At 73.6% G+C, this 112,530-nt stretch carries 102 protein-coding genes; 42 read left to right on the forward strand and 60 right to left on the reverse strand.

From position 1 onward, the window contains the following. Positions 1 to 149 precede the first annotated feature (149 nt). Positions 150 to 665 (forward strand): hypothetical protein, encoded by a 516-nt coding sequence (locus VK611_28155; GenBank protein HMG45238.1) that lies wholly within the window; start codon positions 150 to 152, stop codon positions 663 to 665. Positions 666 to 720: 55 nt separating this feature from the next. On the opposite strand, the gene VK611_28160 is transcribed toward VK611_28155, so the two are convergent. Then, positions 721 to 1,761, reverse strand: coding sequence for an LLM class flavin-dependent oxidoreductase (locus VK611_28160; GenBank protein ID HMG45239.1), 1,041 nt, complete (start codon positions 1,759 to 1,761; stop codon positions 721 to 723). A 64-nt stretch (positions 1,762 to 1,825) separates the two neighbouring features. Between VK611_28160 and VK611_28165 the strand changes: the two genes are divergently transcribed. Then, positions 1,826 to 2,572 carry an enoyl-CoA hydratase/isomerase family protein gene (locus tag VK611_28165; protein HMG45240.1) on the forward strand — a complete coding sequence of 249 codons (747 nt, stop codon included), beginning with the start codon at positions 1,826 to 1,828 and terminating at the stop codon, positions 2,570 to 2,572. Between the two features lie 68 nt (positions 2,573 to 2,640). On the opposite strand, the gene VK611_28170 is transcribed toward VK611_28165, so the two are convergent. After that, a complete protein-coding gene (locus tag VK611_28170) occupies positions 2,641 to 3,084 on the reverse strand; it encodes an Lrp/AsnC family transcriptional regulator (GenBank protein ID HMG45241.1) in 444 nt (147 codons plus the stop codon). 67 nt (positions 3,085 to 3,151) lie between these two features. On the opposite strand from VK611_28170, the gene VK611_28175 reads away from it, so the two are divergent. Together VK611_28175 and rocD are read left to right on the forward strand one after the other, a co-directional pair. Then, positions 3,152 to 3,949 (forward strand): arginine deiminase-related protein, encoded by a 798-nt coding sequence (locus tag VK611_28175; GenBank protein HMG45242.1) that lies wholly within the window; start codon positions 3,152 to 3,154, stop codon positions 3,947 to 3,949. Beyond that, entirely contained in the window at positions 3,946 to 5,148 is a 1,203-nt protein-coding gene (rocD, locus tag VK611_28180; GenBank protein ID HMG45243.1) for an ornithine--oxo-acid transaminase, read from the forward strand. Before VK611_28175 ends, rocD begins: the two co-directional genes overlap by 4 nt. Here the strand turns inward: rocD and VK611_28185 are convergent. Then, positions 5,141 to 5,578, reverse strand: a complete 438-nt coding sequence (locus VK611_28185) for a nitroreductase/quinone reductase family protein (GenBank protein HMG45244.1) — start codon at positions 5,576 to 5,578, stop codon at positions 5,141 to 5,143. The two genes, rocD and VK611_28185, sit on opposite strands and share 8 nt — an antisense overlap. Positions 5,579 to 5,620: 42 nt before the next feature. On the opposite strand from VK611_28185, the gene VK611_28190 reads away from it, so the two are divergent. Together VK611_28190 and VK611_28195 are read left to right on the forward strand one after the other, a co-directional pair. Further along, complete coding sequence (locus tag VK611_28190) at positions 5,621 to 6,199, forward strand: sigma-70 family RNA polymerase sigma factor (protein ID HMG45245.1); 579 nt, start codon at positions 5,621 to 5,623, stop codon at positions 6,197 to 6,199. Further along, the gene (locus VK611_28195) at positions 6,196 to 6,894 is read left to right on the forward strand and encodes a hypothetical protein (protein HMG45246.1); all 699 of its coding nucleotides are present in this window, start codon (positions 6,196 to 6,198) and stop codon (positions 6,892 to 6,894) included. The genes VK611_28190 and VK611_28195 overlap by 4 nt, the downstream gene beginning before the upstream one ends. Here VK611_28195 and VK611_28200 read toward each other — a convergent pair. Next, positions 6,884 to 7,462 (reverse strand): hypothetical protein, encoded by a 579-nt coding sequence (locus VK611_28200; protein HMG45247.1) that lies wholly within the window; start codon positions 7,460 to 7,462, stop codon positions 6,884 to 6,886. The genes VK611_28195 and VK611_28200 overlap by 11 nt on opposite strands. A 59-nt stretch (positions 7,463 to 7,521) precedes the next feature. Here VK611_28200 and VK611_28205 point away from each other — a divergent pair, with 59 nt between their 5' ends. Beyond that, positions 7,522 to 8,769 (forward strand): Glu/Leu/Phe/Val dehydrogenase dimerization domain-containing protein, encoded by a 1,248-nt coding sequence (locus VK611_28205; protein HMG45248.1) that lies wholly within the window; start codon positions 7,522 to 7,524, stop codon positions 8,767 to 8,769. Between the two features lie 67 nt (positions 8,770 to 8,836). Here the strand turns inward: VK611_28205 and VK611_28210 are convergent, their stop codons facing one another. Next, a complete protein-coding gene (locus VK611_28210; protein HMG45249.1) occupies positions 8,837 to 9,760 on the reverse strand; it encodes a CHAD domain-containing protein in 924 nt (307 codons plus the stop codon). A gap of 149 nt (positions 9,761 to 9,909) precedes the next feature. Between VK611_28210 and VK611_28215 the strand changes: the two genes are divergently transcribed. Both VK611_28215 and VK611_28220 read left to right on the forward strand, forming a co-directional pair. Continuing rightward, on the forward strand, positions 9,910 to 12,888 hold the full coding sequence (locus tag VK611_28215; GenBank protein ID HMG45250.1) for a lamin tail domain-containing protein: 2,979 nt from the start codon (positions 9,910 to 9,912) through the stop codon (positions 12,886 to 12,888). 57 nt (positions 12,889 to 12,945) lie between these two features. Further along, on the forward strand, positions 12,946 to 14,301 hold the full coding sequence (locus tag VK611_28220; protein ID HMG45251.1) for a DUF4214 domain-containing protein: 1,356 nt from the start codon (positions 12,946 to 12,948) through the stop codon (positions 14,299 to 14,301). A gap of 16 nt (positions 14,302 to 14,317) precedes the next feature. Here VK611_28220 and VK611_28225 read toward each other — a convergent pair whose 3' ends face one another. Further along, positions 14,318 to 14,842, reverse strand: a complete 525-nt coding sequence (locus tag VK611_28225; GenBank protein ID HMG45252.1) for an isoprenylcysteine carboxylmethyltransferase family protein — start codon at positions 14,840 to 14,842, stop codon at positions 14,318 to 14,320. 235 nt (positions 14,843 to 15,077) lie between these two features. Here VK611_28225 and VK611_28230 point away from each other — a divergent pair, with 235 nt between their 5' ends. From VK611_28230 to VK611_28240, 3 genes are all read left to right on the forward strand, one after another. Next, positions 15,078 to 16,916 (forward strand): ABC transporter ATP-binding protein, encoded by a 1,839-nt coding sequence (locus tag VK611_28230; GenBank protein HMG45253.1) that lies wholly within the window; start codon positions 15,078 to 15,080, stop codon positions 16,914 to 16,916. Further along, a complete protein-coding gene (locus VK611_28235) occupies positions 16,909 to 18,705 on the forward strand; it encodes an ABC transporter ATP-binding protein (protein HMG45254.1) in 1,797 nt (598 codons plus the stop codon). The genes VK611_28230 and VK611_28235 overlap by 8 nt, the downstream gene beginning before the upstream one ends. A 68-nt stretch (positions 18,706 to 18,773) precedes the next feature. After that, complete coding sequence (locus tag VK611_28240) at positions 18,774 to 20,042, forward strand: hypothetical protein (GenBank protein HMG45255.1); 1,269 nt, start codon at positions 18,774 to 18,776, stop codon at positions 20,040 to 20,042. Positions 20,043 to 20,136: 94 nt separating this feature from the next. Here VK611_28240 and VK611_28245 read toward each other — a convergent pair whose 3' ends face one another. Together VK611_28245 and VK611_28250 are read right to left on the reverse strand one after the other, a co-directional pair. Next, a complete protein-coding gene (locus VK611_28245; protein ID HMG45256.1) occupies positions 20,137 to 20,793 on the reverse strand; it encodes a hypothetical protein in 657 nt (218 codons plus the stop codon). Between the two features lie 363 nt (positions 20,794 to 21,156). Beyond that, entirely contained in the window at positions 21,157 to 21,366 is a 210-nt protein-coding gene (locus VK611_28250) for a DUF397 domain-containing protein (protein HMG45257.1), read from the reverse strand. A gap of 221 nt (positions 21,367 to 21,587) precedes the next feature. On the opposite strand from VK611_28250, the gene VK611_28255 reads away from it, so the two are divergent. Next, complete coding sequence (locus tag VK611_28255) at positions 21,588 to 22,421, forward strand: helix-turn-helix transcriptional regulator (GenBank protein HMG45258.1); 834 nt, start codon at positions 21,588 to 21,590, stop codon at positions 22,419 to 22,421. Positions 22,422 to 22,442: 21 nt separating this feature from the next. Here VK611_28255 and VK611_28260 read toward each other — a convergent pair whose 3' ends face one another. The 5 genes from VK611_28260 to VK611_28280 all read right to left on the reverse strand — a co-directional run bounded on the left by VK611_28260 (position 22,443) and on the right by VK611_28280 (position 26,486). Beyond that, positions 22,443 to 23,870 carry an MBL fold metallo-hydrolase gene (locus VK611_28260; protein ID HMG45259.1) on the reverse strand — a complete coding sequence of 476 codons (1,428 nt, stop codon included), beginning with the start codon at positions 23,868 to 23,870 and terminating at the stop codon, positions 22,443 to 22,445. Positions 23,871 to 23,940: 70 nt separating this feature from the next. Beyond that, positions 23,941 to 24,705 (reverse strand): ABC transporter ATP-binding protein, encoded by a 765-nt coding sequence (locus VK611_28265; GenBank protein ID HMG45260.1) that lies wholly within the window; start codon positions 24,703 to 24,705, stop codon positions 23,941 to 23,943. Beyond that, positions 24,702 to 25,472, reverse strand: a complete 771-nt coding sequence (cbiQ, locus tag VK611_28270; GenBank protein HMG45261.1) for a cobalt ECF transporter T component CbiQ — start codon at positions 25,470 to 25,472, stop codon at positions 24,702 to 24,704. The genes VK611_28265 and cbiQ overlap by 4 nt, the downstream gene beginning before the upstream one ends. After that, entirely contained in the window at positions 25,469 to 25,792 is a 324-nt protein-coding gene (locus tag VK611_28275) for a PDGLE domain-containing protein (protein ID HMG45262.1), read from the reverse strand. Before VK611_28275 ends, cbiQ begins: the two co-directional genes overlap by 4 nt. 1 nt (position 25,793) lies before the next feature. Continuing rightward, complete coding sequence (locus tag VK611_28280; GenBank protein ID HMG45263.1) at positions 25,794 to 26,486, reverse strand: energy-coupling factor ABC transporter permease; 693 nt, start codon at positions 26,484 to 26,486, stop codon at positions 25,794 to 25,796. Between the two features lie 103 nt (positions 26,487 to 26,589). On the opposite strand from VK611_28280, the gene VK611_28285 reads away from it, so the two are divergent. Next, the gene (locus VK611_28285; protein HMG45264.1) at positions 26,590 to 27,087 is read left to right on the forward strand and encodes a Fur family transcriptional regulator; all 498 of its coding nucleotides are present in this window, start codon (positions 26,590 to 26,592) and stop codon (positions 27,085 to 27,087) included. Here the strand turns inward: VK611_28285 and VK611_28290 are convergent. Together VK611_28290 and VK611_28295 are read right to left on the reverse strand one after the other, a co-directional pair. After that, the gene (locus VK611_28290; protein HMG45265.1) at positions 27,031 to 28,572 is read right to left on the reverse strand and encodes an HAD family hydrolase; all 1,542 of its coding nucleotides are present in this window, start codon (positions 28,570 to 28,572) and stop codon (positions 27,031 to 27,033) included. The two genes, VK611_28285 and VK611_28290, sit on opposite strands and share 57 nt — an antisense overlap. Before the next feature lie 24 nt (positions 28,573 to 28,596). Then, positions 28,597 to 29,406: a DUF4402 domain-containing protein gene (locus VK611_28295; protein ID HMG45266.1), complete on the reverse strand. Its 810-nt coding sequence runs from the start codon at positions 29,404 to 29,406 to the stop codon at positions 28,597 to 28,599. 161 nt (positions 29,407 to 29,567) lie between these two features. Here VK611_28295 and VK611_28300 point away from each other — a divergent pair, with 161 nt between their 5' ends. Continuing rightward, positions 29,568 to 30,101, forward strand: coding sequence for a copper chaperone PCu(A)C (locus VK611_28300; GenBank protein HMG45267.1), 534 nt, complete (start codon positions 29,568 to 29,570; stop codon positions 30,099 to 30,101). A 20-nt stretch (positions 30,102 to 30,121) separates the two neighbouring features. On the opposite strand, the gene VK611_28305 is transcribed toward VK611_28300, so the two are convergent. Then, a complete protein-coding gene (locus VK611_28305; GenBank protein ID HMG45268.1) occupies positions 30,122 to 30,973 on the reverse strand; it encodes a VOC family protein in 852 nt (283 codons plus the stop codon). Between the two features lie 44 nt (positions 30,974 to 31,017). On the opposite strand from VK611_28305, the gene VK611_28310 reads away from it, so the two are divergent. Continuing rightward, positions 31,018 to 33,273, forward strand: coding sequence for an excinuclease ABC subunit UvrA (locus VK611_28310; protein ID HMG45269.1), 2,256 nt, complete (start codon positions 31,018 to 31,020; stop codon positions 33,271 to 33,273). A 64-nt stretch (positions 33,274 to 33,337) separates the two neighbouring features. Here the strand turns inward: VK611_28310 and VK611_28315 are convergent, their stop codons facing one another. Genes VK611_28315 through VK611_28330 form a run of 4 tightly spaced genes read right to left on the reverse strand, consistent with a single transcriptional unit; the run spans position 33,338 to position 36,875 of the window. Continuing rightward, complete coding sequence (locus VK611_28315; GenBank protein HMG45270.1) at positions 33,338 to 34,057, reverse strand: MBL fold metallo-hydrolase; 720 nt, start codon at positions 34,055 to 34,057, stop codon at positions 33,338 to 33,340. Further along, positions 34,057 to 34,806, reverse strand: a complete 750-nt coding sequence (locus tag VK611_28320; GenBank protein HMG45271.1) for a maleylpyruvate isomerase family mycothiol-dependent enzyme — start codon at positions 34,804 to 34,806, stop codon at positions 34,057 to 34,059. The genes VK611_28315 and VK611_28320 overlap by 1 nt, the downstream gene beginning before the upstream one ends. Before the next feature lie 2 nt (positions 34,807 to 34,808). Continuing rightward, positions 34,809 to 35,417 carry a TetR/AcrR family transcriptional regulator gene (locus tag VK611_28325; protein HMG45272.1) on the reverse strand — a complete coding sequence of 203 codons (609 nt, stop codon included), beginning with the start codon at positions 35,415 to 35,417 and terminating at the stop codon, positions 34,809 to 34,811. Between the two features lie 39 nt (positions 35,418 to 35,456). Beyond that, entirely contained in the window at positions 35,457 to 36,875 is a 1,419-nt protein-coding gene (locus VK611_28330; protein HMG45273.1) for an amidase, read from the reverse strand. Positions 36,876 to 36,911: 36 nt separating this feature from the next. Here VK611_28330 and VK611_28335 point away from each other — a divergent pair, with 36 nt between their 5' ends. After that, positions 36,912 to 37,394: an NUDIX domain-containing protein gene (locus VK611_28335; GenBank protein HMG45274.1), complete on the forward strand. Its 483-nt coding sequence runs from the start codon at positions 36,912 to 36,914 to the stop codon at positions 37,392 to 37,394. Here VK611_28335 and VK611_28340 read toward each other — a convergent pair. Further along, positions 37,384 to 38,235, reverse strand: coding sequence for a DivIVA domain-containing protein (locus VK611_28340; GenBank protein ID HMG45275.1), 852 nt, complete (start codon positions 38,233 to 38,235; stop codon positions 37,384 to 37,386). The two genes, VK611_28335 and VK611_28340, sit on opposite strands and share 11 nt — an antisense overlap. Next, the gene (locus tag VK611_28345) at positions 38,235 to 39,437 is read right to left on the reverse strand and encodes a globin domain-containing protein (GenBank protein HMG45276.1); all 1,203 of its coding nucleotides are present in this window, start codon (positions 39,435 to 39,437) and stop codon (positions 38,235 to 38,237) included. The genes VK611_28340 and VK611_28345 overlap by 1 nt, the downstream gene beginning before the upstream one ends. A gap of 259 nt (positions 39,438 to 39,696) precedes the next feature. Between VK611_28345 and VK611_28350 the strand changes: the two genes are divergently transcribed. Continuing rightward, entirely contained in the window at positions 39,697 to 40,068 is a 372-nt protein-coding gene (locus VK611_28350) for a hypothetical protein (protein ID HMG45277.1), read from the forward strand. A gap of 8 nt (positions 40,069 to 40,076) precedes the next feature. After that, positions 40,077 to 42,428, forward strand: coding sequence for an FxSxx-COOH system tetratricopeptide repeat protein (gene fxsT, locus VK611_28355; protein HMG45278.1), 2,352 nt, complete (start codon positions 40,077 to 40,079; stop codon positions 42,426 to 42,428). Here the strand turns inward: fxsT and VK611_28360 are convergent. The 10 genes from VK611_28360 to VK611_28405 form a co-directional block, all read right to left on the reverse strand. After that, the gene (locus VK611_28360; protein ID HMG45279.1) at positions 42,407 to 43,615 is read right to left on the reverse strand and encodes a serine hydrolase domain-containing protein; all 1,209 of its coding nucleotides are present in this window, start codon (positions 43,613 to 43,615) and stop codon (positions 42,407 to 42,409) included. The two genes, fxsT and VK611_28360, sit on opposite strands and share 22 nt — an antisense overlap. Before the next feature lie 40 nt (positions 43,616 to 43,655). After that, positions 43,656 to 45,032: an alkaline phosphatase PhoX gene (locus VK611_28365; GenBank protein ID HMG45280.1), complete on the reverse strand. Its 1,377-nt coding sequence runs from the start codon at positions 45,030 to 45,032 to the stop codon at positions 43,656 to 43,658. Positions 45,033 to 45,105: 73 nt separating this feature from the next. After that, the gene (locus tag VK611_28370; GenBank protein ID HMG45281.1) at positions 45,106 to 45,801 is read right to left on the reverse strand and encodes an ATP-binding cassette domain-containing protein; all 696 of its coding nucleotides are present in this window, start codon (positions 45,799 to 45,801) and stop codon (positions 45,106 to 45,108) included. Continuing rightward, a complete protein-coding gene (locus VK611_28375; GenBank protein ID HMG45282.1) occupies positions 45,798 to 46,646 on the reverse strand; it encodes an ABC transporter ATP-binding protein in 849 nt (282 codons plus the stop codon). The genes VK611_28370 and VK611_28375 overlap by 4 nt, the downstream gene beginning before the upstream one ends. Further along, positions 46,633 to 49,311, reverse strand: coding sequence for an FtsX-like permease family protein (locus VK611_28380; protein HMG45283.1), 2,679 nt, complete (start codon positions 49,309 to 49,311; stop codon positions 46,633 to 46,635). The genes VK611_28375 and VK611_28380 overlap by 14 nt, the downstream gene beginning before the upstream one ends. A gap of 38 nt (positions 49,312 to 49,349) precedes the next feature. Continuing rightward, positions 49,350 to 49,928 (reverse strand): hypothetical protein, encoded by a 579-nt coding sequence (locus VK611_28385; GenBank protein HMG45284.1) that lies wholly within the window; start codon positions 49,926 to 49,928, stop codon positions 49,350 to 49,352. 84 nt (positions 49,929 to 50,012) lie between these two features. Then, the gene (locus tag VK611_28390; GenBank protein HMG45285.1) at positions 50,013 to 50,447 is read right to left on the reverse strand and encodes a hypothetical protein; all 435 of its coding nucleotides are present in this window, start codon (positions 50,445 to 50,447) and stop codon (positions 50,013 to 50,015) included. A gap of 35 nt (positions 50,448 to 50,482) precedes the next feature. Beyond that, entirely contained in the window at positions 50,483 to 51,544 is a 1,062-nt protein-coding gene (locus VK611_28395) for a Gfo/Idh/MocA family oxidoreductase (protein ID HMG45286.1), read from the reverse strand. A gap of 52 nt (positions 51,545 to 51,596) precedes the next feature. Then, entirely contained in the window at positions 51,597 to 52,256 is a 660-nt protein-coding gene (locus VK611_28400) for a hypothetical protein (protein HMG45287.1), read from the reverse strand. Between the two features lie 84 nt (positions 52,257 to 52,340). After that, the gene (locus VK611_28405; protein ID HMG45288.1) at positions 52,341 to 52,808 is read right to left on the reverse strand and encodes a hypothetical protein; all 468 of its coding nucleotides are present in this window, start codon (positions 52,806 to 52,808) and stop codon (positions 52,341 to 52,343) included. Positions 52,809 to 52,911: 103 nt separating this feature from the next. Here VK611_28405 and VK611_28410 point away from each other — a divergent pair, with 103 nt between their 5' ends. Next, on the forward strand, positions 52,912 to 53,619 hold the full coding sequence (locus VK611_28410) for a response regulator transcription factor (GenBank protein ID HMG45289.1): 708 nt from the start codon (positions 52,912 to 52,914) through the stop codon (positions 53,617 to 53,619). Then, positions 53,616 to 54,935, forward strand: coding sequence for a HAMP domain-containing sensor histidine kinase (locus tag VK611_28415; GenBank protein HMG45290.1), 1,320 nt, complete (start codon positions 53,616 to 53,618; stop codon positions 54,933 to 54,935). The genes VK611_28410 and VK611_28415 overlap by 4 nt, the downstream gene beginning before the upstream one ends. Here the strand turns inward: VK611_28415 and VK611_28420 are convergent. Then, positions 54,919 to 55,302 carry an Hsp20/alpha crystallin family protein gene (locus VK611_28420; GenBank protein ID HMG45291.1) on the reverse strand — a complete coding sequence of 128 codons (384 nt, stop codon included), beginning with the start codon at positions 55,300 to 55,302 and terminating at the stop codon, positions 54,919 to 54,921. The genes VK611_28415 and VK611_28420 overlap by 17 nt on opposite strands. A 171-nt stretch (positions 55,303 to 55,473) precedes the next feature. Here VK611_28420 and VK611_28425 point away from each other — a divergent pair, with 171 nt between their 5' ends. Next, positions 55,474 to 56,217, forward strand: coding sequence for a DUF4388 domain-containing protein (locus VK611_28425; protein ID HMG45292.1), 744 nt, complete (start codon positions 55,474 to 55,476; stop codon positions 56,215 to 56,217). A 54-nt stretch (positions 56,218 to 56,271) separates the two neighbouring features. Here the strand turns inward: VK611_28425 and VK611_28430 are convergent, their stop codons facing one another. Further along, a complete protein-coding gene (locus VK611_28430) occupies positions 56,272 to 57,204 on the reverse strand; it encodes a pirin family protein (GenBank protein HMG45293.1) in 933 nt (310 codons plus the stop codon). 71 nt (positions 57,205 to 57,275) lie between these two features. Here VK611_28430 and VK611_28435 point away from each other — a divergent pair, with 71 nt between their 5' ends. Then, positions 57,276 to 61,577 carry a DEAD/DEAH box helicase gene (locus VK611_28435; protein ID HMG45294.1) on the forward strand — a complete coding sequence of 1,434 codons (4,302 nt, stop codon included), beginning with the start codon at positions 57,276 to 57,278 and terminating at the stop codon, positions 61,575 to 61,577. Between the two features lies 1 nt (position 61,578). On the opposite strand, the gene VK611_28440 is transcribed toward VK611_28435, so the two are convergent. Further along, the gene (locus tag VK611_28440) at positions 61,579 to 62,745 is read right to left on the reverse strand and encodes a serine/threonine-protein kinase (GenBank protein ID HMG45295.1); all 1,167 of its coding nucleotides are present in this window, start codon (positions 62,743 to 62,745) and stop codon (positions 61,579 to 61,581) included. 47 nt (positions 62,746 to 62,792) lie between these two features. Here VK611_28440 and VK611_28445 point away from each other — a divergent pair, with 47 nt between their 5' ends. Next, the gene (locus VK611_28445; protein HMG45296.1) at positions 62,793 to 63,221 is read left to right on the forward strand and encodes a VOC family protein; all 429 of its coding nucleotides are present in this window, start codon (positions 62,793 to 62,795) and stop codon (positions 63,219 to 63,221) included. Here the strand turns inward: VK611_28445 and VK611_28450 are convergent. After that, entirely contained in the window at positions 63,218 to 63,970 is a 753-nt protein-coding gene (locus VK611_28450) for a hypothetical protein (protein ID HMG45297.1), read from the reverse strand. The genes VK611_28445 and VK611_28450 overlap by 4 nt on opposite strands. Positions 63,971 to 64,129: 159 nt before the next feature. Between VK611_28450 and VK611_28455 the strand changes: the two genes are divergently transcribed. Together VK611_28455 and VK611_28460 are read left to right on the forward strand one after the other, a co-directional pair. Beyond that, the gene (locus VK611_28455) at positions 64,130 to 67,156 is read left to right on the forward strand and encodes a glycoside hydrolase family 38 C-terminal domain-containing protein (GenBank protein HMG45298.1); all 3,027 of its coding nucleotides are present in this window, start codon (positions 64,130 to 64,132) and stop codon (positions 67,154 to 67,156) included. A 12-nt stretch (positions 67,157 to 67,168) separates the two neighbouring features. Further along, positions 67,169 to 68,113 (forward strand): dienelactone hydrolase family protein, encoded by a 945-nt coding sequence (locus VK611_28460; GenBank protein HMG45299.1) that lies wholly within the window; start codon positions 67,169 to 67,171, stop codon positions 68,111 to 68,113. 21 nt (positions 68,114 to 68,134) lie between these two features. Here the strand turns inward: VK611_28460 and VK611_28465 are convergent, their stop codons facing one another. After that, on the reverse strand, positions 68,135 to 68,812 hold the full coding sequence (locus VK611_28465) for a hypothetical protein (protein HMG45300.1): 678 nt from the start codon (positions 68,810 to 68,812) through the stop codon (positions 68,135 to 68,137). Continuing rightward, entirely contained in the window at positions 68,809 to 69,993 is a 1,185-nt protein-coding gene (locus tag VK611_28470; GenBank protein ID HMG45301.1) for a globin domain-containing protein, read from the reverse strand. Before VK611_28470 ends, VK611_28465 begins: the two co-directional genes overlap by 4 nt. A gap of 71 nt (positions 69,994 to 70,064) precedes the next feature. On the opposite strand from VK611_28470, the gene VK611_28475 reads away from it, so the two are divergent. Together VK611_28475 and VK611_28480 are read left to right on the forward strand one after the other, a co-directional pair. Then, on the forward strand, positions 70,065 to 70,961 hold the full coding sequence (locus VK611_28475) for a helix-turn-helix domain-containing GNAT family N-acetyltransferase (protein ID HMG45302.1): 897 nt from the start codon (positions 70,065 to 70,067) through the stop codon (positions 70,959 to 70,961). Between the two features lie 145 nt (positions 70,962 to 71,106). After that, the gene (locus VK611_28480; GenBank protein ID HMG45303.1) at positions 71,107 to 71,646 is read left to right on the forward strand and encodes an rRNA adenine N(6)-methyltransferase family protein; all 540 of its coding nucleotides are present in this window, start codon (positions 71,107 to 71,109) and stop codon (positions 71,644 to 71,646) included. A 36-nt stretch (positions 71,647 to 71,682) separates the two neighbouring features. Here VK611_28480 and VK611_28485 read toward each other — a convergent pair whose 3' ends face one another. From VK611_28485 to VK611_28495, 3 genes are read right to left on the reverse strand one after another with little or no spacing between them, the layout of a single operon-like run. After that, positions 71,683 to 72,930: an RNA polymerase sigma factor gene (locus VK611_28485; protein ID HMG45304.1), complete on the reverse strand. Its 1,248-nt coding sequence runs from the start codon at positions 72,928 to 72,930 to the stop codon at positions 71,683 to 71,685. Between the two features lie 6 nt (positions 72,931 to 72,936). Beyond that, a complete protein-coding gene (locus tag VK611_28490; protein HMG45305.1) occupies positions 72,937 to 73,299 on the reverse strand; it encodes a YciI family protein in 363 nt (120 codons plus the stop codon). 20 nt (positions 73,300 to 73,319) lie between these two features. Beyond that, entirely contained in the window at positions 73,320 to 76,295 is a 2,976-nt protein-coding gene (locus tag VK611_28495) for an NACHT domain-containing protein (protein HMG45306.1), read from the reverse strand. 292 nt (positions 76,296 to 76,587) lie between these two features. On the opposite strand from VK611_28495, the gene VK611_28500 reads away from it, so the two are divergent. Next, entirely contained in the window at positions 76,588 to 77,661 is a 1,074-nt protein-coding gene (locus tag VK611_28500; protein ID HMG45307.1) for a GDP-L-fucose synthase, read from the forward strand. A 19-nt stretch (positions 77,662 to 77,680) separates the two neighbouring features. Here the strand turns inward: VK611_28500 and VK611_28505 are convergent, their stop codons facing one another. The 10 genes from VK611_28505 to VK611_28550 form a co-directional block, all read right to left on the reverse strand. Next, entirely contained in the window at positions 77,681 to 78,955 is a 1,275-nt protein-coding gene (locus tag VK611_28505; protein ID HMG45308.1) for an esterase-like activity of phytase family protein, read from the reverse strand. Positions 78,956 to 79,123: 168 nt separating this feature from the next. After that, positions 79,124 to 79,921 carry a hypothetical protein gene (locus VK611_28510; protein ID HMG45309.1) on the reverse strand — a complete coding sequence of 266 codons (798 nt, stop codon included), beginning with the start codon at positions 79,919 to 79,921 and terminating at the stop codon, positions 79,124 to 79,126. A 69-nt stretch (positions 79,922 to 79,990) separates the two neighbouring features. Further along, positions 79,991 to 80,272 (reverse strand): hypothetical protein, encoded by a 282-nt coding sequence (locus tag VK611_28515; protein HMG45310.1) that lies wholly within the window; start codon positions 80,270 to 80,272, stop codon positions 79,991 to 79,993. 105 nt (positions 80,273 to 80,377) lie between these two features. Then, positions 80,378 to 81,142 (reverse strand): 3-oxoacyl-ACP reductase, encoded by a 765-nt coding sequence (locus VK611_28520; protein ID HMG45311.1) that lies wholly within the window; start codon positions 81,140 to 81,142, stop codon positions 80,378 to 80,380. Positions 81,143 to 81,150: 8 nt separating this feature from the next. After that, a complete protein-coding gene (locus VK611_28525) occupies positions 81,151 to 82,509 on the reverse strand; it encodes an aldehyde dehydrogenase family protein (GenBank protein ID HMG45312.1) in 1,359 nt (452 codons plus the stop codon). Continuing rightward, positions 82,506 to 83,240, reverse strand: coding sequence for a gamma-glutamyl-gamma-aminobutyrate hydrolase family protein (locus VK611_28530; protein ID HMG45313.1), 735 nt, complete (start codon positions 83,238 to 83,240; stop codon positions 82,506 to 82,508). Before VK611_28530 ends, VK611_28525 begins: the two co-directional genes overlap by 4 nt. Beyond that, positions 83,221 to 84,579, reverse strand: coding sequence for a glutamine synthetase family protein (locus VK611_28535; protein HMG45314.1), 1,359 nt, complete (start codon positions 84,577 to 84,579; stop codon positions 83,221 to 83,223). Before VK611_28535 ends, VK611_28530 begins: the two co-directional genes overlap by 20 nt. A 40-nt stretch (positions 84,580 to 84,619) precedes the next feature. Then, positions 84,620 to 86,179 (reverse strand): amino acid permease, encoded by a 1,560-nt coding sequence (locus VK611_28540; GenBank protein HMG45315.1) that lies wholly within the window; start codon positions 86,177 to 86,179, stop codon positions 84,620 to 84,622. A gap of 98 nt (positions 86,180 to 86,277) precedes the next feature. After that, on the reverse strand, positions 86,278 to 87,036 hold the full coding sequence (locus VK611_28545; GenBank protein HMG45316.1) for a GntR family transcriptional regulator: 759 nt from the start codon (positions 87,034 to 87,036) through the stop codon (positions 86,278 to 86,280). A gap of 117 nt (positions 87,037 to 87,153) precedes the next feature. Further along, entirely contained in the window at positions 87,154 to 87,561 is a 408-nt protein-coding gene (locus tag VK611_28550) for a DUF2000 domain-containing protein (protein ID HMG45317.1), read from the reverse strand. A 51-nt stretch (positions 87,562 to 87,612) separates the two neighbouring features. Between VK611_28550 and VK611_28555 the strand changes: the two genes are divergently transcribed. From VK611_28555 to VK611_28570, 4 genes are read left to right on the forward strand one after another with little or no spacing between them, the layout of a single operon-like run. After that, positions 87,613 to 88,413, forward strand: coding sequence for an AraC family transcriptional regulator (locus VK611_28555; GenBank protein ID HMG45318.1), 801 nt, complete (start codon positions 87,613 to 87,615; stop codon positions 88,411 to 88,413). 42 nt (positions 88,414 to 88,455) lie between these two features. Then, positions 88,456 to 89,997, forward strand: a complete 1,542-nt coding sequence (locus VK611_28560) for a M28 family peptidase (GenBank protein ID HMG45319.1) — start codon at positions 88,456 to 88,458, stop codon at positions 89,995 to 89,997. 38 nt (positions 89,998 to 90,035) lie between these two features. Continuing rightward, complete coding sequence (locus VK611_28565) at positions 90,036 to 90,530, forward strand: pyridoxamine 5'-phosphate oxidase family protein (GenBank protein ID HMG45320.1); 495 nt, start codon at positions 90,036 to 90,038, stop codon at positions 90,528 to 90,530. Positions 90,531 to 90,585: 55 nt separating this feature from the next. After that, positions 90,586 to 91,680 (forward strand): ferritin-like domain-containing protein, encoded by a 1,095-nt coding sequence (locus VK611_28570; protein HMG45321.1) that lies wholly within the window; start codon positions 90,586 to 90,588, stop codon positions 91,678 to 91,680. Between the two features lie 254 nt (positions 91,681 to 91,934). Here the strand turns inward: VK611_28570 and VK611_28575 are convergent, their stop codons facing one another. Both VK611_28575 and VK611_28580 read right to left on the reverse strand, forming a co-directional pair. Then, complete coding sequence (locus VK611_28575; protein ID HMG45322.1) at positions 91,935 to 92,618, reverse strand: thioesterase domain-containing protein; 684 nt, start codon at positions 92,616 to 92,618, stop codon at positions 91,935 to 91,937. Positions 92,619 to 92,914: 296 nt separating this feature from the next. Further along, on the reverse strand, positions 92,915 to 95,833 hold the full coding sequence (locus tag VK611_28580; protein HMG45323.1) for a BTAD domain-containing putative transcriptional regulator: 2,919 nt from the start codon (positions 95,831 to 95,833) through the stop codon (positions 92,915 to 92,917). 188 nt (positions 95,834 to 96,021) lie between these two features. Here VK611_28580 and VK611_28585 point away from each other — a divergent pair, with 188 nt between their 5' ends. Beyond that, entirely contained in the window at positions 96,022 to 96,615 is a 594-nt protein-coding gene (locus VK611_28585) for a hypothetical protein (protein ID HMG45324.1), read from the forward strand. 122 nt (positions 96,616 to 96,737) lie between these two features. On the opposite strand, the gene VK611_28590 is transcribed toward VK611_28585, so the two are convergent. Then, entirely contained in the window at positions 96,738 to 96,860 is a 123-nt protein-coding gene (locus VK611_28590) for a hypothetical protein (GenBank protein ID HMG45325.1), read from the reverse strand. Positions 96,861 to 97,059: 199 nt separating this feature from the next. Beyond that, positions 97,060 to 97,305 (reverse strand): hypothetical protein, encoded by a 246-nt coding sequence (locus VK611_28595; protein HMG45326.1) that lies wholly within the window; start codon positions 97,303 to 97,305, stop codon positions 97,060 to 97,062. Positions 97,306 to 97,526: 221 nt separating this feature from the next. Here VK611_28595 and VK611_28600 point away from each other — a divergent pair, with 221 nt between their 5' ends. Then, positions 97,527 to 98,117, forward strand: a complete 591-nt coding sequence (locus VK611_28600) for a TMEM165/GDT1 family protein (GenBank protein ID HMG45327.1) — start codon at positions 97,527 to 97,529, stop codon at positions 98,115 to 98,117. 2 nt (positions 98,118 to 98,119) lie between these two features. Here VK611_28600 and VK611_28605 read toward each other — a convergent pair whose 3' ends face one another. Continuing rightward, positions 98,120 to 98,317: a hypothetical protein gene (locus VK611_28605; protein HMG45328.1), complete on the reverse strand. Its 198-nt coding sequence runs from the start codon at positions 98,315 to 98,317 to the stop codon at positions 98,120 to 98,122. A gap of 123 nt (positions 98,318 to 98,440) precedes the next feature. On the opposite strand from VK611_28605, the gene VK611_28610 reads away from it, so the two are divergent. Then, positions 98,441 to 99,043, forward strand: a complete 603-nt coding sequence (locus tag VK611_28610) for a nitroreductase family protein (protein ID HMG45329.1) — start codon at positions 98,441 to 98,443, stop codon at positions 99,041 to 99,043. A 1-nt stretch (position 99,044) separates the two neighbouring features. Here VK611_28610 and VK611_28615 read toward each other — a convergent pair whose 3' ends face one another. Continuing rightward, positions 99,045 to 100,982, reverse strand: coding sequence for a DNA/RNA non-specific endonuclease (locus VK611_28615; protein ID HMG45330.1), 1,938 nt, complete (start codon positions 100,980 to 100,982; stop codon positions 99,045 to 99,047). A 61-nt stretch (positions 100,983 to 101,043) separates the two neighbouring features. On the opposite strand from VK611_28615, the gene VK611_28620 reads away from it, so the two are divergent. Continuing rightward, on the forward strand, positions 101,044 to 101,688 hold the full coding sequence (locus VK611_28620) for a hemolysin III family protein (protein ID HMG45331.1): 645 nt from the start codon (positions 101,044 to 101,046) through the stop codon (positions 101,686 to 101,688). 169 nt (positions 101,689 to 101,857) lie between these two features. Here the strand turns inward: VK611_28620 and VK611_28625 are convergent, their stop codons facing one another. Further along, positions 101,858 to 102,706: an SDR family NAD(P)-dependent oxidoreductase gene (locus VK611_28625; protein ID HMG45332.1), complete on the reverse strand. Its 849-nt coding sequence runs from the start codon at positions 102,704 to 102,706 to the stop codon at positions 101,858 to 101,860. A 61-nt stretch (positions 102,707 to 102,767) separates the two neighbouring features. Here VK611_28625 and VK611_28630 point away from each other — a divergent pair, with 61 nt between their 5' ends. From VK611_28630 to VK611_28645, 4 genes are all read left to right on the forward strand, one after another. Further along, positions 102,768 to 103,712, forward strand: a complete 945-nt coding sequence (locus tag VK611_28630; GenBank protein ID HMG45333.1) for an alpha/beta hydrolase — start codon at positions 102,768 to 102,770, stop codon at positions 103,710 to 103,712. A gap of 96 nt (positions 103,713 to 103,808) precedes the next feature. Next, complete coding sequence (locus VK611_28635) at positions 103,809 to 104,849, forward strand: MoxR family ATPase (protein ID HMG45334.1); 1,041 nt, start codon at positions 103,809 to 103,811, stop codon at positions 104,847 to 104,849. A 37-nt stretch (positions 104,850 to 104,886) separates the two neighbouring features. Continuing rightward, positions 104,887 to 106,056 carry a DUF58 domain-containing protein gene (locus tag VK611_28640; GenBank protein HMG45335.1) on the forward strand — a complete coding sequence of 390 codons (1,170 nt, stop codon included), beginning with the start codon at positions 104,887 to 104,889 and terminating at the stop codon, positions 106,054 to 106,056. A 112-nt stretch (positions 106,057 to 106,168) separates the two neighbouring features. After that, the gene (locus VK611_28645) at positions 106,169 to 108,367 is read left to right on the forward strand and encodes a transglutaminase domain-containing protein (GenBank protein HMG45336.1); all 2,199 of its coding nucleotides are present in this window, start codon (positions 106,169 to 106,171) and stop codon (positions 108,365 to 108,367) included. A 66-nt stretch (positions 108,368 to 108,433) separates the two neighbouring features. Here the strand turns inward: VK611_28645 and VK611_28650 are convergent, their stop codons facing one another. Both VK611_28650 and VK611_28655 read right to left on the reverse strand, forming a co-directional pair. Then, complete coding sequence (locus VK611_28650) at positions 108,434 to 111,154, reverse strand: fibronectin type III domain-containing protein (protein ID HMG45337.1); 2,721 nt, start codon at positions 111,152 to 111,154, stop codon at positions 108,434 to 108,436. Between the two features lie 94 nt (positions 111,155 to 111,248). Next, positions 111,249 to 111,776 (reverse strand): fibronectin type III domain-containing protein, encoded by a 528-nt coding sequence (locus VK611_28655; GenBank protein ID HMG45338.1) that lies wholly within the window; start codon positions 111,774 to 111,776, stop codon positions 111,249 to 111,251. Positions 111,777 to 112,300: 524 nt separating this feature from the next. On the opposite strand from VK611_28655, the gene VK611_28660 reads away from it, so the two are divergent. Next, the coding region (locus VK611_28660) for a hypothetical protein (protein ID HMG45339.1) at positions 112,301 to 112,530 on the forward strand (230 nt) is incomplete at its 3' end.

Consider the following 112,530-nt stretch of genomic DNA (forward strand, 5'->3'; position numbering starts at 1 on the left):
CGCCGGTCACCACCACGACGACGACTGCGCCGCCGGTCACCACCACGACGACGACTGCGCCGCCGCGGCCCCTGCCCCCGCCACCGACGACCACCACGACGGTGCCGCCGCCGGTGACGACCGTTCCGCCTCCGTCGACCACGACGACCATGCCGCCACCACTGCCACTCCCGCCACCGCCGCTGCCGCTGCCGCCACCGCCACCCCCGCCGGTGCAGCCGGTCCGTCTCGGCGTGGGCGCGGCGATGGCGCCGTCGCCGCTCGTCGCCGGGGAGACGGCCACCGTGGTGGTCACCGTGCGGAACGACGGTGCGCAGGTCGTCGACGACGTGCGCCTCGTCGACGTGCTGTCGGCGCCCGTCGCCCTGCGCAGCGCGTCGAGCCCGGCGGGGACGTGCGCGGTGGTCGGCCGGCGGGCGGACTGCCGGCTGGGTCGCCTGGCGCCCGGCGACATGGCCACGGCTGAGCTGCGGGTGGTCGTCGACCGCGAGCCCGCGTCGCGCACCGTCGTCCAGCAGATCTCGCTGAACGGGGTCGACCGGTCGGTCTCGACGCTGGTCCGCAGCCCGACCCCGGCCGGCGCGCTGCTCGACCTGCCCGGCCCCACCGTGACCCTGGTGGCGTTCTTCGGGTTCGTCCTCGCGAGCCGCTTCAGACCCGCATGACCCCATCCGAAATTGCGTTCGAAAACCCGCATGGAGCGGGCCGACGAACGCAATTTCAGACGAGCGTGGGGGACGAGGGGGAGGGCAGCCCGGCCGCTTCGGCGACCAGCTGGTAGGAGCGGCGGCGGGCGTCGGCGCCGTGGGTCATGGTGGTGATCATCAGCTCGTCGGCGCCGGTGCGCTCGACCAGCTCGTCGAGCTGACGGCGCACCGAGTCGGGCGAGCCCACCACCGACGAGGCCGTCCATTCGCGCAGCAGCTCGCGCTCGCCGGGCGTGAACGTGTAGCCCTCGGCCTCCTCGGGCGTCGGGTAGCGCCCGGGCCGGCCCGTCCGGTGCCGCACGAACGCCAGCGCCCCGGACCCCGCCAGCCACTTGGCGTCCTTCTCGGTCGCGGCGCACAGCACCGATACGCCGAGCATGGCGAAGGGCTCCGACAGCACGTCCGACGGCCGGAACGCGGCCCGGTAGGCGGCCAGCGCCGGCAGCGTGTTGTGCGCGGCGAAGTGGTGGGCGAACGAGAACGGGAGGCCGAGGATGCCGGCCACCTGGGCGCTGTAGTCGCTCGACCCCAGCAGCCAGATCGCCGGCTGGTTGCCCTGGCCGGGGACGGCGGTGATGCGACGGTAGGGATGGTCCTCGGGGAAGCCGCCGCTGAAGAACGCCTGCAGCTCGCCGAACTGCTCGGGGAAGTCGTCGACGTAGAGGCTCTGCTTCGACCGGCGCAACGCGCTGGCGGTGAGGCCGTCGGTGCCCGGTGCCCGGCCGATGCCCAGGTCGACCCGCCCCGGGTGCAGCGCCTCGAGCATGCCGAACTGCTCCGCCACCACCAGCGGGGCGTGGTTGGGGAGCATCACGCCGCCCGAGCCGATGCGGATGGTCGACGTGACCGACGCCGCGTGGGCCAGCAGCACCGCCGGCGCCGAGCTGGCGATCCCCGGCATGTTGTGGTGCTCGGCCACCCAGTAGCGGTGGTAACCGAGACGCTCCACCTCCCGGGCCAGCTCGACCGAGGCACGCAGCGCCTGGGTGGGCGACGAGCCCTCGCCGATCGGCGCCAGGTCGAGCACGGACAGGGGGATGTCGGCGACGGTCACGCCATCGTCCAACCCGGTGGACGTACGACTTGTTCCGCCGGCCGCCCTGGCGGAAGCTCCTGGCATGGCAGCAACACCGATCGAGGTGGAGCGGGACGGGCCGGTGGTGCGGGTGTGGCTCTCCCGCCCCGAGAAGCTCAACCCGCTGGGTACGGCGACGCTGGAAGATCTCGTCGCCCTCTACGAGTCGTTCGCCACCGACTTCGACGTGCGGGTGGTGGTGCTGGGAGGACGGGGACCGTCGTTCTCCGCCGGTGCCGACCTCACCGCCCCGCCGGGGTCGGAGCACATGGCGCGCGGCGGGGGAGCGGGCGAGCGGGAGCGGCGCTGGTGGTCGCAGCTGGGGCGGCGGGCGGTCGGGGCGATCGCCGACGCCGAGGTGGTGACCATCGCCCGGCTGCACGGCAACGTGCTGGGCGGCGGGCTGTGCCTGGCGCTGGCGTGCGACTTCCGGGTGGCGGCCGTCGACGCCCGGCTGGGCTTGCCGGAGGTCGACCTGGGGTTGCCGCTGACCTGGGGCGGGACCGCCCGGCTCGTGCACGAGGTGGGCGCCGCCCGGGCCCGGCAGCTCATCCTGCTGACCGAGCCGGTCAGCGGGGCCGAGGCGGCGGGCTGGGGTCTCGTCCACCGGGCGGTGCCGGCCGACGAGCTCGACGCCGCCGTCGACGCCTGGGCGGGTCGTCTCGCGGCCAAGCCCGAGGCCGCCGTGCACATGGCCAAGTCGCAGTTCCGGGCGCTGTCCCGGCTGTCGGGCCTGGGTGACACCACGGAGACCGACGGCGACCTGCTCTTGGCGACGGGTCTGCGTTAGCGACCCGCCGAAATGTGCACCGCTGCGCACGTTTTCCGTGCGTTTCCGTGCACATTTCGCTGTCGGGGCTACGCCGTGGGGCGGTGGACCAGGCGGGACAGCACGATCTGGCTGTTGGTGCGCTCGGCGTTGCGGTGGGCCCGGAGGCGCTCGATCACCGACTCCAGCTCGCTGATGCTGCCGGTCTGCACGTGGAGCAGGGCGTCGGCGCCGCCGGTCACCGTGTAGGCGCCGACGACCTCGGGGAAGGCCGACACCATCGAGCGGATCTCCTCGGGGTCGGTGCGGCTGCGGCAGTGCAGCTCCACGAACGCCTCGGTGCCGCCGCCGAGGGCTTCGGGGTCGACCAGGGCGGTGAACCCCCGGATCACCCCCGACTCCACCAGCCGGTCGACCCGCCGCTTCACCGCCGGCGTCGACAGCCCGACCGTGGCGCCGACCTCGGCGTACGTCGTCCTGGCGTTCTCCACCAGCAGCGCAACGATCTTGCGGTCTAGCTCGTCTCGAAGCAACAGATCGACCTCCTAACGCAAGATCGACGCATTGTAGTGGCCGTGAAGCGCCCTTAACGTCCAAGGCATGCCCCGTCGTCTCCTGATGTGCCCTCCCACCTACTTCGACGTGGTCTACGTGATCAACCCGTGGATGCACACGCAGGTGCCGGTCGACCACCAGGCGGCGATCGACCAGTGGGAGGGGCTGCGGGCGACCTACGAGGCGCACGGGCACACCGTCGAGCTGGTCGAGCCGGAGCCCGGGCTGCCCGACATGGTGTACGCCGCCAACAGCGCTCTCGTGCTCGACGGCATCGCCTACCTGGCCCGCTTCCACCACCCCGAGCGTTGGGGCGAGGAGCCGGTCTACGCCCGCTGGTTCGAGGCCAACGGCTTCCGGGTGCAGCGGGCGAGCCACGTCCACGAGGGCGAGGGCGACCTCCTGGTGGTCGGCGACGTGATCCTGGGCGGCACCGGGTTCCGCACCGACATCGCCGCCCACGCCGAGGTGTCGCGGCTGTTCGACCGGGAGGTCGTGAGCCTCGAGCTGGTCGACCCCCGCTTCTACCACCTCGATACGGCGCTGTTCGTGCTCGACGGCGCCGAGGGACGCATCGCCTACCACCCCGGGGCGTTCTCCGAGGCCAGCCGGCACGAGCTGGAGCGCCGCTACCCGGATGCCATCGTGGCCGACGAGGTCGACGCCAACGTCTTCGGGCTCAACGCCATGTCGGACGGCACCCACGTGTTCCTGCCCGCCCCCGCCCACGGCCTGGCCAAGCGGGTGGCCGACGCCGGCTACGAGCCGGTGCCGGTCGAGCTGTCCGAGCTGCTCCGGGGCGGCGGCAGCGTGAAGTGCTGCACGCTGGAGCTGCGGTCGTGAACGCGGGCGACCTCGAGGCCCGCTGGGTCGCCCCCAACTACTCGCCGCTGCCGGTGACGCTGGTGGAGGGCGAGGGCGCCTGGGTGGTCGACGACGAGGGCCGCCGCTACCTCGACCTCCTCTCCGCCTACTCGGCGCTCAACTTCGGCCATCGCCACCCTCGTCTGGTGGCGGTGGCTCAGGCCCAGCTGGGGCGACTGACGCTGACCAGCCGTGCGTTCCGCAACGACCAGCTCGGCCCGTTCGCCGAGGCGCTGGCGGAGCTGTGCGGCAAGGACATGGTGCTGCCCATGAACACGGGCGCCGAGGCCGTCGAGACCGCGCTGAAGCTGGCGCGGCGCTGGGGCTACCAGGTGAAGGGCGTGGCCCCGGACCGGGCGCAGGTCGTCGTGTGCGACGGCAACTTCCACGGCCGCACCACCACGATCGTCGGCTTCTCGTCGGACCCGTCGTCCCGGGACGGCTTCGGGCCGTTCACCCCGGGGTTCGTGTCGGTGCCGTTCGGCGACGCCGCGGCGCTGCGGGCCGCGATCACCGACGACACCGTGGGGTTCCTCGTCGAGCCGGTGCAGGGCGAGGCGGGGGTGATCGTGCCGCCCGACGGCTACCTGCGGGAGGTGCGGGAGATCTGCTCGTCGGCGGGTGTGCTGCTGCTGGCCGACGAGATCCAGTCGGGCCTGGGGCGCACCGGGCGCACCTTCGCCTGCGACCACGAGGACGTGGTGCCCGACGTCTACATCCTGGGCAAGGCGCTGGGCGGCGGGATCGTGCCGCTGTCGGCCGTGGTGGCCGACGCCTCGGTGCTGGGCGTGCTGACGGCGGGGACGCACGGCAGCACGTTCGGGGGGAACCCCCTGGCCTGCGCCGTCGGCCGAGAGGTGCTGGCGCTGCTCTCGACCGGCGAGCTGCAGGCCAGGGCCACCAAACTGGGTGACCACCTGGCGACCCGCCTGGCCGAGCTGGAGGGGCCGGCGCTGACGGCCGTGCGGGTGCGGGGGCTGTGGGCGGGCGTCGACTTCGGTCCGGCGGTGCCGTCGGGCCGGGCGGTCTGCGAGCAGCTGCTGGCCCGGGGCGTCCTGGCCAAGGACACCCACGGCTCGACGGTCCGCCTGGCGCCGCCGCTGGTGATCGAGGAGTCCGACCTCGACCTGGCGTTGGACATCCTGGGCGAAATCTCGACAGAACTGGCGGCTATGTAGCCACCTGTGTCGAGGTTTCGGGTGAGGCGAGGTCGAAGCGGACCGTCGTCAGGTCGGTGCCGAAGCCGCGGACCGACGCCTCGTGGCTCCTCCGGCCGAAGGTGGCCAGGCGGGCCTCGGGGTCGTCGTCGGGGAGGACCTCGGCCCGGGCGTCGCGCCAGCGCCGTCGGATCCGGACCCGCACCTGCGGGTCGGCCTCGATGTTGCTCACGTAGCCGGCGTAGCGGCCCTGCTCGGCGACCACCCAGCCGGTGTCGCCGTCGAGGAGCATCCCCACCACGTTGCGCCGCCGCTTGCCGCTGCGCCGGCCCCGGGTCTCCACCAGCACCAGGCCGGGGGCCAGGCCCGCCCACACGGCGAGCTTCATCGGCGGGTTGAGGACGTAGCGCTGCACCAGGCGGACCCAGCGGCGCTTCCGGTCGTCGGCCACCGACGGAACCTACCGCCCGGGCGCGGTGTAGGAAGGGGTGTGTTGACCGGTGCGGTCCGTCGTCGCGGTTCCGACGAGGGGGAGCTGGTCCGGCGCGCCCAGGCGGGCGACGCCGACGCCTACGGGGAGCTGGTCCGGGTGCACCGCCGCTCGGCGCTGCGGGTGGCCACGGTGGTCCTCGGCACCGCCGAAGGCGCCGACGACGTGGTGCAACAGGCGTCGGAGCGGGCCTGGCGCGCGATCGGCCGGTTCCGTCCCGACCGGGCGTTCCGACCCTGGCTGCTGCGGGTGGTCGCCAACACCGCCCGGAACGACCGGCGCTCCCGGGGGCGGCGGGCGAACCTGGCGCTGCGGGCCACCGTGCGGGCCGCGGCCGAGGTCGTGGCGACCCCGGAGGACCTGGTCGTCACCGAGGTGGAGCGGCAGCGGGTGGTGGCGGCGCTGAACCGCCTGCGGGCGGACGACCGGCTGGTGATCGCCCTGCGCCACTTCGAGCAGCTGTCGGAGCGGGAGATGGTGGAGGTGCTGGGCCGGCCGGCGGGCACGGTGAAGTCGCGCCTGTCCCGGGCGGTGGCCCGGCTGCGGGTGGAGCTGGAGCGCGACCGGGAGGAGGAGTGGTGACCGACGCCCACCTGGAGGCGGTGCTGGCCAGCGTCGGGGAGCACCTGGTGGTCCCGCCGCCCGTTCCGTGGGAGGGGGAGGGCGACGGCGCCCGTCCGTCGCGGCCGCGTCGCCGGGCGGTGGGGCTCGTCGCCGCGGCGGTGCTGGTGGTGGCGGGCGCGGCGACGGTGGTCGCCCCGGTGCGCGACGCCGCTGCCCAGGTCGGCGACTGGCTGGGCATCGGCCACACCCGGATCGAGCGCCAGGCCGCCCCGGGTGCCGACCCGTCGGGCCTCCCGCCCGTGGCGTCGGGCCTGGAGTCCGTGTCGCCCGCCCGGGCCGAGACCGAGCTGGGGCGGCCGCTGCCGACCGTCGACCTGGGCGACCCCGACCTGCTGGCGGTGATGCCCGAGGGCGGGGTGCTGCTGGGCTGGGACGAGGCCGCCACCACGCTGTGGGTGCGGCCGACCGCCGATCCCGCGGCCATCCGGGTGACGAAGGTGGTCGACGAGCTCGCCGCGGCCGAGCGGGTGCCGGGCCTGGGCGAGTCGGCGGTCTTCGTCGGCGGCGACCACGTGCTGGTCACGCCCCACCGCCGAGTCGCCGCCGGGGCCGTGCTGCTGTGGATCGACGCCGGCCTGGAGTACCGCCTGGAGTCGGACCTGCCCTACGACGAGCTGCTCACCACCGCCCGCTCGGTGTCGATCACTCGGTGATCCAGTCGCGGCACGACGTCCGCAGCGCCGACATGAACGAGTCGAGGTGGGCGTTGGCCGAGGCCTGCAGCATGGTGCCGTCGGGCACGCGCTCCAGGAGCTGGGCCTGGGGGATGCCGGAGCCGCGGTAGGCGCCGGAGACGCAGCGGGCCTGGGCCTCGGTGAGCCCGTCGGCGGTGAAGTTCTCGACGTCCCGGCTCTCGAAGTCGAGGCAGCCGTCGTAGGCGGCGTACAGGAGGTCGCCCTCCTCGGCGGTGAGGTCGGGCCCGTGCAGCGTCGGCGGCGTGCGGCCGTCGACGTCGAGGCCCAGCTCCTCGAGCCGCTCGATCTCCACGACCGTCACGATCGCCTCGGCGACGCACCGGGGCTCCTCGTCGTCGCGGAAGTCGGCCCGCGGCAGCGCGGAGAGGCCCCGGGCGACGACGTCCACTACAGCCGAATCGACCTCCCCGGCCCTGCCCCCGCCCCCGTCGCCGTCCCCGGCCCCGCCTCCGTCGTCGTCGGAGCAGGCGGCGGACAGGAGCAGGATCGCCGGCAGGAGGAGCGCAGCACCACGTCGTCGTTGCATGCGCCGTCCTACACCGCCCGTCCATCTCCGGTTCCGGGAAGGTGAGTACCGTCCGGCGCATGGAGCTCTCCCCGGTCGAGGCCGTCAACGTCTACTTCGCCGAGGCGGCGCGGATCATCGACCTGGACCCGGACGTGCAGGAGGTGCTGGGCAGCAGCTACCGGGAGGTCGCCGTGCAGGTGCCGGTGCGCCTCGACAACGGCGACCTCACCGTCGTGCGGGGCTTCCGGGTGCAGCACAACGGCGCCCGCGGGCCGTACAAGGGCGGCGTGCGCTTCCACCCGTCGGCCGACCTGGGCGAGGTGCGGGCGCTGGCGGCGCTCATGACCTGGAAGACCGCCCTCCTGGAGGTCCCCTTCGGCGGCGCGAAGGGCGGGGTGGAGGTCGACCCCACCACCATGAGCCAGGGTGAGATCCAGCGCCTGACCCGGCGCTACACCCGTTCGATCCACCACGTGCTGGGCGTCTACCGCGACATCCCCGCCCCCGACGTCAACACCAACGCCCAGGTGATGGCGTGGATGATGGACGAGTACTCGCTGCTGCACGGCTACTCGCCGGCGATCGTGACCGGGAAGCCGCTGGCGTTCGGCGGGGCGCCGGGGCGGGAGTCGGCCACCGGCCGGGGCGCCATCTACGTGCTCGACGCCGTGTGCACCCACCTCGGCCTCGAACTGGCCCAGCAGCGGGTCGCCATCCAGGGCTTCGGCCAGGTGGGCTCGTGGGCGGCGCGGGAGCTGGTCGAGCGGGGCGCCACTGTGGTCGCCGTGTCCGACGTGCACGGCGGCGTCGTCCGTCCCGAGGGGCTCGACATCGAGGCCCTTGCCGCCGCCACCCGCGCGGGCGGCTCGGTGGTCGACGCGGTCGGCAAGGACGGCGTCGAGGCGGTGGGCAACCCGGAGCTGCTGGAGCTCGACGTCGACGTGCTGATCCCCGCCGCCCTCGGCCCTGTGATCACCGACGCCAACGCCGAGCGCATCCGGGCGAAGATCGTGGTGGAGGGCGCCAACTACCCGACCACCCCCGGCGGCGACAAGCTCCTGGCCGACCGCGGCGTGGTGGTGGTGCCCGACATCCTCGCCAACGCCGGCGGCGTCACCGGCTCCTACTTCGAGTGGACGCAGAACATCCAGCAGTTCACGTGGAAGGAGGAGCGGTTCCTCACCGAGCTGGCCGACCGGCTCGCCAAGGCCTACCGCGACACCCAGGCCTGCGCCGACGAGCACCACATCAGCCTGCGCACCGCCGCCTTCGCCCTCGGCGTGCAGCGGGTGGCCGACGCCGTCGTCATGCGCGGCTACGTCTGACCCCCGGAAATTGCGTGGCCTGTGGCCGCTCCAGGGCCACCACGCACGCAATTTCGGGGTGGGTGGGTCACACCGGCGGGGGCGGGGCCATCCAGCGGCGCAGGTCCTCGGCGGCGGCAGCCTCCCAGACGGCGGGCCACTCGGCGCGGAGGCGGGCGCGGTCGGTGCGCTCCCGCACGATCAGCTCGCCGGCCAGCGGGGCCAGGTGGGGGAGTGCGTCGGCTGCCCGGCGCAGCGCCGCCTCGGTGAGCACGGTGTCCTGGTGGTCGCCCAGGACCGTCTGCAGGTCGGCGATGGCCTGGGCGAACGCGGCGGCATCCGGCCCGATCGCCGGCGCCACCGCCTCGGCGGCGTAGCGACAGCGCTTGGCGAGGATGCGCACCTGGTGCAGCTCCTCGTCGGGCGGGTCGTCGGGCAGGTCGTCGACGGCCTGACGCAGCGTCTCCCACACCCCCCGGCCCACCTCCGCCCCGAGCTCGCGCCCCGACTGCAGGGCGGCGTTCGGCGGCGAGAAGCGGGGCGTCTCGGCGCCGGTCACGAGGTCGTGCAGCAGGTCGGTGTAGCGCTGGCCGAGCAGGGTCTGCTGCAGCGCAGCGTGGGCGCGCACCCGGGCCCGCCGGAAGTGGCCGACGAGCGAGTCGGCGGCGGTCGAGTCGACGGGCGCCAGGGTGGCCACCTGGGCGGTGAGCCGCTCCAGCAGCACGTCGAGGTCGCGCACCGCGCCGACCTCACCGCCCAGCCACGACAGCTCGCGGCGCAGCGGCTTGGCCCACTCGGGGTCGAGCACCAGGCGGAAGGTCCCCAGGTCGGACCGGAGGCGGCGGGTGCCGACCCGGAACTTGTGGACGTCGTCGGGATCGCCGCGCCGGGCACCCGGGTCGTGGCGCAGCAGCTGGCCGACCGACCGGGTGACGGCCTGCCGCACCAGCGCGCCGACGCTCAGGTCGGGCGACTCCGGCGACTCGGGCGGCGCAGGCGATGGCGGCTCCACGTGGCCCGAGGGTAACGCTGCTCGGCCTGGCCGGCCGCAGCGTCGCCACGCCGACTCCGACTGTTCACCCACCTGTCGCGCGACCGCAAGGGGGCGTCTGGACACGGGTCGTACTGTCCGGCTCAAGGCGGAGATCTCGGGGAGGATCGATGGGCAGGTTGTCGGGCAGGGTCATCACCGTTGGCGCGGTCGCGCTCCTGGCGGTCGTCTCGGTCACGCTGGCGGTGCCACCGGTCGCGGCGGCGCCGACCGAGCTGCTGTTCTCCGAGTACATCGAGGGCAGCGGCTTCAACAAGGCGGTGGAGATCTCCAACGGCACCGGCGCGCCCGTCGACCTGGCCGCCGGCGGCTACACGCTCGAGCTCTACAGCAACGGCGCCGCGGCGCCCAGCCAGACGGTGGCGCTCACCGGCACCGTGGCGAGCGGCGACGTGTTCGTGATGTCGCGGGCCGACGCCGACCCGCTGATCGTGGCCCAGGCCGACCAGCTCGCTCCCGCCGTCGCCAACTGGAACGGCGACGACGCGGTCGCGCTTCGGAGAGCAGGGGCCCTGGTCGACGTGATCGGCCAGATCGGGTTCGACCCCGGCACCGAGTGGGGCGGCGGCGACGTCGGCACGGCCGACAACACGATCCGGCGCAAGCCGGGGATCGAGGCCGGCGACACCGACGGCGCCGACGCCTTCGACCCGAGCGTCGAGTGGAACGGCTTCCCCCAGAACACCCTCGACGGCATCGGGCTGCCCGGCGACCAGACCACCACGCCGCCGCCGGTCCTCCGGCCCATCGGCGAGGTGCAGGGCGCGGTCACCGACACCACCGACGGCGCCACCTTCGAGTCGCCGCTGGAGGGCCAGCAGGTGTTCGTGCAGGGCGTCGTCACCCAGAAGACCCTGGCCCGTACGTCGTCGGGTGCTCTGCAGCACGGCTTCTTCCTGCAGAACACCCCCGCCACGGCCGACGCCGACCCGAACACGTCCGACGGCGTCTTCGTGTTCATCGGCGGGTTCACAACGCTGCTGCGGGTCGACGGTGGCCCCGCCTACCTGCCCCAGGTGGGCGACGAGATGGTGCTGCGGGCGAGCGTCGTCGAGTTCTTCGCCCTCACCGAGCTGAGCAGCCCCCGCCTGGTGGAGGTGGTGGGCACGGGGCACGACCCCGATGCCGACGTCGTGGTCACCGAGGCCGCCCCGCCCACCGACCTGGCCGCCGCCAACCGCTACTGGGAGCGCCGGGAGGGCCAGCGCATCCGGGTGCCGTCCGGCTCGGTGGCGACCAGCGGCCGTGACGTCTTCCCCGGGACCGCCGACGCCGAGGTGTGGGTGGTCCGGCCCGACGACCCGCTGCTCGACCGCACCGACCCCTACGCCCGCCGGGTGTTCCGCGACCCGCACCCGCTCGACAACCAGCCCGACCCGCTGTTCGACGACGGCAACGGCAACCGCATCATGCTCGCCAGCCTGGGCGTGAAGGCCCAGTCGGGCGACTCGTTCACGCTGCTGCCACCCGCTCGCCTGTTCGACACCCTCGAGGGTGACGCCGTCGGTGGCCTCTTCTTCTCCTTCGAGAAGTTCGGCGTGCAGGTGGAGTCGGCGGCGTTCACGCCGGGCACCGACCCGTCGACCAACCTGCCGCCCGCGGCGGCCGACCGCCGGCGGGAGGTGGCGATCGCGTCGTACAACGTCGAGAACCTCTACGACTTCCGCGACGACCACAACGACGGCTGCGACTTCGTCGGCAACACGGGGTGCCCGGGGGTGGCTCCGCCGTTCGACTACGTGCCCGCCAGCGACGCCGTCTACCAGGCCCGGCTCGGCGAGATCGCCCAGCAGATCAAGAACGACCTGCACTCGCCCGACATCCTCTTCACCCAGGAGGGCGAGGACCAGGACATCTGCTCGGTGACAACGGGTGCGCTGGCCTGTGGCGGGGCCGAGGCCGGCGACGGCAAGCCCGACACCCTGCAGGAGCTGGCGCTGGCCGTCGCCGCGGCGGGTGGCGGCACCTACGACGCCGCCCTCGACCGCGACGGCGCCGACGACCGGGGCATCGTCTCCGGCTTCCTCTACCGCACCGACCGGGTGAGCCTCCCGGCCGCCGCGGCCGGCGACGCGGTGCTGGGCAGCTCGCCCGGGGTCGACTACCGGGCGCCGGGCCTGGCGTCGAACGCCGACGTCGCCAACCCGAAGGCCCTCAACGCCGACCTGCCCGACGACGTCGACACGTCGACCGGCACCGACGGCAGCGACGTCTACACGCGAGCCCCGCAGGTCGCCCGCTTCCGGGTGAAGGCGCAACCGGGTTCGGGTGGCTCGGCCGATGCGTTCGACGTGTGGGGGATCAGCAACCACTTCTCCTCGGGCCCCGACGGCCGGGTGGGCCAGCGCACCGAGCAGGCGGCCTACGGCGCCGCCATCGTCGAGGCGATCGAGGCCGCCGACCCGAACGCCCGGGTCGTCTACGGCGGTGACCTCAACGTCTTCCCCCGCCCGGACGACCCGTTCGCCCCCGGCGACCCGCTGTTCCCGTCCGACCAGCTCGGCCCCCTCTACGACGCCGGGCTGCTCAACCTGTGGGACGACCTGGTGGCCGAGTCGCCCAGCGCCGCCTACTCCTACGTGTTCCAGGGGCAGGGCCAGACGCTCGACCAGCTGTTCGTCAACGGCCGGCTGCACGACGACCTGGTGGAGGCCCGGATCGCCCACGTCAACGCCGGTTGGCCGGCCGACCACCCCGGCGACGGCGCCCGCGGCCTCAGCGACCACGACCCGCAGGTCGCCCGGTTCGACAGCCGGCCGCACCTCACGGTCGCCGACGTGTCGGTGACCGAGGGCGACAGCGGCCGCCGCCCGGCGACGTTCACGGCCCGCCTTTCGCGGCCCCTGGCCGTCGACACGCCGGTGTGCCTGGTGACCCTGCCGCTGACGGCGTCGGCCGGCAACGACTTCGACCTGGCGGTGTTCTGCCGCACGCTGGCGGCGGGGGCCACCAGCGTCGACCTGCCGGTGCAGGTCCGCGGCGACCGCCGCCGTGAGGCCGACGAGCAGTTCGCGGTCCTGGTCGTCGCCCCCTCGACCGTCACCCTCGACGACCCCCTGGCGCTGGGCACCATCGTCGACGACGACTGAGCTCTGCGAAGAGGACCCGTCCGCGCGCGGTGGGGTCGCCGGTGCCACGATGAGTCGATGCGCCTCCGCTGGCTCGCCGCGGGGGCCGTGGCACTGGCGGCGACCGCGGCCTTCGTCGTCCACGACCACCACTCGTCGGTCCCGTCGAAGCAGGCCGCCGGGCCGACGCGGCTGCCGCTGGCCGAGCCCGGGGTGGAGGACTCCGTCGTGCGGCTGCTGCTCGCCTCCGAGGGTCGCCGCCCCGAGGGCACCCGCGTCGACGGGCTGGTCAGCCGCTACCGCGACGGCGAGCCGCTGCTGCAGCTCGGCGAGGAGGTCGCCGCCGGCCCCGAGTTCGTGAAGGCCTACGGCGCCCATCGCGACGCCGAGTACGTCGACCGCATCTACCGTGACCTGCTCGACCGGGCACCCCGGCCCGCCGACCGGACGCTGTGGACGGACCAGCTGGCCGCCGGCGCCAGTCGAGTCGCCCTGCTGGTGGCGCTCAGCGAGTCGCCCGAGTACGTGGCCCGCACCGGCACGGCACCGCCCGTCCCGCCCCGCCCGCTGCTCGCCCCGCCGGGCATCGAGCACTCGGTGGTACGGCTCTACCTGGGCCTCCAGGGCACGTGGCCCGACCGTCCGACGCTCGACGCCGCCGTCGCCCGTTACCTGGACGGCACCCCGCTGGCCGCCCTCGCCGACGAGGTGCTGGCCGGCCGCTACGGCTCGGAGCCCAGCGATCGGTTCGTGTCGTCGCTCTACGAGGACGTGCTGCGCCGCAAGGTCGACCCGACCGGCCTCGCCGCCTGGACCGCCCGCCTCGACGCCGGCGAGTCGCGGGGCTCGATCGCGGTCGGCTTCACCGAGTCGCCCGAGATGCTCGCCCTCACCCGCACCGCCCCGCCGCTGCCGGCCCCGATCCGCCACACGCTCCTGGCGGTGGGCGACTCGGTGATGCGGGGCGCGGTGTCGACCATCCAGGGCATCCCGGGCTGGTCGGTGAACGTCGACGCCCGGGGCTGCCGCCAGCCCACCTGGCGGGGCGACGGCTGCGGCGACGAGGACATCCCCAGCGGGGTCGACGCGCTGCGGGCCGCCCGGGGCGCCGGTCACCTGGGCGGCGCCGTCGTCATCCAGCAGGGCAACAACGGCCCCATGTCGGCCGAGGAGTTCGACGCCCTGATGTACGAGGTGGCCGACCAGCGCCTGGTGATCGCCCTGACCCTCCACGAGCCCCGGTCCTACGAGGCCGGCAACAACGCGGTGATCACCGCCGCCACCGCCCGCTGGCCCAACCTGCGGGTGCTCGACTGGCACACCGCGGCATCCGCCCATCCCGAGTGGTTCGGCGACGGCGAGGGCATCCACCTGAGCCGCACCGGCGCCCAGGCGATGGCCGACCTGATCGCCTCCGCCCTCCCGCAGTACTGAGCGCCCGCGCCTCGGGTCAGGCCCCGTCCCAGGGGCGGAGGCGGGGGATCCAGCCGGGTACGGCGAGGCGGTAGGTGTCGTAGTCGCCGCCGAACTGGCGTCGCAGCGTCGGCTCCTCGTACCAGCGGACGAAGGCGGCGTTGGCCGCGGTGATCACCGCGGCGTAGGCGAGCAGCACCGGGCGGGAGAGCAGCAGGCCCTGGCCGACGATCGCCGTCCCCACCGCCAGGTACATCGGGTTGCGGACGTGGCGGTAGAGGCCACCGACCACCAGCTTCTCGGTCGGTGCGGCCGGCGCCGGCGTACCGACACCCTCGACCACGAACCGTGCGAAGGCGACGAGGATCACCACCCCCGCGGCAACGAGCAGCACGCCGCCGAGGACCCGGACGCCCACCGCCCACGCCGGCTCGCCGGCATCCCACCCGGTCAGCCACCAGGGGAGGACCCCGGCCACCACACCGGGCGCCAAGGCGAGGAACAACGAGGTCCCCGCCGCCGCCACCGCTCTCCGTCTCCCCACCCCGTCGCCCGTCGCCATCACCGGGGAAGGTAGCCCGGTCATCTGGCGAGCCGGGCCTCGAGGGCGTCGAGGCGCCGGACGATCTCTCCTGCAGGGTCGTGTCGGGTGTCGGTGCCTTGGCCGGGGCGGGCCGCGGCTCCCGGGCGTGCACCATGCCGACCACGGCGCATGGGTCATGTTGGGGGTACAACCCCCTGCTTCAACCCGGGAATCTCGCAGGACCACCGCACTGGAGGGCGGTCACACTGGGGGTGTGGCGGAGGGGAACGGGTGGGTGGCGGCGGTGGGGGACCGGGCGGTCCTGTTGCGGGCGGCCCGTGATGCGAGCCCCCTCCTGGCGGCTGTCGCCGGCGGGGTGGCGGTCCTCTCGGCGTGCCTGCCGCCGGCCTTCAACGTGGCCGCCGGAATCGTGGCGGGACGGGCCGAGGAGGCGGTGCGGGCGGGCGACGACACGACCGGCCGGGTGGCGCCCGCCTTCGTCGTCGCCGCCCTCGTGTACCTCGCCGTGCACGTGGCCGGCCCGGTGCGGGAGGCGCTGAGCTCGGCGCTGATGCGGCGGGTCGACGCCGCGCTGACGGTCGACGTGATGCGGGCGGTGTCGCGTCCCCGCGGCGTCGCCCACCTGGAGGACCCGGCCGTGCTCGACCTGATGGCCCAGGCCCAGGGCGTGGTCACCGTGGCGACGCCGGGGATGGGCGTCTACCACGCCTACCAGGTGCTGGCGCAGCGCCTGCAGGGGCTCCTGTCGCTGGTGCTCCTGGCCGGCTTCTCGCCACCGCTGGCCGCCGGTCTCGGCGTCGCCCACGTGGTGGCCTACCGCTGGCGCCGCTGGCACTGGGGCCAGGTGACCGCCGCGGTGATGGGTCGCACCGAGGGCCTGCGCCGCTCACAGTACGTCCGCCGGCTGGCGGTCGAGCCCGAGGCGGCCAAGGAGGCCCGGGTGTTCTCGCTGGCCGGCTGGCTCCGCGGCAGCTACCGCCGCGAGTACCTCGCCGTGATGGACGACGTGTGGCGCCGGCGCCGCAGCGGCGGGCCGGTGGCCCTGGCGGTGGCCGGGATGCTGCTGGCGATCGAGGGCGGGGCGATCGCCCTGGTGGCGCAGGCCGCGGTCGACGGCCGGATCGGCCTGGCGGCGGCGCTGGTCTACGCCCAGGTGACGATCGCGGCGTCGAGCCTGAGCCAGTTCGGCGAGGGCTTCCTCTTCGTCGCCGACGCGGCCGCCGCCACCCGCCGCCTCCGGGCGCTGGAGCGAGCCGTGCCCACCAGGGCCACCGTCGGCGAGCGGGACGCCGACGGCCTGCCCCGGCGGGCCATCCGGTTCGAAGGCGTGCACTTCGCCTACCCGGGTACGACCGTCCCGGTGTACGACGGCCTCGACCTGGAGATCGAGGCCGGCCGGTCGCTGGCGATCGTGGGGGAGAACGGCGCCGGCAAGACGACGCTGGTCAAGCTGCTGGCCCGCCTCTACGAGCCGACCGGCGGGCGCATCACCGCCGACGGCGTCGACCTCCGCGACCTCGACGCCGCCTCGTGGCAGCGCCGGATGGCGGCCCTGTTCCAGGACTTCGTCCCCTACAAGCTGTCGGCCGCCGACAACGTCGCGTTCGGCGCCCTCCACGTCGAGCGAACGCCGGAGCGGCTCGATCGAGCGGCATCGGCGGCCGGTGCCCAGGGTGTGGTCGCCAAGCTGCCGCACGGCTGGGACACGGTGCTGAGCCGCCAGTTCGACGACGGCACCGACCTGTCCGGCGGCGAGTGGCAGCGCCTCGCCCTGGCCCGGGCCGTCTACGCCGTGCAGGCGGGCGCCGGCGTCCTGGTGCTCGACGAGCCCACCGCCGCGCTCGACGTCCGCGGCGAGGCCGAGGTCTACGACCGCTTCCTCGACCTCACCCGTGGCCTCACCACGATCGTGGTGTCGCACCGCTTCTCGACCGTGCGCCGGGCCGACCGGATCGTGGTGGTCGAGCACGGCCGGGTGGTGGAGGACGGCACCCACGACCAGCTGGTCGCCGCCGGTGGGCGGTACGCGGTGATGTACGACCTCCAGGCCGCCCGCTTCCGCGACGACGACGGCGAGTTGAGCCGTGCCTGAGACCCTCGCCAACCTCGGGGTGATGCTGCGGTCGTCGTGGCGGGCCGACCGCACCCGCTCGATCGGCGCCCTCCTCGCGACCGCGCTCGTCCCCGTCACCCGGCCGCTCCGGGCGATCGGCCTCGGAGTCATGGCCGACGGGATCGTGGCCCAGGACTCGGGCACGGCTCTGCGCGGCGTCGCCATCGTCGCCGGCCTCACCGCCGCCAACCGGATGCTCGACTGGGCGTCGGTCACCGTCCGTATGCGCCTGCGGGAGCACACCATCCTCTTCCTCGACGAGGAGGTGATCGAGCTGTCGGCCCGGGCGCCGAGCCTGGAGCACCACGAGCGCCCCGAGCACCAGGACCAGATGGAGCTCCTGCGCAGCGACCGCCACTACCTGGTGAACCCGTTCATGCCGATCGCCTGGTCGCTGGCCGCGGTGGTGCAGCTGGTGGCCACGATCGCGGTGTTCGCCGGCCTGCACCCGGCGCTGGGGCTGCTGCCGCTGGCCGGCGTCCCCGCCCTGGTCCTGGGCCTGCGGGCCGAGGCCTGGTGGGAGGACGCCCGCGAGCAGACCGCCCAGGACAGCCGCCTCGGCATCCACCTGATGGAGCTGGCCACCCAGCCGGCGGCGGGCAAGGAGGTGCGGATCTTCGACCTCGGCGACGAGCTGGTCGACCGCTACCAGGAGCTCATGCGCCGCATCGAGCGCCGCCACGCCGCGGTCGACGTGCGGGCCGCCCTCACCCTGTCGGTGGCCTGGGCGCTGTTCGCCGTCGCCTACATGACCGCGGTCGGGTTCGTGGCGGGCCAGGTGGTCGACGGCGCCCTGTCGGTGGGTGCGGTCGTCCTGACGCTGAGCCTGGGTGCCCAGATCAACGGCCAGCTGGCGGAGCTGGTGGACAACGCCACCTGGTTCTCGCGCACCTCCCGGGCCGTCAGCCGCTACCGCTGGCTCACCCGCTACGTCGCCGAGACCGAGGCGGCCACCGCGCCCGCCCGCCCCGCGGCCGCGCCCGACACGCTGCGCGACGGCATCACGTTCGCCGGTGTCGCCTTCGCCTACCCGGGCACCGACCGCCCGGTGCTCGACGGCGTCGACCTGCACCTCCCTGCAGGGTCGACCGTCGCGATCGTGGGGGAGAACGGTGCCGGCAAGACGACCCTGGTCAAGCTCCTGCTGCGCTTCTACGAGCCGACCGCCGGGCGCATCACCGTCGACGGCGTCGACCTGGCCGACATCCCGGTGGACGACTGGCGGGTCCGCACGTCGGGTGCCTTCCAGGACTTCGCCCACCTCCAGCTGGTGGCCCGCCACTCGATCGGCGTCGGCTGGCTCCCGCACGCCGACGACGACGCGGCGGTGGCCGAGGCGACCACCCGTGCCGCGGCCGGTGACCTCCACCAGGTCCTGCCCCAGGGCCTGGCCACCCAGCTGGGACGGGAGTTCGAGGACGGCACCGAGCTGTCGATCGGCCAGTGGCAGAAGGTGGCGGTGTCGCGGGCGATGATGCGGGCGGCGCCGCTGCTGCTGGTGCTCGACGAGCCCACCGCCAGCCTCGACGCCCCCACCGAGCACGAGCTGTTCGACCACTTCACCGGCGTCGCCCGGGTGGTGGCCCAGGAGACCGGGGCGATCACCGTGCTGGTGAGCCACCGCTTCTCCACGGTCCGCACCGCCGACCTCGTGGTGGTCGTGGCCGGCAACCGGGTGGCCGAGACCGGCACCCACGAGGAGCTGGTCGCCCGCCCCGGTGGCCTGTACGCCGAGCTGTACGGCCTCCAGGCCCGCAGCTACACGTGATCGTCGCCCAATCCGGAGGGGAACCTGTCATAGTCCAGGGCGGGGACAGGTACTGGGGGGAGAACGAGATGAGTGACGTCCGGTCTGGGCAGGGCGAGCCGCTCCGCGCATTGTTGGCGGCGTTGTCGGGGGCGGCGGGGGTGATCCACCTGGCGATGGTCCCGTCGCACATGGACGAGTGGGCGCTCGAGGGCGTCGCCTTCGCGGTCGCCGGCTGGTTCCAGCTGGCGTGGGCGGTGCTGGTGCTGACCCGCTCCCGCCGGGAGCTGCTGCGCCTCGGCCTCGCCGCCAACCTGCTGTTCGTGGGGGCGTGGGCGGTGACGCGCACCGCGGGCTCGCCGTTCGGGCCGCACGCCGGTCACGCCGAGTCGGCCTCGCTGATCGACCTCACCACCGTCGGCCTGCAGCTGGCGCTGGTGGCGCTGGCGGCCGTCGCCCTGTTCCGGCCGACGCTCGGGGCCGCGCTCGGACGGTCGCTCCCGACCGTCACCGCGACGGCGGCGGTCGTGGTGGTCGTCGCCAGCGTCGCCCTGGCGTCGCCGTCGGCCCGCAACCACGCCCACACCAGCCACGGGGAGCACGGCGACGGCCACGACGAGGCCGCCGGCTCGGGCCACGACCACGAGGCGATGGCCAACCCCGCCGCCGCCAGCACGGGTGACGACCGGGGGCTGTCGTCGCTGCGCAACGGCCACCACCACGAGATCGTCGCCGAGGAGCTCGACGCCGCCACCCAGGCCGACCTCGACGAGCAGCTGGCCGTGACCCGGGAGGTGGCGGCCCAGAACCCGACGGTCGCCGCCGCCGAGGCCAACGGCTACCGCCGCATCGGCCCCTACTTCCCCGGCATCGGCGCCCACTACGGGAGGATGGGCCCGGAGGAGACCAACCGCGCCGGCGTCATGGACCGCACCGCGCTGCTCCACCCGCTGGCCATCATCTACGAGGGCACCGAGCCCACGTCACAGGTGGCCGGCTTCATGTACCTGTCGCTCAGCGACACCGAGCCCGAGGGCTTCGCCGGGCCCAACGACGTGTGGCACTACCACGAGCAGCTCTGCCTGAAGTACCAGCCCGACGGCGAGATCGACGTGCCGTTCGGCCTCGACCGGCAGTCGACCGACGCCCAGTGCCAGGCGGCCGGCGGCAACATCCTGCCGGTGAGCCCCTGGATGGTGCACGTCTGGTCGGCGCCCGGCTGGGACGACGACCCGGACGTCGGCACGTTCGGCGAGGTCCACACCGACCTCACCTGCTCCGACGGCAGCTACCACATGCTGCCGGTCGACCAGTGGGCCGACCACCAGGACAGCATTTGCAGCAACGGCGCCGCCTGACCGCCCGCCAGCCAGGCGACGCCGTTGCTTGCGTGGCCGTGCCTCCCCGGTCAGGAGGGGGGCACGGCCACGCGGTCTCGCGCCGGAGCGACCTTCAGGAGGCCAGCGACGACGTCGCGATCCTCTCCCGCACGTGCGGGTAGGGGTCGTTGCGCAAGAGCTCGGGTGCCAGGTCCATGCAGTCCTGGGCGGCGCCCACCAGGCGGTACCACTGGGCGGGGACGGCGGCGCAGCCGTCGCGCAGCCCCAGCAGGCCGGCGGCCGCAGCGGCGACCCACGGCTCGCACCAGTGGGCGAGGCTGGCAGCCAGGCTGGCCAGCCGGTAGCCGGGTTGGGTGAGCGCCCAGATGCCGGCGTTCACGGCGTCGATCGGGCCGATGCCGCACAGCCGGGGCCGGGTCGGCTGGGAGCCGCTGGCCGGGCGGGTGGCCTCGGCGACGGCGACGGCGATCGGCTTGCAGGTGGCGAGCTCGATCGCGACGGGCACGGTCTGCGCGTCGAGGAGCTCGGAGGCGAGGGTCACGTAGGTGAGGCAGGCGCCCAGCACGTCGGGCGTGGCGCCGGCCGCCGCGGCGAGGAGGAGGGTGTCGTCGACGAGGTCGCTGCCGGCCCGGGCGACCGCCACGGGGAGCAGCCATCCGGTTGCCGGGACGCCCTGGTGGCGGCAGGCCACGTCGAGTGGTGCCTCGGCGTCGAGGTTGTCCTCGTCGGTGACGTAGCTGCGGCCGAGGTCGAGGAGCGCTGCGGTCACGGGTCCCCCGGCCTCGAAGCCGCCGGGCGCGCCGCGCCAGGCCTCAGCTCCGGCGACACCGAGGAGTCCGCCGGTCACGCGGCCTGGGCCGCGAGGAGGCTCTGCGAGGAGATTCACGTCGTTCCGCCACCTGTTGCAACGGCCATTCCCCATCCTTCATGGCTGCTGTTGATACGGATCGGACCTTGCGTCAGCTCTGCGAGTTGCACAGTCCAGAATTACTGACCGTCCTCAGTATCCATCCGTACGGGCCCGACCGCAAGGGTTTCGGCCCTTGGTTGACAGGATTGTCACAAACGGGAAAGGCCGGAGCTGTCGCAGGTGGACGACAGCTCCGGCCAGGTATTTCGGCAGGTCAGACGGCTACCTGCGGTTGAACTCCCCCTTCGAGGCACCGTCGAGGAACGCATCCCACTCCGACGGCGTGAACTCCAGCACCGGGCCCAGCCCCTGCTCCTTCGAGTCGCGCACCCCCACGTAGCCGTCGGCAGCGAAAGCCACCTCGACGCAGTTGTCGCCCGCGCTCGACATGGTGGATTTGCGCCAGTTGGTAAACCTGCTCGGCTCAGTCACCACATCACCCCTTTCCGTACTGACCGGTGACTCGGTCGGACCACTTACCTGTACTGTCCAAACTTCCTGAATGTGCAGTATCTATCGACAGAGGGCATCCTGCAAGTGCAGTCGTTGCACTTTCTGACGTGGGTATCAGTAGCCCGCGCGCGCAAGACCACGTAATGTGCGGGAGAGGCGGCTGTCCGGAGGACCGAATGATCAGCCCTTACGTACGTCGCATGCGACTTGCGGCCGAGTTGAGGTCGCTGCGAACGCAGGCGGGACTCACCCACGAGCAACTGGCGAAGGCGATCGGTCAGAGCCGCGCACAGATCTCGCGGCTGGAGAACGGCCACGTGGTCGACCAGGCCGACATCATCCGCATCCTCGACGCGCTCGAGGTCGACGGCGAGCGCTGGACGCAGATCGTCACCATCGCCCGTGAGGCCGGCGAGCGGGGCTGGTGGGAGTCGAACAAGGCGATGGGCGAGCGCCAGGCGCTGTACGCCAACCTCGAGGCCGGCGCCGAGACCATCCGGGAGTTCCAGATGACGTTCGTGCCCGGCCTGCTGCAGACGCCCGAGTTCACCCGGGCGCGGATCGACGCCGAGAAGCGCTCCGGTCCGGCCGGCTACGCCGCCGACAAGGTGATCGAGGCCCGCAACCAGCGGCAGCGGATGCTGCGCCGTCCCGGCGGGCCCACCTACGAAGTGATCATCGACGAGCTGGCGATCCGGCGGGTGGCCGCACCGCCCGAGGTCCTCAAGGCCCAGCTCTACCACGTCGCCGCCCGGGTCAACGGCGAGCCCCACACCACCGTGCAGGTGCTTCCGATCGAAGCGGTGATCGACGGCTACGCCGTGCCCCGCTCGGCGTTCTCGATCTACACCTTCCCCGACCCGGGCGACCCGGTGGTCGTGGCGGTCGACACCGTCACCGACGACCTGATGCTCACCGAGGAGTCGGCGGTGAAGCGCTACGACGAGCTGTTCACCCGCCTGCAGGCCGCGGCGCTGCCCGTCGACGTCAGCCTCGAGCTGCTGATCAAGACCGCCAACAAGACCCGGACGTAGGCGCCGGGCCGGGCTGCCGGCTCAGGCCGGGAAGCTGCGGACGACCTGGGTGCGGGAGAAGCGGCCGCCGGTGAGGAGGCGGGCGATCTCGTCGCTGCCCTTGCTCTCCAGCGACCAGGCGGCGCCCCAGGGGAAGCACGTGGCCTCGATGGCCCGCTCGGACAGGCCGTCGGCCCGGCCCCGGGCGACCTGGGCCCGCACGCCGGTCAGCCAGTCGAGCTTGCGGCGCAGGGCCTGCTTGGGGTCCTGGCGCACCACCACGCCGGGGACGTCGGGCACGTCGGCGCGCTGGGTGTGGACGTGGCCGTGCGCCTCCACCAGCACCGAGATGTCGAGGTCGAGGAGGCGTTCGAGGGTCGTGACCAGGGCGTCGCCGTCGACGTCCTCGTTCGGGGTGGAGAAGTAGGCGCCGAGGAACGTGTCGCCGGCCAGCAGGACGCCCTCGTCGGGGTCGTGGAACACCACGTGGTCGGAGCTGTGGCCGGGGGCGGGGAGCACGTCGAGGGCACCGTGGCGGGTCGGCAGGCGGTCGTCCACCGTCTCGGCGCTCAGGGGCGACAGCGGCGGGATGTCGCCGATGACCGCCTTGCGCCACCAGGGCAACCGGTAGGGCTCGTGCAGCTGCCGGGCGACGGCCGGCGGGACGACGAGGCGGGCGCCGGTCCGCTCCGCCAGCCATTCGAGGTTGCCGACGTGCTCCTCGTGGGCGTGGGTGGCGGTCACGGTGTCGATCGTGGGGCCGCGGCGAGCGAGGTGGGCGAGGTGACGGTCGATGCTGCGCCGCATGCGGGTGGCGCCCGGGTCGACGGCGACTCCGTCGTAGACGCAGAGGGTGAAGCGCTCGCCGAACAGGATCGGCACGACGGCCGTGGGCAGGCCCGACAGGAAGCAGATCGTGAGGCGGTCGTCGAGTAGGTGGACCTGCCGGCCCCACGTCTGGGCGTAGGCGCCGACCTGGCCGAGCTGGCGGGACACGGTGGCGGCCAGGACGATCGGCAGGCGCAGCAGCAGCTCGGCGGTGTAGCAGGCCCAGAACGGCCCGAACGGCGACAGCGGTCGCGGCTCGACGCCGTGGTGGGGGATGCCGCCTCGGGCCCGGATCAGCTCCCAGCGGCTCTCGGTGACCGCCCGGGTGATGCGCTCGCCCAGCCGCGATCCGGCCCGGGTGGCGGCCAGCCGGGCGACCGGGGCGAAGGCGGGCAGCACTCCGAGCAGGTGGCGGACGGCGGGCCAGTTGGTGAGAACCTCGCCGTCGGCGGTGACGAGGTGGAGGTCACGCAGGCAGGTGAGCTCGTCGAGGTCCGGGTGGAGGGCCTGTACGTCGCTGCGCTGGACCGGCCGGCACTCGGTGGCGCCGAGCCGGTCGAAGAACCGCACCCAGGCGACGCCGGCCTGGCAGACGACGCACTGCTCGTCGTAGAGCACGATCGTCCGCCCCGGTTCCGGCACGGCCGTGATGGTAGATCCCGACCGAAATCTCGACAGGAGTGGTCGCTATGGCGCCACCTCTGTCGAGATTTCAGGTGTGGGTGGGGTGGAAGCCGTAGGGGAGCTCGAGGCGGTTGGCGGCCATGAGCGGGGCGTCGGCGAGGATCTCGGGCGTCGGGCCGTCGGCGACCACCACGCCCTCGTTGAGGATCACCGCGCGGGGGCACAGCTCCAGGGCATAGGGCAGGTCGTGGGTGGCGACGATGGCGGTCACGGGGAGGGACTGGAGGATGTCGGCCAGGTCGCGGCGGGCGGCCGGGTCGAGGTTCGACGTCGGCTCGTCGAGCACCAGCAGCTGCGGGTCCATGGCGAGGACGGTGGCGACCGCGACCCGGCGGCGCTGGCCGAAGCTCAGGTGGTGGGGCGGCCGGTCGGCGGCCTCGGTCATCCCGACGGCCGCGAGGGCGGCGTGCACCCGGCGGTCCAGCTCGTCGCCGCGCAGGCCCAGGTTGGCGGGGCCGAAGGCGACGTCGTCGCGCACGGTGGGCATGAACAGCTGGTCGTCGGGGTCCTGGAAGACCACGCCGACCCGGCGCCGGATCTCCTTCAGGTGCGCCTTCGCCACCGGGAGGCCGCCGACGCGCACCTCGCCGCCGGCTGCCTGGAGGATGCCGTTGAGGTGGAGGATCAGGGTGGTCTTGCCGGCGCCGTTGGGGCCGAGCAGCGCCACCCGCTCGCCCGGCTGGACCACCAGGTCGACCTGGCGGAGCGCGGTGTGCCCGTCGGGGTAGGCGTAGGCGAGGCCCTCGACCTCGAGCGCCGGGGTCGGGGTCGGGTTCGGGGTGGGCACGGTCACGTCGCCAGCCAGGCGGTGAGGGCGGCGGTCGCCGCCAGGGCGGGGACGAGCGCGACGGCGAGCCACTCGCGGGCGTCGGCCCGGTCGTGGGTGGCCGCCGGCAGTTCGCCGGTGAAGCCTCGGGAGAGCATCGCCACGTGGATCCGTTCGCCACGCTCGTAGGAGCGGATGAAGAGCGTGCCCGCCGACGAGGCGACCGCCCGGGCCTGCCAGATCCAGCGGGGGTCGTAGCCCCGGGACAGGCGGGCGATCCGCATCCGCCGGCCCTCGCCGACGATCACCTGGCCGTAGCGGACCATGAAGCCGGCGATCGCCGTGAACGCCCGGGGCACCCGCAGTCGGTCCAGGCCGGTCAGCAGCTCGGCGATCGTGGTGGTCGACGCCAGCAGCACGGTGGCGGCGACGCCCAGGGTGCCCTTCACCAGGATGTTCCAGGCACCCCACAACCCCGGCTCCGACAGCGACAGGCCCGCGACGTCGGTGTGGGGCGCCTCGCCGACGAGCGGCAGGAAGACGGCGAAGGCGACGAACGGCGCTTCGATGGCGAGGCGCCGGGCCAGCGTCGGCAGCGACACGTGGGCCAGGAGGGCGACGGTCGCCACCAGCACCGCGTCGAGGCCGAACACCCAGAAGGCGTCGCGGGGCGTGGCCACCACCGCCAGGACGAACGCCAGCGTGGCGGCCACCTTGGCGTGCGGCCGCAACCGGTGGACGACCGAGTGCCGCGGCAGGTAGAGGCCGTGGGCGTGCCCGTGCCCGCCACTCATGTCGTCTCGCCTTCCGAGGTGGGGCGCAGGCGGCGGATCACGAGGAACAGGCCGCCGGCGAGGGCGAACGTGGCGCCGACGCCGAGGACTCCCGAGAGGCCGGTGCCGAGGCGGTCGTCGTCGACGCCTTCCACGCCGTAGCCGGCGAGGGGGCTGTCCTCCAGGTCGTGCGCCTCTTCCTGCTCGGCGAAGCCCTCGTCGATGGCGACCTTGTTGAGGCCGTCGGGCTTGCTGCTGGCCTCGGGGCTGACGAAGAAGGCAAGCGCCAGCGCGACCAGCAGGCCGGCACCGACGAAGACGGCGAGTCGGGTGCGGCCCATGTCAGGCACCTGCCTTCGCGGCCACGGGTGCCGGCGTGGGCCGGGGCACCAGGTCGGTGGCGCCGTGCACCAGGTCGGGCCGCACCGCGATCACCGCGCTCACGGTCATCGCCGTGATCAACGCCTCGCCGATGCCGATCAGCACGTGGACGCCCACCATGGCGGTGGTCACGCGGTCGACCGAGGCACCGCCCGTGCCCCCGAGCGCGTACTCCAGGGCGAACGCCAGCGACGCCAGCACGACCGACAGCAGGGCGGCGACGCCGGAGGCCGCGGCGACGCCCGCCCGGGTGGCCGGCAGGACGCGGCGGGCCAGCACGAACAGCCCGTAGCCGGCGAAGGCGCCGACCAGCGCCATGTTGAGGACGTTGAGGCCGATGGCGGAGATGCCGCCGTCGGCGAACAGCAGCGCCTGCACCACCAGCACCACAGAGACGCACAGCGCCCCGACCCACGGCCCGACCAGCACGGCGGCGAGCGCCCCACCCAGCAGGTGACCGCTGGTGCCCCCGGCGACCGGGAAGTTGAGCATCTGCACGGCGAACACGTAGGCGGCCACCAGCCCGGCCAGCGGGGCGAGCCTGTCCTCCAGCACCTCGGCCGAGCGGCGGAGGCACACGGCGAGCCCTCCGGCCGAGACCGCGGTCGCCGCCACCGACGTCGGCGCGTCGACGAAACCATCGGGAATGTGCACGACCCCTCCCTCTCTCGCGTGATTACTGCAACTCTGTCGCAGTAGCTTCGTAGTGGCAAGAGCGAATGGATGACGTCTTCTGGTTACGATCGGTCGGGTGGACATGCCAGCCCCACAGGTCGACGCCGTGCTGCAGCACATGCGCGAGCGCGGCGGCCGGGTCACGACGGCGTTGCGGGGCGTCGTCCAGGTGCTGGCCGAGACCGAGGAGCACCTGACGGCGGCCGACCTCGCCGACGCGGTGCAGCAGGCGCACCCGGCGATCCACGTGTCGACGATCTACCGGGCGCTCGACCGGTTGGCCGAGGCGGGCATGGTCACCCACCTGCACGTCGGCCACGGGCCGACCGTGTACCACCTGCACGGTGACCACCACGGCCACCTGGTGTGCGGCCGCTGCGGTGCCGTGCGCGACGTGCCCACCGCGGTGATGCAGCCGGTGACCCGGCGGGTCGCCCGCGACTACGGCTTCGCCGTCGAGCCCAGCCACCTCGCCCTGGGCGGCCTCTGCTCCGACTGCGCCGCGGCCGCGGCGTCGGCCACGTCAGCGGGCGAGCCGGTGGGCCGGCGGTCGCACCGACCCGAGGCGCCGGATCCGTAGGCCGTTCAGTCCGACCGCGGCGGCCGACACCACGGCGAGGACGAGCGCTGGGGTGGGGCCGAGGCGGCCCAGCACGGCGAGCGGGAGGGCGGCGAGGTTCAGACCGACGGCGAGCGCCACGTTCTGCCGGGTCAGGCGGGTGACGACACGGGCCCGGCGCAGGGCGTCGACGGCGGCCCACAGGTCGGGCTCGACGAGCACGTCGGCAGGGGTGTCGCGTTCGGAGGCCGCCGTCGCGACGATGCGCCCGTCCTGGCGGAGCTGAGCGACGACCCCGGCGGTCGCTTCCGGCAGCACCAGCGGGACCACCTTCGTGACGCCCACGGCGTCGGCCATGGCGGTGGCCGCCAGACGGTCGTCGCCGCACGCCAGCACCGGCTCGATCCCGAGCGCGGTCAGCGCGGCCACGGCGTCGGCGGCGGTCGGGCGGGGCGGGTCGCCCACCACCAGCACGGCGCGCACCGCGTCGTCCCACCCGACGAGCAGGGCGATCTGCCCGGCGGTCTCGGCGGCGGTCCGGGCCGTGGCCAGGTGCTCGGGCAGCTCCCGGGCCCAGGCGGTGACGAAGCGCTCCCGGCCCGCCACCACGATCGTGCCGTCGACCACGCCCCGTACGCCCAGGCCGGGGCGATCGACGAGGAGCTCGACCTCGGCCAGCGGCAGCCCCCGCCGCTCGGCAGCCGCCACGACGGCGTGCGCCACCGGGTGCGGGCTGCGCCGCGCCAACGACCCGACCAGCCAGAGGATGTGGTCGGGATCGGCGTCGGCGGCTAGCGCCACGTCGACGAGCCAGGGCTGTCCCGTGGTGAGCACCCCGGTCCGGCGGAGCACCACCGTGTCGACCTGGGCCGCCAGCGCCGCCGCCTCGCCGTCGACCCGCCGGGCAAGGAGGAGGCCACTGGGACCGGCGAGCAGGAGGACGCTGGTCGCGGTGGCCGCGGCGACCGGCAGCGGTGCCCCGGCGGCCAGCCAGAACCCCGACGCCGCCGCGGCGACCAGGGTGAGGGGCACCAGCACCGACACGGCCCGCTCCTCCGGCGCCACCACCCGCCGCGGTTGCCAGCCGGCCGGCAGGCCCCGGGCGTCCCGCCGCTTCCGGACGGGCTGCGTCGGCGGGTTGGTCGCCACGGCGAGCCAGGCGAGGACGACCGAGACGGCGGTCGACCAGGGGAACGACGCCACGATGGCGAGCGAGGCGGCGAGGTCCACCGAGGGGGTTGCCCGGCGGAGGTCGTCCCAGGCCCGCCGGTGGACGGGCGCCGCGGCCCAGACGACGACCGGTGCCGCCAGGACCAGCGGCAGCCAGGCGATGCCCACCAGCGACACGGCGACCGCCGCCAACGTCAGCGCCGTGACCGCCACCAGCCGGGCCCGGGCGGCGGCCCGGTCCGCGGCGACCCACGCCTCGCCGGGGTCGGTGCGCACCTCGGCCGCGCGGCGCACCGCAGGAGCGACGACCTTCAGGGGTCGCAGGGTGGGGAGCATCGGTTCCTCCTAGGAAGCGCGCACCTATGGAACGTGCACGGTGAAGGCGGCGGTGTGGACGGCGGCGGCGTGGGCGAAGTCGAAGAAGAGCCGGTAGTCGCCCGGGGTGGGGAGGTGGAGCATGAAGACGCCGTCGTCCACCGGGTGGACGTGGGCGTAGGTCAGCTCGCCCGCCTCGACCGCCACCAGGTGGCCCGATGCGCCCAGGTACGGCTCCAGCTGCACGGGCGCTCCGTCGCGGGCGACGGTGAGCGTCACGGCGGTCGCCGCCCCCGCGACCGGCGTGCCGGTGAGGGTGACCGTGTAGCCGTCGACCGTCAGCGTCGGGCCGGTCTCGAACAGGGGGTTGACGACCTCCAGCTCCGAGTCGAGCGTCAGGTCCGGTCCGCCCCGGACCGCGAAGCTCGCGAAGGCCCGGTACGAGCCCGAGACGAGGGCCGGCAGGCCGACCGTCCACGTGCCGTCGGCACCGAGGGTCGGGTGGAGGTGGTGGTAGGTCGCCAGGTCGTGGGACACCACCACGAGGTGGAGGTCGCGCTCGTGCCGGGGCTCGAAGCCGAGCACCGGATGGCCGTCGGGCCCCACGATGCGGAACGCGAAGGCCTCGTCGGGCGCTCCCGTCAGCGCGGTGGTCGTCGACTCGAAGCGGTAGGCGGCCGACTCGAGCGCGTGCCGCGGCGCGTGCTCGTGCTCGGGTGGCGACGGGGGTGGCGGCGGCCGGAACGGGCCGACCTGGTGGCCCACCACGGCGCCACCGCTGAACCCGGTCGCCACCGCGACGGCACAGACCGCGAGACGCAACCCCGGCCGGTGACCGGCAAACCGTAGGTTCATGACCCTCCCGTAGCGCAGCGGCTCGAACACTGCCCGTGAGATTCAGCCGCTACTCGCGAAATCCCGTCGAATCGGCCGATCGGTCCTCCGGCCTCACCTACTCTCCGCGTAGTGCGACCGTTGCGCTGCGTAGCAGAGCCGGCTGGCCGGAGAGGCGGAGGATGAGCGGGGCCCCGGGGCGCGGCCGTTCGTCCGTTCCGCTGGTCGTCCTGCTCGGGGTGGTAGCGGTCGCCATCCTCGGCGCCGGGGTGGCGCTGCTCGCGAACGGCACCGACGACGAGCCGGCCGCGGGCGACGAGCAAGGGACCGGCAGCGACAGCGGCGGCGGCGTCGTCGTCCGCGACGCCTGGACCGCCCCCAACCAGGGCGCCACCGCGGTGTACCTCACCGTCGACAACCCGGGCTCCGACGACCGCCTCGTCGCGGTGTCGAGCGACGTCGCCGAGTCGGCGGCGCTGATGGGCGGCGACGTCGACATGGCGCAGGAGAGCAGCGGCGACGCGGTGAGCCTGGTCGTGCCCTCGGGCGAGACCGAGCTGCGGCCCGGCGCCCCGCACCTGATGCTCCAGGGCCTCGCCGCGCCCCTGCAGCCGGGCACCACCTTCCCCCTGCGCCTCGACTTCGAGGACGCCGGCCCGATCGGGACCGCCGTCGAGGTGGTCAGCTGGGACGAAGCCGCCGACCGGGAGGGCTGAGCGTCAGGGGCGTCAGGTCGTCAGGAGGGAGGGGTGTACGTGTTTACGGTGAACACCGCGCCTGCGGGGTCGGTGAGCGTCGCCATGGTCGCGTTGCCGGCGTCGAACGGCGGGACGATCACCGTTCCGCCCAGTCGGGCGGCCAGGGAGGCGGTGGCCCTGGTGTCGGTGGCGCTGAACGTCACCGACCAGTGCGCCGGCACCTCGTCGCTCGTCGTCGTCTCCAACCAGGCGATGGCGTCGGCGAAGCCCTCCGGCGCCCCCTGGTCCGCCTGCCGCTCGCGGAGGCCCGGCTCCAGGGTGGCCAGGAAGTCGCCGTAGTCGGGCAGGCAGAACATGGTGGCCTCGAAGCCGCCCAGGCTGATCGTCCGCGCCTCCCACCCGAAGACCGCGGCGTAGAAGGCCTTGGCGCCCTCGGGATCGCCAGTGGCGAGGTTGCTCCAGTTCCACGATCCCGGGGCGTTGACGACCTCGGCCCCGTGGAAGCTGCCCGGCTGCCACAGGCAGAAGGTCGCGCCGGCCGGGTCGGCGACCACCGCCATGCGGCCGACGTCGAACACGTCGAACGGCTCCGAGATCACCGCGCCGCCGGCCTCGCTCACCCTGGCAGCGGTGTCGTCGGCGCTGTCGACGGTGACGTAGGTGTGCCACATCGCCGTCGGCGGCGTCCCCTCGGACTGCGACCCGACGGCGGCCACGTCGAGGTCCTCCAGGTGGGCGACCAGGTACTGGCCGGGAGCGTCGGGCGGCATGCGGTCGTTGAACGTCCACCCGAAGAGGGCGCCGTAGAACGCCGCCGCGGCCACGGGATCGGGCTGGGTGGTCTCGACCCAGCTGGGCGTCCCGGCGGGGTAGTGGTCGCGCACGAGCATGGGGGGACCCTACCCAAGGCCCGAAACTCTGTACGCTGTACTGAATGAGCGCCACCGGGCATGAGCAGATCGAGGTACGTGGGGCACGGGAGAACAACCTGCGGGGCGTCGACATCGACATCCCCAAGCGGCAGCTGACGGTGTTCACCGGGGTGTCGGGGTCCGGGAAGTCGTCGCTGGTGTTCGGCACGATCGCCAGCGAGTCGCAGCGGCTGATCAACGAGACGTACTCGGCGTTCCTGCAGTCGTTCATGCCGAACCTGCCCCGCCCCGAGGTCGACTCGCTGGCCAACCTGAGCGCGGCCATCGTCGTCGACCAGGAGCGGATGGGCACCAACAGCCGCTCCACCGTGGGCACCGCCACCGACGCCTACTCCATGCTGCGGCTCGTCTACAGCCGCAGCGGGCAGCCGCACGTCGGCAGCTCCAACATGTTCTCCTTCAACGACCCGCAGGGCATGTGCCCCGCCTGCGAGGGGATCGGCAAGGTGTCGACCGTCGACATCGACGGCCTGGTCGACCGCGACCTGTCGCTCAACGAGGGCGCCATCACCTTCCCCAACTTCGCCGTCGACAGCTGGTACTGGAAGGTGTTCTCCGAGTCGGGCTTCTTCGACGCCGACAAGAAGCTGCGCGACTACACGCCCGAGGAGTGGGAGCGGTTCCTCCACGGCCCCGAGACCAAGATCAAGGGCGACTCGTTCAACTGGACCTACGAGGGCCTGGTGTCCAAGGTCCGCCGGCTCTTCCTGGTGAAGGACGTCGACTCGCTGCAGAAGCACATCCGGGTCCAGGTCGAGCGGATCGCCACGTTCGCCGCCTGCGGTGACTGCGGCGGCGCCCGGCTCAACGCCGCGGCCCTGGGCTCCCGGATCGACGGGGTGAACATCGCCGAGTGCGCCGCCATGCAGGTGAGCGACCTGGCCGACTTCGTCGCCAAGATCGACGACCCCTCGGTGGCGCCGCTGCTGCAGACGCTGCGCGGCACGCTCGACAACCTGGTCGAGATCGGGCTCGGCTACCTGAGCCTCGACCGCGAGTCGGGATCGCTGTCGGGCGGCGAGGCGCAGCGGGTGAAGATGGTGCGCCACCTGGGCTCCAGCCTCACCGACATCACCTACTTGTTCGACGAGCCCACCGTCGGCCTCCACCCCCACGACGTCCAGCGCATGAACGACCTGCTCCGGCAGCTGCGCGACAAGGGCAACACCGTGCTGGTGGTGGAGCACGAGCCCGAGGTGATCGTGGTCGCCGACCACGTGGTGGACATGGGCCCGGGCGCGGGTTCGGCGGGCGGCACCGTGGTCTACCAGGGCACGGTGGACGGGCTGCGGGCATCGGGCACGCGCACCGGCCTCCATCTGGAGCAGCAGCAGGTGCTCAAGGCCGACGACGAGGTGCGCCGGCCCACGGGCACGCTGCGGATCGAGCACGCGGGGCTCCACAACCTGCAGGACGTCTCGGTCGACATCCCGCTGGGGGTACTGGTGGCGGTCACGGGGGTGGCCGGGTCGGGCAAGAGCTCGCTGATCCACGGCTGCCTGCCCCGGACCGACAAGGTGACGTTCCTCGACCAGGCGCCGATCCGAGGGTCACGGCGGTCGAACCCCGCCACCTACACCGGCGTGCTCGACCCCATCCGCAAGGCGTTCGCCAAGGAGAACGGGGTGAAGGCCGCCCTGTTCAGCGCCAACTCCGAGGGTGCCTGCGCGGTGTGCGGCGGCATCGGCCTGATCTACACCGACCTGGCGTTCATGGCCGGCGTCGCCAGCCCGTGCGAGGAGTGCGAGGGCAAGCGCTTCACCCGGGAGGTGCTGCAGTTCGAGCTGCGGGGCCGCGACATCAGCGAGGTGCTGGCCATGCCGGTGACCGAGGCGGCCGAGTTCTTCACCGAGAAGGCCGTGCGGCCGATGCTGTCGTCGCTGGCGAGCGTGGGCCTGGGGTACGTGGCGCTGGGCCAGCCGCTCACCACGCTGTCGGGCGGCGAGCGCCAGCGGCTCAAGCTCGCCATCCAGATGCACGGGGCCAGCGACGTGTTCGTCCTGGACGAGCCCACCAGCGGCCTGCACATGGCCGACGTCGACAACCTCATCGGCCTGCTCGATGAGCTGGTCGACGGCGGGCGGACCGTGGTGGTCATCGAGCACAACCTCGACATCGTCGCCCGGGCCGACTGGGTGCTCGACATGGGCCCGGGCGCCGGTCACGACGGTGGTCGGGTGGTGTTCGAGGGCACGCCGGCCGCCCTGGCCGCGTCCGACCGGTCGCTCACCGGCGAGCACCTCCGCGCCCGCTACTGACCGACCGCCAGCCGAAATATCGACAGAGATGGCGCTATAGCCACCATTCCTGTCGAAATTTCGGTCACGAGAGGTACGTCGACTCGTAGGCGTCGGCCAGGTCGTTCAGGGCCTGGGCGCAGTTGCCCTCGAACGACGAGCCGTGCATGACGGCCAGCTTCGTGGGGGCGAGCTCGGCGAGGCGGCGCATGACCGTGGCGGTGTCGGGCGCCATGCAGCTGGCCCGGAAGATCGCCTCGGCCTCCATCGCCGGGCCGACCACGTCGTCGCTGGTCAGAGCGGCAGGGTTGCCGATGTGGGTGAACAGGTCGCCGCACAGCAGCGTGCCGGTGGTCTCCTCGTAGAGCACCCGGGCCTCCCAGCCGTGCGGCACGTGGGGGGTGTCGATGTGCCGCACCCGCTTGCCGCCGAGATCCATCACCTCGCCGTCGGCCAGGGCGCGGGGCGGCCGGTCGGCCATGTCGTTGAGCGACACGAGGCAGCCGACCATCCCGTGGGCGATCTCGGCCTGCGGTGCCGCCGCCAGCCACTCGTTCATCGACCCGCACTCGTCGGACTCGACGTGGCCGAAGGTGATCCAGCGCACCCGCTCGACCGGCACCACGCTGGCCACCGCCTCCGACACCACGGGGAACATCGCCCGGGCGCCGGTGTGGAACAGCAGCGGCTCCTCGGCGTCGATCAGGAACTGGTTGAAGGTGAACCCGGCGGGGGGAGCGACATCGGGCACCCACGTGGAGATGCGGTAGATGCCGTCCGCGATCTCGTCGACGGTCGTGGACATCAGAACGGGACCTCCTGGGAGAGGAGGCCGGGACCCGTGTCCCGGCCGGAGAGGATGCGGCAGAAGTCGACGGCGTCGAGCTCGAGCTGCTCGCCGGCGGTGCCATGGCGGTAGCGCCCGCCCGCCGGGCCGTCGAGGACCAGGTCGAACGGCTGCCCGTGGGTGCGGGCCCACTCGGCGACGATGTCGGCCACGATGCGGCCGTCGTGTTCCGGGGTCAGCACCAGCTCGAGCTCGGTCGCACGGGTGACATCTACCCGGTGCATCCAGTAGTCGCGCCCCATGATGACGTCGATCAGGTAGCCCATCTTCCACGTGCCGCCGAAGGGCTCGCCGGGCTTGAACGGCAGCGCTCGCACGAGGCCGGGCGTGCGCCGCCGGCCGCGCACGGCGGCGGGCGCGACCTCGTGGAGGCGTCGGGCCAGCTCGGCGGGGGTCAGCTGCGCCCGCTCGCGCACCTGCAGGGCGGTCATCTCGTCGATCATGGCCGAGCCGTTGCGCTTCGCTGCCCGGGTGGCGTGCCGGAACAGGCGGACGAACTCGCGGACGCGGGCGTTGCCCTCCATGTGGCCGAGCACGTGGGAGAGCAGGGCCTTGACGTCCCAGCCGTCGCAGTCGGTAGAGCGCGACCAGAGCTCGTCGGTGAGCTGGTCGACGACGTCGAGCAGGCGCCGGCTCTCGGCGTCCGCCAGCTCCATCGCCTCGGCGTGACCGATGGCCGGGATCGCGCCGACGTCGGTGACGGTCATGGTCATGTCTTCCTCCGGTTTGCCCGCCGCGGCAGGACGTGGTCGGCGTACATATCGATCGCATCGTCGGCCAGGCGCAGCCAGCGGTCGCCGTTCGGGTCGTTCGTGAGCTGCTGCGACGTGAGGCCGGCGACCAGCGCGGTCCACAGGTCGAGCTGCTCCGGAGTGGTCACGCCGGCATCGGCCAGCGCCTGCCGGCCCCGCTCGAACACCTCGAGGGCGTAGGCGTACGACTCGGCGGACGGCTCGAAGTCGGGGATCGTCCGCTGGAACATGAGCTGGGACCGCGCCGGGTCCTCCATGGCGAACTCGATGAAGACCCGGGCAACCTCGCGCAGCCGCGCCCGAGGCTCGGTCGGCAGGTCGCGCTCGTCGATCCGCCGGAGGAGCGCCTGGTTGCCCTGGGCGAACATGGCGTCGTAGATGGCGTGCTTCGAGTCGAAGTACCAGTAGAGCGACGGCGGCCGCATGCCGATCCGGCCGGCGACGTCGCGCAGCGACAAGCCCGCGAGGCCGAGCTCCCGGGCGACCTCCCACGCCGCGTCGAGGATCTCGCCCCGCGTCGCCTCACGCCGTTCCGCCTGTCGATTCCGCTTCGGCTCAGCTACCACGCTTCAAATCCTCTAACGAGATTAGAGAGATGTCAAGGGCTACCCGATGGGAGCGTGGCGGTGGGCCCAGGGAAGGGACTGCTCCAGCTGGGTGGCGACCTGGAAGACGAGGTCGTCGCGCCAGGGGCCGGCGACCACCTGCACGCCGACGGGGAGGCCCGACGCCTCGTCGGCGTGCACCGGCACGGAGATGGCGGGCAGGCCGGTGACGTTGAACACCGAGGTGAACACCGCCATCGGGTAGCAGTTGAGCAGCGCCACGGTCGGGTCGGCGTCGGCGCCCTCCCGCCACGTCCCGACCGCAGGCGGCAGGCAGGCCATGGTCGGCGTCACCACCACGTCGAACTCGTCGAGGAACGGGCGGACGACCGCCTTCGCCAGCGTCTGCATGGTGCGGATGCCGTCGACGTAGGCCAGTGAGTCGATGTCCCGGGCGGCGGCGCGCAGGGCGGCGTTGAGGGGCTCGATCGCGTCCCAGTCCTCGACCGGCGACCAGGCGGTCCCGGTGTTCCACACGGCGAGGAACGACGCCACGAACGCGTCCATCTCGGGCACCTCGAGCGCCGTCTCGGTCACGTCGTGGCCCGCGGCGGCGAGGGCGGCGACCGTCGTGTCGACCGCGGCGACGCACGCCGGGTCGACGGGCAGGCCCAGCGGTGCGACGGTCGCGTAGCCCACCCGCAGGCGGCCCGGGTCGCGGGTGGCGAGCGTCGACCAGGGCTCGGGCGGCTGCGGTGCCGCGTACCAGCTGTACGGGTCGACCACGGCGACCACGTCGAACGCCGCGGCGGCGTCGGCCACCGTGCGGGCCACCACGCCGTTGGTCGAGAAGCCCTCCATCTCGACGAGTCCGTTGGGCACCCGGGCCCGGCCCGCCTTCATCCCGACGAGGCCGCAACACGACGAGGGGATGCGGATCGAGCCGCCGCCGTCGGAGGCGTGGGCGATCGGCGCCATGCCCGACGCCACTGCCGCGGCCGCCCCGCCGGAGGAGCCGCCCGGCGTACGGGTGGTGTCCCAGGGGTTGCGGGTGATGCCGTGGGCGTCGGACTCCGTGTAGCTGATCGTGCCGAACTCGGGGCTGTTGGTCATGCCCGACAGCACGAAGCCGGCCGCGACGAAGCGCTCGACGATCGGGTCGGACTGGGCCCGCGGCGCCCGGGACGCACCCTTCGACCCGTAGGTGCAGGGCCAGCCGCCGACGGCGTTGAGGTTCTTGATCGGCAGCGGGACGCCGTGGAACGGCGGGAGCGTCGCGGGGTCGGCGACGCCCGCGACCACCTCGGTGGCCTTCGCCGCGGCGGCCCGCACCTCGTCGTCGGCCCGGTGGGCGAAGGCGTTGAGTGCGGGTTCGAGCGTCTCCATGTGGGCCAGGTAGGCGTCGGCCACCTCGCTGGGGCTCACGTCCTTACGACGTATGGCGGCGGCGGTGTCGAGGGCGGTCGCGAAGAGGTCCATGCCGTCGGAATGTAGGCGGTCGGCCAGAATCGGGGCGTGGGAGAGCGACGAGCGGTGCGGGCGCTGATGGTCGACCGGGACGGGGCCGTGCTGCTGATGCGGGTGACGGAGCCCGCGTCGCGGACCCGATGGTGGATCACACCGGGCGGCGGGATCGACGCCGGGGAGGACGACATGGCCGCGCTGCAGCGGGAGCTGCGGGAGGAGATCGGGCTGGAGCTCCCGGCGGTCCGGGTCGGCCCGGCGGTGTGGCGGCGGCGGGTGGACCTGCAGTGGAACGGCCAGAGCGTCCACCAGCACGAGACCTACTACCTGGTGGAGTCCGAGCGCTTCGAACCGACCGTGTGCCGCGACGGCGACCCCGACGTCGGCTGGCACGACGCGATCCCCCGCTGGTGGACGCCCGCCGAGATGCGCGGCAGCCGCGACGACCGCTTCGCACCGGCCGACCTCGCCGATCTCCTCGACGACCTCGTCCGGGTGGGCGCCCCGGCCGAGCCGGTCGACATCAGTCGCTGACGGCCTCGGTGGGATCGTCGCCGGGGAGGGGTTCGAGCGGGGGCTCGTCGACGGGGTCGACCAGGGCCGGCGGATCGTCGTCGTGGTCATGGTCGCCGTGGTCGTGGTCGCCGTGGTCGCCGTCGTGGTTGTCGTCGTGGTTGTCGTCGTCGGGCGGCGGCAGCGGCGGCAGCGGCGGTGGTGGTGGCGATGGTGACAGCGGGACGGGGGCCGGCTCGGGTGACCCGGGTGCAAGGGCGGGTGCGGTCGCCGCGCCCGAGATGTCGCTCAGGTGGTTGACCTCCAGGCCGAACGCCTGCTGGGTGGCGTTGACCTGCGCCGCCAGCGCGCCCAGCGCCTGCTTGAGAGCGCCGACGTAGGTCTGCTGGCGGCTCAGCCACTCCTGCGCCGCCCGGACGCCGGGCTGGGACTCGGGGGCGTCGTGCACCAGGCGCTCGGCCTCGTCGCGGGCCCGTTGGCGGGCCTCGGCGAGGATCTCGTCGTAGCGCTGGGCGGCCTCCTCCTCGCGCTCCCGGCTGAACTGCTCCGCCTGGTCGATCTGCGCCTCGATGTGCTGCTGGGTGCGGGCGATGATCTCGGCCGAGTCGTAGCCGACCAGCTGCCGGTGCCACTCGCGCAGGGCGTGCTTGAGCTGACGGTTCTCGCCGTCCAGCCGGGCGATCTCCACGTCGCGGGTGGCCAGCTCCTCGGCCACCCGGGTGAGGTAGGCCTGCACCTCCTGCTCCTCGAAACCCCGTCGGCCGAACGGCGCCCGCTCGAACGACGCCGCGCGCACCTGCTCGGGTGACAGGTGTCGAGGCAGTTTGTAGGCGGTCACCCCTCCCGAGGCGTCGGTGCTCATCAGCGTCTCCCTCCCGGGTCGACCACTCCGTAGGCCTCGCCGCCGAGACCCTGGAAACCCTCGTAGTGGATGCGTTCGTCGGGGCAGCCGGCGTCGCGCAGCCGCTGCGCCGTGGCCAGGACCATGTGGTCGCTGCCGCACACGTAGACCTCGTGGTCGTGCCAGGGGCCGTGGCGCAGCGCCACCTCGGCGACCTCCCCGTGCTCGACCGGGCGCACACCGTCGAGCGGACCGACCGGCCCTTCGTACTCCGGATCGTCGGCCAGGGCGGGCACGACCGTGAGCCACGGGTGCTGGGCGTCGAGCGCCTGCAGGGCCGGCAGGTCGTAAAGCTCGCGGGCGGTGCGGGTGCCCACGAACAGCGACACGCGGCGGGCGGGCTCGCCCACCCGGGTGCGGTGGGCGACGTGCTCGACCAGGGCCTTCAGCGGCGCCAGGCCGGTGCCGCCGGCGATCAGCAGCAGGTCGTCGTCGCCTCCGGGTGGGAGCGTCAGCCGGTGGCCGACCGGTGAGGCGAGGCGCACGACGTCGCCCTTCTGCACCTTGTCGACCAGGCCGCCGGACACGTGGCCGCCCGGCATGCGGCGCACGTGCAGATCGAGGCTGCCGTCGTCACGGGGGGCGTTGGCGGGGGAGTAGTAGCGCCACAGCCGGGGCCGCAGCGGGATCTCCACGGCCATCGACTGGCCGGGCGCGTAGTCGTAGCGCTGCTCGGGCAGCACGGTGACCACGGCGATGTCGAACGTGCGGCGCTCCTGGGCCACCACCTCGGCGGCCCACCAGGGCGGCGTCTGGCGGGCGGCCAGCTCGGCGGCGTCGATCATGGTGCGGGCCACCCGGCCGTAGGCCTCGGCCCAGTCGTGCGCCAGGTCGGCCGACCACTCCTGGCCCAGGAAGTCGGCGAGGGTGGCGAGCAGCGACTCGCCCACCGGGCCGTAGTGGTCGGCGACGACGGCGAACTTGCGGTGGTCGCGGCCGAGCTGCTGCAGGTAGGGGACCAGGCGCTCGAGGTCGTCGATGTGCGACACCGTGTGGCCGAGCGCGGCGACCAGCCGGCCGCGCTGGGCGCCCATGGCCAGGGGGAACATGTCGCGGGTCTCGGGCGCCATCACGAACAGCCGGCTGTAGAACCGCAGCGCCACCTGGTCGCCGTACGCGGCGACCTGGGCCCAGCTCCGCTTCAAGCGCTCCACGTCAGCCACGGGCGGAAGCCCCGTCCTGCCCTGTGCGCTGTGCCCGCGTGCTGCCCAGTTCCCCCCACCCCTTTGTGGCGGCCCTCCGCCGCGGTCCGGCGACGGCGCTTTCTCCCCTACCGGAGAAGCAGTCAGAGTCGCACAGGTCCGCCGCACGAGGGGACGATTGGACGTGAAATCTGCTGCGTACCGGAGAGCGGACGCATCGTAGTCGTACGCTGTGGGACACTCGTGCGGGTGGCCGAAAGGCCTGGCGGAAAGGGACGTGGTGGACCCGGTGACCCTGGTGGTGACGGCGTTGGCGACGGGGGCGTCGGCCGCGCTGTCCGAGACGGTGGGCCAGGCGATCGTCGATGCCTACGTCGGTCTCAAGTCGCTGCTGCGGCGCCGGCTCTCCGCCCGTCAGGACGACCCCGAGGCCGTGGCCGCCGACGACACCGAGCCGGAGGCGTGGCGGAAGCGGCTGGCGGGCCGGCTCGACGCGGCCGACGTCGACGACGAGCTGCTGGCCGCCGCCGAGCGGGTGCTGGCCGTCGCCGACCCGGCGGGGTACGGGGCCGGCAAGTACGTGGTCGACCTGCGCGGCGCCAAGGGCGTGCAGGTCGGCGACCACAACGTGCAGAACAACACCTTCAACTGAGCGCGTACGTGGCGGTCGAGCGGCAGGTGAGCGGATCGGTCGACGCCCGGGATGCCCAGGGCGTGCAGGTGGTGGCGCCGGGCGGGACCGGCGTGCAGAACAACTACTTCCGCGGGCGGCGCGCCGCGGCGTGGCCCCACCGGGTCGGCGTGCCCCCGCCGCGGGCCGACGGGTTCCAGGACCGGACGGTCGCCGAGGTGCTCGACGACGCCGCCGGCGCCGGCCGCACCACGGTGGTGACCCAGGTCGTGTCCGGCATGGGCGGCGTCGGCAAGACCCAGCTGGCGGCCGCCTTCGCCCGGCGCATGTGGGACGAGCAGCAGGTCGACCTCCTCGCCTGGGTGCCGGCGGGTACCCGCCAGTCCGTCGTGTCGACCTACGCCCGCGCCGGCGGCGACCTCGTGCTCGGGCCCGAGGGCGACGCGCCGGAGGACGCCGCTGCCCGCTTCCTGGCCTGGCTGGCGAGCACCGATCGGCGCTGGCTGGTGGTGCTCGACGACCTGGCCGCGGCCGACGACGTGCGGGGCCTGTGGCCGCCGGACCACCCGACCGGCCGCACGGTGGTCACCACCCGGCGGCGCGACGCCGGGCTCCTGGGCGACTCGCGCGAGCTGGTGGAGGTCGGCGTGTTCACGGAGGACGAGGCGGTCGCCTACCTCACCGGCAAGCTGCCGCCCGGGCTCGCCGACGACACCGGCGGCGTGGCGGCCGACCTGGGCCGGCTGCCGCTGGCGCTGGGCCACGCGGCGGCGTACATGGTCGACCAGGACCTGCGCTGCAGCGCCTACCGCCGCCGCCTGGCCGACGAGCGGCGCCGCCTGACCGAGCTGTTCCCCGGCGAGCACGACCTGTTCGACGGCAGCACCGGCACGGTCGCCACCACCTGGGGCGTGTCGATCGAGGCCGCCGACCGCGCCGTGCCGGTGGGGCTGGCGCGGCCGGTGCTGGAGCTGGCCGGCCTGCTCGACCCGAACGGCATCCCCGAGGCGGTGCTGGCAGCCGGGTCGGGTGACGACGAGGACGACGTCCACGACGCGCTGCGTGCCCTGCACCGCTTCAACCTCGTGACGCACGACGCCGCGCTGGTGCGGGTGCACGCGCTGGTGCAGCGGGCGGTGCGCGAGGGCCTGCCGGATGCCCGGCTCGACGCCCTGGCCTGCACCGCCGCCGACGCGCTCATGGAGATGTGGCCCGCGGTCGACCGGGCCGACGACGACTCCCGCCTGCTGTGCACCAACGCCCTCACCCTGCACCGCCGCCGGTCTGCCGCGCTGTGGGACCCGGACGCCGGCGCCCACCCGGTACTGCGGCGCACCGCCCGCAGCCTCGGCGACGCGGCGCTGCTAGCCGACGCGATCCGGTTCAGTCGGGAGCTGCGCGGGGAGGCGGTCGAGCGGCTGGGCACCGAGCACCGCGACACCCTGGCCATCGGCAACGAGCTGGCCGTGTGGCTGGGCGACGCCGGTGAGCTGACCGAGGCGATCGCGCTGCTGGAGGAGCTGGTGGAGGAGTCCACGCGGCTGCTCGGGCCCGACCACGTCGACACCCTGGAGGCCCGGCGGGCGCTGGGCTACACCCGCGGCATGGACGGCGAGCCGGCGGCCGCGGTGCGGGAGCTGCGGGCCGTGCACGCCGATCGCGCCCGTGTCGTCGGGCCCGAGGACCCGGACACGCTGACCGTGGCCGACCAGATCGGCTACTGGCTGGGCAAGGCGGGCGACGCCGCGGGCGCGGTCGCCCAGGTCGAGGCCCTGCTGGAGGTGATCGGGCGGGTGCTCGACCCCGACGACCGGATCGCGCTCCAGGCCCGCGGCAACCTGGCGTTCCAGGTGGGGGCGGCCGGCGACCCCGAGGCAGCCATCGCCGCGCTGGAGGCGGTGCTGGCCGACGTCGTGCGCGTGCTGGGCGCCGAGCACCGCGACGTCTCGGTGCTGCGCAACAACCTGGCCTACTGGCGGGGCAAGGCCGGCGACCTGGTCGGCGCCCGGGCGGCGATGGAGGAGCTGCTCGTCGAGCGCCAGCGCATCTACGGCCCGACCCACCGCGACACGTTGGCCACCCGGTCGGCGCTCGCCCGGCTGCACGCCGAGCTGGGCGACCGTGCCGCGGCGATGGCCGAGCTGGAGTGGCTCGTCGCCCACCACCGGCGCATCGACGGCGACGACCACTCCCACACCCTGAGGAGGCGCTGGCACCTGGCCGAGGCGCACGGCCTCCTGGGCGACGTCGACGTCGCGGTCGCCCAGCTGGATGACCTCATGGCCGACGTGCTGCGGGCGCTCGGGCCCGACCACGTGACCACCGTCGAGGTCCGCGAGCAGCTGGCGCTCTGGCGGGCTCAGTCCGCGATGGCGCCGTAGACGAGCTGCTTGAGCTGGGCCCGGAAGTTGAAGGTGCCCGAGGGGATGAGCTGGGTCATGAAGACCACGACCAGGTCCTCGGCGGGGTCGATCCAGAACAGGGTCGACGCCGCGCCGCCCCACATGAACTCACCGGCGGAGCCGACGGCGTGCGTGGCGACGGGGCCGAGGCTCACGGCGACGGTCAGGCCGAAGCCCATGCCCTCGAAGCCCACCTCGCCGTAGCCGCCGGGCAGGGCGACGTCGGCCAGCGTCCGGTCGCCGGGCAGGTGGTTGCTGCGCATCAGCTCGACGGTCTTGCGGCTGAGCACCCGGACGCCGTCGAGCTCGCCGCCGTTGAGCAGCATCCGGCAGAAGCGCAGGTAGTCGGCGCTGGTGGCCACCAGGCCGGCGCCCCCGGAGAGGAAGGTGACCTCGCCCCGGTAGTGGCTGCTCTCGGGGTCCTCGAGCAGCTCCAGCTCCTTGCGGGCGTTGCGCGTGTAGCTGGCGGCGAAGCGCCCGATCTTGTCGTCGGGCACGGTGAAGCCGGTGTCGGCCATCCCGAGGGGCTCGAAGATCGTGGTGCGCAGGTAGTCGTCGAACCGCTGACCGGAGAGGACCTCCACCAGCCGGCCGCACACGTCGGTCGCGAACGAGTACAGCCACTGGGTGCCGGGGTGGAACCGCAGCGGTGCCTCCGACAGGCGGTCGACCATCGTCTCCAAAGTGCCGCCCTCGCCGAGGCGGGTGGCCGGGGGCCGGCGCAGCATGGCGACGTCGAGGTCGCGGTTGTCGAGCGTGTAGCCCAGGCCCGACATGTGCATCATCAGGTCGCGCACGGTCATCGGCCGCTGGGGCCGGACCAGCTGGTCGCCGTCGCGCACCTTGAGGTCGCGCCAGGCGGGGATGAAGCGGTGCACGGGGTCGTCGAGGCGGAACAGGCCGCGCTCGTAGAGGGTGAGCAGGGCGACACCGGTGACCGGCTTCGACATGGAGAAGAGCCGCCAGATGGTGTCGTCGCCGACGGGGCGAGCGCGCTCCCGGTCGCGCTCGCCCAGCGACGACAGGTGGGCCACGGCGCCGTGGCGGGCGACCAGCACCTGGCAGCCGGCGATCTTGCCGGGCCCGACGTAGTGGGTCTGCAGGTGCTGGTCGATGCGCTGGAGACGCGCCGCGTCCATCCCGGCGGCGTCGGCGTCGATCTTCACGTTCCCCCCTCTCGACTGTGGGGGGTCAGCATGCCAGGCGTTAGCGCCAGGGGCCCCAGATCGCCAGGGTGAGGCCGGGCTCCTGGATGTTGGCGAAGAGCGTGGAGCGGTCGGGCGAGAAGCAGGCGCCGGCGAACTCCTGGTTGCTGAGCCGGTTGTAGGCCAGCGGGAAGGTGCGGCCGCCGGGGGTGATGCCGGCCATGAACTGGTCGTCGTCCTCGCCGTCGGTGCACATCACCGCGTAGCCGAACGGCGACACGGTGATGTTGTCGGGGCCCTCGAAGTCGTGGTCCTGCTCGAAGCGCACGACCAGGCGCAGGGTGGAGCGCTGCGGGTCGTAGCACCAGATCTGGCCCCCGTGGACGCCGTCGCTGCGCTCGCCCTCCTCCTCGGCGTCGGGTCCGTCGCCCCGCGACGACACCCACCAGATGCAGCCGTCCGCCGCCCACGTGCCCTCGCACTTGGGGATGCGGGTGGCGGTGTGCAGCTCGCGGATGGTGTCGCCCTCGTCGGGGTCGGGGACGGTGATCGGGACCCAGCGGACGTGGCGGAACTCGGTGCCGGCCTCGGTGACCGACGACAGGTCGGCGTCGCCGAGGGCGGGCACCAGCAGGGCGCTCAGCTCGCCGCCGGCGCGGAGGGACGCACCCCGGTCGCGGTCGCGGCGGCCGTGGCCGTGGGGCTGGCGGGGCTCGAAGCGGTAGAAGTAGCCGTGGGGGCCGTCGGCGTCCTCGGTGAGGTAGGCGCGGCCCTTGTCGTCGAACGAGACGGCCTCGTGCTCGAAGCGGCCCAGCGCGGTGAGCGGGCGGGGGTCGCCGCCGCGCTGCGGGTCGACCTCGAAGACGTAGCCGTGCTTCACACCGTCGATGACCTCGTCGGTCTCCTCGCAGGTGAGCCACGTGCCCCAGGGCGTCGGGCCACCGGCGCAGTTGGCCGCGGTGCCGGCGAGGCTCACCCGGTGCGACAGCAGGCGGCGGTCGGAGCCGACCACCAGCGTCGTGGTGCCGCCGGGCCCGTTGGGGTCGTAGGTGTGGCCGGGCACCTGGGGAACGGGCGCCACGCCGTCCTCCTCCACCGCCTCGGGGTCGATCTCGTGGTTGCGGACGAGGTACGTCCGGCGGCGCTCGGCCGGGAACGCGGCCATGCCGTCGTGGGCGGCAGGCACGGGGCGGCCGTCGTCGAGCAGGTCGTCGCCGGTGCGGGAGAAGACCCGGTAGCGGAACCCCGCGGGCAGGTCGACGATGCCGTCGGGGTCGCTCACCAGCGGTCCGTAGCCGACCCGGCGGGCCGGGCCGCCGTGGAGCGGGAGGGCCCCGGCGGGAGCGGACAGCACCTGGCTCAGCGAGCCGGTGAAGGCGAGACCCAGCCCCGCACCACCGGTGCGCAGGAGGAACGAGCGACGAGCCATGGAAGACATGGCCGGGACGCTAGGAAGGCGTTGCGAACGGGCGGCGAACGGCTCGGGGCCGCCGGGTTGCGTCGAGGCGAAATCAGCCGGGTACGTCGGATGGGCCGAGCTCGACGGTGCGGTCGGCGGCGAGGGGCGAGCGCGAGGCGACGACCACCGCGGCCCCGTCGGTGGCGGCGGCGCGGAGGAGGTCGAGGACCACGCCGGCGTGGCGGTCGTCCTGGTGGGCGACGGGCTCGTCGGCGAGGACGACAGCCGGGCGGCCGGCCAGTGCCCGGGCCACCATCGTCCGCTGGCGCTCGCCCACCGACACCTCGAAGGCGCCGCGGTGGCGGAGGTGGTCGAGGCCGAGGCGCTCCAGCAGGTGGTCACGCCACTCGTCCCGGTCGGGGTGGTCGGGGCGGCCGTCCCGGCGGTGGCCGTCGTGGCGGTCGGCGTGGTCGAAGCGGCCGGCCAGGTCGATGTTCTCCAGCACGGTCAGCTCCTCCAGCAGGGCGAACCCCTGGGGGACCACGCCGAGGTGCGACCAGGGCGGCGGTGTGGTCGAGCCGTCCCAGCGGACGGTGCCGGCGTCGGGCCGCGACCAGCCCGCCAGCAGCTCCACCAGCGTGGTCTTGCCCGACAGCGACGGCCCGGTCACCGCCACCAGCTCACCCGGCCGCACCGCCAGGTCGAGGCCGTCGAGGACGACGACGCCATCCCGGCGGACGGTCAGACCGGTCGCCTCGACGGCGGGGGTCACGGTCGGGGTCGGCGTCGCCGCGGCGGGCTCGGTCACGGCTGCTCGATCCGGACGTGGTCGCCGTCGGCCCGGAGCCGCACCCGCCGGCCCGGGAACAGGTCCGACAGGTCCCGGGGCAGGTGCACCCGGTCGGCTTCGTCGAGCACCGCCAGCAGCTCGCCGCCACCGGTCGACTCGGCGGCGAGGGTGCCGCCGCTGATCACCAGCACCTTGTCGGCGGCGTCGACCACCCGCTGGTCGTGCGTGCAGATCACCAGCGTCTGGCCGGCCTCGACCAGGCGGGGCAGCAGCTCCACCAGCGCCGCGGCGCCGGTGGGGTCGAGGTTGGCGGTCGGCTCGTCGGCCACGACCAGCGCCGGGCTCGCCGCCATCGCCATGGCGAACGCCACCCGCTGCTGCTGGCCGACCGACAGGCCGGCGGGACGGCGGCGGGCGACCGAGTCGAGGTCGGTGAGGGCGAGCAGGGCGTCGACCGCGCCCTTGGGCTCGGGCGCCCGCATCCGCCAGGCCATCCGCACGTGCTCGACCACGGACAGGTCGTCGAGCAGGTTGTCGGCGGGCGACTGGAACACGTAGCCGATGCGCCGGGCAACCAGTCGACGTCGGGCCCGACCGCTGAGGTGGGCCGTCGGCACACCGTCGATCACCACCTCGCCGACCGTGGGCCGCTCCAGGCAGGCCAGCAGCCGCAGGAACGTCGACTTGCCGGCCCCCGACGGCCCCACCACGGCGGTCAGCGAGCGGGCCGGCACCTCGGCGCTGACTCCCCGGAGGGCGTGCACGGCGCCGCCCGTCGACTCGTAGATCTGCACCAGCTCCCGGCACACGGCGGCGGGGGTCGGGGCCGGGACCTCGGCCGGGTCGACGTCAGCCGGCGTCACGGAGCAGCTCCGGGAGAGAGGTACGGGCGGTGCGCCGCTCGACCACCAGGGTCACCAGCAGGGCGGTGACCAGGGCCGCTGCACCGCAGGCGGCGACCACCGACAGGTCGAAGCGCAGCAGGGCGTCGGGCGGCGCGTTGGGCAGCGGGTCGAGCTGGCGGAACACCAGGCGCACCGCCAACCACGCCAGGCCGACCCCCAGGAGCAGGCCCGCGGCCAGGATGGCGGCCACCTCGAGCGCGGTCGCCAGGGCCGCCTGCGCCGCCGGCAGGCCCAGCCGGCGGGCCGTGGCCGCCCCGAGCTGGCGGCGCTCGGAGTTGGCCGCGAAGTAGAGGCCGAGCCCGGCGACCGTCACCAGGCCCGCGGCCACGCCGACCACCTCCAGGTAGTCGATCGCCCACACCTGGGGCTGCAGCTGGGAACCCGACACGTCGGCGCCGGGCTGGGCGGCGAACACGACGTCGAGCCCGTCGTCGGCGAGCTCCTCGGCGATCGCGGGCGACGGGTCGTCGACCCACACCTCGGCGTGGGCGGTGACCCCGGCGCCGGTGAGGGCTCGGCGGTCGACCACCACCAGTGGCCGCTGCTCGACGAAGCCCAGGCCCGGGAAGGCGTCCGCCCTCCCGACGACCTCGACCGGCAGCTCGACGGGACCGTCGTCGCCTTCGAGCGTCAGGACGAACCGGTCGGGCAGCCCGTCGCCCACCCCGATGGCGGGCACGGCGCTCTCGCCGGCTTCGCCGCCAGCGTCGGCCTCCGGCCCGAGCCGCTCCAGCAGGCCGGCGAGCGACGGGCCGGCGAAGCTGTCGTCCCAGAAGGCGGCGTCGGCGAACGTGTCAGGCTCCACGCCGAGCACGTCGGCCCGGTCGTGCCCCGAGGCGATCACGCCGGTCTCGCTCGTCCTGGTCACGAGCGTGCTGACGCCCGGCAGCGGCGGCTCGGTGGGCGGCGGCTCCGTGATCGACAGCCGCACCACCTGGGCGCTGCCGTGACCCAGGGTGGCCTTGGCGTAGGCCGTCGCGCTCACCGACGACGACATGGCGGTGGCGAACACCACGATGCCGATCGAGATGGCCGCACCGGTCACGATCAACCCGGCGCGCAGCCGGGCGGCGGCCAGGCGCCGGAGCGCCAGCCATGCCGGGGTCGGCGCCCGGGCGGCGAGCCAGCCGAGGGGGCGACCCGACAGTGCCAGCCGCGCCGCCAGCCCCGCTCCGCCCGCCAGCAGGAGCAGGGGGAACAGCAGGAGCAGGCCGTCGACCCGGGTGTCGTCGACCACCGTCTGGCGTGTGTGCAGCTCGTAGTAGGCGGCACCGGCCAGCGCCAGCACCACCGGCTCCCACAGCGGCAGCGACCGGCGGGGTGCCGCGCCGCCCGCGCCCACGCCCACCCGGCGCACGCCCGCCCCGACCACCACGGCCAGGGCCACCAGGGCGACCACCAGCGCCACGGCCACCACGACCACGCCGTCGGCCAGCGCCTCCCGGTCGATCCGCGGGTCGGGACCGATCACCCGCACCACCGCCACAGCCGACCCCACCCCGAGCACGGCCCCCAGCAGCAGCGCGGGCAGGAGCTCGGCCATGCCCTTGAGGGCGAGCGCGGCCGGTCCCGCGCCCCGCAACGACAGCACGGTCACGTCCTGCGAGCGACGGGTCAGCCAGCTGCGCGCCGCCGCCAGCAGCATCACCACGGCCACGCCGATGGTGCCGAGGGCCACCGGTCCGGCCACCGACTCGACCGACGCCGACGTGCGCTGCGCCTTGTGGACGCTGCGGGGCAGATCGGCGCTCGTCCGCCCGAACCCCATCGTGGCGCCGAGGTCCGACGAGCGGTTGTTGACGGTGTCGACCAGCCGATCGAGCGCCGCCGTCGCCCGTTCGGCGGTGGGCAGGTCCCACGCCGACGCGTCCGGCGGGTACTCCCACGAGGCGGGCGTGTTGGCCACCCCGGCCCCGGCGAGCAGGGGGACGAGCCGGCCGTCGTCGAACAGCGCCACCGGCGGCGGTGCGCTACCGGCAGCGCTGCGGGGCTCGAAGCTGAAGCGCAGCGAGCACCAGGAGCGGTCGCGCCCGCCCCGCAGGTCGCGGTACACACCGCTGACGGGTACCGGAGTCGCCACGTCGCCCACCACCACGTCGACGCGGTCGCCGGCGTCGACGCCCAGGCGCTCGGCCACGGTGTCGGTGAGCCACACGCCGCCGTCGCTTTCCTCTGCCTCCCGGAGGACGTCGATGTGGTCCCGGAACCCGGTCCGCTCGATCAGCTGCACCTGCTCGTCGGCGCCCTCGAACGCCACCTGGCCCAGGTCGCCGATCACGGTGACGACCGCCGGGTCGACGCCCTCGATCGGGCCGACCGCGGCGTCGAGCGCCTGCGTGCCCTCGTCGACCTGCGGGCCGAACGCCCCGGAGGCATCGGCCACCGACACCGAGCGCTGCACCCGCAGGCCGACGTCGAACCGGCAGCCCGTCTCCACGTCGCGGCTCAGCGACGCCCGCGCCGTCGACGCCGCGAACATCGGCCGCGACGCCCCCGCGACGCCCAGCACGAACGCCGCCACGGCCACGCCCAGGAACAGCGACGGGCTGCGCCACGCCCGCAACGGCGCCCGTCGCCAGGGCGGCAGCCACAGCATGCGCAACCAACGGGCCAGGGACGCCATCGCCGCCGAACCTAGCCTCCGACCTGCTCGTTCACCGATCAGCCGGCGGCCGCGATCCGCTCCTGCAACGACCGCAGCACCTCGACCACCTCGTCCCGACGGGTGCGGGGGTCGGTGTCGAAGGTGCCCTCCGCCTTCACGTGGTACTGCAGGGTGACCACCCGTTCGGCGTCGCGGTAGCCGGCCATCACCGCGGGGAAGCCCGACGTGCTGGTCTCCACCAGCGCCTCCTCGCCCAGCCCCGGGACCGGCGCCACGTCACCCTCGATCGACAGCGCCTGGTCCAACGCCGTCCCCGGGTCGCGCAGCAGCAGTCCGACGATGTGCGACGCCCGGGAGCGCGTCTCGTCGTCGACCACCTCGGCGGTCCACTCGCACCCGTCGCCGGCGTTGTTGGGCGTGGGCCCGGCGGTCACCGGCGCGCCGACCAGCGCCTCCACCTCGACGATCGTGACGATCGTGCACGCCCGGATCCTCGCCGCCGCCGGTTCGGCGGCGGAGCTCGGGCCGGTGGCCACCGGTTCCTCGGTCGCTCCGCCCCCGCCGTTGCCCCCGCAACTCGCCATGACCACCGTCGCCAGGACGGTCACCGCGCCTGCCATCTGCCTCGCCCGCATCCACACAGCATCCCACCGCACTCTGCGTGGCGCTTCCTCGTTGCCCCACCACGGCCCGCGGCGCGCCGTTCCCCGGTGGAGCCGTCAGTCCAGCAGCTCGGCGGTGGAACGGGCGAGGAAGGTGAGGACCGTGGCGACGACCGGAGCGAACATCGCGCCGAAGGGGATCCTGGTGGGGTCGCTGCCGGTGACCATGACCGGGCCGAACACGCTCACCGCGGCGGCGACCAGCCACAGGGCGGCCACGGCGACCGACAGCTGGCGGTGCAGCTGGCCGCCGGTCGGGTTGCGGCGGGCCGCGACCCAGTAGCGGGTCATGCCGTAGGTGGCGACGGCGCCCCAGATCCAGGTGGCGAAGGCGGCGACCGGCATGTGCTGCTGCTCGCTGCCGGACACCATGTCGGGCGAGAAGATGCTGATCGCGGCCACGGCGGCCCAGATGCCGCCGAGTGCGATCAGCATGCTGTCGGCCTCGTCCTTGCGGGTGGTCTGGGCAGGTGGGAAGGGCTGTGCGGACATGTGTCCGACGGTAAGCCCGACGCCGCCCGCCGTCGTCACCCCGGGGGCTGAACGCGCGCGTCCCCCCGGGGGTGGACGTGCTCGGCATCGCGGACCAGTTCGCCGTCGGCCGCCGCGGAGCGGTAGATGCTGTCGACCAGCCGGTGGGCGGGCAGCGCGGCGGCGAAGTCGGGGTGGGCGGGGCGGTGGGCGGCGACGGCGGCGAGGAAGGCGCGGGCCGGGTTGGCGTCGTGGTCGTCCCGGCCGGCCAGCTCGGCGATCAGCTCTGCCCCTTCGACGCGCTGCTCGGGCTCGCCGGTGAACCGCCAGCGCACCGGGCCCACGGCGTCGCCCTCGACCACCACGTGCAGGCGCTCGCAGAACACCTCGACGTGGCGCATGCTGGGCCGCTCCAGGATGTCGTGCCACACCGACACGAGCGTGGCGGTGGCGCCGGAGGCGAAGTCGAGCCGGACGTTGGCCACGTCGTCGATGCCGGGGTGGCCGTGGTAGCTCTGCGTGGTGGCCGACACCGACGCCACCGGGCCCAGCCACCAGCGCAGGATGTCGACGTCGTGGATCGAGTGCTCCAGCAGGGCGCCGTGGCCGCAGCGCTGGGGGTCGACGCGCCAGGTCGACTCGTAGAGGCCTTGGATCGGGATGAACTGGTCGTCGCGGAAGACCACGGCGAGGGGACGGCCGGCCCGTTCGTCGGCCAGCAGGTGGCGGACGAGGCGGAAGGGCGCCATGTACCGCAGCACTAGGCCGACCTGGTTGACGACCTCGGCCTCGGTGACCGTCGCGACCATCCGGTCGACCACGTCGCCGTCGACGCCCAGGGGCTTCTCGCAGAAGACGGCCTTGCCGGCGGCGGCGGCCTTGGCGACGAGGCGGGGGTGCTCCGAGGTCCAGGCGGTGACGTAGACGGCGTCGACCAGGTCGGGCAGCTCGTCCTCGGTGACCGGCGTGGCCCCGGTGGCGGCGGCGAAGGCGGCAGCGCGCTCGGGGTCGGGGTCGTGGACGGCGACGATCCGGTGGTCGACGCCGGCGTCACGCAGGTACCCGCGGTGGAACCGGGTGATGAACCCCGCACCGTAGAAGCCCACCCCCAGTGACATCGTCGGATGATGTCACCGGGGGTGGGCTGCCGCAACGGCTGGCCCGGGTGGGTCAGTCGTCGGAGCCGTGGCCCGAGCTGTCGTCGCCACCGTGGTCGTCGGAGCCGGAGCCCGAGCCCGAGTTGTCGTCGCCACCGTGGTCGTCGAGCCGGTCGTGGTCGACGACGCCGTCCTCGACGCGGACGTCGGTGCCGTCGGCGTCGTCACGGAGCCGCACCCGCTCACGGGCCTGGCCGCCCTCGAGCTCGACGTTCACCTGCACCCGCTGGGAGCCGGAGCGGAAGTCGAGCTCGATCTCCCGGCCCGAAGACTGCTCCACCTCGACGCTCCAACCTGCGGCCGGCATGGCGCTGGCCAGGTGCAACGTGGCGCCGTCGACGGTGTAGGCCACCGTGCCGCCCGCCGTCGGGATCGTGTGGGAGCCCGAGGAGGCCGGAGCCGGTGCCGGGGCGGGGGAGGGAGCGGTGGACGGAGTCGTGGTCGGGGCGGTCGGGGTCGTGACGCCGGTGCAGCGGGGGTCGCCCGCGTGCTCGGCCTCGTCGCACGGGCCGCTGATGTCGCCGGGCCCGTCGTCCGACGAGGCGGGCTGGAAGCTGGTGGCCGGCGGGTCGTCGGCGCCGGAGCCGGTGGTGGTCAGCGCCACGGCGCCGGCGGTGCCGAGCAGACCGGCAGCCACCAGTCCGAGGCGTGCGGTCGTGAGGGGGAGTTTCATCGCGTGTCCTTCCGTCGAGTTGCGATGGCTCCACTGTCCGACGGGGCCCGCTAACGGGTCCTCTATCGACGGTTAAGGGTTGGTTCAGCGGGGATCTTCACGCTGCTCGTCCTGAGGACCGCCGTCCCACCAGCCCGTCACGCGGCTGCGGTGCGTCTCGCTCTCGAACTCCACCCGGTAGCCGTTGCCGTCCTCGGGCTCGGTCTTCACGCTGAAGCCGGGGTTCGGCCTCGACCACTCCACGGTGACGGCCGTGGGCGTGAACCGCAGCGCGGCGCGACCCCCGACCAGGTCGTAGGGCACGATCACCGCCTCGTCGTCGGGGGTGGTCGTCGATGGCGTCGAAGCGCTGGTGGTGGGCGACGTCGGGGGAGCGGTGGCGGTCGTCGGGGACGTCCCGTCGAGCCTGTCGCTCACGTCGCTGGCAGCCAGGGCCGAGGGCCGGTCGTCGGTCACCTGGTTGGTCACCAGGCCGACGCCCTGCCACGCCGCCGTCGTGGCCACGGCAGCCGCGGCCAGCCAGGCGGCCGTGAAGGTGAGCGATCGCCGCACGCCAGCATCATGCCGGGCCGACCTCTAGACGACGGCCAAACGACCCCTAAGCCTGGGTTAAGGGCCGTCGGGCCCGGGTCGCTTGGCCATAGCGTGCCGGGTCATGGCGTCGGTGCTCGTGATCGAGGACGACCAGCGCATCCGGGAGGTGCTGGCGCGGGGGCTGACCGCCGCGGGCCACGTGGTGCGCGCCGAGGCGAGCGGCGGGGCGGCCCTGGCGGCGGTGGTCGACTGGCAGCCCGACGTCGTCGTGCTCGACCTGGGCCTGCCCGACCTCGACGGCAGCGACGTCCTGCGGATGCTGCGCGGCGTCTCGCGGGTGCCGGTGATCGTCGCCACGGCCCGGGACGACGAGGCCCAGATCGTCGAGCTGCTCGACGCCGGTGCCGACGACTACGTGGTCAAGCCCTACGCGGCCGCGCAGATCGAGGCCCGGATCCGGGCGGTGCTGCGGCGCGGTGCGGCCGACGGTGACGACGCGGCCGCGGCCGAGCTGCGGCGGGGCGACCTGGTGGTCGACACGGCGCGGCGGGCGGCCCGCCTGGCCGGCGCCGACCTCGACCTCACCCGCCTCGAGTTCGACCTGCTGGCGTGCCTGGCCCGTCGCAGCCCCGAGGTGGTGACCCGGCGGGAGCTGCTGGCCGAGGTGTGGCACCAGCCCTACGGCGGCAGCGACAAGACCGTCGACGTCCACCTGTCGTGGCTGCGGCGCAAGCTGGGCGAGACCGCAGCCGAGCCCCGCTACCTGCACACCGTCCGGGGCGTGGGCATAAAGCTCGAACCGCCCCAACCACACCCGGGTCCGTCGTGAGACGGCGGCTGCTGGGCATCACGGTGGCGGCCACGGCCCTGGTGGTGGTGGCGTTCGTGGTGCCGCTGGCGGGGCTGGTGCGGTCGGTGGCGCGGGACCGGGCGGTCAGCGGCGCCGAGCGCGACATGGCCGCGATGGCCCCGGCCCTCGCCACCACGGACGACACGTCGCGGCTGTTCAGCGCCGTCGCCGGCACCGCGACGGGACAGGACGGTCGGCTCACCTTGTGGCTGCCCGACGGCTCCCGGGTGGGCGACGAGTCGCCGGCCGACACCGACGCCCTGGCCCTCGCCCAGCGCGAGGCGTTCAGCCAACACGACGGTGACGGGCTCGTGCTCTACACCCCGGTGGTGACGGAGGCCGGCAACACGTCGGTGGTCCGGGCGCGGCTGCCGTCGTCGCTGCTGGAGCGGGGTGTGGCCCGGTCGTGGGCGGCGCTGGCGGGCGTCGGACTGGCGCTCGTGGCGGCGGCCGGCCTGATCGCCGATCGGCTGGGTCGCTCGCTGACCCGGGAGGCGACCGCCCTGGCGGGCACCGCCCGCACGCTGGCGGCGGGCGACCCGGAGGCGCGCGTCGTCCCGGGTCGCACGCCGGAGCTGGCCGACGCCGCCCGGGCGTTGAACCTGCTGGCCGACCGGATCGACGAGCTGCGGTCGGCCGAGCGCGCCCGGGTGGCCGACCTCTCGCACCGCCTGCGCACGCCGCTGACCGCCCTGCGCCTCGATGCCGAGGCGGCCGGCGACGCCGACCTGGTCGCCGACGTCGACCGGATGGAAGCGTCGGTCACCGAGCTGATCCGGGCCGCCCAGCGCCCGCTGCACGAGGGGGCGGTGCGGTCGCGGGCCGACCTGACCGCGGTCGTGCGGGAGCGGGCCGCGTTCTGGGGGGCGCTGGCCGACGACGACGGCCGCCCGTGGACGCTCGACGTCGACGCCGAGGTCGCCGCGGCGGGCCCGGTGGAGGTCGAGGCGGGGGTCGACGAGCTGGGCGCGGCCCTCGACGCCCTGCTCGACAACGTCTTCAACCACACGCCCGAGGGCACGTCGTACGCCGTGTCGCTGGCGCTGGTGGAGGGCGGCGGCATGGCGCAGGTCCGGGTCGACGACGCCGGCCCCGGCATCGCCGACGCGGCCGCGGTCCTCGCCCGCGGCGAGACGAGAGGTCGGGCCCATTCGACCGGCCTCGGCCTCGACATCGCCCACCAGACCGCCGAGTCGGCGGGTGGCGACCTGACGCTCACCCCGTCGCCCCGGGGCGGGACCTGCGCCACCCTCACGCTCCCCGTCGTCGGGGTCGGAGCTACGCGCTCGGCGTGATCGAGAGCTTCTCGGCGGACTCGCCGCGGAGCACCCGGACGGCGAGCTGGCCGTTGGCGAGGCTGGCCTCCAGGCTGGCGCCGAAGCCGGTGGGCAGGTCCAGCTCCCGCTCGTAGCCGCCGTAGTTCCACTCGTGGATCAGGTAGTTGCGGGGCGGCGCCGAGCGGACGGAGGCGGTGATGCGCAGGCGCCCGGGCCACAGCTCGATGGTGACGTCGCTCGGCTGCACGGCCGGCAGCGGCGCCACGATCACCAGCGCCCCGTCGGTCTCGTACACGTTCACCGGTACGACCTGGGGCCGCATCAGCCGCTCGGTCGCCCGGGTCGCCTCGGTCACGCGTTCCTGCTGGGTCTGGTCGGGAGCCATGGGAGTGCGGTACCCGCCGAACACCGGGCCCAGTCGGCTCCCGAATCGGCACCCGAATCGGCCACGGTTGGCGTCCGCCGGGTGACAGTGTTGACAATGAGCGGTCAAGGTCTGCCACACTGCGTGAGCTTGCGGGCGGCGAGGCGGTCGAGCTCGATCGGAGGATTTTCGTTGGCCCTGCAAGGGAATCTCGGCGCGTTCGCGCTGCCGGACGTGTTGCGCCTGCTGGCGACCACGCGCAAGACAGGCTGTCTGTACGTCGAGGGCGACCGTGGTCGCGGGAGCGTGTGGCTCGACGAGGGCGGCGTCGTCGCGGCGACCGCCGGTCGAGCCCTGAACGCCGTGCCCGTCGACGAGGCGGTGTTCGAGCTGCTGCGGCATCGCCGCGGCTCGTTCCGCTTCTCGCTCGACGAGGCGCCCCCGTTGGAGACCGTCCAGGCGCTCGACCTGGAGTCGACGCTGCTGCGCGCCCTGCAGCTCCTCGACGAGTGGCGTGAGCTGGAGGCGGTGGTTCCATCGCTGAGCCACCGCGTGGAGCTGGTGCCGGAGCTGGCGGTCGGGCACGTCACCATCGACTCGGCACGGTGGGCGACGCTCGCCGCCGTCGCCGACGGGGTCTCGGTCGGCAAGCTGGCCGAGTCGCTCGGGATGGGTGAGATCGACGTGAGCCGGGCCGTGCGCGACCTGGTCGACATGGGTGTCGTGCGGGTCGGCCCCCCGGCGGGGTCGCAGCCCCAGCCCCAGCCGGCGCCGTCGCGCCTCGACAGCGGCCGGACGCCGGTCACCGCCGGGGTCGGCGTGGGTGCCGGTGCGTCCCGGGGCAACGGTGCCGATCACCACTCGCCGATCTCCGCCCAGGTCGTGACCCGCCCCCGCACGGGGCCGATTCCCGCCATCGACGACCTCGACGTCTGAGATCTGACGCCCGACGCCTGACGTCTGGCGGAGGGGGCCGCGAGCTGCCCTTCGTCAGGCGGGGCGCCAGGGTGTCGGCGGCGCGGGGACCCGGCCCAGCGCACTGACGACGTCGGCGAAGCGCTCGCCGTGCGTCTCCCAGTCGGCGCGGGCGGCGTCGATCTCGTCGTGCGTACGGGCGACGAAGTTCCACCACATCGAGATCGGCGACTCGAACGGCACCCCGCCGAGCAGCAGCGCCCGGGCCGGCTCGCGGGCGGTGAGCGCCAGCTCGTCACGGGCCTCGCCCAGGTAGGCGAGGTTCCCGGGCTCGACGACCGTGCCGTCGACGGCGACGCTGCCGTCGAGCACGATCAGGGCGTGCTCGAACGTGGGCTCCAGCGGGACGACGGCCGTTCCGGCCCGGAGCGCCAGGTCGAGGCCGATGCCGTCGGTGTCGTGGCGGGCGGGGGAGCGGGTGCCGTCGACGCTGCCCACCAGCACGGTCCCGATCGCCGTGCCCAGGTCGACCCGGGGCAGCTCCGGGTGGTGCTCGAAGGCCGGCGGGTCGTGGCGGGTGCGCTCGGGCTGGGCGACCCAGAGCTGGATGCCGTGGAGGTCGCCGTGGTAGCGGCCCGTCGCCTCCTCGGCGTGGGCGACGCCGTGGCCGGCGGTCATGAGGTTCAGCTGGCCGGGGCGTATCTCCTGCTCGGAGCCGATGCTGTCGTGGTGGAGCAGCTCGCCGGCGACCAGCCACGTCACGGTCTGGAGGCCGACGTGCGGGTGGGGGCCGATGTCGACGCCGAGGTCGGTGGCGACGGGGCCCACGTGGTCGGCGAAGCACCAGGCCCCGACGGTGCGGCGGTTCCGCCGGGGGAGGGCGCGGCGCACCTGCAGGGCGCCGACCTGCGACACTCGGCTGGGCGTGACCTCCAGCGTGGGGTGGGTGACGTCGTCGACGGGTGCCGGCTCGGCGGTGACGTCCTCGGTGCGCACGGGACCACTCATGGCGAGAAATTCTGCCGTGTTTCTCCCGGATCCGGGCTTGACTGTGACACCCCCCTCTCAGAATGGGGTCCATGAGCGTGCAGCAGATCCAACTCCCCACCGAACCGACGCCGGGCAGTGCGCTCCGGTACCCCGTCCTCGGGGCCTTCCACCCGGCGGTGGCGGAGTGGTTCCTGCGCCGCTTCCCCGAGGGGCCCACACCACCGCAGACGGCGGGTTGGCCACTCATCGCCGCCGGTCACGACACGTTGATAGCGGCGCCTACCGGCTCCGGGAAGACGCTGGCCGGCTTCCTGGTGTCGATCGACGCTCTGTACAAGGCCCACGCCGCGGGGGTCGACGTACGGGAGCGGGCGAGCGTGGTGTACGTGTCGCCGCTCAAGGCGCTGGCGGTCGACATCGCCGAGAACCTCCAGCGGCCGTTGGCCGAGATCGCCCAGGTGGCGGTCGAGCTGGGCCTGAGCCCCCCGGCCCTCGAGGTGGGGGTCCGCACCGGCGACACCACCAGCTGGGAGCGCACGCGCATGGTGCGGCGACCGCCGAGCTTCGTCGTCACCACGCCCGAGTCGCTGTACCTGTTGCTCACCAGCGAACGGGGGCGCGACGCTCTGCGCACCGTCGAGACGGTGATCGTCGACGAGATCCACGCCGTGGCGCGCGACAAGCGGGGTGCGCACCTCGCCCTCAGCCTCGAACGCCTGGAGGCGCTGTGCGAGCGGCGCCCCACCCGGATCGGGCTGTCGGCCACCCAGCGCCCGGTCGAGACGGTGGGCCGGCTGCTGGTGGGCGACCGGCCGCTGCCCGAGATCGTCGACGTCGGCCATCGGCGGGCGCTCGACGTCTCGCTGGAGCTGCCCGACGGCGAGATGGAGGCCGTCGTCTCGGCGGAGCAGATGTCCGACGTCCTGGCCGCCATCGCCCGGCACGTCGGTGAGCACCGCACCACGCTGGTGTTCGTGAACACCCGCCGCCTGGCCGAGCGGGTGGCGCACGACCTGGGTGAGCGCTTGGGCGACGACGTGGTGGCCGCGCACCACGGCAGCCTGTCGAAGGAACGGCGTCATCGGGTGGAGACCCGCCTGCGAGCGGGTGATCTCAAGGCCCTGGTGGCCACGGCGTCGCTGGAGCTCGGCATCGACATCGGGCCCGTCGAGCTGGTGTGCCAGATCGGGTCCCCCCGTAGCATCGCCACGTTCCTGCAGCGGCTGGGTCGGTCGAACCACACCCGGTCGGGCACGCCCAAGGGGGTGCTCTACCCGCTGACCCGCGACGAGCTGGTGGAGTGCGCCGCGCTGCTGGCGGCCGTGCGGGCCGGGCGGCTCGACGCCATCGAGCTGCCGCACCTGCCGCTCGACATCGCCGCCCAGCACGTGGTGGCCGAGGTGGCGGCGCAGGAGTGGCGCACCGACGACCTCTACGAGCTGGTCCGTCGGGCGGCGCCGTACAACGCCCTCACCCGCGCGCAGTTCGACGAGGTGGTCACGCTGGTCGCCGACGGCATCGAGACGGGGCGGGGTCGGCGCGGCGCCTACCTCTACCACGACGCCATCAACGGCGAGGTGCGGGGGCGGCCGGGTGCCCGCATCGCGGCCGCCACGTCGGGTGGGGCGATCCCCGAGACCGGCGACTACAAGGTGGTCGCCGAGCCCGACGAGACGCATGTCGGCACGGTCAACGAAGACTGGGCCGTCGAGTCGATGGCGGGCGACATCTTCCTGCTCGGCACCCACTCGTGGCAGATCCGCAAGGTCGAGCCGGGTGTGGTGCGGGTGCACGACGCCGGCGACACCCCGCCCACGATCCCGTTCTGGCTGGGCGAGGCGCCGGCCCGCACGGTGGAGCTGTCCGAGGAGGTGTCGGCCCTCCGGCAGCTGGTCGACCGCCACCTCGCGGCGGCCGACCCCGACGGCGCCCGGCAGTGGCTGGTCACCGAGGTCGGGCTGCCGGCCGACGCCGCCACGATGATCGTCGACTACATCGCCGCCGGCCGGGCAGCGCTGGGCGCCACCCCCACCCAGCAGCGCCTGGTGTTCGAGCGCTTCTTCGACGACACCGGCGGCATGCAGCTGGTGATCCACTCGCCCTTCGGCGGCCGCATCAACCGGGGCCTGGGGTTGGCCCTGCGCAAGAAGTTCTGCCGCACCTTCAACTTCGAGCTGCAGGCCGCCGCCACCGACGACGCCGTCATCCTGTCGCTGGGCCCGCACCACAGCTTCCCGCTCGACGAGGTGCCGCGGTACGTCCACAGCCGCACGGTGCGCGACACGCTGGAGCACGCGATCCTCGACTCGCCCATGTTCCAGGCCCGCTGGCGCTGGAACCTGAACCGGTCGCTGATGGTGCTGCGCTTCCGCTCCGGTCGGAAGAACCCGCCGCCCATCCAGCGGATGGAGTCCGACGACCTGCTGGCCGCGGTGTTCCCCCAGGCCGCCGCCTGCCAGGAGAACGTGACCGGGCCCATCGAGATCCCCGACCACCTGCTGGTGCGCCAGACGGTGGAGGACACGCTGCACGAGGCGCTCGACGTCGACGGGCTGAAGGCGCTGCTGGAGCGGATCGAGGCCGGCGAGGTCGAGGTCCACTGCGCCGACACCACCGAGCCGTCGGTGCTGGCCCACGAGATCATCACGGCCCGGCCCTACGCCTTCCTCGACGACGAGGAGCTGCAGAACCGGCGTACCAACGCCGTCACGCTGCGGCGGGGCCTGGCGGTGGAGCTGGGCACGATCGGCGCTCTCGACCCCGAGGCCGTCGCCCAGGTGCACAGTGAGATCGTCCCGGTGCCCACCTCCGCCGACGACCTCCACGACCTGCTGGCCGGGCTGGTGGCGACGCAGCGGCGCCCCGACTGGGAACCGCTGTTCGCCGAGCTGGCGGCCCGGGGCCGGGCGCAGGTCGTCCCGCGCGACGGCACCGAGCTGTGGTGCACCACCGAGGCCCGCGACGACGTGCGGCAGGCGCTCGACGAGGGCGACGACGACGCCGTCACCCGGATGCTGCGAGGCCATCTGGAGATCGCCGGCATCACCACGGCCGCCCGCCTGGGGGAGCAGACCACCCTGCCACCGGGCCGGGTCGCCTGGGGCCTCGCCGCCCTCGAACAGCAGGGCATCGCCCTCCAAGGTCGCTACACCGCCTCGGGTGGGGCCGGCGAGGTCGGTGCGACCGGCGAGGTCGAGTGGGTCGCCCGGCGGTTGCTGGCCCGGATGCACTCCTACTCCCGGCGGTCGCGGCGCACCTCGGTGCAGGCGGCCACCGCGCAGGACTTCATGCGGTTCCTGCTGCGCTGGCAGCACGTCGCCCCGGGCACCCAGCTCGGCGGCGAGCAGGGCCTGCTGACGGTGTTGGAGCAGCTCCAGGGCTACGAGAGCCCGGCCGTCGCCTGGGAGCCCGAGCTGCTCACCCGGCGGCTCCGCCACTACGACGCTCGCTGGCTCGACCGTCTGTGCCACGACGGCGAGGTGGCGTGGCTGCGGCTCACGCCCCGGCCCAGCGACGACGACGGCCCCTCCACCACCATGGCGCCGTCGAAGGCCACACCGATCTCGCTGGTCCTCCGCAACGACCTGCCGTGGCTGCTTCCGGGCACCCGAGGGGCCCTCGCCACGGTCCCGCCATCGATCGGGGCCACGGCCGAGGTGCTCGACGTGCTCCGCACCCGGGGCGCCTCCTTCGCCGGCGAGCTGGCCACCGCCACTCGTCGACTGGCCGACGACGTCGAGCGGGCCCTGTGGGACGGCATGGCCCGGGGCCTGATCATGTGCGACGGGTTCGGGGCCATCCGGTCCCGGGTCATGCCGGAGCGGCCGGCGAGTCGCAGCGCCCGGCCGGCGCGGCTCTCACGGCTGGGGCGTTCGGTGCGACCGACGGCCGGCTCCGCGGGGCGCTGGTCGCTGGTCCCGGCCGTCGACCTCGACGCCGATGCCGATGCCGACGCCGAGCTCGACCGGCACGAGCTCGCCGAGGCCGTCGCCGAGCAGCTGCTGCAGCGTTGGGGCGTGGTGTTCCGCCACCTGGTGGCGCAGGACAGCGTCCGCCTGCCCTGGCGGGAGATCCAGTGGGCGCTGCGCCGCCTGGAGGACCGGGGGCTCGTCCGGGGCGGCCGGTTCGTCGCCGGCTTCAACGGGGAGCAGTACGCCCTGCCCGAGGCGGCCGAGCAGCTCGACCACGTCCGCAAGCTGCCCCGAACGGGCGAACGGGTGGTGCTCAACGCCACCGACCCACTCAACCTCGTGGGCGTCGTCGTGCCGGGCGACACCGTCACCGCCGTCCGCACCAACCAGGTCGTCTACGTCGACGGCGCCGTTCCCGCCGCCACCACGGAGCCGATCCCGGAGACCGAGACCGAGGCGCTGGCCTCGGTCGGTCGGTGATTCAGGAGACGAGCAGCAGCACCAGGAGGATGAGCACGGCCGTTCCGAGGATGGCGGCCAGGATCACGACGTTGCCGACGAGCGACTGGATGAGCAGTCCGGCGATGCCCAGGCTGACGCCGATCAGGGCGAGGATCGCACCGAGGTGCACCCGGTCGCCCCGGGGCTCTGAGGTCGACGGGCGGGAGGTTGCCCGTCCCTGGCCCGACCGTCGATCGGGCACCTGGCGCGGCTGGCGCAACGTCGGCTGCGGCCCGGCCGCCGGGGTCGTCGTCACACCCGCGGCGGGCAGCGTCGCCGGGACGTCGGGCACGTCCGGCAGCTCGGGTGCCTCGCCCTGAGCGCTGGTAGTTGCGCTGTCGGGTTGGCGGAGCCAGGTGAGGAGCTCCTCCGCGGTGTGGGTGCCGTCCGCGCCGATCAGGGCGGCGACGTAGCCGCGCCACCTCGGGTCGAGACGCGGCGAGATCGTCGGCGGCATGTCGAGGATCAGCTTCACGTACTCGCTGTCGGTCATCTCCGGCGAACGCGGGTGGAGCCGTTCGCCGCACAGGGCCTCGTGGATGGTGACGCCGAGGGCGTAGAGGTCGGCGGCCTGGTCCTGGCGGCCCCGGTGCGCGGCCGGCGACATGTACGGGAACGTCCCCACCACCGCCGTGCGCGGGTGTGACTCGCCGGCCGGGATCAGCCGGGCCGTGCCGAAGTCGCACAGCTTCCACACCCCCGAGCTGTGCCGCAGGATGTTCGCCGGCTTCACGTCACGGTGCACGCAGCCGCTGGCGTGGGCGGCGGCCAGGGCACTGAGCATCCCGTCGAGCAGCTCCCGCGCCTCGTCGGACGACAGCCGGTGGTCGTCGCGCCGGTCCAGCTCGTCGGCCAGCGACCGCTCGCACAGCTCGGTGGCGATCCAGGCGTAGTCGTCGTAGCGGCCCCCGTCGCCCACGATGTCGGCGTCGTAGAACCGCACGATGTTGGGGTGCGACAGGTCCTCCAACCGGCTGATCTCGTGACGCCAGCCCGCGAACGCCTGCTCGTCGGCGATCGGCACCAGCTTCAGCGCCCGGAACAGGTCGACGTGCCGGCGTCGCGCCTTCCACACCTCGCCGAACCCGCCCGATCCGAGCCGCTCCTCGAGGATCCAGCCCGCCACGACCCGGTTGGTGGCGTCCATCTCGTCATCGACGCTACCGCCTGGCCCCGGTCGGCGAGACTGCGGGGGTGACCAGCCGACCGGTGTCGCCGTTCCACCTCGCCTTCACCGTCGACGACCTGGCCCGGGCCCGGGAGTTCTACGGCGGGGTGCTGGGCTGCCCGGAGGGGCGGTCGAGCGAGCTGTGGGTCGACTTCGACCTGTTCGGGCACCAGATCGTGGCGCACCTGGCACCGGTCACGGCCCGGCACCACAACCCCGTCGACGGCCACGACGTGCCGGTGCCGCACTTCGGGGTCGTCCTGCCCTGGGACGAGTTCCACCCCTTCGCCGAGCGGCTGCGGGCGGCGGGGGTCGACTTCGTGATCGAGCCGACGGTCCGGTTCGCCGGGCAGCCGGGCGAGCAGGCCACGATGTTCTTCCTCGACCCCGCGGGCAACGCCCTCGAGTTCAAGTCCTTCCGCGACCTCGACGCCCTCTTCGCCACCCAGGGCTAGCTCTGACCCGAGCGGAACTGGGACTGTTGGTGCTCGTCGAGCTTGATCCAGGTGGCGCGGGACTCGGCGAGGACCTCGCCGGTGTCGTCCCACACCGCCGAACCGGCCAGGCGCTTGCGGCCCTCGGCGGAGATGCCCCAGGCGCCGACCACCAGGCGGTCGCCCACCCGGGGACGTCGCCGCACGACCGCGGTCATCCGGCCCATCACGTGGGGCGGTACCGGCGGGTCCTCGTGGTACCAGACCAGGCCGGTCGGGCAGTCGAGCGCCGACCACAGGAAGATCGGCTCGACCAGGCCGTCGGCGTCGGCCAGCGACGGGTCCGGTGACCACGGCCAGGCCGTGCGGTCCGTGCCGGACCACCCCGGGAAGAGCCGCAGGCCGTCGCCGGGCGCCCGGTGCGGTCCGCAGGCGAAGCAGCCCGGGAACCAGTGCTGCGCCCCGTAGCGGTCGACGTCGAACGTCGCCGCCAGCTTCTCCGCCTCTTCCCAGCTGACCGGTTCGGGAGAGGTGCCGTCGTCGAGGTCGGGCGCGACCACTGCCTCGGCGACCAGGTGCTCGCCGTCGAGCAAGGTGACCCGGTCGGGCTCGGGTGACAGCTGCAACGGGCGGTCGATCGGGGGCGGGCGGCGGAGGGTCACCTGGACGGCGTCGGGGCCCAAGGACGCGGCGACCAGGCCGCAGGCGTAGCCGCCGTGGCCCGAGTCGGGCGGCCCGACGAAGCGCCGGGAGATCGTCACGTTCTCCACCGGAGGGGATACTAAGAGCCGAGCCGACAGGCGAGGCGTGGCCCGAGCGGCCCGGCGCCGGAGGCGCCAGGAGCGGGAAGATGGCGCATGGTTCGACCTCTCGGCCGCGAAGCGCCGAGGACTCGCAGACGTGACCTGTTCCGCGCAACTCTTGCACCCGTGATCGAGGACCAGAAGACCCTCCGCGACCATGTCGAGGCGCTGCTCAAGGAGGTCGTCCGGCCCGCGGTCCACCCCGCCACCGAGCCGCTCGACGTCACCGCCCTCCACCTCCACGGCGAGCCGGTGCCCTACGCCGAGGCGACCCAGCAGGACTTCGAGCCCTTCACCGTCGGCGACATGTGGGGCTCCCCCTGGGACACCACGTGGTTCCGCCTCCGGGGCCAGGTGCCGGACGATTGGGCCGGCCGGGAGGTCGTCGCCCGGGTCGAGCTGGGCGGCGCCGGCACCACGATGGTGTCGTTCACCGCCGAGGGGCTGGTCTACGTCGACGGCGTCGCCACCCAGGGCCTCCACCACGAGCACACGAACGTCCGGATCGCCCGCCAGGCAACCGGGAGCGACCCCGTCGACCTCTACGTCGAGGCCGCGGCGAACCCCGTGCCGCCGTTCCACAGCAAGGACTGGCCCCTGCTGCGGGCCGAGCCCGACGGCCGCCCGATGTACCAGCTCCGCCGGGCCGAGCTGGCCGTGCTCGACACCGAGGTCGAGGCCCTCGCCTTCGACATGCACGTGCTCCTCCAGCTCTACGACGCGACCACCCAGCAGCCCCGCCACAACCAGCTGCTCGACGCCCTCCACGAGGCCGCCACGAGCATCGACCGGGACGACGTCGCCGGCACCGCCAAGGCCGCCCGCGCCGCCCTCGCCCCGGCGCTGGCCCGCCCGGCCACCGTCGACCACGTGGTCACGGCCATCGGCCACGCCCACATCGACACCGCCTGGCTGTGGCCCGCCCGGGAGACCCGCCGCAAGTGCGCCCGCAGCTTCGCCAACCAGCTCCGCCTCATGGAGGACTACCCCGAGCACCGCTTCGCCTGCAGCCAGGCCCAGCAGTACGCCTGGCTGCAGGAGGACCACCCCCACCTCTGGGAGCAGATCAAGGCCCGGGCCACCAGCGGCGAGTGGGAGCCGGTGGGTGGCATGTGGGTGGAGCCCGACACGAACGTCCCCTCGGGCGAGTCGCTGGTCCGCCAGGTGGTCTACGGCAAGCGGTTCTTCCTCGACGAGCTGGGCGTCGAGACCCACGAGCTGTGGATCCCCGACGTGTTCGGCTACAGCGCCGCCCTCCCGCAGATCGCCCGGCAGGCCGGCATCACCGCGCTCGTCACCCAGAAGCTGTCGTGGAACACCACCAACCGCTTCCCCCACAGCACGTTCGTGTGGGAGGGCACCGACGGCAGCCGGATCGTCACCCACTTCCCCCCGGCCGATACCTACAACGGCTCGTTCCGGGTGCGCGAGCTGGCCGGCAGCATGGGCCGCTACGCCGACCACGGCCGCTTCGACCAGTCGCTCTACCCCTTCGGCTACGGCGACGGCGGTGGGGGGCCGAGCCGCCGCATGCTGGAGCAGGCCCGCCGGATGGCCGACCTGGAGGGGCTGCCGCGGGTGGAGATCGGCAACGTCGCCCCGTTCCTGGCTGCGGCCGAGGAGGCCGCGGACCAGGGAAGGCTCGACGTGTGGGTCGGCGAGCTGTACCTGGAGTACCACCGGGGCACCTACACCACCCACGCCGACGTGAAGTCGGGCAACCGGAGGGCCGAGGAGGCGCTGCGGGCGGCCGAGCTGTGGTCGGCGGCGGCCTGCGTGGCGGCGGGCGACTGGAGCACCTACCCGGCCGCCGAGCTGGAGGACGCCTGGAAGCTGGTGCTGCTCAACCAGTTCCACGACATCATCCCGGGCTCGTCGATCAACTGGGTGTACGACGACGCCCGCCGCGACCTGGCCTCGGCCCGGGCGACGGCCGACGAGGCGATCGCGGCCGCCCGGTCCCGCCTGGCCACCGGCGACGGCTCCACGGTGTTCAACCCCGCGGGCCACGACCGCACCGAGGTGGTGGAGCTGCCCGACGGCACCCTCGGCGCCGTCTCCGCGCCCGCGTGTGGCTGGGCCCCCGCGACGACGGTCGACCTCGGCGACACCGTCCTCGTCGACGCCGCCACCCGCACCCTGGAGAACGGCCTCCTGCGGATCACCTGGGACGCCGACGGCCTGCTCACCTCGGTCCACGACAAGGAGGCCGACCGCGAGGTGCTGGCCCCGGGGACGAGGGGCAACCTCCTCCAGCTCCACGACGACCACCCCAACGCCTACGACGCCTGGGACGTCGACGTCACCTACCTCGACACGGGGGTCGACCTCACCGACCTCGCCGAGATCGAGGTGGTGCAGGTGAGCCCGCTGCGGGCCGAGGTGCGCACGGTCCGCCGCTTCGGGGACTCCACGGTGCACCAGGCCATGCGGCTCGACGCCGGTTCCCGCCGCCTCGAGTTCCACACCGAGATCGACTGGCACGAGCGCCACAAGTTCCTCAAGGCGGCGTTCCCGGTGGCGATCCGCTCGCCCCGCGCCACCTTCGAGATCCAGCACGGCACCATCGAGCGGCCGACCGTCCGCAACACCAGCTGGGACGCGGCCCGCTTCGAGGTGTGCTCCCAGCGCTGGGCCCACCTCGGCGAGACCGGCTACGGCGTCGCCCTGCTGAACGACGGCAAGTACGGCTACGACGTGCGGGGCGACGTGCTGCGCCTGTCGCTCCTGCGGGCCCCGACCTGGCCCGACCCCGAGGCCGACCGGGGGGAGCACCGCTTCGCCTACGCCCTCCTACCCCACGTTGGGACGATCCTCGACGGCCGCGTCGCCGCCGAGGCCGAGGCCTTCAACCTGCCCCTGCAGCTGGTACCAGGCACCGCGCCTGCGGGATCGTTCGTCCGCGTCGACCGCCCCGGCGTGAGCATCGAGGCGGTGAAGAAGGCCGACCGGAGCGACTTCCTCGTCGTCCGCCTGTGCGAGGTCGCGGGCGCCCGTGGCCCCGTCACGCTCACCGTCGCCACGCCCCTCGCCGCCGCCACGACCACCGACCTGCTGGAACGGGACCGCACCCCGGTCCCCGTCGCCGGCAACACCGTAGAGATCCACCTCAACCCCTACGAGCTGGTCACCCTCCGCCTCACGCCGGCCTAGGATCCGCAGCCGGTGTTCGGGTTCGATCGGGGGAAGTCGTTGGGCGCGGCGCTCGCCGGCGTCGTCGTGGTGGTGCTCGCCGCGTGCGGGGGCACGTCGGAGGACGACGACGCGGCCTCCGAGACGACGGAGCCCGCAGCACCCCTCGAGGTCGACGTGGTCACCGAGACGTTCGTCGACACCTCACGGCCGACGGCAGCGGGCTCCGAGACGCCCGCCCACCCCGACCGCACGATCGTCACCCGCATCGCCCATCCCACGAGCGGAGGCCCGTACCCGCTCATCGTGCTCTCCCACGGGGCCACCGGTCATCCCGACGAGTACGCCGACACGGTTCCGCGGTGGGCCGCCGACGGCTTCGTCGTCGCGTCGCCCGCGTTCCCGCTCACCAACCGGGAGGTGCCCGGGGCGCTGGCCAACGTCGGTGACGTGGCCAACCAGCCGGCCGACGTCTCCTTCGTCGTCGACGAGGTGCTGGCCGCCAACGACGATCCCGCCAGCCCGCTCCACGGCGTCGTGGACCCCGGGGCCATCGGCGTCGTGGGCCACAGCCTCGGCGGTGCGACCACCTGGGCGGTCTCGTTCGACTCCGCGAGGCGTGACGAACGCATCGACTCCACGGTGATCTTCGCCGGCTTGACCATGCCGATGCCGGGAGGCGAGCTCGAGCTCGACTCGGGGCTCCCGCTGCTGGTGATGCACGGTGACGAGGACGACGTCGCGCTCGACTGGGACCTGGATGCCTACGAGCAGGCGGTGTCCCCGAAGTGGTTCGTCACCCTTCTGGGCGCCACCCACGTGCCCGCGTTCACCGACGCCGACTCGCCCCACGACGAGCTCGTGACCCGCACGGTGCTCGACTTCTGGCACGGCACCCTCGACGGCGACGCCGCTGCGCTCGAACGGGTCACCGCCGACGCGACCGATCCCGCGCTCTCCCGGGTCCGGCAGGAGTAGGCCCGGCCCCAGGACGACCCGCTAGTCGTCGTCCTCGGCCAAGGGGGCGAGAGGGGCTTCGAGGGAGGAGAGGTCGTCGGGTTGTTCGAGCCAGTCGTCGAGGTTGGACACCTCGACCGAGAACGCCGCCCGCGTCGCCTGGAGGTGCTCGCCGACGGCGTCGAGCGCCTTGAGCATCGCCCCGAGGTACACCCGCTGGCGCTGGATGCGCTCCTTGTCGCTGCTGTAGGAGGGGCCCGCCGACGCCCGGTACTCGTGGGCCACGCGCTCGGCGTCGGCGGCGGCCTGCTCCCGGGCCTGCCGCACGATGTCGTCGTAGCGCCGCACCGCCTCCTCCTCCCGCTGGCGGCAGTACAGCTCGGCCTGCGCCAGCTGGGCGTCGACGTGCTGCTGCGCCTGGGCCAGCAGGGCGGCGGCATCGGCGTCGACCCGATGGCGCTCGACGACGGGCTCGTGGAGCCGCTGGGCCTGCCAGTCGCGCATGGCCTGCTTGAGGCGGCGGTTCTCGTCGACCAGCCGGGTGTTGTCGGCCTCCCGGGCGGCCAGCTCGTCGGCCACGCGGTGGGCGAAGCCCTGCACCTCGTCCTCGCTGACCCCCCGCCGCCCCAGCATGGTGCGGTTGAAGGTGGCGTTGCGCACCGCTTCGGGGGACATGCGGCGGGGCGGGAGGCGCTCGCCGGCGGGTTCGATGGGGGTCATGGCTCGGTCTCCAAGGGGGGTCCGCCGGTGATCTCCTCCACGAGGCCGATGAAGCTCTCGTGGTGCACGCGCTCGGGTGGGCAGCCCGCGGCGCGCAGTCGGTCCCGGCTGGCGGTGACCATCTCGCGGTTCCCGCACACGTAGACGTCGTGGTCGGCCGGGTCGGGGACGAGGCGCAGGGCGACGTCGGCGACGGTCCCGCTCTCGTGGTGGTGGTAGGTGTCGTCGGCGACCGTGGGGACCACGGTCAGCCAGTCGTGGCGCGCGGCCAGATCTCGCAGCGAGTCGAGGTCGTAGAGCTCGCGGACGGTGCGGGCGCCGGCGAACAGCCGCACCCGCCGGCTGACCGCGCCGGTCGCGACGTGGTCGACCAGCGCCTTCAGCGGCGCCAGGCCGGTGCCGCCGGCGAGGAGGAGGACGTCGCGCCCGTCGGACCGCAGGGTGAGGTCGCGGCCGACGGGTGCCCCCAGCCGCAGCAGGTCGCCCTTCTGGGTCTGGTCCACCAGCACGCCCGAGACGGGCCCGCCCGGCGCCCGCCGCACGTGCAGCTCGATCGTGCCGTCGGCCCGGGGGGCGTTGGCGGGGGAGTAGAAGCGCCACATCCGGGGCTGCAGCGCCGACTCGATCGCCAGCGACTGCCCCGGCACCCAGTCGTAGGCCGGGCTGGGTCGGATGACCAGCACGGCGATGTCGAACGTGCGCCGCTCGTGGAGGACGACCTCGGCGTCCCACCACGGCGGGCTGTGCACGGCGGCCTGCTCGGCGGCGTCGATCATCAGCTCGGCGACCAGGCGGTAGGCCTGCGCCCAGTCGCCGGCGAGCTCGGCGGTCCAGGCGTCGTCGAGGAAGTCGGCCAGCGTGGCGAGCAGGGCTTCGCCGACGGCGCCGTAGTGCTCGGGCGCGGTGCCGAACTTGCGGTGCTCGCGGCCCAGCTGGAGCAGGAACGGCGTGAGCGTCCCGAGGTCGCCCACCTGGGAGACGACGTGGCCGAGCGCGGTGACCAGCCGGTCGCGCTGGGCCGCCATCGACAGCGGGAAGAAGTCGCGCATCTCGGGGTGCGCCACGAACAGCCGGGCGTAGAAGCGCAGCGGCACCTGGTCGCCGTGGGCCGCCACCCGCGCCCAGCTCTCTCCCAGTCGATTGGCGTCGACCACTCTCTGCCCCCAGCGCTCCCGCAGCATGCCTGTGACCTGGGATCGTAGACCGCGCAGAGTGCGCAGCGGTGGAACATTCATCTGACTAAAGTCAGAGGATGCACGAGGACGACGCTCTGGTGGGTCAGGTGCGGCGGTTCAACCGGGCGGTGACGCAGCGGGTCGGGGCCCTCAACGACCGCTACCTCGCCCGCGACCGGCCGCTCGGCGAGGCCCGGGTGCTGTGGCAGATCGGCGAGCACGGCGACCGCGGCTGCGACGTCCGCCGCCTACGCTCCCTCCTCGACCTCGACTCCGGCTACCTCAGCCGGCTGCTCCGGTCGCTCGAGGCCGACGGGCTGGTCACCGTCGACCGCGCCGACGACGACAAGCGGGTGCGGACCGCCCGGCTCACCAGGACCGGAGCGAAGGAACGGGCGGTGCTCGACGACCGCAGCGACGCCCTGGCCCGGTCGCTGGTGGCCCCCCTGACTCCGTCGCAGCAGGAGCGGCTGGTGGCGGCGATGGGCGAGGTGGAGCGCCTGCTCACCGCGGCGCTGGTGGAGGTGGCGCCCGTCGACCCGGCGCACCGCGACGCCCGCCACTGCCTGCGGGAGTACTACGCCGAGCTCGACCGGCGCTTCGACGGCGGCTTCGACCTGGAGCAGAGCGTCGCCGTCGCCCTCGACGACATCCGGCCCCCGACCGGCGTCTTCCTGCTGGCCCACCTGCGGGGCGAGCCCGTCGGCTGCGGGGCCCTGCGCACGCCCGGCGCCGGGCTGGGGGAGATCAAGCGCATGTGGGTCGACCCGTCGGCCCGCGGCCTGGGGGTCGGGCGCCGGCTGCTCACCGAGCTGGAGGACCGGGCCCAGGCGGCGGGCTGCCGGCGGGTGCGGCTCGACACCAACGGCGTGCTCGCCGAGGCGATCGCGATGTACCGCTCGGCCGGCTACGAGGAGGTCGACCCCTTCAACGACGACCCCTACGCCCAGCTCTACTTCGAAAGGGGGCTATGACTTTTTAAGGAAATTGCGTCGATCAGCCCGCTCCATGAGGGTTTTCGGACGCAATTTCGATTGCTCGTCGGGTTATTCGGTTGCGGCGGCGACCCCGGGCCGCCGACGCTGGGACCTATGCCGATGATCTTCGTGATGGTGCGCCGTGTCCGAGGGACAGCGGACGCACTGGGGGTGGCACCAGCTCACCGACGTCTGGGCGCGGCGACTCGTCGCTTCGGCTGACGTCCGGCCCGGCGACCTCGTCGTCGACATCGGCGCCGGTACCGGTGCGCTGACGGCTCCGCTGGTGGCCGCCGGGGCCCGGGTGTTGGCGGTCGAGCTCCACCCTCGACGGGCGAGCCTCCTGCGGGAGCGCTTCGCCGACGACCCCGTGCGGGTCCTCCAGATCGACGCCGCCGACCTGCGCCTGCCCGGCCGCCCGTTCCGGGTGGTCGCCAACCCGCCGTTCGCCATCACGACGACGCTCCTGCGCCACCTCCTCGCGCCCCGCAGCCAGCTGCTCCGGGGCGACCTCGTGGTGCCCGCCCACGTGGCGGCCCGCTGGTCGTCCGGCCGCGGCACCGACTCCCGCCGCTGGTCCCGCCACTTCACCGCCCACCGCCCCACCACCCTCCCCGCCACGGCCTTCACCCCCCGCCCCCCAGGCCGCACCGCGATCCTCCGCCTCGACCGCCGTCGCTAGCACCCCCCCGACCCGAAACCTCGACAGGGATGGTCGCTATGGCGCCAGCTCTGTCGAGATTTCGGTCAGGAGCTCCTGGCGGCGGGAGTGGAGGAAGTGGCGTTCGGGGGTGTTGGTGGTGAGGGAGAGGGCCTTGTCGTAGGCGGCGATGGCTTCCGGGGTGCGGCCGAGGCGGCGGAGGAGGTCGGCGCGGGTGGCGTGGAAGAGGTGGTAGTCGGGCAGGTCGAGGGGGTCGACGAGCTCCAACGCCGCGGCGGGGCCCTGAACCTCGGCCAGCGCCACGGCCCGGTTGAGGGCGACGACCGGCGTCGGCGTCAGTGCCAACAGCTGGTCGTAGAGGGCGAGGACCTGCACCCAGTCGGTGGCGGCGGCGCTCGGGGTGTCGCTGTGGGCGGCGTTTATCGCCGCCTGCAGCTGGTAGGGGCCGGGCCGGTCGCGGCGCAGGCAGGTGCGGACCAGCGCCTGGCCCTCGGCGATCAGGGCCCGGTTCCAGCGGCGACGGTCCTGGTCACGCAGGAGGACCAGCGAGCCGTCAGGGGCGGTGCGGGCAGCCCGGCGCGACTCGGTGAGCAGCAGCAGAGCCAGCAGCCCCAGCGCCTCCGACTCGGCGGGCATCAGCTCCACCAGGAGGCGCGCCAGTCGGATGGCCTCGTCGCACAGGTCGGTGCGCACCAGCTCCTGGCTCTCCGCCGCCGTGTAGCCGGCGTTGAACACCAGGTAGACGACGGCGAGGACGGGCGGCAGGCGGCCGGGCAGGTCGGCGTCGCGGGGCACCCCGTAACGGATGTTGGCGGCCCGGATCTTGCGTTTCGCCCGCACCAGCCGCTGTGCCATCGTCGCCTCCGGCACCAGGAACGCCCGGGCGATCTCGGCTGTCTGCAGGCCGCCGAGCAGCCGGAGCGTGAGCGCCACCTGCGCCGACGGCGCCAGCGACGGGTGGCAGCAGGTGAAGATCAGCCGCAGGCGGTCGTCGGCCACGGTGTCGTCCTCCTCGTCGGGCCGCAGGTCGGGGAGCGCGGCCAGCACCTGGCGGTCGTGGCGGGACGACTCGCGTCGCAGCCGGTCGATCGCCTTCCGGCGAGCGGTCGTGACGATCCACCCGCCCGGGTTGGGCGGGATCCCTGCCACCGGCCAGCGCTCCACCGCCACGAGGAAGGCGTCCTGGACCGCCTCCTCGGCGACGTCGAGGTCACCGAAGAGGCGGGCCAGTGTCGCTACCGCATTGCCCGAGGCGAGCCGGAAGGCCTCGGCGACCTGGGGCTCGACCTCGGCGGTCTCGCCCACGTGGGATCAGCCGGACCCGTCGTGGAAGGGGCGCACCTCCACCGGCAGCCCGGTCGCCGCCGAGAGCTTGGCGCCCCACTCCAGCGCGGCGTCGAGGTCGTCGACGGTGACGATGCTGAAGCCGCCGAGGTGCTCCTTGGTCTCCAGGTAGGGCCCGTCGGTGGTCAGCACCTGTCCGTCCGTCTCCTGCACGACGGTCGCCGTGGTGGACGGGTGCAGCCCGCCGGCGAACACGCCGGCCCCGGACGACATGAGCTCGGTGTGGAACGCATCGACGTTCTTGCCGATCCGGTCGAGGTCGACGCCGGGGGGCAGCTGCGCCTCGTCGGTCACGTCGCCGTGGTGGAGGGAGAGCAGGTAGTGGGTCATCGGTTCTCCTTTCGCCCCCTTTACGAACGGCGGCCCTCCGAGATCGACACCTCGGGGAGGTTTCTGCGGAGGGCGTCGAGGTCGGCGCCGGGTTCGGGGTCGACCACGGTCAGCGTACGGAGGGCGGGGAGCCCCGCCAGGGACGACACCTCCTCCGGACCGGGCACGCCGCGGACGGTGACGTCGCGGAGCGTCGGCCAGCGCTCGATGCCGACCAGGTTGCGGCTGCTGCGCAGGTTGTCGAGCACCAGCTCCTCCAGCGGCAGCTCCGCCGGCAGCGGGTGGAGCCCACCGGCGAGCCGCTGGTCGCGCACCAGGAGGCGCCGCAGCCGGGAGCTGCGCAGCGTCCCCAGGTCGGCGTGGATCAGGTGGAGGCCGAGCTCCTCCACGGTGGTGTCGGCCAGGGGCGACAGGTCGCGCAGGAACTGGCACCCGGCCGTGAGGTGGAGGACCCGCAGCGTCGGACACCCGGCCAGCGGCGACAGGTCGCGCACCATCTCGTTCTGCACCAGCTCCAGGCGGCGCAGGTGGGGCACGGCGGCGACGGCGTCGAGCGGCGCGAAGTCGCCGTAGCAGGCCACGCTGGTCAGCCGCTCGAGGTGGGGGAGGCAGCGGACCCGGTGCCAACCCCGCACCTCCAGCTTGCGGTCGCCGAAGTCGACCTCGGCCAGTACCGAGCGGGCGTAGCCGTCCGGGTCGTCGGAGCGGCGCCAGGCCCGCAGCAGCTCGTCGATCACCCGCGACTCGCCGATGCCGACGAACTCGGTGAGCTTCTCGCGCACGCCCTCGCCGCCGATCATCGCCGCAGTGCGCACGACGCACGCCGCCTGGTCGGGCGTCAACCCCGAGGGACCGGGCAGCAGGTCGAGCACGAACGACCCGGCACGGGCGAGCACGTCGGCCTCGTCGAGGCTGGTCGGTGGGATGAGCTGGGCCGCGGCCTCCTCGACCCGGCGGCGCACCTCGTCGGAGGCGAGGACATCGGCGTGCTCCAGGCAGGCGGCCGCGACCAGCCGGAGCCGGTTGGCGATCCGGCCATCCGTGGCCGCCGCGCTGTTGCCCTCGAGCAGCTCGCGCAGCAGCTGGTCGCGCTCCCGGGGCCGGGCGAGGGCGACGGCGTTGACGACCACGTCGTGCCACTGGTCGAGGTGGGCGTGCTCCACCACCAGGTCCAGCTCGCCGCAGTCGACCGCCTCCTTGGCGGCCAGGTAGTCGCGGAACGTGCGGTGCACGAACTGCACCTGCTCGTGGTTCGGCTCGCGCAGGAGCCCGGTGCGCTCCAGGGTGCGCTGCAGCACCGGCCCGGCGTCCAGATCGTGAGCCCGCAGCCCGCGCATGGCCCCCGCGATCCGCTGCTCGGCGACCTCCCGCGACACCACCACCGCGTTGGTCCGCACCATCGAGTAGGCGAAGCGCTGGAGCAGCACGAGCTGCTCCTCCTTGCTCAGCCTCGGCAGCTCCGCCAGCCGGATCTCCCGGTCCTCGTCCCAGCGGACCAGCAGCAGGTCGAGCGCGGCGTCGTAGAGGCCCTTCCGGTCGCGGGGCAGGTGCATGTTGCGGTCCTGGTAGAGCGCGCAGAGCAGCCCGCACAGCAGGGGGCTGCCGGCGAGGCGACGCAGCTCGCGGCGGGTGGCGAGCTGCTGGGCGAGCCCCGACTCGCAGTCGTCGAGCCAGGCCTGCAGGTCGGGGTCGTCGGGCTGGTCGGCCCGGGCGGCGTTGTGCCAGGCGGCGAGGAACTCGCGGATGCCCTTGGGGCTGAGCGGCAGCAGGTCGTAGGTGACGAAGCCGGACCCGGTCAGCCAGTCCTCGGGGATGGCGAACGGCCGGGCCGACACCACCACCCGGATGCCGGGGTAGGCCGTGAGCATCTGGTCGATCCACTGGCGGGCGGCGAGGCGACGGGCCGGCTCCAGCTCGTCGACGCCGTCGACCAGCAGCAGCGCCCGCCCGGCCGCGAAGCGGGCGACGGCCCAGCCGGGCGGCATCTCCGCGGCGATGACGTTGGCGGTGGTCTCCAGCAGTGTCTCGGGGCTCGGGAAGCCGCCCTCGGCGAACTGGCGCAGCGGGACGAAGAACGGCACGGCCTGGTCCCAGGCGGTGCCCTCGAACAGGGTGTCGCGGCCGGCGCCGACCGCCAGCCAGCGCAGCAGCGTGGTCTTGCCGGCCCCGGCGCCGCCCCGCAGGAGCACCCGGCGCTGGTCGCGGAAGGCGCTGGGCACGTCGACGCCGGCGCCGGTCAGGTCGTGGTCGTCGTCGTCCTCCTCGGGGGCGGCCCCGGTGTGGCCGCCGGTGCGGGCGACGGCCAGCTGCACGTAGGCGTGGTCGAACGAGTGGGTGCGCGGCGCCCGGCCCCGGCTGACGCCGAACAGCTCGATGCGCCCGAGGCTGGCGACGACGTGCTCCAGGTAGCGCCGCTCGAACGCCGCCCCGCCGTCGTCGCCGCTGCCGTCCCGACCGTCACGATCGTCCCGACCCTCACGACCCCGGCGGTCGCCCGCCAGCTCCTCGACGGCGCGGCGCACCTCCCGGACGTCGCGCAGCGCCGCCACCTGGGCCTGCGTCGAGAACTCCGGCAGCGCCACCACGGCGCGCACGATCTCGGCGCAGGTGGCGGCCAGGATCCGGCGGTAGGCGCTGCGGGCGTCGTCGCCGAGGCCCTCCTCCGGCGCGAGGTGGGCGGCCTGCCGCCGCACCTGGGCCGCCAGCAGCTCGGGCTCCAGGTCGGCAGCCAGCACGTCGTCGATGGCGATCGGCATGGCGGCCTTGAGCGTGATCCGGGTGGCCAGCACGGCGGCCTGCCACTCGTGCTCGGGCATCCCCGCCAGCTCGTCGTGCAGGGCGACCGACAGGCGCTCCGCGGTGCCGGCCAGCGCCCGCTCGGCCCGCCGGTGGGTGATCTCGCCCCGGCCCCGCCGGCGCCGAGCCGTGAGGGCGACCGCCAACTCGACCGCGAGCTCCTGGGCGATCGCCCCCAACGCCGCGAGAAACGGGTCCATCCGCCCACTATGGCCTTGCGTCGTCTACTCGGACGGTCGCCCAGGGGCACATCTCGGCGGGTCGCACCCCGGACCTCCTTGACAACCCCGGCCATGCTCGGGAGGCTGACAGCGGCGTCGACCCACCGCCCAGCCTCCGACGATCCGCCCCAGCAGGGGTCGTCACCTCCCGAGGCGAAGGGGAGCAGATCCTCGGGTCGGTGGACGAAGCCGTTTCTGGCGACCGCGAGCCTTCCCGAACGTGCAGCACCCTTCGCTGGGGGATCGACGCTGCGAACGACGGAGGAGACCCGTGACCAGGAACAAGGACTTCAAGACCGCCGTGCGCCAGCGCATGGCCGCCACCGGCCAGAGCTACACGGCGGCCCGCTCCGACCTCACCACCGACGCCGAGCCCGCGGGCGGGGGCATCCCTCTCGACGCCCGCATCTTCGTGTCGGGCCACGGCGGCCTCGTCGGCGGGGCGCTGCTGCGCAAGCTCCGCCGTCTGGGCTACAGCAACCTGCTGGTCGCCACCCGCGACCAACTCGACCTCCGCGACCAGGCCGCCGTCAACTACTGGTTCCGGGCCAACCGCCCCCAGTACGTGTTCCTCGTCGCCGGCACGGTCGGCGGCATCGGCGCCAACTCCGAGCGCCCGGCCGACTTCCTCTACGACAACATGATGATCCACGCCACCGTCGTGCACGCCGCGCACACCTTCGGCGTCGACAAGCTCCTCTACCTCGGGTCGAGCTGCATCTACCCCCGGGCCGCCACCCAGCCCATCCGGGAGGACCAGCTGCTCACCGGGCCGCTCGAGCCCACCAACGAGGGCTACGCGCTCGCCAAGATCGCCGGGATCAAGCTGTGCGAGCTCTACCGTCGCCAGCACGGCGACAACTTCATCTCCGCCATGCCCACCAACCTCTACGGGCCCGGCGACAACTTCCACCCCACCGACGGCCACCTCGTGCCCATGCTGATGCGCCGGTTCCACGAGGCCCGGCTCGCCGGCGACCCGGAGGTCACCGTGTGGGGCACCGGTGAGCCCCGGCGCGAGCTCATGCACGTCGACGACCTGGCCGACGCCTGCCTGTTCCTCATGGCCAACTACGACGAGCCCGGCTTCATCAACGTGGGCACCGGCGTCGACGAGACCGTCGCCACGATCGCCGGCATGCTCCGCGACATCGTGCACCCCGGCGCCCGGCTGACCTTCGACACGACCAGGCCCGACGGGATGCCCCGCAAGGTGCTCGACGTCTCCCGCATCCACGGGATCGGCTGGCGCCACCACGTCGACCTCGCCGACGGGCTGGCATCGACCTACGAGTGGTTCACCCACGCCGACCACGTGCGGGCCGCGGTGGCGGGGGTGGGCTGAGCCCACCCCCGCCACGGGATCAGAGGTCCACGTCGAGGGCGCGGTCGAGGCGGATCAGGATCAGCTCGTTCTCGTCGGCCGCGGTGGCCGAGCGGCCGCCGGAGCCGGGGAAGTTGTTGTCGTTGAGGACGGCGATGGTCGACCGGTCGACGATCTCGACGTCCTCGATGGTGACGAACGGGAAGCTGAAGAACGGCCCGAAGCCGCCGATGCCCTGCGGGTCGGGGACCGCCATCAGGTTCACCAGCAGGTCCTTGTCGGCGTAGCCGTCGTGGTCGCGGTCCCGGAGGTCGATCAGGAACACCGCCTTGAAGCGGGCCGTCGGGCCCGAGCCGTTGTCACGCTCGAGCACCAGGAACTGGTGGTCGTTCACGGCGATGAAGTCGCCGATGGCGTTGGCCGGGTGCTCCAGGCGGTAGCGCCAGAAGTCGCCGGTGAAGCGGGTGCTCCGCCGGCCCAGGCTCACCTCGTAGATGCGCAGGTCGGCGCCCAGGCCGTCGGCGGTGTCCTCGGCGACCGCGCCCTCCAGCAGCGGGTACAGGGTCCTGCCGTCGGGCGAGATCGCCATCCCCTCGTAGCCCTTCGAGTTGGCCAGGTTCGGAGTCTCCCCGGGGGCCAGCGTCGGGTTCGACGGCGACTTCACGCCCGGCGTCGGGACGGGCGCGTCGAGCAGGCGGCCCTGCTTGTCGGTGTGCAGCAGGAAGGGCCCGAACTCCTCGCCGAACCAGTAGGTGCCGTCGGGGGCGAGCTGCATCGACTCGACGTCGAAGTCCCAGCCGGTGAGCACCCGGTCGGGCGTCGGGCAGGTGTAGCCGGCGGGGAGCGTGGCCGCGGCCGCGCAGCCGCCGTCGCGCCAGATCGGCCACGGCACCTTCCCGTGGGGGTCGCTGAGGCCGAAGCCGCCGTCGAGCAGCGTGAAGCGGCCGGTGGCGAAGTCGGGGCGGATGCGGTGGACGCGCAGCTCGAAGTCCGGGCTGTTCTCCTTGTTGCCGAAGCCGTTGTCGCTCATCACCAGGTAGGAGCCGTCACGGTTGCGGTGCACGCCCGAGAAGCCCTGCACCGGTTGACCGGGGTACGGCGCCGCGATCGGCGTCGTCGTGCCGGTGAAGTAGCCCGACGGCGCGCTGCCGGGGCGGTACGTCTCGGCCGGCAGCACCGCCCGCCCGACCAGCTCCGACTGCTGCACCGCGGGCGTCGGCCGGTCGTCGCGGGCCGACGCGTCGGCGCCGCCCACCCCTGCGGCTCCGGCGGTGATCGCCAGCGCGACCCCGCCCGCCAGGACCCTGTTCCTCATCCCTGTTCCTCCAGCTCGTGGCGACTGACCCCGCCAGCCGAGCACCACGGGATGACGCCGGCCTTACTCCCCGGTGGCCGCCGCCGGTCGGGGACGCGAAATCGGGTGGCCGGCGGCGCTCACGCGACCACCGGCCACCCGACGTCGGGGTGCCCGGACTTCAGGGAGTCAGTAGGACTCGGTCCGGGTCCGTTGCTGCGAACGGCTCATGTCCGCCTCGCCCTGACCCTCGACGATGCCGGTCTCGCTGGCGCGGCGCTCCCGGGCCTCCTGCATGTGCTGCTGCAGGCGGGGCTTCTCCTCGTCGTAGCGGGTGAGGACGTTCTCCCAGCGCTGGCGCATCGGGCCGATGCCGCCGCCGCCGAGGGCGACGATCAGCGAGCCGGCGACCACCGCCAAGATGGCGTAGAAGAGGCTGTTGATGATCGCCGGGGCGATCTCGAGCTGGCTGAGGGCGGCGAACACGCCCACCACCACGATCCCCGCCGCCGCCACCGTGCCGAGCAGCTTCCCGTAGCTGAGGCCGCCCAACGAGTTGCCGATCATGTCGCGGGCCATGTTGGCGATCGCCGCGGCCACCACCATGATCACCACGGCCACGATCACCTTGGGCAGGTAGGCGATCACGCTGCTGATCATGTCGCTCACCGCGTTGTCGCCGAACACGCCGAACGCCATCTGCAGCACGATCAGCAACAGGACGTAGTAGATGCCCTTGGAGACCAGCCCGGCGGCGTCGTACGACGAGTTCGACAGGGCCTGTTTCATGCCACCCTGCTCGACCACCCGGTCGAGGCCCGCCCGGTCGAGCAGCCGCCGCGCGATGCGGGCGACGATCCTGGCCACGAAGTAGCCGATGATCAGGATGGCGAGGAAACCGATGAGCTTGGGGACGAACGTGGCCACGTCCGACCACGCGTCCTCGATGCCCTGGCTCCACTCGATGGCGACGAGATGGGCTGTCATGGGCAGTCGCCTACCCGTCACTCTAAGTAGGAAACCACCCGCGAAGGGTGAACGCCCCTCGCCCCCCGGTCAGGGAAGCATCGGCTGCAGCTGCGCCTGGAACACCGCGTGGTCGTTCTGCAGCGCCACCCGCGTGCCCTGGATGATCAGCGACAGCGGGGTGTTCGTCACGCCCCAGTGGCGCACGAGGCCGACGGCGTCGCGCCGCTCCTCGGCGTCGGGCACCTGCACCCGCAGCACCCCGCAGGCGTTGGCGGAGCTCCCGTACACGTCGACGACCACGGTCGCCCGCTCGTCGACGGTCACGCCGAGCACCAGCACGTCTTGGAGAACTTCGATCCTGTCCGTCACGCCCTCAACCCTCCGACCCAACCGCCAGCCACCGTACGCGGCCGCTCCGCCACAGGCAAACGCTGAGCGTCCCCGTCGGGCAACGGGTGTCCCGGGAAAGCCGGGTTATTCGGGCGTGACGTAGGCGCCGGAGATGCCGCCGTCGACCAGAAACGTGGAGGCCGTGACGAACGAGGCGTCGTCGCTGGCCAGGAACGCGACGGCTCCGGCGATCTCCTCGGGCTCGGCGAAACGCCCGACCGGGATGTGGACCAGCCGGCGCGCGGCCCGCTCCGGGTCCTTGGCGAACAGCTCCTGCAGCAGCGGCGTGTTCACCGGGCCGGGGCACAGGGCGTTCACCCGGATGCCCTCCCGGGCGAACTGCACACCCAGCTCCCGGCTCAGCGCCAGCACTCCGCCCTTCGACGCCGTGTACGAGACCTGCGACGTCGCCGCCCCCATCACCGCCACGAACGACGCCGTGTTGATGATCGACCCCCGGCCCTGCCGCTGCATGTGGGGGATGGCGTGCTTGCAGCACAGGTACACCGAGGTGAGGTTCACGTCCTGCACCCGGCGCCACACGTCGAGGCCGGTGGTGAGCACCGAGTCGTCCTCGGGCGGGGAGATGCCGGCGTTGTTGAAGGCGACGTCGACGCGGCCGAACGTGTCGGCGGCGACCTGGAAGAGGTGGGCGACCTGGTCCTCGTCGGTCACGTCGACCGGGACGAACAGGCCGCCGACGGCATCGGCCGCGAACTTGCCGGCGTCGGTGTCGACGTCGCCCACCACGATGCGGGCGCCCTCGGCCGCCAGCCGGCGCGCCGACGCCAGGCCGATCCCGCCCCCTCCGCCCGTGATCACGACAACTCGGTCCTGCAGGCGGTTCACGGGGCTCCCTACTCGTCGGTGGCGATGAAGACGTTCTTGACCTCGGTGAACCCGTCGAGAGCGTCGGGCCCGAGCTCCCGCCCGAGGCCCGACCGTTTGTAGCCGCCGAACGGCGTCCAGTACCGCACCGAGGAGTGCGAGTTCACCGAGAGGTTGCCGCTCTCGATGCCGCGGGCCACCCGCAGGCCCCGGCCCAGGTTCTCGGTCCAGATCGACCCCGACAGGCCGTAGGGGGTGTCGTTGGCGAGGCGGACGGCGTCGGCCTCGTCGTCGAAGGGCACCACGGCGACGACCGGGCCGAACACCTCCTCCACGACGGCGGGGTCGTCGGGCTTCACGGGGGCGAGGACGGTGGGCGGGTACCAGAAGCCGGGGCCGTCGGGGGCGTGGCCCCGGAAGGCGACGGGAGCACCCTCGGGGACGAAGGCGGCGACGGACTCCCGGTGGGCGGCCGAGATGAGAGGTCCCATCTCGGTGGTGGGCTGGGTGGGGTCGCCCACCCGCACGGCCCGGACCGCCGGCTCCAGCAGCTCCATGAACCGGTCGAACGCCGAGCGCTCGACGAGGATGCGGGAGCGGGCGCAGCAGTCCTGGCCGGCGTTGTCGAACACCGCCATCGGGGCCGACGCGGCCGCCCGCTCCAGGTCGGCGTCGGCGAACACGACGTTGGCGCTCTTGCCGCCGAGCTCCAGCGTCAGGCGCTTGACGTGGGGCGCGGCGGCGGCCATCAGCCGGGTGCCGACCTCGGTGGAGCCGGTGAACACGATCTTGCCGACGTCGGGGTGGTCGACCAGCCGCTGGCCGACGACGGAGCCCCGGCCCGGGAGCACCTGGAGGACGTCGGTGGGGATGCCGGCCTGGTGGGCGAGCTCGGCGAGGCGCAGGGCGGTGAGGGGCGTCAGCTCGGCGGGCTTGAGGATCACGGTGTTGCCGGCGGCCAGGGCGGGGGCGAGGCCCCAGGCGGCGATCGGCATCGGGAAGTTCCAGGGGACGATCACGCCGACGACGCCGATCGGCTCCCGGAACGTCACGTCGATGCCGCCGGGCACCGGGATCTGCCGGCCGAACAGCCGCTCCGGCCCGGCGGCGTAGTAGTGGAGGACGTCCCGGACGTTGCCGGCCTCCCAGCGGGCGTTCCCGACGGTGTGGCCGGAGCACGCGACCTCGAGCCGGGCCAGGTGCTCGACGTCGGCGTCGACGGCGTCGGCGAACCGCCGCAGGAGCCGGGCCCGATCCCCGGGCGCCACGTCCCGCCACCTGGGCGACGCGAGGCGGGCCCGGGCGATCGCCTCGTCGGCCGCCTCCACCGACGTCGCCTCGACCTCCCCGACCACCTCCTCGGTGGCCGGGTTGACCAGCGTCGTCATGGCCTCGTCGCCGCGGCGACCAGGGCGTCGAACAGCCGCGGGTCGTCGCCGTCCTCGGGGTGCCACTGGACGCCGAGGGCGAAGCGGTGGTGGGGGAGCACCACCGCCTCGATCGTGCCGTCTTCGGCCCGGCCCACGGCGTCGATGCCGTCGCCGAGGCGGTCGATGGCCTGGTGGTGGTAGCAGGGCACCTTCACGTCGGCGCCGAGGATGGCGGCGAGCGGCGTCCCCGGCTCGACGTGCACGTTGGTGGTGCCCAGCTCGGCCGGGGCCGGACGGTGGCCGTCGTGGCCGACGACGTCGGGCAGGTGCTGGTGCAGCGACCCGCCCCGGGCGACGTTGAGCACCTGGACGCCCCGGCAGATGGCGAGCACCGGCACGTCGGCGGCCAGCGCCGCGTCGAGCAGGTCGGTCTCCCACCAGTCGCGGTCGGGGCGGGCGCCCTGGGTCTCCGGGTGGGGTTCGGCGCCGTAGCAGGTGGGGTCGACATCCGCGCCGCCGGTGAGGATCAGCCCCTCGATGGCACCCACCGCCCGGCGGGCGGCGGCCGGGCCGGCGGTCGCTCCCGGCGGCAGCAGCACCGGCAACCCACCGGCCGCCGCCACCGCCGTCACATAGGACTCGGGGAGCACGACCGCGGGTCGGTTCCACACGCCCCAGCGGGCGTCCTCCACGTAGGTGGTCAACCCGATGCGCGGCAGCGCACCGTCGTCAGAGCCGTTCGAATCCACGTCGTCGCTCCCAGTCGGTGACCGCCCCGTCGAAGGCCGCCTGCTCGACCCGGGCGGCGTTGAGGTAGTGCTCCACCACGTCGTCGCCGAACGCCGCGGCGGCGACCTTGCTGCCGGCGAACGCCTCCGCCGCGTCCCGCAGCGTCGACGGCACCCGCGGCTTGTCGGACGTGTACGCGTTGCCGAGGTGCTCGGCCTCCAGGGGCAGCTCCTCGTCGATGCCGTGGAGCCCGGCGGCGACCATCGCCGCCACCGCCAGGTACGGGTTCACGTCGCCGCCCGGCACCCGGTTCTCCACCCGCAGGCTCTCGGCGCCGTGGCCGACCACCCGCAGGGCGCACGTCCGGTTGTCCCGTCCCCAGGCGATGGCGGTCGGGGCGAAGGAGCCGTCGACGTAGCGCTTGTACGAGTTGACGTTGGGGGCGAACAGCAGGGTCAGCTCGTGGAGGCAGGCGAGCTGCCCGGCCAGGAAGTGCTCCATCAGCGGCGAGAAGCCGTGTCCCGAGTCGGCGAGCACGGGCGTCCCGTCGGTCGACCGCAGCGACAGGTGGATGTGGCAGGAGTTGCCCTCCCGCTCGTCGTACTTGGCCATGAACGTGAGGCTCATGCCGTCCTGGGCGGCGATCTCCTTCGCCCCGGTCTTGTAGATCGAGTGGTTGTCGCAGGTCGCCAACGCCTCGGTGAAGCGGAAGGCGATCTCGTGCTGGCCCAGGTTGCACTCGCCCTTGGCCGACTCCACGTAGAGCCCGGCGCCCGCCATCCCGTTGCGGATCCGGCGCAGCAACCCCTCGATGCGGGCGGTGCCGGCCAGCGAGTAGTCCACGTTGTACTGGTTGGCCGGCTCCAGCTCCCGGTAGCCCTTGGACCACGCCGCCTCGAACGTGTCGCGGAACACGATCAGCTCCAGCTCCGTGCCCACGAGGGCGACGAGGTCGCGCTCGGCGAGCCGGGCGAGCTGGCGCCGCAGCACCTGCCGGGGCGAGGCGACGACGGGCGAGCCGTCCTCCCACTCGACGTCGCACATCACCAGCGCCGTGCCCTCGTGCCACGGCACCAGCCGCAGCGTCGACATGTCGGGGTGGAGCACGAAGTCGCCGTAGCCCCGCTCCCACGACGACATGGCGTACCCGTCGACCGTGTTCATGTCGACGTCGACCGCCAGCAGGTAGTTGCAGGCCTCGGCGGCGTGCGGCACCACCTCGTCGAGGAAGTACCGCACGTGGCAGCGCTTGCCCTGCAGGCGACCCTGCATGTCGGTCATGGCGACCAGCACGGTGTCGACCGTGCCCTCGTCGGCCAGCGTCCGCAGCCGCTCCAGCGTCAGCGCCGGTTCGGGCATTGCTTCCCGCTCTTGGCGCCTTCGGCACCGGGCTCAGGCATCAGACCGACTCCAGGTCGGCTTCGATCGCGGCCAGCTCCTCGGCCGACCCCTGCACCTTGGGCCCGGTGAACCAGTTCCTGGCCGAGACCAGCCACCAGATCCCGGCGAAGCCGACCACCACCAGCACCGCCACCGGCGTGTAGTTGAAGCTGGTCCGGGTGACCGGGCTGACCTGCGGGAGCATGAACAGCACCGAGATGAACGCCACCCACGCCACCGCCACCCAGCCGATGGGCTTCGACCAGCGGCCCAGGTTCCACGGCCCCGGCTGGAAGCGGTCGCCCTGGAGGAGGCGCAGCAGCGTCGGCAGCACGTAGGCGATGTACAGGCCGATCACGGCGATCGACGTGACCGCCGCGTACGCCGTCGTGTTCCACAGGTAGGGGAGTCCCAGCAGGAAGGCGCCCACCGCGGCGAGCCAGATGGCGTTCGTCGGCGTGCGGGTGCGCTTGTTGAGGCGGTGCCAGGTGTTCGACGCCGGCAGGGCGCCGTCGCGGGCGAAGGCGTAGACCATCCGCGAGTTCGCGGTCACCGACGACATCCCGCAGAAGAACTGGGCACCGACGACGATCACGAGCAACAGCTTGCCCGTGGTCTCGCTCGTCGCGTCGATGAAGATCTGGGCCGGCGGCACGCCCGTCTCGCTGGCCAGGGCGCCGTCGTACGACTGGATGGCGAACGTCAGCCCGATGAGCAGCACCCAGCCGGCCCCCAGCGACACCAGGATCGACATCACGATCCCTCTGGGGCCGGCCGTGGCGGCGTTGTTGGTCTCCTCGGTCATGTGGGCCGAGGCGTCGTAGCCGGTGAACGTGTACTGGGCCAGCAGCAGGCCGAGCATGCCGACGTAGAAGGTGTTGCTCCAGCCGGTGTTGTTGACGAACTCGGTGAAGACGAAGTCGGCCGACTGGTGGCTGTCCGGCAGGATCACCAGGGCGCCGACGATGATCCCGACGCCGAGGATGTGCCACCACACCGAGATGTCGTTCAGCCGGGCGACGAGCCGCACGCCGAACGTGTTGAGCAGGCCGTGGGCCACCAGGATCAGGCCGAACAGGAAGATCGTGTGGCCGGGCGTGGCGGCGAAGTCGAACTGCAGGTCGAGCAGGGCGTTCAGGAAGAACGCGGCGCCGAAGTCGATGCCGGCGGTGACCGCCACCTGGCCCAGGAAGTTGAACCAGCCGGTGAACCACGACCAGGCGCCCGGGTTGCTCGGCGCCAGCTTGGCGGCCCAGTAGTAGAGGCCGCCGGCGGTCGGGTAGCTGGAGCACACCTCGGCCATGGCCAGGCCCACGAACAGGGTCATGAGGCCGACGAACGGCCAGCCCCACACGATGATCGCGGGCCCGCCCGTGTTCATCCCGAACCCGTACAGCGTCAGGCAGCCGGACAGGATCGAGATGATCGTGAACGAGACCGCGAAGTTGGAGAAACCCGACATCGAGCGGTCGAGCTCCTGGGCGTAGCCGAGCTCGTGCAGGCGGCGTGTGTCGTCGTCGGCGGCGGCGGCTGCGGCCCTGCCCGCGTCAGCCGGGTCGACCTGGTCGTCGATCGTCATCCCAACCCCCTCGGCGCCGGGTGTGACCAGCGCTCTCCGGTATTGGATCACGATCAGTCCATTGGCGCCAGGGGTTCTTGCCCGGGCTGTCCCCGGTCTTACGTGAGGAACCCCCGGAGCAGCGCGGCGGTGCCGTCGAGGTGCTCCTGCATGGCGTCCCGGGCGGCGGCGACGTCTCCCGCCAGGATCGCCTCGACGATCAGCCGGTGCTGCTGGCTGGAGTGCTCGATGTTGGGGCCCAGCAGGGGGATCTCGTCGAGCAGGTCGTTCACCCGCATGCGGACATCGGCCACCGAGGCCGCCAGCGACGGCGCTCCCGTCACCTCGGCGATCGCGAGGTGCAGGCGGGAGTCCATCTGGCGGTAGGCGGCGGGAGCGACGGTCTCGCTCTCCTCCAGGCGGTCGAGCAGGTGGCGGCGCTCGTCGTCGCTGAGCTCCCGGGCGGCGGCGATCTCGGCGGCGCCGACGTCGAGCACGTTGCGGAGCGTGAGGGCGTCCTCCACCTCGCTGGCCCGCTCCCGCATCCGGCGGCCGATGGCATCGTCGTCGCGGGTGGCGCCGTCGGGCGCGGCGGCGGCGTGGTAGGTGACGAACGTGCCGCCGTTGCGGCCCCGGCGCGACGCCACGTAGCCGTTCTGCTCCAGCACCCGGATGGCCTCCCGCACGGTCATGCGGCTGACGCCCAGCCGAGCGGCCAGGTCACGCTCCGGTGGGAGCCGCTCGCCGGCGGTCACCACGCCCAGCTTGATGGCGTGGAGGACACGCTCGACGGCCTCCTCGAAGACGTTCCCGGTGCGTATCGCCCGGAAGACCACGTCCTCGGCGACCGACGGCGACACTCGAACCCCTTCGCCCATCTGTTGCACCCTAGGTGCGCCACCCCCCGTCAGCCAGACCGGTCCGGACACACCCGAAACTTCGACAGGAATGGTCGCCATAGCGCCATCCATGTCGAAGTTTCGGGCCCGGGTCCCCTACGGGTGGAGGCGGAGTTTGTCGAGGGCCTTGTCGACGGTGCGGCCGTCGCCGGCGAGGGCGAAGCCGGCGAGGGGGAGGTCGGAGGTGGGGACGGCGGCGACGGCGGCGCGGTTGTCGATGTCGTTGCCGGTGGCGAACAGGTCGTCGGTGTAGACGGCGACCTGGAGGTCGCGGGCGAGGGCGCGGTCGAAGGCCCGGCGGAGCGCGGCGGCGTCGCCGGCGAGGACGACGACCGGGCTGGCGAACAGCGGGTGGAACTTCACGCTCGAGGCGTCCTCGTAGGGGAGGCCGATCAGCTCGGGCGCGGAGGTGCCCATGCCGCTGGCCAGGAAGGCCGTCACGTTCAGCTTCTGCCATGTCGCCAGGTCGTCGCGCACCACCACTGCGATCTTCACGTCGGTCATGCCCCCAGCGAAGTGCCTGGTCGGCGGGGGTGTCTTGTACGTTGTGCGCGCGTGCGGTCGGAGTCGGTCGAGCGGGTGCGGGCCTGGCAGCCGGAGCTGCCCGGAGTCCGCGAGGTGTTCCACGCCCGGTTCGTGGCGCACCGCTACCCGCCCCACACGCACGACACCTGGACGGTGCTGATCGTCGACCAGGGCGCCATCCGCTACGACCTGGACCTGCACCCGCACGGGTCGACGCTCGGGACCGTGACCGTGTTGCCGCCGCACGTCGTCCACGACGGCCGGGCCGCGCACCACGACGGGTTCCGCAAGCGGGTCCTCTACCTGGAGACGTCGCTGTTGGGCGAGGGGCTCGTCGGCCCGGCGGTGGACCACCCGACGATCGGCGATCCGACGCTGGTGAGGACCGTCGACCGTCTGCACCGGCGGCTCACAGGCGGCGACGACTTCCTCGGCGGCGAGGCGGCGCTGCTGGTGGTGACCGAGCGACTCCTGGACCACCTCGGCGGAGGCGCCGCGGACGCGGCGCCCCGGGCACCCGACCCCGTCCTGGCCGACCGGCTGCGCCAGCTGCTCGACGCCCACCCCTTCGAGACGCTCACCCTCCGGACGGCCGGCGACATCCTCGGAGCGAGCCCCGGCCACCTCGTGCGCAGCTTCGGCGCGGCCTACAGCATCTCGCCGCACGCCTACGTCGTCGGGCGTCGCATCGACGCCGCCCGCCGCCAGCTCCTCGACGGCCGCCCGGCGGCGCACGTGGCGGTCGCCACCGGCTTCCACGACCAGGCCCACCTGAGCCGCCACTTCACCCGTCACGTCGGCACCACACCGGGCCGCTACGCCCGTCGCTGACGCAATATATGCTCACCCCCGCAAACCACTGGGGGTGAGTGGATGGCGGAAGAAACCACGCCGGGTCGCTGGACGCGGCGCCGGTTCCTGGGGCAGACAGGTGCCGCGGCAGGTGCCCTCGCGCTCGGAGGCGGCGGCCTCGCACGAGCGGCCGGAGCGCTGCCGCCTTCGGCCGCGTCGGCCGCGGCGGCCGCGGAGCCGGTCTTCACCGGCCTGCCGGGCGAGGCGCAGATCTACGGGTGGATCCAGCAGATCGTCGCCCAGGGCATCCGGCGCCCCGGCTACCCGGCCGCGGCGTGGGCCGAGCAGTTCGCCGCCCAGAGGTTCACCGACCTCGGGCTGGAGAACGTGCGGCTGGAGCCGATCACCGTCGACCGCTGGGAGCCCCGCACCTGGTCGCTCGACGTGATCCGGCCCGGCGCCGCCACCGTGCGGCTCGACTCGTTCCCGGTGCCGTTCTCGCCGCCGGTCGAGCACCTCGAGGCGGACCTGGCGCTGTACAACGCCGCGCTCCCGTCGCTGGTCGCCGGCAAGGCGTCGCTCTACGACGAGGTCATGCTGCGCATCCCGGCGAACCTGCTGCTCCTGCTGGGCACCCCGTCGGCGCTGCCGCTGGGCCGCTCCCACGACCCCGACGGCTCGCTGCTCCTGCTGCACACGCTGCCGTTCGGGCTCGACTTCCAGTCGGTGGTGGAGCCCTCGGCGGCGGCGGGCGCGAAGGCGTTCGTCGGGTCGCTGACCGGCTACCCCGGCGACTCGTACCAGTACTACGTGCCCTACTGGGGCGGTACCGGTCCGATCCCGGGCGTGTGGATCCGGGGGAGCGCCGGCACCTGGCTCAAGACCCAGACGCTGTTGGGCGGGGCCAAGGTGCGGTTGGAGGTCGACTCGACCAACGTGCCGGTCACGTCGCACAACGTGGTCGGCGAGCTGCCGGGCGGGCCCGACGGCAACGACGAGGAGATGGTGATCGTCGGCTCGCACAGCGACGGGCCGTGGGCGTCGGCGGTGGAGGACGGCAGCGGCATGTCGCTGGTGCTGGCCCAGGCCGCCTACTGGGCGGCCCGGCCGCCGTCGCAGCGCCCGCACCGGATGGTGTTCCTGCTGCACGGCGGGCACATGTCGGGCGGCGCCGGCCTGCACGGCTACATCGAGGCGCACCGCCCGGAGCTGGAGCGGGTGGTGCTGGAGCTGCACCTGGAGCACGCCGCCCGGGAGTTCGGCGAGAAGTTGACGGGCGGCGTCGGCCCCACCGGCCTGCCGGTGCCGCGGTGGTGGTTCACCAGCCGCATCGCCCGGTTGGAGCAGGCCGTGTACGACGCCTTCGTCGCCGAGGACCTGCGGCGTTCCATGGTCCTGGCGCCCGACGCCTTCGGGGCCGAGCCGCCCACCGACGGCGGCTTCTACCACCACGAGGGCGTGCCGATCGTGAACTACCTGACCGCGCCCTACTACCTGTTCGACGCCAGCGACACCCTCGACAAGGTGGACCGCACGAGCCTCGTGCCCCTGTCCCGGGCCGCCATCCGCATCATCGAGGCGACCCGTGGCGTGACGGCCGCCCAGATGCGGGCGGGCGGCTGACCCGCCCGCGCACGTTCAACGCTGCCAAGATCCGGGGCATGACCGACCTCGCCACCGTCGCACCCGCCTTCGTCGCCATGGCCCACCGGATCGTGTGGGCCTCGGCGGCGACGGTGGGGGAGGACGGCCGGCCGCGGAGCCGGGTGCTGCACCCGTTCTGGACGTGGGACGGCACGTCGCTCGTCGGCGTCATCGCCACCGGGCCGACACCGGTGAAGCAGACGCACCTGGCGCACAGCCCGTTCGTGACCCTCACCTACTGGAACCCCGAGCAGGACACCTGCACGGCCGACTGCGGCGTCGAGTGGATCCTCGACGACGCCGGGCGGGAGGAGGTCTGGCGCACGTTCGTCGAGGCGCCGGAGCCGGTCGGCTACGACCCGGCGATCATCCCGGTCTGGGCCGACGGCCCGCTGTCACCCGCGTTCGCCGGCCTCCGCCTCACCCCGTGGCACCTCCGGGTCATGCCCGGCACCGTGATGACCGCGGGCGCGGGCGAGCTTCTCAGCTGGTCGGCCGCGGCAGGGCGGTAGACCCACTAACGAATATTCGTTATTTTTGCGGCGAGACCGAGCCGAGGAGAACCCATTGAGCGACGTCAACGCCCCCACCAACATCGTGATCGCCCGCAGCGATCTGGACGAGGTCATCCACGAGCTGGAGCTGAACAGCCACGTCCTCATGACGTGGGACTACGAGCGCAGCCGCACGGCGCTGGTGAAGCTCTACGAGAAGGCCAAGACGTCGCAGTGGAACGCCACCACCGACCTGCCGTGGGACACCGACGTCGACCTCGAGCGCCTCGGGCCCGAGCTGCGCATCGCCACGCAGCGGTTCCAGAACCTTCAGGCCGTCGAGGGCTCCCCGGTGGCCCACTGGGGCGAGAAGGAGTGGGACCGCTTCGCGCTCGAGATGCAGAAGTGGACCATGTCGCAGTTCCTCCACGGCGAGCAGGGCGCGCTGGTGTGCACCGGGCTCATCACCGCGACCGTGCCGTGGATCGACGCCAAGTACTACGCCGCCACCCAGGTGGTCGACGAGGCCCGCCACGTCGAGGTCTTCTCCCGCTACATCGACGAGAAGCTGGGTGGCGCCTACCCGATCAGCCCCCAGCTCGGCGGGCTGCTCGACGACATCATCCGCGACGGCCGCTGGGACATCACCTACCTCGGCATGCAGATCATGGTGGAGGGCCTGGCGCTGGCCGCGTTCGGGTTCATGCACATGCTCACGAACGAGCCCCTGCTCAAGCAGCTGCTGCGCTACGTGATGAGCGACGAGGCCCGTCACGTGGCGTTCGGGGTCCTGTCGCTGAAGGAGTTCTACGACGGCCTCTCGGCGAGCGAGCTGCGGCTGCGGCAGGAGTTCGCCTTCGAGTCGGCCCGCCTCCTGCGCAACCGCTTCTTCGCCCAGGACGTGTGGGAGAAGCTCGGCGCCGATCCCCAGGCCGTCGTCAAGTTCATGAACGAGAACGGCGATCCGGTGGGTCAGACCTTCCAGGAGATGCTGTTCTCCAAGATCGTGCCGAACTGCAAGAAGCTCGGGCTGCTCGACGCCGGCGACGGCTGGCTCCGCCAGAAGTTCACCGAGCTGGGCATCATCCAGTTCGAGAACCTGGTCGACACCAGCGAGGAGTACGGCGAGCTCGACGCCGTCGCCGCCGACCGCGCCGCGGCCGGCTGAGCGGCCGGGCGACCACAGGGCGGAGGCGCCGGGCGACCTCGCAGAGCCGCCCGACGCCCCTGCCACGGCTCGCAGCCCGGTGTGGCGAGACCGCCGCCAGGTGGCGTCCACACCGAACTACGAGAGCAGTGGCCGGGACCGTGCCCGCAAGCGGACCGCCCAGTCGCCGTCAGGTCTGACCGACGGCCCCGGGTCCCGCCAGCGTCCCCGCGAGCCGTACCACCGCGGTACCAGCCGGCCCGCGGCCCCGCTCGCTACGCGCCGGACACCAGGGAAGCCAGGAGGGAACCGGTCGACTGGCGCAGGAAGAGGTGGTTGCCCGGCAGGATGCGCAGCGAGAAGCGGCCCGTCGTCTCGGCCTCCCACCCCGCCACGTCGTCCGGGGTGACGATCGGGTCGCGTGCCCCGGCGTAGGCGGTGACCGGGCAGGCCAGGGGCTTCTCGATCCGGTAGTGGTAGGTCTCGGCCAGCTGCAGGTCGGACCGGAGGGCCGGGATGGCGAGGCGCAGCAGCTGGTGGTCGGCCTCGACACCGGCAGGGAGCCCGCCCCAGCCCTTCACCTGCTCGGCCAGCTCGCGGTCGGGGAGCCGGTGGAGCTGGCGCGGGTTCCGGCGCCGTGCCGGGGCCGCGGAGGCTCCCACGGCGAGGCGGTCGGGCAGCGGCAGGTCCCGCCGGCGCCGGAGGCGCACGAGCTCGAAGGCGACCAGCGCGCCGACCCCGTAGCCGAACACCTGGTGCGGGCCGTCCATCTCGGGAGCCAGCTCGTCGGCCAGGCCGATGACCAGCTCGTCGAGGTCGTCGACCGGCATCTCCCGGAGGCGGCGGCCCCGACCGGGCAGCTCGACGGGCCGGACGTCGAAGCGACCCTCGAGCACCGTGGGCCAGTGCCGGTAGGTGGCCGCCCCGGCCCCCGCGTACGGGAAGCAGAACAGTCGCACGGGATCCCGTCCGGAATCGCGTCCGGAGTCCCGTTCGAATCCCGGTCTGATGTCCTCGAGCCGCCGCACGTGCACTGAACCTGCCCCCTCGTCTGCGTCAGTGGGGGAGGCGTACGACGTGAAGGGGCGGGGGAGTGGCCGCCCCTCCCACGTCCCCGCCCACAGCGTGCACCGCGCCGCCGGCCGTCCCCTGGCGCAGGTCGATCGTCGTCATGGCGCCTCACCTTGTCCCGCGCCGGTACCACGGCGGTACCACGCAGCCCGGAGGCGGCGACGGCCCTGCGGCTCAGGTCAGGTCAGCGACTGACACGGATGCCGGCGAGCTCGCGCCACTCGACGGCGGGCGGGAGTCCCAGCTCCTCGGCGGCGCCGACGACCTGGGCGGCCAGGCTGTGGGCTTCGAGGTCGCGGCCGACGTCGATCAGCGCGCGGGCCACCCGCAGCGGGCGCTCCTGGTCGAACTGGTCGAGCTCCATGGCGGTCTGGAGCACCGCCACGGTGGAGTCGAGGTCGCCGGACGTCAGGTCGGCGGCCAGCACCACGTCGATCAGTCCCAGCACCCGGCGTCGCAGGGACTCGCGTCGCTGGGAGATGAGGTCGTCGTAGAGGTCGTCGGGCAGGAGCGGGCCCGTGTAGCAGGCCAGCGCTTCCCGGGCCCGGGCCACGCGCTCGGCGCCGCGGCCCGCCGCCACCTCGTAGGCCCGCTGCTCGAGCCGGCTCAGGTCGATGCCGCACGCGGCGAACCGCAGCAGTCGACCGTCGCGCTCCACCAGGGGCCCGTAGGCCGCCCGGCTCCGCGACAGCACGTTCTTCAGCCGACGCAACCCGACGCCGGGTTCCTCGTCGGGCCACAGCGCCTCGACCACCCGCTCGACCTGGGCGCTGCCGCCGGCGACCGCCACGTACTTCACCAGGTCGGTCGGCCGTCCCGGGGGACAGACCAGCTCCTCGCCGCCACGCAGCACCGAGAACCGTCCGAGCACCGTGACCTCGTAGGCGTCGCCCTCGACGCTGGGGCTGCCGACGATCGCATCGGTGACCACGGCGGAGCGCAGCGTGTCGAGGACCCGGCTCTCGCGCCGTTCCGCCAGCTCGGGGTGACCGATCCGGGCGGCGTGGTCGAGCGCCTCCTGCAGGGACCGGCCGGCGGCACCCACGTTGCCGGCCGCCAGTTCGGCGTGGCCCTTCAGCAGCTCGACCTTCCAGCGCATCCCCGGCGCCACCGTGCCCGCGTCGAGCAGGTCGCCGAGACGGGTTGCGGCCTCGGCCACGCCGTCGCGGCCGTCGAGACAGGCTTCCGTGAGCGTGACGACGACGGGGTCCTCGTCGCGGCGGGCCCGGGCGATGTCCAGCAGCCGGTCGGCCTGCCCGTCGGCGCCGACCACCGCGCAGGCCTCGGCGGCCTCGCACAGGAAGAGGAGGCCGCCGGCGTCGTCGCCCAGCTGGCCCAGGTTGGCCTCGGCCAGGGTGAGCTGCTCCAGCACCCGGTCGGGGTCGTCCTCGTTGGCGGCGACGAGCAGGCGGGTCCAGGCGGTGTAGCCGGTGACCCAGCCGACGTCGAGGAGCTCGGCCAGCGACAGCGCCTCGTGCAGCACCGCGTCGACGCGCCCGCCCTCGCCGGCGAGCGCCAGGAAGCGGGCCCGGAACACCAGGCAGAGCATGCGGTCGTAGGACGTCTCGCTGGTGAGGCCGAGCTTCTCCAGCAACGCCGAGGCCACCCCGAACTTCCCGAGGGCCCACAGCACCCGCATCGCCAGGCCCCGCTGGACCGACGCCGCCCGGGTGGGTTCACCCAGCTCATACCAGGTGATGGCCGCCTGGCGCATGGCGTTCTCGGCCCGGCGCAGGCTCATCTCGTCGGGCCGCTCGGACAGGAGGACGCTGAGCGCCTCGAGCAGCCGGGCCTGGCCGCGGCTGCCCCGCTGGGCCTCGCCGAGCAGGGCGTCGATGCGGGGCTCGGCGGCGGTGTCGTTGATCAGCGCCCGCAGGAACAGCGACTCGGCCTCGACCTCGACGGCGATGTCGGGCTCGTCGAGGAGGTCGCTCTTCTCGACGGCCAGCATCGCCCGCTCGACCATCTCGCGCTCCTCGACCAGCTGCCCGACGTTGCCGTGGGTGCGGGCCAGGTGCAGCAGCACCCGGGGCGCGTCGTCGGCCGCCGAGCCGAGCCGGCCGACCAGGCGCATGAAGGCGCGGGGGTCCATGGCGTCGATCCGGCCGGTGGGGAGCTGGGAGATCAGCAGCGCGGCGGCCTCGTCGTCGCCGCTGTCGGCGAGCAGCCCGGCGGCCGCCAGCTCGGCGCCCTGGGCCACCAGCAGCGGCGCCCCCCGCTTGGCCAGCTCGGGGTCGAGCGGCGCCTGGGCGACGACGTGCTCCTTCACCGTGGATGACAGCCGCCACCAGCCGTCGACACCGACCGCGAAGGGGATGCCGGCGTGGCTCAGGCGGCGCAGCAGGCCGCGGGAACCGAGGGCGTCGGCGACGCTCTCGTTCACCATCGGGAAGTGGGCCAGCTGGACGAACAGCTCCCGGTCGACCGGGTCGAGCTCGCTGGCGTAGTGGTCGATGAGCTGGCCGATGACGGCGGGATGGCGCAGGAGGTCGGCCGCGGTACCCGTCGGGTCGGCGGCCCGGGAGAGCCGGCGCAGCACCAGCATGAGCAGGGCGATCCAGCCGGTGGAGAAGTGGTGCAGCGCCGACCACAGGCGCTCGGCGTCGGCCTCGTCGAGCTCCATGTGCACCAGGGCCCGCGACTCCTCGGGGGTCAGGCGCAGGTCGTCGGTGTGGAACAGGGTGGCGGTGCCGTCGAACTCCAGGGCGGCCAGCGGACGGGGGACCGTCCGGCCGCAGGCGACCAGCCGCACCGCGGGCAGGTCGCGGTCGCGCACGCGGTCGGCCAACCACCAGGCGGCGTCGTCGGTCAGCGTCTGCACGTCGTCGACCACCAGCAGCGCCGACTCCGCCGGTACCGCGGCGGCACCGGCGCGCAGCGCGTCGTCGACGAGCACCTCGATCTCACCGACGTCGACCGGCTCGCGTCGGGGCAGGCGCAGGACGCAGCCGGTGCCCGCGGCGTCGATCACCTGGTCGGCGAGGACGCTCTTCCCGAAGCCGCCGCCGGCCTCGACCAGCACGGCTCCCGGTGCCGCGAGGACACCATCGACCAGCTGTGACCTCAGTAGCAGGTCACGTTCCCCCGGGCCAGGCGACGACATCGGAACCCTCCGTCGTGAGCTGGACGTGCCCCTGCAATCGACCGCCTCCCTTGGGTCAGCGCTACCCGGATGGGTCCAGCGACGCACCCAGCTGGGGTTGACTATAACCCAGGGGGGTGACCTCGTCCCGTGCCGGGCACCCGACGGGTGGTACGGCCGTGGGACTCGCCTCCCGCAACGTGATGTCCATGCCTACTGTCGTCGGGGCGCGGGTGCGGGTGCTGGCTGTCGGCATACGACCGACGTTCGCCGCCGAGTGCGGGGTGCCGCTGCCCGGCATGGTCGACATCCTCGACTCCTACGGGATCAGCGGCTGGCAGATCGGCCTCCGCCAACTGCTGAGCGAGTCCTCCCGGTCCGGGCGGCGCAACGAGCGCCTCCTCGACTGGGGCCGGGCGGAGCTGGAAGCCGACATGGTGCGCTGGCACCACCTCGGCGCCTTCGCCACCACCCTCCGTCGTGCCACCGCCAACTGGGCGGCGGGCTCCCACGACGACGACGACACGCTCACGTTCTGGCGCGGCTGGCGACGCAACCTGGCCCACGCGCACTCGTTGCTCATCACCGTGGGCCTCGTCGTGTCGCCGGCCGCGCTGGCTGTCCTCCACGACGTCCAGAAGTCGGTCCTGCCGGGTGCGGGTCGCTTCGCCGGCGACGTCCCGGAGCTGCTGGCCTGCATCCGCGACGCGGCCACCGTCCAGCTCAGCCCCCAGGCCGTCGACGCTCCGCCGCTGGTCCTGCCCGGGCATCGCGCCCTCCTGACCGCTGCGCTGGCGTCGTGAGAGGTGCCGGGTGTCGAGGTGCCGGGGCGCGCGCGAAGCCGCCGGCGGGTCGCTGCCGGCGGTTCGCTTGGCGCTGCTGGGGTGGTGGTGGGCTGACTGAGTGCTGAGAGGGCTGAGAGAGATCAGCGGTACCAGGGCCCGAGGGCGACGGCGAAGTTGGTGAGCTCGGCGGCGGCGATGCTGCCGATCCCGACGATGGTGGCGGCGAGGGCGGTGGCGGTGACTCGCTTGATGTTGTGGAGCATGGGTACACCCTTGGCGGTCCGGGTCCCACGAGCGCCCCGCGCCCGAACAAGCCTCGTACCAGGGACGATGCCCGGGTCGCCCGACCCGGGGGTGGGACGGGCGCGGTACCCCTGTCACCGCTGACCGCTGCGTGCGGTCGTCCTTCGCTCTCCGTGGCCGATTGCGGGGCGCCGGGTACCACCGCGCCCGATCGCCGGTTCAGGCGCCGACCGCGTCCGGTTCGCGGGGTCGCCAGGTGCGGCGATGGCAATGGACACCGGCAGTGACGGCGACCGCGACGCAGGCGGGCGCGGCGAGCCACGGAGCGAACGAGGCGACGAGCTGGCCCGTCTGCAGGAGGGCGCGCCCGGCGCTCCAGATCACCAGCACCCGTACGGCCGTGCCGGCGACGTTGGCCGCTGCGGTGGCCCGGATCGGCAGACCGGCCGCGCCTGCGGCGCACATCGTCGCCGCGGATCTGCTGCGCCCGGACGGTGCCGGGTAGCCTGGCCGGAGTCGAAGGGGAGTAGCTCTCCGCCGGTCGATCGACACGCTGGCAGCCAACGCTGCCCGGTCGGCCGGGTCTGCTTTACGCAGGCGAGCGAGACCTTCGGCCGTGGACACGACGTGTCCCGGCCGGAGGCGTTCCTCTCCTGGTCGGGGCCTCGACCGAGAGAGACACCCCGATGGACCTGGCAGCGATCCTCAAGGCGTTCGTCGCCGTCTTCCCCGCCGAGCTCCCCGACAAGTCGATGATCGCCACGGTCGTGCTGGTGGCCCACCATCGCCGGCCGCTGGCGGTGTGGGGTGGCGCGGCGCTGGCGTTCGCCCTGCACGTGACCGTGGCGGTGACGGCGGGGCAGTTCCTCAGCCTGCTCCCGGGCACGCTGGTCGACATCGCCACGGCGCTGCTGTTCGCCGTGGGAGCGGTCGTGATGTGGCGTGGCGCCAACGCGTCGGAGGACGACGACGACGAGGCCGGCGCCGGGAGCTCGACGTCCCGCACGGCGTGGGGTGCCTTCGCCGGCAGCTTCGGCGTGATCGCCGTCGCCGAGTGGGGCGACCTGACGCAGCTCGCCACCGCCGGGATGGCGGCCAGCACAGGTGCCCCGGTCGCGGTGGCCGTGGGGGCGCTGGCGGCGTTGTGGCTGGTCGCCGCCCTGGCCGCCCGCTTCGGTCAGGCCGCCGTGGCCCGCGTCCCGGCGTCCCGCCTCCGTCGCATCGCCGCGGTGGTGTTCGCCACCCTCGCCCTCGTCACCCTCACCGGGGTGGGGTGAGATCAGAGGCGGATGATGCGGCGGCCGTCGTCGAGGGTGACGACGCCGTCGCGGCGGCGGAGGATCCCCCAGCGCCGGCCGCGGCGGGTGTCGGGCGGCTCCGCCTCGGGGTCGTCGTCGGTGGCCCGCCCGCTCTCGATCGGTTCGTCTCGTTCCGGCTTCGTCCCGGACGGCGCCACCTGCTTGCCCTGACCGCGCACTGCTGACGTCCTCTTGGTTGGCTGGTTCCCCCGCTACCCGGCGACGCACCCGGCAAACGGATTGCGTTCGACGGTGGTCAGGCCGAAGAAGCCCAGGCCGCCGACGTGAGGAAGGATGAGCCGATGGATGTCTTCGAAGCGATGTCGACGACCCGGGCGATGCGGCGGCTCGACGCGGACAGGCCGGTGAGCGACGCCGACGTGCTCACCATCGTCGAGGCGGCCACCAGGGCGGCGTCCGGGGGCAACAGCCAGCCCGTCCGCTGGATGGTGGTGCGGGACGCCGAGAAGCGCCGCCGCCTGGGGGAGATCTACCGGGTGTGCTGGCAGCCGGTCCACGACTTCTACGCCAAAGGGGCGGACGACCCGCGCGTCGCCCGGATGCTGCGCTCGGCCGACCACCTCGGCGAGCACATGGGCGAGGCGCCGGTGATCGTCCTGCCGTGCTCCGGGGGCTCGCCGGGCCAGGCGGAGTCGTCCGTGTTCCCGGCGGTGCAGAACCTGTTCCTCGCCGCCCGGGCGCTCGGCCTCGGCACGACGCTGACCACCGTGCACCGCCAGCGGGAGGCCGAGGTCCGTGCCGTCCTGGGCATCCCGGACGACGTCACCACCTGGGCGATGATCCCCGTCGGCTACCCGACCGGCCGCTGGGGCGAGGCCGAACGGCGGCCCGTCCGGGAGGTCGCGTACTGGGACACGTGGAAGTCGCCACCGCTCACACCGTGAATCACAGCTGGATGTCGGCGTAGGTGGTGATGCGGTGGGCGGCCTCGGCGCCGACCGCGGGCTGGTCGGGTCGGGCGATGGTGTCGGCGTCGCGCACCGCCGAGCCGAAGTCGAGCCCGGTGCGGGACTCGATCACGGGGATCGCCACCCGCCAGTGCTGCACGTCGACCGCGGGGAGGTCCTTGGGCAGGCCGACGAACCGGCGGGTCTCGTCGAGGAGCGCCAGCTGGTCGACCACCATGCCGACGGCCCGCAGCTCCGCCGCCCCCTCCCACACCACGATCTTCCAGAACGACGAGGGGATCTGCACGTCGTCGGCCCAGCGGTCGATCGTGTCGTCGAACAGCGGGCCCTGGAACACGCACAGCCGCTCGTCACGCCCGGTGGCCAGCACGCCGTTCTCCAGCACGTACCGCTCGATGCCCTGCCAGTAGCGGGCGGTCTGGTTGAACCGGAAGTGCTGGGGCGAGCAGTTGGTGAAGTGGAACGTGTCGGCGTTGGCCCGCTCGGCGTCCGCCTCGGTGCCCCACGTCGGGTCGGTGCGCCGGGTGAGGTGGCCGCGGTCGAACAGGTGCGACCACTCCGAGTAGAAGGTCTGGTCGAGGAAGTAGCTGTTGCTGACCCGGTTGTCCTTGAACCAGGTGTCGCCCTCGGACCCCACCTGGCCGGTGGCCCGGTCGACGGCCAGGTAGGTGGGCCCGTCGATGTTGGTGGCGGTGAAGATCGCCAGGCGGGTGGCCTTGTTCAGCTTCAGGCTGAAGTGCTCGTAGCGCAGCTCGCCGCCGGCGGCGTCGGGCAGGTCGGCGCGCAGCGGGGCCAGTTGGACCGCGAGCGCGTCGGTGACGACGGCCGGCAGGGGCACCTGGCGATCGTCGATGAAGCCGGGGTCGTAGCCCTCGCGGTTGGTGTAGTCCTGGTCGACCTTCACGGCCTCGGGGCCGCGGCTGAGGACCTTGGGGCGTGGGGCCGACAGCACGGGGACACCACCGGTCGCCCCGGCCAGCGACAGCGCCGACGCCCCCAGCACCTCGGTGAGCAGCTCGCGCGCCGTCGGGCTCAGGTCGTCGCGGTCGAGCCGGGCCGCCAGGTCGCGGTGGATGGCGCTGATGCGGATGCCCTCGTTGACGGTGACGGGGAAGGGTTTGCCCTCGTCGTCGTCGGTGTCGAGGTGCGGCTGGCCCCAGTGGTGGAGGGCGACGACCTCCCAGTCGTCGTTGAACACCGGCGAACCCGAGGAGCCCTCGTCGGTGTCGGTCTCGTAGAGCAGAGTGGCGTCGGTGCGGAAGGCCAGGAAGTTGTTGCGGACCGCGACCATCTTCGGCCAGCCCCGGGGGTGCTGCACGATGTTGACGGGCATGCCGATCACGTGCTTGTCCGGCCGGTCCGACAGGGGGCAGAACCCCAGGTCGGCCAGCATCGCCTCGCCCGACGTGCGGGCCCCGACGGCGATCAGCGCGTAGTCGAGCGCGTCGTCGTCGGAGAATAGGGCCAGCGCCTCGGGCGCCAGCAGGTAGGTGGTCACCGGGCGAGGCCGGCCGGTCTCGTCGAGCTCCCGGTCGAACGCCACGACCGCGCCCGTCGCCGTGTCGGCATCCCCGATCACGTGGGCGTTGGTGAGGAACACCCGGGGGCTGACCAGGAAGCCCGATCCCATGGTGGCGCTGGTCGGCGTGGTGACCTCCACGTACCCGACGGCCCGGCGCACCCGCGACCCCAGCGGCAGGAACCGCACCGCCTGCAGCTCGCTGGTGTCGCCCTGGATCGCCTCGGCCCCGGCCGGTGCCGCCGTGGCCACGTGCCGCTGGACGTAGCCGGCGAGCCGTTCGGTGTCGGGCTCCGCTTCCATCCACCGGCCCGTCCGGACCAGCTCCCGCACCCGTCCCCGGGCTGCCGCCGTCGCGTCCAACAGCCCCGACTCCGTCGCTTCCGCCTCACGCACGCCCCACTCCTCCCGCCTGTTCCGCCCTCCAATTCTGCCAGGTGCGCCGTAGGGTTTCCGGATGGACGGGCTCCTTGTCGACAAGCCGCAGCTGCGGGGGTGGCTGCACCAGATCGCGTTCTTCGCGTCGCTACCGGCGGGTCTGACGCTGGTCGGGCTGGCCCGCGGCGTGGAGGCCCGGGTGGCGGCCACGTTGTTCGCCGTGACGCTCACCGCGCTGTTCGGGGTGAGCGCCGCCTACCACCGCGGCGATTGGTCCGACCGGGCCCGGCGCATCATGAAGCACCTCGACCACTCGATGATCTTCGTGTTCATCGCCGGCTCGTACACGCCGATCACCCTGCTGGCGCTGCGACCCGCCTGGGGCATCACGCTGCTGGCCCTGGCCTGGACGGGCGCCGCCGCCGGCGTGCTCGTGACCGTGCTGCGCCTCGAGCGTTGGCACGGCGTGGGCTTCGCCATGTACCTGGTTCTCGGCTGGCTGGCGGTCGTCGCCGCTCCGCAGCTGGCGCACGCCCTGTCCCGGGCCGAGCTGTCCCTGCTGGTGGCGGGCGGCCTGCTCTACACCGTCGGGGCGGTGGTGCTCGCCCGCAAGCGTCCCGACCCGAGCCCCCGGGTGTTCGGCTACCACGAGGTCTGGCACACGTTCGTGGTCGGCGCCAGCGCCTGCCACTTCGCGCTGGTGCTGCTGCTCGTCCACCCCTGAGGCGCTGGCCGGCGAGTGTCAAGGGGTGCCGGCCGAGTCGTTCGTGGTCGTTCGGATGCTCTCGAGTCGTCTGTGATCGGTCTCCGACGACGAACGACTCGACCGTGGATCGGCGACTACAGATGACTCGGGGCAGGATCGGTCAACGCCGCCGTCGCCCTCACGGGCACTACGGGGCGAGGGCGGTGGCGACCAGGGCGTCGGTGCGGCGGCGGAGCTCGGCGCGGGCGGTGGGGTCGTAGGCCTGCTCGTGGGCGCGGGCGTCGCGGGTGCCGTCGAAGAAGCGGCCGGTGACGTGGTCGAGCTCGGGCGACGTGACCAGCCGCAGCGTGGCGGCGAGGCCCTCGGCCACCGTGCTCAGCGGCCGCCCGCCGGTCTCACGGACCATGGCGGTGTCCATGAAGGTGGCCGGGTGCAGGGCGTTCACGGTGACGTCGACGCCCTGGTCGGCCAGCTCGTCGGCCAGGTCGAACGTCGACATGACCTGGGCGAGCTTGCTGCGGCGGTAGGCGACGATGCCCTCGTAGTCCCGGGTGGTGAGCAGGTCGTCGAAGTCGAGCGCCGCCTGGCCGATGGAGGCCACGTTGACGATCCGGGATGGGGCGCTGCCGACGAGCCGGGGCAGCAGCCGGCGGGTGAGGTGGTATCCCGCCAGGTAGTTGACGGCGAAGCGCAGCTCGACGCCCTGGGCGCTCACCTCGCGGCCGGCGCCCGGGGGCCCGAAGCCGACGCCGGCGTTGCTGACGAGGACGTCGATCCGGTCGAGGCGGTCGGTCAGCTCGTCGGCCAGGCGGTCGACCTGGCGCAGGTCGGCGAGGTCGGCCTGCACGGTGACGACACGGTCGTCGTCGTCGCCGTTGCCGTCGGCCAACTCCTTGCGCAGGCTCTCCAACTTGCCGGGATCACGACCGTGGACGACGAGCCTCGCGCCCAGGCGGGCCAGCGCCCCGGCCAGCTCCCGGCCCAGCCCGCTGGTGGCACCGGTGATGACGACGGTCTGCTCGGTGACGGGACGCACCCACTCACGCTACGGGCGCCGGGCTCACGTGCCCGGATTCGGGGGCCGTAGGGTGGCCGGCATGAGCGCTGTCGACCGGGTGGGGTACGACGAGTTCGGGATGCTCCACGAGAACGCCTCCGAGGTGGGCCTGGTGCTCGACCGGCTGCCGCACGTCGAGCGGGTGTGGGTCGACGTGGGCGACGGCCGGGAGCTGAGCGCCCTCGTGTGGGGCGACGGCCCGCCGGAGCTGGTGCTCCTGCACGGCGGGGCGCAGAACGCCCACACGTGGGACACGGTGTGCCTGGCGCTGGGCGACCGGAGCATCGTGGCGATCGACCTGCCGGGCCACGGCCACTCCGCCGACATCCAGGAGGGCGCCGGCACGCCGCCGGGCGCGGCGGCCGACGTCGCCGCGGCGCTGCGGAGCCTGGTGGGCGACACCGACGGTGCGCGGCTCCGGGCGGTCGTGGGGATGTCGCTCGGCGGCCTCGTGTCGATCGCCCTGGCCGGGCTCGATCCCGAGCTGGTGCCGGCGTTGCTGCTGGTCGACATCCTGCCGGGGATCAAGGCGGAGCACGGCCGGCACATCGCCGACTTCGTCGCCGGCCCACCCAGCTTCCCCAGCTTCGACGAGCTGCTGGCCCGCACGGTGGAGCACAACCCCCACCGGACGGTCAGCTCGCTGCGGCGGGGGATCCTCCACAACGCGGCCCAGCAGCCCGACGGCAGCTGGGCGTGGCGCCACACCCGGGGCAACGGCGGCCTGGCCGGCCGGGTCACCCGTGACGTCGGCCCGGACGATCGGCTCTACGAGAGCCTCTGGTCGACGCTGGAGTCGCTGCCGGGGCCGGTGCTGCTGGCCCGGGGCCTGCGCGCCGACTCGGTCCTCCGCGACGAGGACGTCGCCGAGCTGCACCGCCGCGTCCCCCCCGCGACGGTCGTCCCGTTCCCCGACGCCGGGCACAGCCTCCAGGGCGACACCCCGCTCGCCCTCGCCGCCACCATCACCGACTTCATCTCCTGAGGGCGCCATGACCCGGCCGGCGCGCACGGACACCGTGGGCCGGGCGCGGTAGCGTCCTGAGGTTCAGAGGTCGACCCATCGCAGGAGCCCGCGACCGTGACCGACCCGCGCTACACCGACGCCCCCGCCCCGGCTCCCTGGTACGACGACCAGGGCTACGCCGCGCCGCGCACCAACGGCTTCGCCGCCGATGTCGAGCGCCTGATCGCCAACCTCGAGCGGGTGGTGCGGGGCAAGACCGACGTGCTGCGGCTGGTGGTGACGTGCCTGCTCGCCGAGGGCCACGTGCTGATCGAGGACGTGCCCGGCACCGGCAAGACCACCATCGCCCGGGCGCTGGCGGCGTCGGTCGACGGTGCCTGGATGCGCATCCAGTTCACGCCCGACCTGCTCCCGTCCGACGTGACCGGCTCCGAGGTCGTCGACCTGGAGACGAAGGAGTTCGTGTTCCGGCAGGGCCCGGTGTTCGCCAACATCGTGCTGGCCGACGAGATCAACCGGGCTTCGCCGAAGACCCAGTCGGCGCTGCTCGAGGTGATGGAGGAGCACCGGGTCACCTACAACGGGGCCACCTACGCGGTGCCGCGGCCGTTCCTGGTGATCGCCACGCAGAACCCGGTGGAGATCGGCGGCACCTACCGGCTGCCGGAGGCCCAGCTCGACCGGTTCCTGATGCGGATCGACGTCGGCTACCCGGCCCGTGACGCCGAGGTGGAGATCCTCGGCGGGATCCACGACGGCACCGCGGTCGACGCCCTGTCGCCGGTGCTGACCACCGTCCAGCTGCGGGAGATGATCGCCGCGGCGGGGCGGGTGCACGTCGACGAGGCGGTCAAGCAGTACATCGTCGACCTGGCCGCGGCCACCCGGCCCTCGCCCGAGCGGCGCGACGGGTTCGCCGTGCAGCTCGGGGTGAGCCCCCGGGGCAGCGTGGCGCTGCTGCGGGCGGCGCGGGCCGCGGCGCTCACCGAGGAGCGCGACTACGTGCTCCCGGAGGACGTGAAGCGCCTGGCCGTGCCCGTGCTGGCGCACCGGATCGTCTTGGGTCCCGAGGCGGCGCTCAGCGGGCGCACCCCGGTGGAGCTCATGGGTGAGGTCGTCCGCACGGTGCCCGTGCCGCGGGTGACCTCGGCCTGACGGCTCGGCTCGAGCGGGCGGGTGCGGGCGTGCTGAGGTGTTGACACGGCGGGGCCAGGCGTTCCTGGCCGGCGGCGTCGCCACGTACGTCGCCGGGCTGCTCCTCGGCTACGACCAGCTGCTGGTGCTGGGCGCCGGCGGGGTGGCGACGGTGGTGCTGGGTGCAGCGTGGGTGCTGCGGTCCCACGGCCTCGACGTCGACCGGGTGGTGGCGCCCGACCGGGTGACCCGGGGACAGCACGGCCACGACGGTGACAGTCCGGTGCGGGCCCACCTGTCGGTCCACAACCGGCGCCGGGGGCCGTCGCCGGCCGCGCTGGCGGTCGAGCTGGTGAACGGGGAGCCGCAGCCGGTCGCCGTCCTGCGCCTGGAGGGCCACGGCCACAAGGACCTCACGTACGCGGTGCCCAACGACCGGCGGGGCGTGTTCGACGTCGGGCCGGTGGAGATCACCCGGGCCGACCCGCTGGCCCTGTGGCGGACGGTGCAGCGGGCGGGCGAGGTGCACCGGCTATGGGTGCACCCCCGCCAGCACGTGCTCACGCTGCGGGCCGGGCAGGCGCCGAGCCTCGACGGCGACATGGGTGACCAGGCGTTCGACGGCAGCGTCACCTTCCACGCCCTGCGCGAGTACGTGCCCGGCGACGACCTGCGGCTGGTCCACTGGCGGTCGTTCGCCCGCACCGGCCAGCTGCTGGTGCGCGAGAACGTCGACACCGGCATCGCCCAGACGACGATCCTCGTCGACACCCGCCGGTCCGTGCACGACGGCGAGGACGGGTTCGAGGCGGCGATGGAGGTGGCCGCGTCGATGGCGGTGGCGGCGGCGCACGCGGGGTACGCGGCGCGGCTGGTGTCGACCTGCGGGAAGGCCACGGCGGCCGGGATGGTGGGTCGGACGCCGACGGCGATCCTCGACGCCCTGGCCGGGCTCGACCTGTCCGTCGAGCGGGACCTGCCGGAGCGGCTGGCGGCGATGACACTGGACCGGGCCAACGACGTGCTGCTGGCGGTCACCGGGCTGGCGTCCTCCGCCGACCTCACCACCCTGGGCGCCATCGCCCGCCAGTACCGCCGCTCGTCGGTCGTCGTGGTGGGTGCCGCCGCCGACCACCACCCGGTGCCCCCGCCGCTGGCGGGCAAGGTGCTGCGGGCGACGTCCGGCGAGGCCTTCGCTCGGGCCTGGAACCTGGCGGTCAGCCGGTGAGCCGAGTCTCTTGTGGTCGCTCCGGTGAGCCTGAGTCGTTCGTGGTCGGAGACCGACCGCAAACGACTCGAGCTCTGGCTGGCGACCACGGACGACTCGGGGAGCGGACGCGATGACGTCGGGCGTGGCGCCGAGCCTCGTCGTGTCGCCCGAGCGGCGGCGGGTCGGGGTGGCGCTGGTGGCCGTCATGGCGGCGATCGCGGCCTCGCAGTGGCACGTCGTGTTCGGCTGGCGGGGGGCGGCGCCGCTGGTGCCGGTGGCGGTCGTGGCGGTGGGCGTGACGTTGGCGGCGGGGAGCCCCCGGCGGTCGCTGGCGTTCACCGGGGCGGTGTCGCTGGGTGTGCTCGTCGTGGTGCTGGCCGGGCTGGGGCGGGAACCGTCGCCGGCCGGGATCGTCGACGGCCTGGTCAACGGCTGGTCGCGCATCGTCAGCACCACGCTGGCGGTGCCGACCGACGAGGGCCGCATCCTCCTGCCGGCGGCCGTGGTGTGGCTGGCCGGGTTCGTCGGGGCCGAGTCGGCGCTGCGGTTGCGGCGCTGGCCGGCCGTCGCCGCCGTGCCGCCGCTGCTGGCCTACGGGGCGGCGCTGCCGTTCGGTGGGGGCGGCGGTGGCGCCGGGTGGGCAGTGGCGCTGCTGGTGGCGGGGCTGGCGACCGTGCGGGTGCTCTCGCCGCCGACCCCGACCGAGCCGGCGGCGACCGGTGCCGGCGGGGGCATGGGCGCCCAGCTGCCTCGGCGGGTCGCGGGGATGGTCGTCTTCCTGGGAGTGGCCGCGGCTGTCGGGCTGCTGGTGGGCGCCGGGCGACCGGTCCTCGACGGCGCCGACCCCTACGACCCCCGGGCCGACCAGCGACCGCCGCTCGACGACGTCGTCACGATCGACCCGCTGTCGCTGCTCGCCGGCTGGGCGCTCGACCGTGAGGACCCCGTGCTGTTCACCGCAGACGGCCCGGCCGCCGACCGCTGGCGCCTGGCCGTGCTCGACCGCTACGACCCGGCGTCGGGGTGGTCGAGCCGGGCCCGCTACGTGGCGGCCGGCAGCCGGGTGCCGGAGCCGGACGTCCCCGACACGACCCGGGCGTCGGGGCCGCCGGTGGAGCGGACCGTGACGGTCGGCGAGCTCGACGGCATCTGGCTGCCGACCACCGGGCGGCCCGCGGGGGTCGACGGGCCCGAGGTCCACGTCGACCCCTCGTCGACGATGCTGGTCACCGGCGATGGGCTGGCCCGGGGGCAGCGCTACCGGCTGACGTCCGACCCCGGCCGGGTGTCGGAGGACTGCTCGTCGGCGGGGTTGCCGGTCGCTCCGCCGCCCACCGGCGACGACGCCGCGCTCACCGGCGAGATCGTGGCCTACGCCACCGGCATCACCCGGGGGGCGACGTCGCAGTGCGCCCAGGCCGAGCTGATCGAGCAGTACCTGCGCAGCGACAACTTCACCTTCAGCGCCGAGGCCCCGTCGGGAGCGACGCTGGCCCGGACCATCGAGCTGCTGCAGGTGGGTGAGGATCCCTCGGCCGGCACGTCCGAGCAGTTCGCCACGGCGTTCGCCCTGCTGGCCCGGGCCTCGGGGATGGATGCCCGGGTGGCGGTGGGGTTCCGGCCGGGCGAGGCCGCGGACGACGTCCACCGGGTGCACGCCTCGGACGCCTACGCCTGGGTCGAGGTGCGCTTCGGGCGGCTCGGCTGGGTGTCGTTCGACCCGACGCCCGGCAGCGGCGACGAGGAGTCGCGCTCCGAGACCTCCACCCCGCCGGTCACGCCGTCGCCCAACACCACCGCAGCGCCGGTCACCACGGCTCCGGTCCCGGCGACGCTGCCCACGACCACCACGACGGTGGCGCGGGACTCGGCGGCTTCCGGGGAGTCCGCGGGTGGGTTCGACCCGGTGGTCCTGGCGGTTGGTGTGCTGGCTGGGCTGGTCGCCTTGGTCGCGGTCGCCATCGCCGTGGTGCGCCGGCGGCGACGGGCGGCCCGGCGTCGAGCGGTGGCCGCGGCCGACCGGGTGATCGGGGCGTGGCGGCAGTGCCTGGTGGAGCTGCGCGACGGCGGCCTCCCGCTGGAGGAGGCCAACACGGTGGGCGACTACGTGGCGGCGACCCGCCGGGTGCTGGGCCCCGAGCTGGCCGACGAGCTCGACTCGGTCGCTCGCCTGGCCAACCGGGCCCTCTTCAGCGGCCGCGCCACCGACGAGGACGCCGTCCAGGCCTGGCGCTCGACCGATGCGCTGGCCGCGGCCCTGGTTGCCCGTCGCTCCCCGACAGCCCGCGCCCGCCACGCCTTCGACGTGCGCGCGCTGGCCCGCTCGTAGCGCCCGACCGAAATTGCGTGGCGGGCGGCGCCTATAGGGCCCCCAGCCACGCACTTTCGGGGTGGGTCACCAGGTGAAGCGGACAGCGGTGAGGCCGCCGGCCGACGCCCAGATCTGGCGGCCGGGGTAGCCGAAGAAGCAGATCTCGGAAGTCGAGTTGCCGTTGGCGTTGGTCGTCACCTGGTAGCTCGCGAACGGTGACGACTGCGACTCGTGGCACTGGATCGTCACCCGGGTGTTGGGGGCGTAGTTGCTCAACGTCACCCGCAGGTAGGCGCAGCTCGAGTGGGAGCACTCGCCATCCGCCGGCCGCGCCCGCCCCCGAGCGACGGTGATGCCCCGCGGAGGTGGCGGCGGAGGGTCGGTCCGCACGGTCACGGGCGCGGACTGGACCGGGCCGAAGCGGTTCGAGGCCCTGGTCACGAGGGTGTAGTTGGTGGAGTAGGCACCGGCGAGGGTCCGGTTGCTGAACGACTGGCAATCGCCCGGCCCCCAGATCGGCGTCCCGTTCGCCAACACCTCGCAGGTCGCGGCGCCGCTGTTGTGGCCGTCGAACGTCAGCGACCAGGTGACCGTGGTGCCGCTCGCGGTGGCGTTCATCGTCACCGTGGCCTGGCGGCCGGGAGTGCCGGGGACCACCGACTCGGCGCCGGGCGTGAGGGTCTGGCCGTTGGCCGTGGTGATCGCCCGGATCGAGACGTTGTAGGTCCTGCCGTTCTCCAGGCCGGGGAAGGTCACGGTCGTGCCGGCGACGTTCTGCGAGCCGGCGTCGCCGGTGACCTCGTAATGAACCAGGGTGCCGCCGTTGAGCGCCGGCGCCGTCCACGTGATCGTGAGGTTGCCGTCGGCCTCGGCCGCCGCCGGCGAACCCGGTGCGTCGGCCGGAGCGGCGAGGGTCAGGGCGCCGGACGGGGCCGACTGCTCGCTGGTGTTGCCGCGGCCGTTGAGGGCGCTGACCGTGAAGGTGTAGTTGCCGCCGAGGGCCAGGCCGGACGACGTGTCGACCTGCACCGACGTGCCGGTGACGCCGGTGGCCGCGGCGATGCTGCCGCCGGTGCCGTCGACGGCGGTGACCGTGTACGACTCGATCGCGCTGGCGCCGTTGGCGTCGGCAGCCTCCCAGGCCACGGCGATGGTGCCGTCGAGCCCACCGGTGGCGGTGACGCCCGCGGGCGCCGAGGGGACGTTGCCGTCGGGCGTGACCGGGTTCGACGCCGTCGCCGGGCCGAAGCCCACCTCGTTGGACGCCCGGACCGTGAACACGTAGGTCGCCCCGTTGCGGAGGCCGTCGAACGTCGCCTGGAGCTGCGTGCCGGGGAACGTCTGCAGGCCCGGCTCACCGCCCGAGGCACCGCCCGTGGGCTCCCACTCCACCTCGTAGCTCTCGACGGGTGCGCCGTTCGGGGGCGCGGCACCCCAGGCCAACGTGACCTGGCGGTCGCCGCCGGTGCCCGTCACCGAGGGCGGGGCGCCCGGCGCGGTGGGCTCCGCGGGTGGAGGAGGTGGCGGCGGGGCGGGGGTCTCGGGGCCGGTGCCGGGCTGCGGGGGTGGCGGCCCGGTGGCGTCCGGGGCCGGGGGAGTGGGTGCCGGCGGAGGGGGCGGGGGTGCCGGCGGGGCCAGCACGGCCTCCTCGTCCTTGTTGGAGGGCACGTCGCGGGAACCTTTGTCGACCCGGCGGAAGCTGTCGTCGTTGGGGCCGAGGACGAAGGCGTCGTCGCTGTCGGGGTCGTCGACCCAGAGGCGGCCGCCCTCCACCCGGACGGAGAACCGCCCGGACTTGGCGCCGCCGACCCGGATGCCGGCGCCCGCCTGCTTGCCGTCGGCGTCGAGGACGATCACCTCGCCCACGGTGAAGTCGGGCACGAACACCCGGCCGTCGAACACCACGGGCTCGCCCAGGTCGTGGCCGGTGCGGCCCAGCGGCACCCGGCGGGCCCGGTCGTCCCGGACGATGATCAGGTCGCCGGTCTCGTTGACCGACAGCGACGTCAGCTCGCCGCTGGTGACCCGGGCGACCTGGGTGGTCTCGCCCTCCTCGAAGGGCAGACGCACGGGTTCCTGGGCGCGGCCGCCGTCGATCCGCACCAGCGCCTTGCGGGCAGCGCTCACGACCGCCGGCTTCCCGTCGAGCAGCGCCAGCGTCGTGTCCGGCCCGGCGCCGACCCGCACGGAGTCGCCCACGTCGAGGTGCCGGCCGGTCAGACGGAGGGGGACAGCCACGCCGGCATCGGTGTCGGCCACCCAGATCTGGTCCTCGTCGTCGACGACCGCCCGGGTGAGGTCGCTGCCCACGTCGGCCTGCGCCAGGACGTCGCCGGCCAGCGGGTCCTGCACCTCGACCACACCCTCGTTGCGGTGGACGACCACCAGCTTGTCGCCGGCGGGGACCACGTCGAGGCCTTCGGGCTCGCCCAGCGCCCGGGCCGGCCCGACCTCCAGGTTGGCGACGTCGAGGCTGCGGATCTCGCCGGTCGTGCGGTCGATGAGCAGGGACTGGCCGTCGACCTCCACCACCTCGAGGTCGTGGCCGGCGGTCTCCTCCACCTCGAACAGCACGTCGATCCGGGCCGACGAGCCGTTGGCGAGCATCACGAGGCCCTCGTCGGACCTGGTGAGCCACGAGCGGCCGGAGAGCAGGTCGACGATGCCGCCCTCCACCGGGGTGCCGACCATGATCGCCGAGGTCACGAGCGTGCAGATCAGCGCCAGGCCGACGGTGGCGAACCCGGCCGAGCTGGCCCGCGTGCCGCCGAAGCGGGCCTTGACCGCCTCGATCCTCCTGTGCATGGCCGCGCTGAATGACCCTGTCCTGGCCATAGGCCCCCATCATGGCGCATCGGCGGGGGTCGTCACGGTCGGGTTGCGGGTGTGCGGCCCGGCGTCAGGTGGATTGGGGCTCGCAGTCCCGGACGCGGGTGTCGGCGAAGGCCCGGACCATCTCCTCGTCCTGGTTCAGGCCGACGCCCAGCACCCGGAAGCAGTAGCCCTTGTCGGGGTCGAGGCCGCGGATCGTCACGTCGCTGGCGCCCCTTTCGACCTCGACGATCTCCTGGTCCTCGCCGGGGGTGCGGTACACGACGACGTAGGTGAGCCGCCCGTCGGAGTGATCGGTCCAGTGCAGGTCGACGGTGTCGCCGTAGTCGTCGGCCACCAGGTCGGTCGGCGCCAGCTCGGGGTCGACCTCCGCGGGAGGTATCGACTCCGGGATCGTGACCCCTGTGGTCTCGTCGTCGTTGGGCCCACCGCCGTCGTCGCCCCCGCCGAGCAGCTGGGCAGCGAGGACCGCCCCGACGACCACGAGCACGGCGATCACGACGACCGGCACCCACCCCGGCATGCCCTTCCTGCCCGGGGTGGCCTTCTCCACCGGCCGCGCCACCCGGCCACCCGGCCAGTCGATGGTGTGCACACCGTCCAGCGGATCGGTCGTCTCCCCGACGCCCGGGTGCACAGGCGCCTCGGGCCGCGGCCTCGGCGGGGCCTCGCGCGGGGGGACGGGGGCGGGCGGCAGCGTCGGCCACTCACCGGTGGGCGGCCCGCCGGGCGCAGGTGGCGCCGGGGCGGCCGGTGGCGTCGGGGCGGCCGGCGGGGGGAGCGGTGCCGGCGGGGGAAGGACGATCGGGGTCGGAAGCGGCTCCGGTGGCGGGAGCGGTGCCGGCGGGGGAAGGACGATCGGGTTCGGGGGCGGCTCCGGTGGCGGGAGCGGTGCCGGTGGGGGAAGGACGATCGGGTTCGGGTCCGGCGCGACCCGCCGTGGCATGGCATTCGCCGGCGGGACGGGCGGCACGTCGTGCCGGGCGGCATACGCACTCGGCGGCGGCCAGGCAGTGGTGTCGTCCGACTGCGGCGGGGTTGGCGAGGAATCGGTGTCGGGTGCCCCGACCGGTGGCGCGGTGACCGGTTCCGGCGCGGGGGCCGTGGTCCCTTCGGGCGGTGGGGCCGTGGCCGCAGCCGCAGTCGGGCTCGGCGCCGGTGCCGCTGGTGCCTCCGGCGGTGGCGTCGGGGCTGGAGGCGCTGTGGCCGTGGGGACCGGGGCTGCTGGAGCTGGTGTCGCCGTCGAGGTCGGTGCCGGGCGCGCAGCATCACCCTGCGACGCGGGGGAGGGGGGTGTGGCCGACGGGTCGGGGGCGTCGGCAGGTGGGGGAAGGACGGTGGCGCCGGCG

Source organism: Acidimicrobiales bacterium, from assembly GCA_035316325.1.
In the GTDB taxonomy this organism is placed as follows: Bacteria; Actinomycetota; Acidimicrobiia; order Acidimicrobiales; family VFJN01; genus DASXTK01.

Bases quoted from the DNA above. Each gene is read 5' to 3' on its own strand.
- VK611_28155 (HMG45238.1), top strand. From the start codon at position 150: ATGCCGCCACCACTGCCACTCCCGCCACCGCCGCTGCCGCTGCCGCCA.
- VK611_28165 (HMG45240.1), top strand. From the start codon at position 1,826: ATGGCAGCAACACCGATCGAGGTGGAGCGGGACGGGCCGGTGGTGCGG.
- VK611_28175 (HMG45242.1), top strand. From the start codon at position 3,152: ATGCCCCGTCGTCTCCTGATGTGCCCTCCCACCTACTTCGACGTGGTC.
- VK611_28200 (HMG45247.1), bottom strand. From the start codon at position 7,462: ATGCAACGACGACGTGGTGCTGCGCTCCTCCTGCCGGCGATCCTGCTC.
- VK611_28205 (HMG45248.1), top strand. From the start codon at position 7,522: ATGGAGCTCTCCCCGGTCGAGGCCGTCAACGTCTACTTCGCCGAGGCG.
- VK611_28215 (HMG45250.1), top strand. From the start codon at position 9,910: ATGGGCAGGTTGTCGGGCAGGGTCATCACCGTTGGCGCGGTCGCGCTC.
- VK611_28220 (HMG45251.1), top strand. From the start codon at position 12,946: ATGCGCCTCCGCTGGCTCGCCGCGGGGGCCGTGGCACTGGCGGCGACC.
- VK611_28225 (HMG45252.1), bottom strand. From the start codon at position 14,842: ATGGCGACGGGCGACGGGGTGGGGAGACGGAGAGCGGTGGCGGCGGCG.
- VK611_28240 (HMG45255.1), top strand. From the start codon at position 18,774: ATGAGTGACGTCCGGTCTGGGCAGGGCGAGCCGCTCCGCGCATTGTTG.
- VK611_28255 (HMG45258.1), top strand. From the start codon at position 21,588: ATGCGACTTGCGGCCGAGTTGAGGTCGCTGCGAACGCAGGCGGGACTC.
- cbiQ (HMG45261.1), bottom strand. From the start codon at position 25,472: ATGAGTGGCGGGCACGGGCACGCCCACGGCCTCTACCTGCCGCGGCAC.
- VK611_28275 (HMG45262.1), bottom strand. From the start codon at position 25,792: ATGGGCCGCACCCGACTCGCCGTCTTCGTCGGTGCCGGCCTGCTGGTC.
- VK611_28285 (HMG45264.1), top strand. From the start codon at position 26,590: ATGCCAGCCCCACAGGTCGACGCCGTGCTGCAGCACATGCGCGAGCGC.
- VK611_28290 (HMG45265.1), bottom strand. From the start codon at position 28,572: ATGCTCCCCACCCTGCGACCCCTGAAGGTCGTCGCTCCTGCGGTGCGC.
- VK611_28295 (HMG45266.1), bottom strand. From the start codon at position 29,406: ATGAACCTACGGTTTGCCGGTCACCGGCCGGGGTTGCGTCTCGCGGTC.
- VK611_28300 (HMG45267.1), top strand. From the start codon at position 29,568: ATGAGCGGGGCCCCGGGGCGCGGCCGTTCGTCCGTTCCGCTGGTCGTC.
- VK611_28305 (HMG45268.1), bottom strand. From the start codon at position 30,973: ATGCTCGTGCGCGACCACTACCCCGCCGGGACGCCCAGCTGGGTCGAG.
- VK611_28310 (HMG45269.1), top strand. From the start codon at position 31,018: ATGAGCGCCACCGGGCATGAGCAGATCGAGGTACGTGGGGCACGGGAG.
- VK611_28315 (HMG45270.1), bottom strand. From the start codon at position 34,057: ATGTCCACGACCGTCGACGAGATCGCGGACGGCATCTACCGCATCTCC.
- VK611_28320 (HMG45271.1), bottom strand. From the start codon at position 34,806: ATGACCGTCACCGACGTCGGCGCGATCCCGGCCATCGGTCACGCCGAG.
- VK611_28330 (HMG45273.1), bottom strand. From the start codon at position 36,875: ATGGACCTCTTCGCGACCGCCCTCGACACCGCCGCCGCCATACGTCGT.
- VK611_28340 (HMG45275.1), bottom strand. From the start codon at position 38,235: ATGAGCACCGACGCCTCGGGAGGGGTGACCGCCTACAAACTGCCTCGA.
- VK611_28365 (HMG45280.1), bottom strand. From the start codon at position 45,032: ATGTCTTCCATGGCTCGTCGCTCGTTCCTCCTGCGCACCGGTGGTGCG.
- VK611_28380 (HMG45283.1), bottom strand. From the start codon at position 49,311: ATGGCGTCCCTGGCCCGTTGGTTGCGCATGCTGTGGCTGCCGCCCTGG.
- VK611_28385 (HMG45284.1), bottom strand. From the start codon at position 49,928: ATGCGGGCGAGGCAGATGGCAGGCGCGGTGACCGTCCTGGCGACGGTG.
- VK611_28390 (HMG45285.1), bottom strand. From the start codon at position 50,447: ATGTCCGCACAGCCCTTCCCACCTGCCCAGACCACCCGCAAGGACGAG.
- VK611_28395 (HMG45286.1), bottom strand. From the start codon at position 51,544: ATGTCACTGGGGGTGGGCTTCTACGGTGCGGGGTTCATCACCCGGTTC.
- VK611_28400 (HMG45287.1), bottom strand. From the start codon at position 52,256: ATGAAACTCCCCCTCACGACCGCACGCCTCGGACTGGTGGCTGCCGGT.
- VK611_28410 (HMG45289.1), top strand. From the start codon at position 52,912: ATGGCGTCGGTGCTCGTGATCGAGGACGACCAGCGCATCCGGGAGGTG.
- VK611_28420 (HMG45291.1), bottom strand. From the start codon at position 55,302: ATGGCTCCCGACCAGACCCAGCAGGAACGCGTGACCGAGGCGACCCGG.
- VK611_28430 (HMG45293.1), bottom strand. From the start codon at position 57,204: ATGAGTGGTCCCGTGCGCACCGAGGACGTCACCGCCGAGCCGGCACCC.
- VK611_28435 (HMG45294.1), top strand. From the start codon at position 57,276: ATGAGCGTGCAGCAGATCCAACTCCCCACCGAACCGACGCCGGGCAGT.
- VK611_28440 (HMG45295.1), bottom strand. From the start codon at position 62,745: ATGGACGCCACCAACCGGGTCGTGGCGGGCTGGATCCTCGAGGAGCGG.
- VK611_28465 (HMG45300.1), bottom strand. From the start codon at position 68,812: ATGACCCCCATCGAACCCGCCGGCGAGCGCCTCCCGCCCCGCCGCATG.
- VK611_28470 (HMG45301.1), bottom strand. From the start codon at position 69,993: ATGCTGCGGGAGCGCTGGGGGCAGAGAGTGGTCGACGCCAATCGACTG.
- VK611_28475 (HMG45302.1), top strand. From the start codon at position 70,065: ATGCACGAGGACGACGCTCTGGTGGGTCAGGTGCGGCGGTTCAACCGG.
- VK611_28490 (HMG45305.1), bottom strand. From the start codon at position 73,299: ATGACCCACTACCTGCTCTCCCTCCACCACGGCGACGTGACCGACGAG.
- VK611_28495 (HMG45306.1), bottom strand. From the start codon at position 76,295: ATGGACCCGTTTCTCGCGGCGTTGGGGGCGATCGCCCAGGAGCTCGCG.
- VK611_28505 (HMG45308.1), bottom strand. From the start codon at position 78,955: ATGAGGAACAGGGTCCTGGCGGGCGGGGTCGCGCTGGCGATCACCGCC.
- VK611_28510 (HMG45309.1), bottom strand. From the start codon at position 79,921: ATGACAGCCCATCTCGTCGCCATCGAGTGGAGCCAGGGCATCGAGGAC.
- VK611_28525 (HMG45312.1), bottom strand. From the start codon at position 82,509: ATGACGACGCTGGTCAACCCGGCCACCGAGGAGGTGGTCGGGGAGGTC.
- VK611_28535 (HMG45314.1), bottom strand. From the start codon at position 84,579: ATGCCCGAACCGGCGCTGACGCTGGAGCGGCTGCGGACGCTGGCCGAC.
- VK611_28540 (HMG45315.1), bottom strand. From the start codon at position 86,179: ATGACGATCGACGACCAGGTCGACCCGGCTGACGCGGGCAGGGCCGCA.
- VK611_28545 (HMG45316.1), bottom strand. From the start codon at position 87,036: ATGGGCGAAGGGGTTCGAGTGTCGCCGTCGGTCGCCGAGGACGTGGTC.
- VK611_28550 (HMG45317.1), bottom strand. From the start codon at position 87,561: ATGACCGACGTGAAGATCGCAGTGGTGGTGCGCGACGACCTGGCGACA.
- VK611_28560 (HMG45319.1), top strand. From the start codon at position 88,456: ATGGCGGAAGAAACCACGCCGGGTCGCTGGACGCGGCGCCGGTTCCTG.
- VK611_28565 (HMG45320.1), top strand. From the start codon at position 90,036: ATGACCGACCTCGCCACCGTCGCACCCGCCTTCGTCGCCATGGCCCAC.
- VK611_28580 (HMG45323.1), bottom strand. From the start codon at position 95,833: ATGTCGTCGCCTGGCCCGGGGGAACGTGACCTGCTACTGAGGTCACAG.
- VK611_28585 (HMG45324.1), top strand. From the start codon at position 96,022: ATGCCTACTGTCGTCGGGGCGCGGGTGCGGGTGCTGGCTGTCGGCATA.
- VK611_28590 (HMG45325.1), bottom strand. From the start codon at position 96,860: ATGCTCCACAACATCAAGCGAGTCACCGCCACCGCCCTCGCCGCCACC.
- VK611_28595 (HMG45326.1), bottom strand. From the start codon at position 97,305: ATGTGCGCCGCAGGCGCGGCCGGTCTGCCGATCCGGGCCACCGCAGCG.
- VK611_28600 (HMG45327.1), top strand. From the start codon at position 97,527: ATGGACCTGGCAGCGATCCTCAAGGCGTTCGTCGCCGTCTTCCCCGCC.
- VK611_28610 (HMG45329.1), top strand. From the start codon at position 98,441: ATGGATGTCTTCGAAGCGATGTCGACGACCCGGGCGATGCGGCGGCTC.
- VK611_28620 (HMG45331.1), top strand. From the start codon at position 101,044: ATGGACGGGCTCCTTGTCGACAAGCCGCAGCTGCGGGGGTGGCTGCAC.
- VK611_28630 (HMG45333.1), top strand. From the start codon at position 102,768: ATGAGCGCTGTCGACCGGGTGGGGTACGACGAGTTCGGGATGCTCCAC.
- VK611_28645 (HMG45336.1), top strand. From the start codon at position 106,169: ATGACGTCGGGCGTGGCGCCGAGCCTCGTCGTGTCGCCCGAGCGGCGG.
- VK611_28650 (HMG45337.1), bottom strand. From the start codon at position 111,154: ATGCACAGGAGGATCGAGGCGGTCAAGGCCCGCTTCGGCGGCACGCGG.